The sequence below is a fragment of the Nocardia sp. NPDC058640 genome (genome assembly GCF_042716995.1).
GTDB lineage: Bacteria > Actinomycetota > Actinomycetes > Mycobacteriales > Mycobacteriaceae > Nocardia.
On the sequence record NZ_JBHXRG010000014.1, the window covers coordinates 1 to 113,464 of the forward strand.

Genomic DNA, 113,464 nt, shown 5'->3' on the forward strand with positions numbered 1-113,464 from the left:
GCTCCCTATGGGTCGCAGGTGGGGGCTGGGAGTGCGGTCATGGGGGATTTGGGGTTTGCGGGGTGGGTGGCTCAGGCTGAGCCTGGGCCTACGTTCTTGCTGTTTCTGGTGCGCAAGGAGTGGACGTAGTCCTCTGGGGCGCCTGCTTTTTCGGCGGCGTCGGCGATTACTCCGATGTAGCGGGCCGAGGGGAGGCCGCCTTCGTAGGAGTCCAGGACGTACAGCCAGGCGAGGCGGGACTCGCCTTGGGTGCCGGTGACTCGGATTCGGATCTTCTTGTGGATTCCGAAGTCGGAGCCCTCCCAGCGGTCGAGGCTGTCCTCGTCCTCGGGAGAGACGTCGTAGAGCACGACGAATACCCGCGAGCCGGGGTCCTCGACGACGGTGGCCAGCGGGCCTTCCCAGCCGATGTCGTCACCGGCGAAGGTCAGGCGCCAACCCTCCAGCCACCCGGTCCCGGACATGGGCGAATGCGGGCAGCGTTCCAGCATCTGCGTCGAGTCCATGTTGGACCCGTAGGCGGCATAGATCGGCACCATGGAACTGTAGCCAATAACCGGCGCACAATTACTGTCTCCCACCCAGATCGGCTGACCGTCACACTTACCGACCACAGATGACGTGGCACAGAACACGCGCGCTGTTGTTCACCGATCCGACCCTGGCACGTCACAGTGCACCTGAAATGATGGGTCGACAGCACGGACGGGCCCTCACAAGGGGCAGTTCGATCAGGCGAGCACAAGGAGCGTGACTGGTGGCACGAATTGCGATCATCGGCGGTGGACCGGCTGGATACGAGGCGGCACTGGTAGCCGCCCAGCACGGGGCGTCGGTGACCCTGGTCGACGCCGACGGCATCGGCGGTGCCTGTGTGCTGTGGGATTGCGTGCCGTCGAAAACCTTCATCGCCTCGACGGGTCTGCGCACCGATCTGCGCCGCGCGCGCGACCTGGGCATCAACATCGACGCCGATCAGGCCAAGGTGCATCTGCCCGAGGTGAACGCGCGTGTCAAGGCGCTGGCGTTGGCGCAGTCCTCCGATATTCGCACCAAACTGCAGGCCGCGGGCGTTCGACTACTTCCCGGTTACGGTGAATTGGTCGGTCCCGCACCGGGTTTGGCGCATCAGGTGCGTGCCACGTTGCCCGACGGCAGCACCGAGGAGTTCGAAGCGGAGGTCGTGCTGATCGCCACCGGTGCCAGCCCGCGCGTGCTGCCCGGCGCCGAGCCCGACGGTGAGCGCATCCTGAACTGGCGTCAACTTTATGACCTGGAAGAGCTGCCCGAAACCCTGGTCGTGGTCGGATCCGGTGTCACCGGCGCCGAATTCGTGTCCGCGTACACCGAGATGGGCGTGCGGGTGAAGCTGGTGTCCAGCCGCGACCGCGTGCTGCCCGGCGAGGACGCCGACGCGGCGCTGGTGCTCGAGGAAGCGCTGGCCGAACGCGGTGTGGAGCTGGTCAAGCACGCGCGCGCCGACGCGGTCGAGCGCACCGCCGATGGCATCGTGGTGAAGCTGTCCGACGGTCGCACCGTCACCGGTTCGCACGCGCTGATGACCGTGGGCTCGACCCCCAACACCCAGAACCTGGGCCTGGACCGGGTCGGCATCGAACTCGATCGCGGCGGATACCTTCGCGTGGACCGGGTTTCGCGCACCTCGGTGCCCGGCATCTACGCCGCGGGCGACTGCACCGGTCTGCTGCCGCTGGCCTCGGTGGCCGCCATGCAGGGCCGCATCGCGATGTACCACGCGCTGGGCGAGGGCGTGAGCCCGATTCGGTTGAAGACGGTGGCCTCGGCGGTGTTCACCCGCCCGGAGATCGCCACGGTCGGGGTCAGCCAGACCGCGATCGACGAGGGTGAGGTGCCCGCGCGCACGGTGATGCTGCCGCTGAACACCAACCCGCGCGCGAAGATGTCGGGGCTGCGCCGCGGCTTCGTCAAGATCTTCTGCCGTCCCGCCACCGGTGTGGTGATCGGCGGCGTGGTGGTCGCGCCGATCGCCTCGGAACTGATCCTGCCGATCGCGCTGGCGGTGCAGAACAATCTGACCGTGGCCGACCTGGCGCAGACGTTCTCGGTGTACCCGTCGCTGACCGGTTCGCTCACCGAAGCCGGGCGTTTGCTGATGCGCCACGACGATCTGGACTGACTCCGCCAGGCGCCGGATGCTGGGGTTTTCAGGTTCGAAATGTGTTGTTCGCCAACGCTACTCACCCGAACTCGGTAAACCTCACATCCGGCGTTCGCGCAGGCGGAGCCCAGAAGACGCGAAACCTACTGCTGCGTTGCCTGTCTCGCGCTCATGTGGTTGACTCACGGCCGAGGCGTGATCATCTGTGGTCGCGTGGTGGATGCAGTGGGGGATTCCCTCCGGGAAAGGGATTACGAAAAGTGAAGCATCGTAAGCCGAGTCGGGCGCAGCGAGCGATGGCAAGCACGTCGTTGCCTCTTGCTGCCGCGGCGGCAGTAGCAACTCTTCTCGCGGCACCGGCCGGCGCGGTCCCCAGTGACCAGCCGACCACTCCTGCCACGCCGGCTCCTGCGCAGCCGGGCCAGCCTTCGGCTGAAGTAGAGACCCCGGAGACTCCCACCCCGGAGACCCCGGAAAGCGTCAAGCCCAAGCCGGGCGAGACCAAGCCGACCCCGGCCCAACCGGGCGTCACCAGCCCCGCGCCGGGTCAGCCGGAGCAGGGCACCCCCACCAAGCCGACGCCGAGCCAGCCGGGCGTCACCAGCCCGCGTGTCGCGCCGCTGCCCGTGCCGGGTCAGACCGCCCAGGGCACCGACAAGCCCGCGGTGCAGCCGGAGCGCACCGACGCCACGCCCGACCAGCCGGGCACCACCAAGCCCGAGACCGTCACGCCGACCCGTCCGGGCCAGCAGACGCAGCCGACCGTGCCGTCGGGTCAGGGCGAGCAGGCCGAGGTCGAGTCCCCGGACACCCTCATCCAGGAACCCAAGGCGCCGGAATGGCAGGCCCCGCGCCTGGCCAACGCGCCCGCCGCGCCCGTAGTCGAGATGGAAGGCCCGCACCAGGAAATCGGCGCCACCATCGACGGCGCGGGCATCCTGGCCAACACCCACCACTACAACAACGCGTCGGGCTACGTCGGCACCGTCGGCTACCGCGCGCCCGGCGGCGGCTTCGGTGACGCCGGTGTGTCGGTGGAGTACATCGGCGAGAACTCGGTCAAGGTCACCACCTTCAACGGTGGCGACGGCCGCGCCGACAACACCACGGTGACCGTGCTCGACACCACGCAGGCCAACCTGGCCAAGGCCGCGGTCGAGAACTGGATCAAGGCACAGCCGGGTGGCACCGCCGCACTCGAGCAGGCCGCGAAGGCTACACTGCCCGTGCCGGGGGAGCTGCTTCAGACGGTGAACGTCGCGGGTGTGAACACCCAGTGGGGTGGCTCGCTCCAGTACTGACACGCAGTACGTCGTGTGGGGCGGTCGCATTCGACCGCCCCACACGTGTGTCCTGGGGAAAGGATTGGACGTGGGCACCGAAGGTGACAACAACGAGCGCGGCGATCGACGACCGGCCGCGGAATTCGGTCCTCCCGTAAGCGATTTCGGGCCACCGGTCGACGACGAAGGTTTCGGCGGGCCCGTGCCTGTTACGCCGCCGCCCGTGCCGACCGGGGTTCCCGAGTTGGGGTGGCGGCCTGCTGGTCCGCCCGCTGGTGGGCCTGCAGCGGGTCACTCCGGTCCGCCCGTTGGCGGGGGTGCTGCTCCCGGTCCGTTCGGTCCGCCCGCTGGTGGGCCCGGTCCCTCCGGTGCGCCCGCAGGTCCGCCTGCCGGCGGGGGTGCTGCTCCGGGTCCGTTCGGTCCGCCCGCTGGTGCGCCCGCGCCAGGTCCGTTCGGTGCGCCGGTCGCGGGTCAGCCACCCGTTGCGCCACCGCCCGCTGGGCCGTTCGGTGCGCCCGTCTCGTACAACACGATGCCGCCGGGTCCGCCCGTCGGCCCGCCGCGTCAGTCCGGTCCTACACCGCAGGCGCCACCCCGATCTCCCGATAATCGACGCTCCGCCCCCACCTCGGTCTTCGGTGACGCGGTAGCCACGCCTCCGCCCGCCCAGTCCGGGCCTCGCCAGGCCGCCCCGTTCGGCGGTCCGACTCCGGGTGGTCCGCCCTCGGCCGACCCCACTGTCCGGTTCGGTGGGAAGCAGGGCTCCGGTGACGCGGTAGGCACGCCTCCCTCCGCCCAGTCCGGGCCTCGCCAGGCCTCCCCGTTCGGTGGTCCGACTCCGGCTGATCCCACTGTGCGATTCGGTGGGGAGCAGGGCTCCGGTGACTCGGTGTTCGGTGATTCCGTGCCGGTGACGTCCGGTCGTGAGCTCACCGAGGTGATCCGTCGCGGTCGCCCCGATCCCAAAAAGCCCGCGTCGCAAGGACCTTCGTCCGAAGTGCCGCCGGAGCCGGTCCGTCCGCCCGACGGCACGCGCACCCCGCTGTTCGCCGACGAGCCGAAGCCGGCAGCCGACAAATGGTGGGACGCCGACGATGACGGCGCGATCCCGAAGCCGCCCGCCGAGCCCGGCTTGTCGTGGGCCGACGACCCGATCGCGCGCCGCCTCGCCCCGAAGACGCCGACCACCCCGCCCCCCGCGGAACCCGAACTCGACAGCAAGCGGATGCGCTGGATCATCGGCGGCGTGGCCGCGGCGGTGCTGCTGGTGGTGGCACTGGTGTTGACCATCGGCTTGGTCAAGCGCGGCGGTGGCGCCGATCCCGGCGTGACGGCCGCGCCGGTCACCTCGGCCGCCTCCGCGACCGAATGCCAGTCTGTCGCAGAACAATCCGTCACCGTCGGTAACGGCCCGGGCGACACCACCACCGGCGCCAGAGCCATCCTCGGCTTCCAATACGCCTTCTACACCGACCGATCCGGCGCCAAGGTGCGCGAGTTCGTCGCACCCGACGCGGAGAACATCTCACCGGCGGAGACGATCCAGCAGGCGATCGACGGCCAGATCCCCGCGGGCACCACACACTGCGTGAAGATGCGCGAAACCACCGTCGGCCGCTATGACGTGGAGTTGCGCGAAATGCACCCCGATGGTTCCGCGGTGGTCTACAAGCAGGAAATCATCACCACCAACACCGATGGAAAGTGGCAGGTCAAGTCGATCACTGCCCGATAGCATCTCACTGCATGAGACGATAGTTTCACATTCTGGCGGACGCTATGCAATCGTAGGATGATTGCTTCCCTTGGCGTCCCCGGAGGTTCCCATGTCGCTGACCACTCCCGCCCTGGCGGGCAAGCTCGCAGGCCTACAGAGCTCAGCGATCAGGGACCTGCTGAAACTCACAGCCCGCGACGACATCATCAGCCTCGCGGGCGGCCTGCCCGACGCCGCCCTGATGCCCCGCGAACGCATCGCTCTCGCCGCCGAGACCGCCCTGCGTAGTTCGGCGGTCCTGCAATACACCGAGTCATCCGGCTGGCCCGCGCTGCGTGAGGTGATTGCCGCACGCGAGTCTGCCAAGATCGGCCGCGCCGTGCCCGCAACGGAAGTCTTCATCACGCACGGCTCCCAACAGGCCCTGTCCCTGCTGGCTGAAGTCCTACTCGACCCCGGCGCCCTCGTGATTGTCGAAGACCCCGCGTATGTCGGTGCCTTGCAGGTCTTTCGAGCCGCGGGCGCCCGAATCGTCGCCGTCCCACTGGATTCCGACGGCATGCGCCTGGACATCCTCGAAGACCTCCTGGCCGCAGGCGAACGCCCCGCCGTCGTCCACACGGTCTCGAATTTCCACAACCCCGGCGGCGTCACCCTCGCCCCCGAACGCCGCCGCCGACTCGCGGAACTCGCGCAGGCCCACGGCTTCTGGATCATCGAAGACGACCCCTACGGCGAACTCTGGTTCGACCAGCCCACGCCCGCGCCGGTCGCCTCGTACTCACCCCAGGTGATCCGCCTGTCCAGCGTCTCCAAAATCCTGTCCCCTTCCCTGCGCGTCGGTTGGATGATCGCCCCCGAAAAAGTCTGCCGCGCAGTCGAACTCCTCAAACAGGGCGCCGATCTCTGCGGCTCGGCTCTCACCCAGCAGATCGCCACCGACCTGCTCTCGGACACCGATTGGCTTGCATCGCACATCAATTCGATCCGAACCACCTACGGCACCCGGGCTCGAACCCTTACCTCCGCCCTCCACGCCACCTTCGGCACCCGAATCCACTGCACAGCCCCCATCGGCGGCATGTTCATCTGGGCCGACTTCACCGACAACACCAACACCACCACCCTGCTCCCCAAAGCCCTCGAATCCGGCGTCGCCTACGTCCCCGGCGCGGCCTTCGCGGTCGCCGACACGGGGCACAACGCCCTACGGCTCTGCTTCACAACATCGGACGAGCAAACCCTCCTAGAAGCGGTCACCCGACTGTCGAAGGCTGCAGCGGTCTAACGACCACGGGCTATCTGCCATAATCCTGCTAGAATCATGGCATGGTGATGTTTCAGGTCAGCGATCTAGCGGGCGCGCGCCGCCGTGAGTTCCTCGACGAGGCCAAACGCTCGTCGGCGTCGCTGCGCGATACCGACGGATCTGTGCTGATCATGCTCGCGGCACAGCGGATCGCCGCTCTGCACGAAGCGGTTGCCGTCACCACCCAACTGTTCACGGCCGAAGCGGTGCTGGCGCGGACCTCCTCGCCCACCCCGGTCGAGCTCGGCGGCCTGGCATGGCTCGCAGAGTTCGACCCTGACGACCGGGCCGAAGCGTTGGCCGAGATCCGAAACGCCGTTGTCCTGACGGTGGCATCGGAAGACCCGGAACCGCTGCGGGAGGCGTTGCACGCGTGGGTCACGACAGCAGCGGTCATGCGCGACTCGGCCCGTCGCGCGGTGCACATCGGTTCAGTAGAGGATTCAGAGTTCGTCGAGGTGGATGCACCCCGTTCGAGCGACAATGGCTGACCCCGAGCCAGGAGCGTATCGGCCCTTCGTCGCAGCGCGCTCGCCCGGCGGTCGACCCGGCACCAAACCGATGTACCGAGTTCTGGTGCACCGGCAATACCTCGACGTGTGGAACGGACTGGCCGACCGGGTCGGAATGACATCGGCTCAGCAATTCTGGGAACACGTCTCGGCAACTCCTGGCAGGCCACCTTCGGTCGGATCGTCGACCGTTCTACGCGGCAAACACCACGGCCCGAAATGGGCAGGCTATTCACGCACCATCCACTACGAGATCAGCGGCGCCGGGCGAATCGATTACCAGTACTGCAACGACACTGAGGAAGGCGATAGAGGCGACGCGCATCCGGTGGTCAAGATTCTGACCATAGATCTCGGCAGCCATTGAATCCGTTGCGCGGTTTCTCAGGCCCAGTTGTAGGTGCGTTCTACGGCTTTGTTCCAGTCGGCGTAGCGGTGGGTTCGTTCCTTTTCGGACATTGTGGGGGTCCAGGTTTGGTCGGCTATCCAGTTGGCTCGCAGGTCCTCGAGGTCGGACCAGTAGCCGACTGCTAGGCCTGCGGCGTAGGCGGCGCCCAGGGCGGTGGTTTCGCGGACTACGGGGCGTACTACGGGGACGTCGAGGATGTCGGCTTGGAATTGCATGAGCAGGTTGTTGCCGGTCATGCCGCCGTCGACTTTGAGGGTGGTCAGTTCCAGGTCCAGGTGTTGCGCGGCGGCGTCGGCTCGCATGGCGTCTACTACTTCGCGGGTTTGGAAGGCGGTGGATTCCAGTGCGGCTCTTGCCAAGTGGGCTTTGGTGACGAAGCGGGTGAGGCCGGCGATGACGCCGCGTGCGTCGGGGCGCCAGCGGGGGGCGAACAGGCCGGAGAACGCGGGGACGAAGTGGGCGCCGCCGTTGTCTTCGACGGTGCGGGCCAGGGGTTCTACTTCCTCGGCGGAGGAGATGATGCCGAGGTTGTCGCGCAACCATTGGACCAGGGAGCCGGTGACGGCGATGGATCCTTCGAGGGCGTACACCGCGGGGGTGTCACCGAGTTGGTAGCAGGCGGTGGTGAGCAGGCCGTGCTTGCTGAACACCGGTGTGGTGCCGGTGTTGAGGAGCATGAAATTGCCTGTGCCGTAAGTGTTTTTGGCTTCGCCGGGGGACAGGCAGGCTTGGCCGAAAGTCGCGGCTTGCTGGTCGCCGAGAATGCCCGCGACGGGGACGCCTTCGAACGGGCCGGAGACGACGTCGGCGTAGACCTGCGACGAGCTGCGGATCTGGGGCAGCAGCGACATCGGGATGTCGAAATCGGCACAGATCTGCGAATCCCATTGCAGGGTCCGAAGATCCATCAGCATGGTGCGCGACGCATTGGTGACGTCGGTGAGGTGTTCACCGGTCAACTTCCACAGCACCCAGCTGTCCATGGTGCCGAAACACAGGTCGCCGGCTTCGGCGCGTGCGCGCACGCCCTCGACGTTGTCCAGGATCCAGCGCAACTTCGGACCGGCGAAGTAAGTCGACAGCGGCAGGCCGGTGCGGTCCGCATAGCGTTGCGGCCCTTGATCACCCGCGAGTTCTGCGCAGAGTTGATCGGTGCGCGTGTCCTGCCAGACGATCGCGTTGTACACGGGCTCGCCGGTGACCCGGTCCCACACGAGGGTGGTCTCACGCTGATTGGTGATTCCGACCGCCGCCAGATCCCCGGCCGAGCACCGACCGTTGCCCAGCGCCGCGCCCAACACCCACTCGGTATTACGCCAGATCTCCGCCGGATCGTGCTCCACCCAGCCCGGCTTGGGGAAGATCTGCCGATGCTCCCGCTGCGCGGTCCCGACGATCCGACCCTGCCGATCGAAGATGATGCACCGACTCGACGTCGTCCCTTGATCGATGGCAGCCACATAGCGACGCATTGCTGCAGGTTACCGAATGCGAGGCGTCCGGCTGACAGCTTTGTCGTCGGCGACCAGCGGTACAGCGGGTTGTCGTCGACAGGCGTCAAAACAATCGTGATGGTCGCCCGCTCATCGCACCCAGATGTTGGAGCCTCACCAGCTCCGGCCACGGCGCGCGGAGGTCGCGGATCGGGGCGAATGTTGGGGCCCGGCACATCCCCCGGCCGTTCGGTTCGGTCAGGCCGCCGAATTTCGTCCACACGCCCCGCCGAACGCGTCCCGCGCGCTGGATGCCCACTACGTTTAGCCTGTACGCAGCGGCGCCGGGTTCGCGGCGCCCGCCCCACTGTCGGCTGGGACCGGCCGAATTCGGTCGGCGGCGAGGAGTCGAGCATGTCGCAGACACCGGAGTTTCCGTTCCTGCACCCGGGTGAGTTGGTGGCGGGCGGGAAGCGGGACCGGCTCGGGCCGGGGGTTCTCGGCCCCGAACATCGGCGTACCGCCTGGGAGCGGCTGGGTAAGGATCAGTTCGACGTGCTGGTCGTGGGCGGTGGCGTGGTCGGCGCGGGTATCGCCCTGGATGCCGCGACGCGCGGGCTTTCGGTCGCGCTGGTCGAGGCTCGCGATCTCGCGTCGGGCACGTCGAGTCGCTCGTCGAAGATATTCCACGGTGGCCTGCGCTACCTCGAACAGCTCGAGTTCGGCCTGGTCAAGGAGGCGCTGAAGGAACGTGAGCTGGCGCTGTCGACGTTGGCCCCGCATCTGGTGAAGCCGTTGCGCTTCCTGTACCCGCTGACCCATCGCGTGTGGGAGCGGCCGTACGTGGCCGCGGGAATCGCCCTGTACGACACCATGGGTGGCGCGAAATCTGTTCCGGGACAGCATCATCTGACCAGGCACGGTGCGCTGCGGCTGGCACCCGGACTGCGCCGCGACTCGATGATCGGCGGCGTCACCTACTACGACACCGTCGTCGACGATGCCCGCCACACCATGACCGTCGCGCGTACCGCCGCCCACTACGGCGCGGTCATCCGCACCTCCACCCAGGTCGTCGGCCTGTTGCGCGAAGCCGACCGGGTCGTCGGCGTGAAGCTGCGCGACACCGATGACGGGCGCACCGCCGAGGCGCGCGCGAGCGTGGTGATCAACGCGACGGGCGTGTGGACCGACGAGGTGCAGGGTCTGTCGAATCAACGCGGGCGTTTCCATGTGCGTGCGTCCAAGGGTGTGCACATCGTGGTGCCGCGCGACCGGATCGTCAGCGACGCCGCGATCATCCTGCGCACCGCCACCTCGGTGCTGTTCATCATCCCGTGGGGTGCGCACTGGATCGTGGGCACCACCGACACCGACTGGAACCTCGACCTCGCCCACCCCTCCGCGACCAAGGCCGACATCGACTACCTGCTCGACCGGGTCAACGAGGTGCTGGTCACCCCGCTCACCCATGCCGACATCGACGGCGTCTACGCGGGCCTGCGTCCGCTGCTGGCAGGCGAGAGCGACGAGACGTCCAAGCTTTCGCGCGAACATGCCGTGGCTCGCGTCGCGCCCGGTCTGGTGAGTATCGCGGGCGGCAAGTACACGACCTACCGGGTGATGGCGGCTGACGCGATGAACGAAGCGGCACAAGACATTCCGGCGCGGGTGTCGCCGTCGATCACCGAAAAGGTCGCGTTGCTTGGCGCCGACGGGTACTTCGCGCTGGTCAACCAGACTGTGCAGCTCGCGCAGCACTACGGCATCCACCCCTACCGGATGACGCACCTGCTCGACCGCTACGGCTCCCTGGTCGACGAGGTGCTCGACATGGCGGCGGGCAAACCCGAACTGCTGCAACCGATTACCGATGCGCCGGCCTACCTGCAGGTGGAGGCGGTGTACGCGGCCGCCGCCGAGGGTGCGCTGCACCTGGACGACATCCTGGCTCGTCGGACGCGGATCTCCATCGAATACCCCGACCGTGGCGCCAACAGTGCCGAACAGGTCGCCCACCTGGTGGCGCCCGTACTCGGTTGGGACGCAGACGATGTCGACCGCGAGATCGCCACCTATCAGGCGCGCGTGCGAGCCGAGATCGAATCGCAGACCCAACCCGATGACAAGTCCGCCGACGCGCTGCGGGCCGCCGCCCCCGAACCCCGTCCGCAATTGCTGGAACCGGTGCCGCAGGAGCGGTGAACACCGGCGTAATCGACCACTTCGACCTCGAATAGGCCGAAATCGCGGGGTAAACGATGCGAAGTGGGCGATTACGCCAGTTGTCCAGAGGAAGGACGCAGACGGCCGGAATCGGGTCAGCTTGTTTGTGGACTGGGTTGGCAGCGGGGGCAGAAGTAGATTCCGCGTTCTCGCTGGGTGATGCGGTCGGCGGGGTCGTCTTCGCCGAGCAGTTGGGAGGCGATGGCCGTGCCGCAGCGGGGGCAGGGGCGCCGGGTTCGGCCGTAGACCAGGGGGCGCCACGGGGGTTGGTGGGCGGCTTTGCCCAGGACGCGGTGGGATTCGTCGACCAGGGCGGGGAGGTCGGGGATGTCGCCGACGGGGGTGGCGGGGTGGATTCGGCGCAGGAAGCAGATCTCGCTGCGGTAGATGTTGCCGATGCCTGCCAGGTTGCGCTGGTCGAGCAGGGCGAGGCCGATGGCTCGGCGGGGGTGTTCGGTGAGGTTGTGCAGTGCCTGTGTCGGGTCCCAGTTCGGGCCGAGCAGGTCGGGGCCGAGGTGGTCGATGACGGTGTGTTCGTCGGCGCGCTGGAGTACCTGCACCTTGCCCAGTGAAAAGCCGACCGCTTCGACCTCGTCGTTGGCCAGCACCAATCGGGCGGTGACCCGCGGTTTGGTCCAGCGTTGGCCGCAGTGGAAGACCCGCCACTCGCCTTCCATTTTGAGATGGGTATGGATGCTCAGGCGGTCGGTGCGGATGAACAGGTGCTTGCCGTAGCTGGCGACTTCCTCGATGAGGTCGCCGACCATGTTCACCGTGGCGAATCGAGGTACTCGAAAGTCGCTGCGCGTCAGGGTTTTTCCGACCAGGGCCGTGCGCAGCCGTTCCGCGGTGCGGAAGACGGTGTCGCCCTCGGGCATCGGGTTACACCTGTCTGCGCAGCCGTAGCCCGCGCGGGGTCATCGAGAAACCTGCCTCGACCAGGACGTCGGCGAAAAGGTTGCCGTGCACGGTTTCTCCGTTGATCTTGTCGATCACCAATCCGTCGACCCTATGGTCGCGCACGAGTCCGGCCAGCGCGACCGAGGCGGCTCGGCGCATGCCGATGTCCTCGGTGAAGCTGAGCAGGGTTTTGCCGCCGCGTTCGGAGTAGAGCACCAGTTCGCCGCCCACGAGTACCACCAGGGCGCCCGCTTTGCGACCGGGGCGATGGCCGCCTTCGGCGTCGCCTTTGGGCCATGGCAGGGCGGCGCCGTACGGGTTGGCGGGGTCGCACGCCGCAAGTGCCAGGGCGACGCCTGTTCGGGTGTCGTCGCGGTCGGTGTCGAAGGAGCGCAGGCGGTCGACGGTGTCGGTGGTGGAGAACTGGGCGCCGCCGAGACTGTCGACGAAATAACCGCGCCGGCAGCGTCCACGATCCTCGAATTCGGTGAGTACCCGATACATCAGCTGGAAGCCGCCGGAAATGCCTTCGTTCTGGACCGAACCACGAGTGAGAACGCCGTAGCGTTCGATGAGCTGGTCGGCGGTGGCGTGGGCGCGAACAGTGTTGTCCTGCACGCGTTCCGGCAGAATCGACCAGCGACCCGCGAGGTTCGGCGGCCCTGCGCGGGTGGGCAGCGCGGCCCTCGGGAGGTAGGCGCGGCCGCGTGGGGCGCGACGGGGGGCGCGGTGCGCGGTGGTGGCTCGGGTGGTGCCTGCCAGCAGTGCACGGACGGGCGCGAAGGTGTCGCCCGAGACATAACCCGCCCAGACGAGCTGCCACAGTGCCTCGCCGACTGCTTTGTCGTTGAGCAGGCCTGTGGCATCGGAGAGGTGGCGGAAGAAGTACGCGCCCGCGCCGTGCAGGGTGGGGGGAAGCCGACCGTAGGACCCGGCCGAACTGCCGGCGGTCGCATCGGCGGGGGAGGAACTTGCACCAGGCTCACTGGTTGAAGGTCCGGTAGTTGTTCCCGCCGCGCGGCTTTTACCCGTGCGCGACTTCGACGCGGTGTCCAGCTGTGGCGAAGCGGGTTGTGTCGGTTCGATGGTGATGCCTTCGCCCGCGCTGTCCAAGTCGACCACTTGGCGTTCGTTGCCGGGGGGCCATGGTTCGAGTTGGGCGCCCATGGCTACCAGGAGGTTGAGTTGGATGTCGGTGGGGTCGATGTCGTCGGGGGGCGGCAGGGTGAACGAGGCCTGGTCGGCCAGGTGCAGGGCGATCCAGCCGTCGCGGGAGGTGATCGCGCCGTGGCCCGACCAGACCACTTCGCCGGTGGCCATCAGTTCGTCGAGCATGGCGGGGGAGTAGTCGCGCACGCGCATGGGCAGGATCAGCGATTCCCATGCCGAGGCCGGAATCGGTACGCCCGCAAGCTGTTCGACCACGGTGGCCACGCCGTCGACACCCCGCAGTTCGCCGGAGCCGACGTGTTGCCATGACGGTAGGAAGCGGCCGAACGCGGCAGTGGTCACCGGCTCGACTTCCTGCCGAGCGGCGGCCAGTGAACGGCGGCGCAATTGGCGCAGGACCTGGGAGTCGCACCACTCGCCACCGGCTGTTCCCGGCGTGAATTCGCCTTCGACAACACGCTTTTCGGCGAGCAATCGGTGCAGTGCGGTGCCGGCCACCGCGGCTCCGAGGCCGAAGCGGGCGGCGACCGCGCCGGTGGTGAAGGGCGCGTGGGTGCGGGCATAGCGCCCGACGAGGTCGCCGAGCGGATCGGGCACCGGTTCGATGAACGCCGCGGGCACACCGATCGGCAACGGCACGCCCAGAGCGTCGCGAAGGCGAGCCGCGTCCTCCACCGCCACCCACCAGGTGCGCCCCGCGAACGAGACTTCCAGCGCTCGACGCGAATCCCGCAGTTCCGCGAACCACAGCGGGGCATCGGAATCGGCGAGCAGATCGTCGGAGGCTGCGGCGCGTGCTGAGGGTGTGGCGCTTGGGGTGCCCTCGGTGGCCGCTGTCGGCTCGGCCGTGCGAGCGTTCACGTCGGGTTCGGGGGCGCCGAAGTCGTCTAGCGCCACGTTCCCCATGGCCTCGGCGCGGCGAGCGGCGGCGGCCGTGCCGGGGCGGGGGACGCAGCGGGCTGCGGCCTCGGTGGGGGTGAGGGGGCCGAGTAGACGGAGGAGGTCGGCCAGGCCTTCGGCGTCACGGGCTTGGCGTTCGGGGGTGAGGCGTTGCAGTTCTCGTTCGGTGAGGTCGATGACGGCAGGGTCCAGGAGTTCGCGTAGTTCGACGCGGCCAAGGAGTTCGGCGAGCAGGCTGGAGTCCAAAGCCAGTGCGGCGGCACGACGTTCGGCCAGGGGGCTGTCGCCGTCGTAGAGGAACTGGCCGATGTAGGAGAACAGCAGGGCCCCCGCGAAGGGGGACGGGCTGGCCGTCTCGACTTCGATCAGGCGGATTTCGCGGCGGGCGACCTTGGTGAGCAGGTCACGCAGAGCGGGCAGGTCGTAGACGTCGCGCAGGCATTCGCGCACGGTTTCCAGCAGGATCGGGAACTGGGGGAATTTGCGGGCCACATCCAGCAATTGGGCCGAGCGCTGCCGTTGCTGCCACAGCGGTGCGCGTTTGCCGGGGTCGCGGCGCGGCAGCAGCAGCGCTCTGGCGGCGCATTCGCGGAAGCGGGAGGCGAAAAGGGCGGAGCCGCCGACCTGTTCGGTGACGATGTCGTCGATCTCGTCGGGTTCGAAGGCGAACAGTTCGGCACCGGGCGGTTGGTCGGTGGTGTCGGGCAGGCGCACCACGATGCCGTCGTCGGACGCGGTCGGGGCGGCGTCGATGCCGAACTGTTCCTGCAGGCGCGCGCCGACGGCAAGCGCCCACGGTGCGTGCACGGGGGTGCCGTAGGGGGAGTGCAGCACCAGTCGCCAGTCGCCGAGTTCGTCACGGAATCGTTCCACGACCAACGTGCGATCGGTGGGCAATTGCCCTGTAGCGCTGCGCTGTTCCTCGATCAGGCTCACCAGATTCGCGGCAGCATTCTGATCGAGTCCAGCCGATCGCACCAGGTGTTCCAGCCGCGCCCCAGGTTTACTGAGCTCGGCCGAGACAAGTTTCGCCTTCTTCCCGGCAGCCCCTGCTCGCCCCGTGGCCTTACCTGCGTCACCGGATGCCGTGTCGCTGGCTGTTTCGGCACGCAACGCCTTGGAGCCGCCCGTCGTGGAACCGGCCGCCTTCGTCCGCCCACCCTTCTTCGTCCCGCCGCCCGCTTCCTCGGAGCCTGCCGACAGTTCAGACACCGCGCCGGCCACATCGACAGCCGCCCCCGCAGGCAACGCAAGCTGCGACCCCATCCCCGCAACGATCCGCGTCAGTTCATCCCCCGGCACCTGACCCGCCGTGCGAATGAATTCACCCAGCGCAGCACCCAATTCGGCAGGCCGCCCCAACCCGTCACCCCGCCAGAACGGCAACCTGCCCGGCATTCCGAACGCAGGCGACACCAGCACCCGGTCGAAGGTGATCTCCTCGATCCGCCAACTGGTGGCGCCGAGCGCGAACACATCGCCCACGCGCGACTCGTACACCATCTCCTCGTCGAGTTCGCCAACGCGAGAAGCCTTTTCGCCCACCATGAACACCGCGAACATGCCACGGTCGGGGATCGCGCCACCGGAGGTGACCGCCAGACGTTGCGCGCCGGGGCGGCCCATGATGGTGCCCGCGTCGCGGTCCCACACCACCCGCGGGCGGAGTTCGGCGAACTCGTCGGAAGGGTAGCGTCCGGCCAGCAGGTCGAGCACCGATTCGTACGCGGAGCGGGGCAGGTTCGCGTAGCTGCCGGTGGAGCGCACGAGGTCGAACCAACCGTCGACGTCGATGGGTTCCAGCGCGCAGGCCGCCACGGTCTGCTGGGCGAGGATGTCCAGGGGGTGCGCGGGGATCTGCAGTTTCTCGATATCGCCCGCGAGCATGCGTTGCGCGGCCACGGTGCAGTGGATGACGTCGGTGCGGTGCTTGGGGAACAGCACGCCCCGCGAAACCTCCCCCACCTGGTGCCCGGCCCGGCCGACCCGCTGCAGCCCGCTGGCCACCGACGGCGGCGCCTCGACCTGCACCACCAGGTCCACCGCACCCATGTCGATGCCGAGCTCGAGCGACGACGTGGCCACCACGCACCGCAGCCGACCGGTCTTGAGGTCGTCTTCGATGATGGCCCGCTGTTCCTTGCTCACCGACCCGTGATGCGCGCGGGCCAACAGGTGTTCGGCCCCGTGGGTCACCTCGGTGGACGCCCCGATCTGCGCGGGCGGTGCGTGCTCGGTCTCGACCGGTTCGCCCAGTCGGGCCGCGTAGGTTTCGTTGAGTCGGGCGGTGAGGCGTTCCGACAGTCGTCGCGAGTTCGCGAACACGATCGAGGACCGATGTTCGAGCACCAGGTCGACGATGGCCTCGTCGACGTGCGGCCAGATCGACCCCGGCTGATCGGAATCGCCGCCGGGATCGGTCATATCGGCCACCGGCACTCGCACCGACAGGTCGAAGGTCTTGGGCGCGGGCGGTCGCACGATGGTGATGGGCGCGTTGCCGACCAGGAACCGCCCGACCTCCTCGGCCGGGCGCACCGTGGCCGACAGGCCGATCCGCTGTGCCGGTTTCTCGGTGAGCTGATCCAGCCGGGCCAGCGACAACGCCAGGTGCGCGCCGCGCTTGGACCCCGCGATGGCGTGCACTTCGTCGACGATGATCGTGTTGACCTGGGCGAGAGTCTCGCGCGCCGCCGAGGTCAACAGCAGGAACAGCGACTCGGGTGTGGTGATGAGAATGTCGGGCGGTGTGCGCAGCATGGCCCGGCGCTGGGCGGGCGGAGTGTCGCCCGAACGCACGCCCACCGAGATATCCGGCGGGTCGAGCCCCAGCCGTTTCGCCGTCTGCGTGACTCCCACCAGCGGTGCCCGCAGATTGCGCTCCACGTCCACGGCCAGGGCCTTCAACGGCGAGATGTAGAGCACCGACGTGCCGCGCGGCGTCCCCTTCTCCGGCGGCTCTCGCTGCGCGAGCTGATCGATGGCCCACAGGAACGCCGACAAGGTCTTGCCGGACCCGGTCGGCGCGACGACCAACGTGTTCTGACCGGCGGCGATCGCGTCCCACGCGCCGAGCTGGGCCGACGTCGCGCCGGGGAAGGCACCGTCGAACCATTGCGCGGCAGCGGGGGAGAACCGATCCATGCACCCAGTGTGCACCGACCCACTGACAATTCCCGGCGACCGCGCGCGCACCGACCTGCACCGATGCCGCGAATACGGAGCTGACCGGGGCGACTGCGTGGCCCTGGGGTGTGGTGTGGGTCGCACCCGGGGCTACCCTCGACTCTCGTGCAAACGGTGCTGAGAGTCGACCTGGTCGGCCATGGCCTTACCGAGGCGGTACGTAAGGCGCGTTTTCCTGTTGACGAACCCCTCGACGAGTCGGGGCGGGCGGCCGTGCGCGCCTGCGTGCCCCTGGACGCGGCGCTGGTGCGGACCGGGCCCGAACTGCGGGCCCGCGAGACCGCGCAGGAGTTGGGCCTGGTCGGCGAGCCGGATGTGCGACTACGGGACCTGGATGCGGGGTCGTGGCGGGGCAGTGAGATGGGCAAGGTGGCCCAGGATCAACTGTTCGCCTGGCTCACCGATCCCGAGTTCCGTGGGCACGGTGGGGAATCGGTCACGGATCTGACTGAGCGAGTGCGGTTTTGGTTGGCCGAGGTCGCGTCGGCGGGGCGCGACACCGTGGCGGTGACGCATCCGGCGGTGGTGCGCGCGGCGCTGCTGGTGGTGCTCGACGCACCGGCGAAATCGTTCTGGCGAATGGATGTGCCGCCTGCCAGCGTGACGCGGCTGCACTACCGAGGCAACTGGACGCTGCGACTGGGTACATGAAACGAAGAAGGCCCCGAAGTCGAAACTTCGGGGCCTTCTCGTAGTAGCGGGAGCAGGATTTGAACCTACGACCTCTGGGTTATGAGCCCAGCGAGCTACCGAGCTGCTCCATCCCGCGTTGCAAAGACAACTTTACACGGGGGGAGCCCAAAGACGAAATCGGTACCTGATCAGCCGAAATGGATGCCCTGAGCCAGGGGGAGTTCGGTGGAGTAGTTGACGGTGTTGGTCGCGCGACGCATGTAGGTCTTCCAGGAATCGGAGCCCGACTCGCGCCCACCGCCGGTGTTCTTCTCCCCGCCGAACGCGCCGCCGATCTCCGCACCCGAGGTGCCGATATTGACATTGGCGATGCCGCAGTCCGAGCCCGCCAGGAACCGTTCGGCCTCACGCTGGTCGAGGGTGAAGATCGACGAGGAAAGTCCTTGCGGCACACCGTTGTTGAGTGCGATGGCCTCATCGAGGTCGTCATAGGTGAGCACGTACAGGATCGGCGCGAACGTCTCCTCGCGCACGAGCTCGGTCTGCCCCGGCATCCGAACCAGTGCGGGCCGCACGTAGTAGGCGTCGGGGCCGACGATCTCGACTCGTTCACCGCCGCAGATGATGTCGCCCCCCTCGGCCACCGCGCCGACCAGCGCTTCCTGCATCGCGGCGAAGGCGAGTTCGTTGATCAGCGGCCCGACCAGCACGCCGTCGTCGAGCGGATTGCCAACGGGCAGTTGGCTGTACGCCGCGGAAAGCCGTTCGACCACCTGGTCGGCGATCGAACGATGCACGATCAACCGACGCAGACTCGTGCACCGCTGCCCCGCGGTTCCGGCCGCCGAGAACACGATCCCGCGCACCGCCAACTCCAGGTCGGCACTGGGCGCGACGATCGCGGCGTTGTTGCCACCCAGTTCGAGCAGGCACCGCCCGAACCGTGCGGCCACGCGAGGCGCGACCGTGGCGCCCATCCGCACCGAGCCGGTGGCACTGAGCAGTGCGACACGGGGGTCGTCGACCAGGACCGAACCGGCGGTGGCATCACCTTGAATCAGTTGGTGCACTTCAGGATCCGCGCCCACATCCACTGCGGCCCGACGCAGCAGCGTGTGACACGCCAACCCCGTCAACGGCGTGGTCTCCGAGGGTTTCCACACCACCGTGTCACCACACACCAGCGCGATCGCGGTATTCCAAGCCCACACCGCCACCGGGAAATTGAACGCCGAGATCACCCCGACGACGCCGAGCGGATGCCACGTCTCCATCAGCCGATGTCCGGGACGCTCGGAAGGCATTGTGGCGCCGTAGAGTTGGCGCGACAGTCCGATCGCGAACTCGCAGACGTCGATCATCTCCTGCACTTCGCCCAGTGCCTCGGGACCGATCTTGCCCGCCTCCAGGGTCACCAGTTCGGCCAGCTCGTCCTGATGCTCCACCAACAACTGGGCCAGTCGACGCACCAGCGCGGCCCGAATGGGCGCGGGCACCGTGCGCCACGACTCGAATGCCGTTGCGGCACGGCCGATCGCGGCGTCCACGTCGGCAGGGGTGTCGGTGGTCAGCGGCAGCAGGACCCCGCCCGAAATGGGGGTGCGCGCCAGCAGTGGGCCGGGTTCGGGCAGGGTGGCGCCCAGGGCGTGCAGCAGCGCCCCGGCGCGCAGCGACAGCTGCTCGGAGAAGTTCTCGGTCACGGTCTGCGTCATCGGTACTGTGCTCGCCTTCTGCAGTTCGGCTGACTGCTGGTTGGTACGACTCACGGAAAAGTTCGGGAGATTTCGGTGGGGAACGGAAAGAAGTTTTCCCCGCGCTGGGGCCGCGCTGGGTTAGCCTTCGCGGATGGCGGATACACCGGCTCGGCCCCAGCTCGACGACATCGATCGACTGTTGATCAAGGAACTGATGATCGATGGCCGCGCCACGTTGTCGATCCTGGCGGAGAAGGCCAGTCTGTCGGTCTCCGCGGTGCAGTCGCGGGTGCGCAGGCTCGAAGCGCGTGGCGTGATCCGCGGATACACCGCGAATGTGGACCCCGAAGCGCTGGGCCACCTGTTGTCGGCGTTCGTCGCGATCACTCCTCTCGACCCGTCCCAACCCGACGACGCGCCCGCATTGTTGCAGCACATCCCCGGCATCGAGGGGTGCCACTCGGTGGCGGGCGAGGAGAGCTACGTGCTGCTGGTGCGGGTGGCCTCGCCTCGGGCGTTGGAACATCTGCTGCAGGAGATCAGGGCCACGGCCAACGTGCACACCCGCAGCACCATCATCCTGCAGACATTCTATGACAAGTAGTCATCGGTCGTAATTTGATTCGCGAATCCGTAGAACTTCCGTAAATATTTGCGTATCGTCGGTCTGGTGACCATCGAACTGGAGCGCCCCGGCGCGGCGGTCATCCCCGCCAACCGGGTCCACGAAATCCTGTCCTCGCACATCCTCGCGGACGGCTTCGAACTCGTGCTCGACCTGCGCAAGTCGCACGGTCGCACGCTGGTCGACGAACGCGACGGCACCAGCTATCTCGACATGTTCGGCTTCTTCGCCTCCAACGCGCTGGGCATGAACCATCCCGCGTTGGCTGGCGACGAGGACTTTCTCGCCGAATTGGCCACTGCCGCACTGAACAAGCCGAGCAACTCCGACATCTACACCGTCGAGATGGCGGCCTTCGTCGACGCCTTCGCCCGCGTGCTCGGCGATCCGAGCCTGCCGCATCTGTTCTTCGTCGACGGTGGTGCGCTCGCGGTCGAGAACGCGCTGAAGGTCGCGTTCGACTGGAAGAGCAGGCACAACGAATTGCACGGTCGCGCACCGGAACTGGGCACCAAGGTGTTGCACCTGACCGGGGCGTTCCACGGCCGCAGCGGCTACACGATGTCGCTGACCAACACCGACCCGGTCAAGACCGCCCGCTTCCCGAAATTCGACTGGCCGCGCATCGACACACCGCACACCTTCGCCGGCCCCGATATCGAGGAACTGGAAGCGCGCGCGCTGGCACAGGCCGAACAGGCTTTCGCCGAAAACCCGCACGACATAGCATGTTTCATCGCCGAACCCATTCAGGGTGAAGGCGGCGACCGTCACCTTCGGCCGGAATTCCTCGCCGCCATCCAGCAGCTGTGCCACGCCAACGACGCGCTGTTCATCCTCGACGAGGTGCAGACCGGCGTCGGCCTGACCGGAACCACCTGGGCCTTCCAGCAATTGGGGGTGCAGCCCGATGTGGTGGCGTTCGGGAAGAAGACGCAGGTGTGCGGGATCATGGCGGGCGGTCGGGTCGACGAGATCGACGACAATGTCTTCCAGGTGAGCTCGCGACTGAACTCCACCTGGGGCGGCAACCTCACCGACATGGTCCGCACCCGGCGCATTCTCGAAGTGCTGGAACAGGATCGGTTGATCGAAGGTGTCGCGCCGCTGGGTGCGTTCCTGCTCGATCAGCTGGGAAAACTGGCTGCGGCGCATCCGGACGAGGTGAGCGAGGTGCGTGGGCGCGGGCTGATGTGCGCGATCACCCTGGCCACGCCGGAACTGCGCGATCGGGTGGTGACGGAGCTGCGGGAACGTGAGCATGTGCTGTTGCTGGGCACGGGGGAGCGCAGCATTCGGTTCCGTCCGGCACTGACTGTGACCGAGGACGAGCTCGAGCGCGCGGTCGATGCGTTGGACGCGGTCCTCACGCGAGAAGCGCCGTAGCGCAACATGAGTCGCTCATGGCCGCGATATGGCGACGTGTCGCGGCTATGGGCGGCGTTCTTCCTCGCGGAACCGCCATAACCCCGTCAGGCGGAGACCGGCCGCAACCCCAGCGCACCCTCGACGAATCGGTGCACCGACGCCAGCCCTGCCGCCAAAGCCTCGTCCGCACCGGCCCGCGCCCACCCGGTCACCGCGGCCGTTCCGTCGACCCCCGGCGTCACGCCGATCTCGGCGACCATCTCCGCCGTGGTCGGCACACACACCGCCCACGACAGGTGCGACTCATCCGCCCACTGCTGCGAACGCGTGGCCACGTAATCGGCATCGGTGATCCCCCCATCGGCCAACGCGGGTCGGTCATCGATGCGCTCATCGGCCCGCAAGGCGCGCAGATACCAGGACCCAGCGTTGATCTCGATCGCTTCCACGCCCGCAGCCTAACGGCTCATCTCGCGGCTGGTTCAGGCCGTACGCAGCGTTCCCCCACCGAGCAGCGAATGCACAGCAGTCCGCCCGATCTCCAACGCCCGATCGAGCAGATCCGTATCCCGAGCCGCGCTCTCCACCGCGGGCGAACCAGCAGGCGGATGCACCTGCAGCACCTGGTCGCCCAGCCCGGCCAGATAACTGTCCTCCCTGGCCTGCTGACCCGGCCGCTTCGTCCACGCCCGAAACGCCCCCGGCGCGATGGCCCGCATATACCCGCCGCCCACCACCCGGTGCAGCAGCGAAGCGGGCGGCCGCAGCTCGTCGGTGCGACGGGTGCGCAACACCAACGCGTGCGTGACCCCCGCGGCCACCGCCGTACGAATCGGCACCGTCTCGGCGAGCCCGCCGTCGAAGTAACTGCCACCCCCGAGCATGACCGGCGGCCCGGCCAGCAGGGGCAGCCCCGCAGATGCCCGCAGCGCCGTCAGCAGCGACTGTTTGTCGGTGATGTAAGGACCGAGGTCCACCGACTCCCCGGTGCGGATGTCGGTCGCGATCGGGTGAAAGCTGGTGGGGTTGGCCAGGATCGCCGGAAAGTCCATCGGCTGGATGCCGTCGTAGACGCCGTTCACCAGATAGTGCAGGTCGAACACCGGCTTGCCGCGCAGGATGCGCACCGGGTCGACCACGCGTCGCATGATCGCCGGATCGGTCCACGACCGCATCCCCGTGGCCGCGCGCCCGCACAGCAACCACGCACCGTTGATCGCCCCGGCCGACGTGCCGTACACCGCGTCGAACACCTTCGACAGGCCCAGCTCCTCGAGCGCCTGCACCATCCCGCTGGAATACACCCCGCGACTGGCACCACCCTCGATCACCAGCGCCAGCCGATGCCCGTCAGCGCGATGACCGGCGTCTCGACGGTGGTGGATGACCTCCGCGACCGTGGCCGAACCCGGCGTCGGCAGCGGGTTCGAACCGGTGTGCGCAGTGCTGGTCACCCGATCCACGATACGACAGGATCGGGGCACTCAGCCTGGAAGAACCCGTGATCTTCGCCCCCCGTTCAGCTACGCCGCCTCCCTGCGACTTTTGCCGGTAGGAGAACAGCAACGGGCGTCGGTCACGAAGACCGACGCCCGTTGCTGAAGTCAGAAAACTACTTGATCTCCGCCAGAACAGTGCCCTGCGTGATCGCAGCACCCGCCTCCACGGACAGCCCGGTGACAACACCGGCCTTGTGCGCGTTGACCGGGTTCTCCATCTTCATGGCCTCGAGCACCACGATCAGATCGCCCGCCTCGACCGACTGTCCTTCTTCGACAGCCACCTTCACGACGGTGCCCTGCATCGGCGCGGTCACCGCGTCACCCGACGCCGCACCACCGGCCGCGCCACCACGCTTGCGCGCCTTGGGCTTCTTGCGAACCACACCGTTGCCCGCCGAACCGGCAGCGCCACCACCGAGGGTGAACTGACCCGGCAGCGACACCTCCACGCGACGTCCACCGACCTCGACGACGACCTTCTGCCGGGGCAGATCCTCGTCGTCATCATCGGCAACGCCCGCGGCCGTGTACGGCTCGACGGTGTTGTTCCACTCGTTTTCGATCCACTTGGTGTAGACGTCGAACTTCTCGCCGTCACCGATGAACGCCGGATCCTCGATGACCGCGCGGTGGAACGGGATCACCGTGGCCAGGCCCTCGACCTCGAACTCGGCCAGCGCGCGACGCGCACGCTGCAGCGCCTGCTCACGGTTCTCGCCGGTGACGATCAGCTTGGCCAGCATCGAGTCGAACTGCCCGCCGATGACGCTGCCCTGCACCACACCGGAATCCACGCGCACGCCGGGGCCCGAGGGCTCGCGGTAGACGGTGACCGGGCCGGGCGCGGGCAGGAAGCCGCGACCGGCGTCCTCACCGTTGATGCGGAACTCGAACGAGTGCCCACGCGGAGCGGGATCTTCCTTGATGGTCAGCTCGTCGCCGTTGGCGATCGCGAACTGCTGACGCACCAGGTCGATGCCCGCGGTCTCCTCGGTGACCGGATGCTCCACCTGCAGGCGGGTGTTCACCTCGAGGAACGACACGGTCTCGCCCTGCACCAGGTACTCCACGGTGCCGGCACCGTAGTAGCCCGCTTCGCGGCAGATGCGCTTGGCGGAGTCGTGGATGGCGGCGCGTACCGAGTCGGACAGGAACGGCGCGGGCGCCTCCTCGACCAGCTTCTGGAAGCGACGCTGCAGCGAGCAGTCGCGGGTACCGGCGACCACCACGTTGCCGTGCTGGTCGGCGATGACCTGGGCCTCGACGTGGCGGGCCTTGTCGAGGTACTGCTCGACGAAGCACTCACCGCGACCGAACGCGGCCACGGCCTCACGGGTGGCCGACTCGAACAGCTCCGGGATCTCCTCGATGGTCTGGGCGACCTTCATCCCGCGCCCACCGCCACCGAACGCCGCCTTGATGGCGACCGGAACGCCGTACTCCTTGGCGAACGCGACGACCTCGTCGGCGTTCTTGACCGGGTCCTTGGTGCCCGCGGCCATGGGCGCCTTCGCCTTTTCGGCGATGTGGCGCGCGGTGACCTTGTCACCGAGGTCGCGGATGGACTGCGGCGACGGGCCGATCCAGATGAGCCCGGCGTCGATCACGGCCTGGGCGAAGTCGGCGTTCTCGGAGAGGAAACCGTAGCCGGGGTGGATCGCGTCGGCGCCGGACTTGGCCGCGGCATCGAGGATCTTGTCGAACACGAGGTACGACTCGGCAGAGGTCTGACCGCCGAGGGCGAACGCCTCGTCGGCGAGCTTCACGAAGGGAGCGTCGGCATCGGGCTCGGCGTACACCGCGACGCTGGTGATTCCCGCGTCCTTGGCAGCCCGGATCACGCGAACCGCGATCTCGCCGCGGTTAGCTACGAGTACCTTCGTGATCCGTGCGCTGGCATGGCTGGGCACTGAGCCTCCTGTTGTGCAATCTTTGGTCGCGTCGGGGAACGGGTCGCCGGTTAGGCCCCGTGCCCGGTATCGACAACTTTCGTCTCGGGCGAGTGTAGGCAGTGTGCCAACCCTGCTCGAACTCGGCTAGCCCTACCGTGGAGTAGGTCGCAGGTCACACTACGCGGCGTCCACCGATGTGAACATGTTTCACATGATCTGATTCGCGACACCGGGTTCGGTACCTGCGACTATGGGCAGCCGCACCGAATTGCCCCATTCGATCCAGGAACCGTCGTAATTGCGCACCGACCTGCGGCCGAGCAGGAATGTCAGCACGAACCAGGTGTGGCTCGAGCGCTCGCCTACCCGGCTGTACACGACCAGATCGTCGGCGGGCAGCGCCCCGTAGACCTCGTCGAGTTCGGCGCGCGAGCGGAATCGGCCGTCGTGGGTGGCGGCCGCGGTCCACGGGATGTTCACCGCGGTCGGCACGTGACCGCCGCGCAGCGTCGCGTACTCCTCGCGCAGGCGTGCGTCCTCGATCTCGCCGGAGTACTCCTGCGCCGAGCGCACGTCGACCAGCGGCTTGCCGAGCCTGCCCAGCACCTCGTCGCGGAACGCGCGCGCGGTCGAGTCGTCGCGCTCGACCTCGGGATAGTCGCTGGGTACCGGCATCGGCAGATCGAACGTGGTGTCGCGTTCCTCGGAGATCCACGCGTCACGGCCGCCGTCGAGCAGACGCACGTCCTCGTGCCCGAACAGGGTGAAGATCCAGGCGGTGTGCGCGGCTTGGGCATTGCCGCGATCGCCATAGATCACCACGGTGTCGTCGCGCTGGATACCCTTGGCTCGCATCAGTTCGGTGAAGCGCGGGCCGTCGACATAATCGCGGGTCACCGGGTCGCTCAGGTCGCCGCGCCAGTCGATCTTGACCGCGCCCGGGACGTGGCCGATGTCGTAGAGCAGGATGTCATCGTTGGACTCGATGATTCGTAAACCACGCACGCCGATGTTTGCGGACAGCCATTCTGTGGTTACCAATCGTTGTGGCACTGCGTAGGAACCGAAGGCGGGGTGGCGATCCGGGGCGACGGGCACGATGTGGTCCTTCACGCGAGTTGGGTGGGTGCGAACACTGTGTGGTCGCATCCGATGGTAAGTGTGTGGTGGCACGTCACAAATCGACACAATGGGCGAATAAAGCGCACGGTTATCCGATAAAGTCTCTGGAGAGGAGGGGTGAGCTATGTCCGATTCATGGCCGCGACGGCGACTGCTCGCGATCCTACGTGGCGCCACCGAGCCCCTCGATGCCCAGGAACTGGCCCGGATCACCGGACAGCACGTCACCACCGTCCGATTCCACCTCGACGTGCTCACCCGCGAATCGCTGGTGCGCCAGTTCCAGCAACCGCCACGCGGACGCGGACGGCCACGCATCGGCTACCGCGCGGTGCAACGCTCGGTGGGATACCAGGAACTCGCACAGGTGCTGGCCGACCATCTCGGTCCCGACCCGGTCACCCGTTCGGCCGCCGCGATCGCCGCGGGCCGAGCCTGGGGTGCGCGCATGGACGTCGGCGCGCAGCCGGTGGAAACCCTCGCCGACGCCAGGGACATCACCATGTCACTGCTGTCGGAACTGGGCTTCGCGCCGGAGAAGGAACCCGCCGGTGAGACCCCCGAACACGTGCAGATCAACCTGACCGCCTGCCCGCTGCGGGAACTGGCCCGCTCGCACGCCGAAGTGGTGTGCGGGGTGCACATGGGGCTGATGAGGGAAGTGCTCGAACGCAACGGTGCGCGCGGTCGCGTGGACGTGCAGCTGCACCCGTTCGTGGAACCCGAACTGTGTACCGCGCGCCTGGACCTGACGATGTCGGCCGACGACCGCACTCCGGCCGTGGAGCCGGGCGCGCAGCACGTGATCGCGCCGTCAGTCCCGCGCGTCCCGCCACAGCTGCGTGACACCGACACCGACGTCTTCGAGCAGTCGGCGCAACAGCGGTAGACCGATCCCGATCACGCTGGACGGGTCGCCCTCGATCCGGTCGACGAACCAACCGCCGAGACCGTCGAGCGTGAACGCGCCCGCCACCTGCAACGGTTCGCCCGAGGCGATATAGGTCTCGAGTTCGTCGGGTGTCGGCTTCGCGAAATGCACTGTGGTACTGCTGCATTCGGCCGATTCGGCCACGATCTCACCATCGCGCAGGCGCAGCACACAGTGCCCGGTGATCAGATCCGCGCTGCGGCCCGCCATCGTGGCCCAGCGCTGCCGCGCGACCTCGGGGGTGTGCGGTTTGCCTTGCAGCTGCCCGTCGACCAGCAGCATCGAATCACAGCCGACCACCACACAGTCGGCGTCGAACTCGGGGATCGACGCGGCGACGTCGGCCGCCTTGGCGCGTGCCAAGGCGACCACGACATCGTGCGAGGAGGTGCCGGCGGGCAGTGCCGCGGCTACCGCGTCCTCGTCCACGCCGGAGACCCGCACCACGGGATCGATCCCCGCGGTGCGCAGGATCCCGAGCCGGGCCGGAGACGCGGACGCCAGAACCAGCTCGGTCACCGGCACGGTCAGCGCAGGTGCGACAGCATCGGGTACACGTACGGCGAGAACGGGTTGGTGCCCCGATGCATCATCGTCGACGTGCCCCAGCTGTCCGCCGGGCCGCTGGGGGCACCGGCGGGGGGCGCAGCGGCCGCCGCACTCAGCACCGCGACCAGCGCCGCGATGTCCGCGTCGGTGGGCGAGCCCTTGAGAATGCGGAACAGCGGCTCGCCCGCGGTGTCGACGGGGGCCTGCGCCACCGCCTGCACCGACAGTTCGAGTTCCTCGACGAGTGGCTCGACGACGAGCTCGAGCTCGGCGACTGTCAGAACATCTTCTTCTGCCACAGTTGTCACAGTGCCAGATCCTTCCTGCACTTACTTCGCTTCTCGAGCGCGGTTGCCGCGATCATTCCCGGTCCCACCGCGTCGATCAATAGTTGCTTCCCACAATCAGTGTGCGCGGGTGCACTCTGATATCGCGCAATCAGAGCGGAATGTTGCCGTGTTTCTTCGGGGGCAACGTCACCATCTTGCGCTCGAGCAGGCGCAGCGCCGACACGATCTGGCCACGGGTGTGCGACGGCGGGATGACCGCGTCGACGTAGCCACGCTCGGCCGCGACGTACGGGTTCACGAGCGTGTCCTCGTACTCGTTCTGCAGCTCGAGGCGCAATGCGTCGACGTCGTCGCCGTTCTTCGCGGCTTCCAGCAGCTGCTTGCGGTAGACGAAACCGACGGCGCCCGAGGCACCCATCACCGCGATCTGGGCGGTGGGCCACGCCAGGTTCACATCGGCACCCATGTGCTTGGAACCCATGACGTCGTAGGCGCCGCCGTAAGCCTTGCGGGTGATGATGGTGATCTTGCCCACAGTGGCCTCGCCGTAGGCGTACAGCAGCTTCGCGCCACGGCGGATGATGCCGTTGAACTCCTGGCCGGTGCCGGGCAGGAAGCCGGGCACGTCGACCAGGGTGATGATCGGGATGTTGAACGCGTCGCAGGTGCGCACGAAGCGCGCGGCCTTCTCCGAGGCGTCGATGTCGAGGCAGCCGGCGAACTGCATGGGCTGGTTGGCCACGATGCCGACGCTGCGCCCGTCCACCCGACCGAAACCGCAGATGATGTTCATCGCGCGCTCGGCCTGGACCTCGAGGAACTCGTCGTCGTCGAGCAGGCGACGGATGACCTCGTGCATGTCGTACGGCTGGTTCGGCGAGTCCGGGATGATCGTGTCGAGCTCGATGTCCTCGTCGGTCAGCGAGTCCTCGATGGCGCCGTCGATCGGGTCGGTGGGCAGGTGACGCGGGGACTCGGCGCGGTTGTTGCTGGGCAGGTAGCCCAGCAGTTCCTTGACGTAGTCCAGGGCGTCCTGCTCGCCGGAGGCCACGTAGTGGGCCACGCCGGACTTGACCATGTGGGTGTGCGCGCCTCCCAGGTCCTCCATGGAGACCTCTTCGCCGGTGACGGTCTTGATCACGTCGGGCCCGGTGACGAACATCTGCGAGGTCCCGTCGACCATCACCACGAAGTCGGTGAGCGCGGGGGAGTACACGTGACCACCGGCGGCGGCGCCCATGATCAGCGAGATCTGCGGGATCACGCCCGAGGCCTGCACGTTGCGGTGGAAGATCTCGCCGTACAGCCCGAGGGAGACCACGCCTTCCTGGATGCGAGCGCCGGCGCCCTCGTTGATGCCGACCAGCGGACGGCCGGTCTTGATCGCCAGGTCCATCACCTTGACGATCTTCTCGCCGTAGACCTCGCCCAGCGAGCCACCGAACACGGTGACGTCCTGGGAGAACAGGCACACGTCGCGGCCGTCGATGGTGCCGTAACCGGTGACGACGCCGTCGCCGAGCGGGCGGTTGTGCTCGAGGCCGAAGTTCACGCTGCGGTGCTTGGCCAGTGCGTCGAGTTCGACGAAGGAGCCCTCGTCGACCAGGGCCAGGATGCGCTCGCGAGCGGTCATCTTGCCCTTGGCGTGCACCTTGTCGACCGCGGTCTCACCCATCGGGTGCTGCGCTTCATCGAGCCGATTCCGCAGATCAGCCAGCTTCCCGGCGGTGGTGTGGATATCGGGGGTGCCCGCCGATTCCGATGCGGGCTGCTGCTGGACACTCGTCATGGGTTGCGATTGTAACCAGTGACACCGTCGCGCACTACGGCAGTCTCGCTTACCGGTCAGTAGAGAAACTGCAGCTAGCTGTGGTCATGATCGTTCACGGTTGACACCCGGTAGCCTGCCTGAAATGAACCGGGCACCCCTGGACGAATCGCGGCTGAGCGCCTCACCTGCACTGTCGTTCTACGAGCGGATCGATGTGGTCGAGTCGACCGGATCGACCAATGCCGATCTGGTCGCGCGCGCGGCCGACCCGTCGGTGGACCGGGTGGCGTTGCTGGCCGAGGAACAGGTCAGTGGTCGCGGCAGGCACGCCCGCGCGTGGGTGAGTCCGCCGCGGGCGCAGATCTCGATGTCGATCCTGGTTCGCCTGCCCGGCATCGATCCGTCCGCGCTGGGGTGGTTGTCGTTGCTGACTGGCATCGCGGTTGTGGACGCGTTGCGCGGAACCGCCGATGTGGCACCAGAATTGAAGTGGCCCAACGATGTTCTGCTCGGCGGCCGCAAACTCGCGGGCATCCTCGCGGAGGTAGCCGCGACCGGTACCGCGCCCGCCGTGGTGATCGGCATCGGCATGAACGTCGACCTCGACGAATCGGAACTGCCTGTCGCCCATGCGACTTCGCTGTCGCTGGCCGGTGCGCAGGTCGACCGCACCGAGTTGGTCGCGGCGATCCTGGCCGAATTCGCGCGCCGCTTCACCGCGTGGGAGCTGTCGGGTTGGAACACCACCGAACTCATCGCCGAATACCGTCAGCGATGCGCCACGATCGGCGTCGACGTGCGCGCCGAACTGCCCGGCGGGACGGTGCTCACCGGCGTGGCCACCGGCGTCGACGACACCGGCAGGCTGCTCATCGGCGACCGTGCGGTCTCCGCGGGCGACGTCTCCCACCTGCGCGGACACTACTGAGACGGGCCCGGAAGCCGGGCCCGTCTTCAGCGGCACAGATCAGCGAGCGGCCACCGTCGTGCGCTCGGCTACCTCACGCTCGCGAGCGAGCAACCGGTCGCGCTGTTCCTCGAACCGCAGCACGTCCTTCTCCAGCTTGTCGATGAACAGCGCCAGCTCGTCGCGCGCCGCCTCGCCTCGAGCGCCGAAGTCGTTGCGCTCGAACACGTCCCACTGCTTGAGCACTGGTCGCACCACCTCGTCCAGGTGCTGGCGCAGGTCGTAGATCCCGTGCTTGGCCATCAACACGCCGTTGCGCCGCCAGTTCGGCATCCCCGCGCCCGGCATCTGAAAGTTGGTGAGCACCTTGGTGATCGCGGGCATCGCCTGATCGGGCACCAGGTCCAGCGCCGCCGCGCACAGGTTCCGGTAGAAGATCATGTGCAGGTTCTCGTCGGTGGCCACGCGCGCCAGCATCTTGTCCGCGATCGGGTCGTCGCACACCCGCCCGGTATTGCGGTGGCTGACCCGGGTGGCCAGCTCCTGGAACGTCACATAGGCGACGTTGACCAGGAAACCGCCCCAGTTCGCCGGCGCGTGCGCACCCTGCGTCATGTGCACCATCCGCGCCTCTTCCAGCGCCACGGGATCCACACCGCGAGTAACAACGAGGTAGTCGCGAATGACGATGCCGTGCCGGTTCTCCTCGGCGGTCCACCGCCCCACCCAGGTTCCCCACGCGCCGTCGAGCGAGAAGTTCTCGGCGATCTCGCGGTGATAGGACGGCAGGTTGTCCTCGGTGAGCAGATTGGTGATCATCGCCGCCTTGGCGACGTCGGTGAGCTTGGATTGTGAAGGGTCCCAATCGGTTCCGCCCATGGCGGCGAAATTGCGACCTTCCTCCCACGGCACGTAATCGTGCGGATTCCAGTCCTTGGCGATGGAAAGGTGCCGGTTGAGGTTCTGTTCGGCAACAGGTTCCAGGGCCGTGAGAATGTCGAGCTGAGTCAGATCTTCGGTCACGCGTGCCTCCACTGTCGGTTTCGAGCAAGCAGATCGGGATAAAACCTGGCATCTAGCGTGGAATCCACAGTATCGGTTCGGTCGTGGCATCGAGAAATGCACCGTCACACCGCTGTACTGTTCGGGGCATGGGTTACCCGGAGGATGTCCTCGCGCCCGACGAGCAGCTGATCCTGCACCGCCACCCGCATTGGAAAATGCTGGTGTGGCCCATCGTCACTCTCATCGTCGTGACCGCGATCGCCGGCTTCCTCGGCGGTCTGGCCTGGCGCAACACCACCGGTCACGTGCGCACGGTACTGCTGATCCTGATCGGCGCGGTCTGGCTCGGGCTGATCGCGTGGCGGGTGGTGGCGCGCGTGATTGCTTGGAAGTCGACACATTTCATCATCACCGGTCGACGCGTGCTGGTGCGCCAGGGCGTGCTCACCCACACCGGCATCGACATTCCGATGAGCCGGATCTCCAGTGTGCAGTTCAGCCACGGACTCTGGGACCGGATGCTGGGCACCGGCACCTTGATCATCGGGTCCTCGTCGGAGGAGCCGCTGGAATACGACGACGTGCCGAAGGTGCAGCAGGTCCACGCGCTGCTGTACCACCACGTGTTCGAGGCGGGCCGCTCCACCAGCGACCAACACTGGGGCGGCGGCTACCGGTGAGCTGTCCTTCCCCGCTGATCAGAAACGCTTAGCCTGTGCACATGACCGCAGTACTGCTGGCCGAAGACGACGAGGCGATCGCCGCACCCCTGTCGCGCGCGCTGGGACGTGAGGGCTACACCGTCACCGTCGAACGGTTCGGCCCCGCGGTACTGCGCCGCGCCCTCGAAGGCAACCACGACCTGCTGATCCTGGACCTCGGCCTGCCCGGCATGGACGGCCTCGAAGTGTGCAGGCAGGTGCGTGCCAGCGGCGCCGATCTCGCGGTGCTCATGCTCACCGCCCGCACCGACGAAGTCGACTTCGTCGTCGGCCTGGACGCGGGTGCAGACGACTACGTGGGCAAACCCTTCCGGCTGGCCGAACTGCTGGCCCGCGTGCGAGCCCTGTTGCGGCGCAGCGGAATCGGCGACGACGCCGTCGAAGTCGGCGCGATCCGACTCGAACCCGCAGCCCGGCGCGTACTGGTCAACGGCGCCGAAGTGAACCTGGCCAACAAGGAATACGAGCTGCTCAAGGTCCTCATCGACCGCGCCGGTCAGGTCGTGTCGCGCGAGACCATCCTGCGCGAGGTCTGGGGCGACGCGGACCTGCGCGGTTCCAAGACCCTGGACATGCACATGTCCTGGTTGCGCCGCAAGATCGGCGACGAGGGCCCGATGGCCGAGCGACGCATCGTCACCGTGCGCGGGGTCGGGTTCCGGCTCAACACCGACGGACCCACCTCGCACCGAGGCTGACCGGTGCGCCGCCGCATCCTGCGATCGATTCTCACCGTGCTGACCATCACCACGGTGGTCCTGGGCGTACCGCTGATCTATACCGCGTGGCTGTGGGTCGAGGACATCACCCGCAACGACCTGCAGAGTCGGCTGGAACAGGTCGCGGCGGAGGTCATCGCGCAGGAAGGCGGGGACGGGATCGTGCACAACGGTCTCGACGTGCGGGCCATGCGCGCGCTGATCCCCGAGGGCGGCAAACTCACCATCGTCTACCCGGCCCCGCACGACAACGCCGCCCGCGAGGACCTCGGCGTCGACGAGGTACCCGATCCGCTGATCGAATCACTGTCGATGGGCACCTCCGGTTCGCTGCGCCTCGAGGTCCCCGCCGGGCCGATGCACTCGCGTCAGGAACAGGCGGTGGCCGCGGTCGCGCTGGCCGTGCTGGCCTCGCTGGGCGCCGCGTTCTCGGTCGCGGTGGTGACCGCGCGCCGTGTCGCGGACCCCCTGCGCGATGTGGCCGCGCGCGCCGCCCGCCTGGCGATGGGCGACTTCCGCCCCGACCCGCGCCGCCACGGCATCGCCGAACTCGACCGCGTCTCCGACGTGCTCGACTCGGCGACCGTGGAGATCGCGGGCCGTCTGCAACGCGAGCACGCGCTGGTCGCCGACGTCTCCCACCAGCTACGCAGCCGCCTGACCGCCGTTCGCCTACGCCTGGACGAGCTGTCCACCCACGCCGATCCCGAGGTCGTCCACGAGGCGGAGGAGGCGATGGCGCAGGTCGACCGGCTCACCGAGGCCATCGACGACCTGGTCCGCGCCTCCCGCGACGAGGACGCCAACGACCGCGACCCCGTACCGGTGATGGCGGAACTGCGCGGGGTGGTCACCGAATGGACCCACCCGTTCCACGAGACCGGCCGCGAACTACAACTGCTGGGCGACGAATCGCTGCGCGCCCCGATCACCGGTTCCCGGCTGCGCGAGGCGGTCGCGGTGCTGGTCGACAACGCGCTCATGCACGGCGACGGCACCTGCACGATCTCCGTGCGCACGGTCCCGACGATGAGTTCGCGCGACCCGCTGATCTGTGTGGAGGTGTCCGACGAGGGGGAGGGGGTGCGCGACGAACTCGCGCCGCACATCTTCGATCGAGGATTCTCCGCGGGCGGTTCGACCGGTGTGGGTCTTGCCCTGGCTCGCGCGTTGGTCGAGGCCGATGGTGGTCGACTCGAGTTGCAGCGGCGGCGGCCCGCACTGTTCGCGGTGTTCCTGGGTTCCAAACTCAACCGGCCGCAGAACGCGACGTTGACCGAGCCGCGCTGATCAGCTGTGGCCGAGGTGCTCTTGCTCGCCCTCGATGAGGTCGTCCAGTTCCGCCTCTAGCTCGTTCATCTCGTCGGGGAACACCCAGCGCTTCATCGCCCAGAACCGGAACGCCATCTGCAGCAGGTTGCCGATGATGAACGCGCTGAAGAAGTCGGCCAGGTTCGCGACCAGGAAGCTCACATGGGGTTCGCGCAGGTCCAGCACATAGATCGAGATCCACAGCGGGATGTTGGCCAGCACCACCCCGATCCCGCTCACCCCGAAGAACAGCGCCGCCTCGTGATGTCGCTCCCGGCCGCCCCGGTTCTTGAACGACCATTCCCGGTTGAGGATGTAGGAAGCGATCACCGCCACCACGCCCGAGATGATCTTGGCGGTGAGGGGCTTGTCGGACAGAACCGTCCATTTCAGGAGGTAGTACAGACCGCTGTCGATCACGAACGTCGTGGCTCCGACGAGGGCGAACTTGATCAGCTCTTTGTGCTTGATCGCGCTCGCACGCATGCGCGGGGGAAGGACGTTGACCACGTCGTCGACGATTGACACGAGTTCTGAGTGTACCGGTCGACGACTTCGGCTCTCGACATGACAACATTGTCCGACGTGACCGCACGCTCATTCGATCCGTCAGCCATGCCCACCGTCACCATGATCGGTGGAGGCCAGCTCGCGCGCATGACGCACCAGGCGTCGATCGCGCTGGGCCAGCGTCTGCGAGTGCTCGCGCAACAGCCCGACGACCCGGCCGCGCAGGTCACCCCCGACGTGGTGTTCGGCAGCCACGACGACCTGTCCGCGCTGCGCGAGGCCGCCCGCGGTTCGCACGCGCTGACCTTCGACCACGAGCACGTGCCCACCGAACACCTCGAGGTGCTGGTCGCCGAGGGTGTGAACGTGGCGCCGCCACCGCGGGCGCTGATCTTCGCGCAGGACAAGCTGGCCATGCGGCGGAAGCTGTCTTCGCTGGGTCTGCCGGTGCCCGCGTTCGTCGAGGTCGACGCTGTTTCGGACGCGGTCGCCTTCGGTGACGAGCACGGCTGGCCGTTCGTGTTGAAGGCGGTGCGTGGCGGTTACGACGGGCGTGGCGTGTGGATGCCCGCCGACGCCGCCGAGGCCACCGAGCTCGTGTCCGACCAGCTCGCGCACGGCGTGCAGTTACTGGCCGAGTCGAAGGTCTCGTTGAAGCGTGAGCTGTCGGCGATGGTCGCGCGATCCCCGTTCGGACAGGCGGCGACCTGGCCCGTGGTCGAGACCGTGCAGCGCAACGGCCAGTGCGCCGTCGTCATCGCCCCGGCCCAGGACCTCGACGAGGACTTGGGCGCGCGCGCCGAGACCATGGCGTTGGAATTGGCCGCCGGGCTCGGTGTGGTGGGAGTCATGGCCGTGGAACTGTTCGAAACCCACGACGGCGAACTGCTGGTCAACGAACTCGCCATGCGCCCGCACAACTCCGGCCACTGGGGCATGGACGGCGCCCGCACCGGCCAGTTCGAACAGCACCTGCGCGCGGTCCTGGACTACCCCCTCGGCGACACGTCCCCGCTCGCCCCGGTGACGGTGATGTCGAACATCCTCGGTGCGGCGGAGGCTCCCGAGATGTCGATGGACGAACGCCTGCACCACCTGTTCGCTCGCATGCCCGATGCAAAGGTTCACCTCTACGGCAAGGGTGAACGCCCCGACCGCAAGATCGGCCACATCAACATCCTCGGCGACGATGTCGTTGTGGTGCGCGAGAAGGCCGAGCGTGCGGCGCACTGGATGTCGACCGCGGTGTGGACCGACGGTTGGGATCCACACGGGGAGTGAAACCCATTGTCCCGCAAGTGTTTTCGACGCCTGCGGGAGTCGGCGCAGTAGAGCCTCGAAACCGCGGCGTCAGCCGCCAACCCTAAGGAACCCACATGAGCACCACTGGACCCCAGGTCGGCCTCATCATGGGCAGCGACTCCGACTGGCCCACCATGGAAGCCGCCGCAGAAGCCCTCGCCGAATTCGGCATCCGCTTCGAAGTAGGCGTCGTCTCCGCCCACCGCACCCCCCAACGCATGCTCGACTACGCCCGCGAAGCGGCAGGCCGCGGCCTCAAAGTGATCATCGCCGGCGCGGGCGGCGCAGCCCACCTCCCCGGCATGGTCGCGTCAGCCACCCCCCTGCCCGTCATCGGCGTCCCCGTCCCCCTGAAATACCTGGACGGCATGGACTCCCTCCTCTCCATCGTCCAAATGCCCGCAGGCGTCCCCGTAGCCACCGTCTCCATCGGCGGCGCCCGCAACGCAGGCCTACTGGCAGTCCGAATCCTCGCCACCACCGACGAAGCCCTCCGCACCCGCATGGAACAGTTCCAAGCCGACCTGGAAAAAATGGTCCTGGCCAAAGACGAGGCCCTGCGCAACAAACTCCTGGGCTGAGATGATGTCGCCCCGTCGCGAGCCGACGAGCGGGGCGCATCAGAAGTCAAGCACCACGACGTCCCTCACGTAGAGCTGCCACGGCCTCGACCAACCCTGCGCGTTCGAGTTCGTCGAGCACGTCCTCAGCAGTCTCTGGCGGATTTCGTCTGGAATACGCGATTTCTTGGACGCAGCCCCAGACAACTCGATCGTCGAGGTCGATGAGGTCCAGCAGGAAATCATCCGGACTCTTCGCTGCGATGTTCCAGCCCGCGATGTACTCGTCGGGAAAGTCCTTCAGGTTGGACGTCACGATTATCTGAGCGCCTGCCCTGATAGCGGCGGCAAGGACATGGCGGTCGTCAGGATCCGGTAGTTTCAGGTTTTCGACAAGCGGTTCGTACCCCTCGATTCGGCAGTCGGGAACCGCAGTGACGATCATCTGCCGCAATTGTGCGATCTTCTCGGCAGCGATGTCGGGCCGCTTGGCGGCGAGGCTACCCAGCGCCTCGTCGAGGATCCGGTCCGTCCATTGGGCCCGGACAACTTTTGCGCGAGCCAAGCGGATGAATAGATCGCGAACTGCGTTGCCATACAGGACATTCGCGTCATAGACCACGATGAATGCCATCAGAGGTCGAGTTCCTGCCCGAGGCGGGTCAACTCATCTGCGGCCGCGCGGCTGGTGGCCTCGCTGCGCTGGGCGTACACCTTGAGGTCATCGAATCGGACCCGGCGGTGCCTGCCGACGAGGCGATAGGGGATCTCGTCGTTCTCCAGCAGTCCCACCAGATACGGCCGCGAGACGTTCAACATGTCGGCGGCCTGCTGCGTGGTCATCTCCGCATGTGAGGGGACCACCGAAACGCCGCGGCCCTCTGCCGCCTGCGCCAAGATGAACGCCAGCAGGCTGACAGCTTCCCGCGGCAGTGCCAGCGCCTCGTCACTACCGATCTCTCCGGTGACCGGAATGATCTCCTCGTCCGGGTGGCGCATGAGGTAGTCCTTGATCCGCCGCATCGCTCGGTCGGCGACGGCCGCATCGATCGCACCGGGTTCGGTGCGCTTGGCCGATTGGATCCCTGACATCGTTGCCTCCTTCTCGGTAAGCCGTGGCTTTCCGACACCGATTGAACCGCTATTCGCAGTGTACGAAATATTCGAAGCAAGCGAAACCTGGCCGGCTGGATCAGTCGAGGAAATCCCGCAGGATGACGGCGACGGCTTCCGGCGCCTCCACGTGTGGGGAATGCCCTGCGTTCTCGATGATGGCGGTGCGTGCGCCTGCGGCGGAGTAACGCGCGATCGACGGTGCACAGGCGTACATCTGGTCTCGGCGGCCGTGTATTGCCATCACGGGCACGTCCAGGCGTTGGATCCGTGCGTCGAGTGGGTCGACGGCCAGTTCCCGCGCGCGGTCGACGAGCGCGAACCTGCCTATCGACGGGGTGAAGGCGCGGAAGTCGCGTACGGAAATTTCGGCGAAGCCGGGTATCGAATCGAACCGGAACCCCGGGGCGAATCCCTGTTTCGAACCTAGTCTGATGGCGAATGCTGGCGCTCGTTGAGCGATCCTGATCAGTGACGGCCGGGAGAGTGCGATGAGGCCGGCAGGGTAAGTGGCGCAGCGGAAGTCGGGCGCCTGGTCGATCAGTACGACAGCATTCGCGCGCCCGGCCATAGCCAAATCGATGGGGATGTCGGTGCCGAAAGAATGTGCCACTGCGGAGATTTCGGCGATTCCGAGGTGATCTAGCACCTCGGTGACCATCGCGACCTGGTCTATGCGCCCGAGCCGTTCCCACCCACCGGTTGCGCCGTGTCCACGCAGGTCGATTCGCACAATGCGATAGGTGTCGCACAGCAGCGAGGTGAGCTGGTCGAACCATTCCAGCGAACACGGTGAGCCGTGGATGAGGAGCAACGGCGGACTCTTCGATGGTCCATCCAGTCGCACGCGCACCGGCCCGTGCTGCAGGTCAAGGATCCGATCGGTCGATTCGTCGACCGTGAAGCTCATGGTGACAGTCCTTTTCACGGTGTCAGGAACTCGACGAGGGTGGTGACGACCGCGTCGGGCCGGTCGACCTGGACGAAATGGGATGTGCGGTCAACGCGCACCATTCGTACGGACGGCAGGCGCTCTGTGAGTGCGTCGGCCACCCGCGGCGACACGATCGGGTCGGGTTCGGTGCCGTAGACGGCGAGCAGCGGAACCGGGAAACTGTCGAGGTCGGCGAGCGTGCGGCCGAGAGCAGCCAGGTCGGCGGGGCGAAGGCCGTCGCGTAGGTGCCTGACGAAGGCCCGTGAGCCATCGGGGCTCGCCAGCGCCGATCCGTACTCGCCCGCCTCTTCCAGCGACTTCACCGTCTCGTCGAAATAATGCGTTCGGTGGTGCGCCCATCGGTACGGCTGTCGTCGGATGTAAGCCGCGAGTCCGGCTGCGACACCGGGCACCGCCAGCACGGCGGCGAGCGCGCGGTGTTTGACCTCCGGCAACAGTGGCGAATGCAGGACCACTACCTTCCGGAACGAGTCGGTGCAGTCCAGCGCGCGATGCATCACGGGCAACCCGCCGAGCGAATTCCCCACCACCGCACAGCCTTCTATGCCCAGGGCGCCCTGGAACTCGCCCAGCCATTCGCCGATCTCGGCGGCGCGAAATGTCGCATCCGGGGGAGCCTCGCTGCCACCGCAACCGGGCAGGTCGACCGCCACGACCCGAAAGTGTTCGGCGAGTTCGGTTATCACGTATCGCCACGAGTAGGACGTGGTCATCAGCCCGTGGACGAGCAGCAAGGGCGGCCCGGTTCCGCTGGTGCGGTAGCGAATTCGAATCCGTCCGTACCTGGCGGAGTCCATCGGCAGGTCCATCGCGGGTAGCTGGAAGAACGAATGTGAACGAGCGGGCCGGGCGGGCAGATCCCGAAAGCGCGCTTGGCGAAAGGGGGTGGGCTGGACGGCCATCGAAGGCTCCGATCCTCTGCTATCGTTCGTTCGAACGAACGAGACAACGATAGCGCGATTCGAGTCGCCGAGGGAAGCGAGACCCATGTCACAATCGGAGCCCACTCGGGACCGCATCATCGGTGCGGTCGTGCGAATCATGGGTGCCGACGGCGCGGCAGCGGTCACCAATCGGCGCATCGCCACCGAGGCCGGCATTTCGCTGGGCACCCTCACCTACCACTTCGCCACCCAGCGTGACCTGGTCGAAGTCGGCATGGCGGCCTTCGTCGCCGAGGAAACCGTCAAGTTCACCCAGCTCGCCGACCGCGCCGCCGCAGGCGAGATCGACCTCGCCCAGGCCGGTGAGATCCTCGGCGGCATCGTCACCGACACAGGCTTCGGCGGCGACCACATCGCATGGTTCGAACTCTTCGTGCAGGCCGCCAGGCATCCGGCCCTGCATGGCGCGACAGCTGAATTCTTCGAAACCTACGACCGCCTCGCCGTCTCTGTTCTGCGGGCACTCGGTGTCGCCGATGCCGAATCGGCGGCCCCGCTGGCAGTCGCGACACTGGTCGGGCTTCAGCTCCGTCGCCTCGCGGGCGGCGGTTCGCCGGACCAGGTCGTCGCAGGCATGACGGGGCTGGTCGCCGCGTTGGCGGAGCGGCCCAATTCGCCTGGCTGAATCGTGTGACTATGCGGCGCGATACGTCTTGACCGCCGCCACCGCGATCTCGCGAATGGTGGCACAGCCGTGCCCGTGCACAGTGATCACTTCGACGTAGGTGTCGGATTTACCGTCCCACCCGATCCGGGTGAACGGCTTGTCGATTCCGACGAAAGCCGTGACCTCGCAACGATCTTCGCTGCCTGAACTCTCGTAGGCGGGGATACCGGCAAGCTGGAGCTGGCGGGCGGACAGCGGTGGGGCGTCGGCAATGACGCGGCTCATCGTGATGGTGTTGACCACGTACCGGTTGCGATCCGCGCGTGTGCGAACCCCGAGCGAGTAGTCACAGGTCGAGGGGTTGAGGCCGATCACCGACAACGTCTGTTCGGCCGGGTAGAGCGTGTCGAGGAACGAGCACGGATCCTTCAGCGGCGTCTTGCGTTGGCCGGGTCGGTCGAGCAGCGGCGCCGACGCTTCGACGACTGCGCGCAACTCGGCACAGGGATTGCTGCCGACGACGCCGGAAGCGAAGTACTGGAATGCCCGTTCCTCGTTGTAGGCGACGGTGATCGAGCAGAGGTTGTCACCGGTCGGCACGGTCCCGACGCGGGTGCCGTAAGTGGTTGTGTTACTCGGGAACACGGGCATCGTCGACATCGATACAGACAGGCTGACCACGGGACCTGTTCGATCGGAGAGCAGAACCTCGCAGTCGCCGAGTGATTGTTGCGGGCCGGCATAGGTCACGTTTCCGAGCGCGCTCACCGCAGTCATATCGATGACCGAGCATGGATCAATCCGTCGGGCGGCGTCCTTCTCACTCAGCGCGGTGATCAGGGCGGGGTCGGGTTTGCCGTTGCTGTCGACCAGCGAACCGCGATAGCGGGCACCCTCCGGGGTCGCGAGGCCGTCGGTACGGAGACACCCGGACAACAACAGCACCGCGGCCAGACACCAAGCGCCAGCTGCGATCGTCCGCCGCGTGCTCATGCGGTGGCCCCGAACAGTTTCATCGCGACCGGCCGCAATTGCTCGGTAATCGAGCACAGGCCGGAGATTCGGACAGTCGGCTGAACTCTGGCGCCGGAAATATCCTCGCCGCCGATCGACGGATCGAGTTCGCGTCCGGTAGCGAAGGTTTCGACGCAAGTCGGGGGAGGGATTGTCTCGTCGCGATAGATCAGCACGGGAACACCCTCCACATCGATCAGATGATTCGCGGCGCCGAACGGCTGCAGCGGCCGTCGGGTCAGGTCCAAAGTCACTGATACTGCCTCTGCCCTATCTCGTTGTCCGGCGACCATGAAACTGCAACGGGTGGGGTCGAATTCGGCATTCAGCAGGGTCAGCCGCACCTGGAGAGGGAGCACGGCAACGATTTCGCAGGGGTTGTGGCGCATCAACTCGATATCGGACACGGGTGTGGCCGCCGCCGAGCGTCGGGGGATCTTGTCGCTGCGAAATGCCTCGACGATCTCGGCGACGACCTCCTCGGCAAGGCTGCAGCCGAGTTCGGACGACTCGAATCCGGACGAGGAGACGGCTCCGTAGGCGAGGGTCGGGATCTCGACCACATCGGGCTGCCCGGCTCCCGGGGTGGTCGCCGGAAACCGCAGCGGCACCTTGAAGGCGCAATTGCCGTAGCTGTTGGGGCCGGTGGCCACGACGGTTTCCCCCGCGATTTGCCGGGTCGGCTCGGCGCTCTGCGGCGGATTGTGGTCGAGATCGATGTAGATCAACGAAGGATTTCGCTCGCCGTTGGGGGTGAACCTGACCGCGCACTCGTCGATCTGTGTGCTCGGTCCGAGCGCGGAGATCACGCCCGATGCCGCGAACCGCTCCCGGTCGACGAACCCGCACGGATCGACCGATCGAACCTGGTCGAGCATGTCGAACGTGCCCTTGTCTGCGGCCGTGACCGGTATGCCGAACGCCGTCACCGGGCTCGGCGCCGTATTCGGCCCCGCCGTACCCGGGATCGTGGCCGAGCAACCGCTGACGATGGTGACCGCCACTGCCAACATCGACAGACAGAACCGTGACTCCACTGTGCCCCCACTACTTTCGGACCTCTCGCACCAGACGATACCGACCACCGACTCGGCCGAGTCTCGCCCGCCGGTACCCGGTGGCTACGGTTACATCCCGTGGCACACGATGACGCGGCGCAGTTTCGGCTTACGGTGGTTGATCAGGCGTTGCGGTTGTTCGCTGAGCGGGGGTATGAGGCGACGACGGTGGATGAGATCGCGGTGGCGGCGGGGATTTCTCGGCGGACTTTTTTTCGGCAGTTCCGGTCGAAAGAGGATGTGATCTTCGCGGATCACGAGTTCCAGTTGGCGTCGGCGGAGGAGTTTCTGGCCGGGGTGCAGGGGGATGCGTGGGATGCGGTGTGTGAGGCCGTGATCGGGGTGTTCGAGCGGTTCACGCAGTGGCGCGAGATTTCGGTGCGGCGGTATCAGGTGGTGCGGCGGGTTCCTGCGTTGCGGGAGCGGGAGATCGTCACGGTGTTTCGGTATGAGCGGTTGTTCACCGAGTTCCTGCGCGGGCGGTTGCCCGAGGTGCCCGACCTCGCGCGCGTGCAGTTCACGGCCGCGGTGACCGCTACGCACAACTATTTGTTGCGTCGGATGGTGCGGGGTGAGTCCGGTGCCACGGTGGCGGATCTGCGTGCGGAACTGGATCTGATTCCGCGTGGCAGGCGGACGCAGACCGAGCCCGAGCAGATGGTGGTCGCGGTGTTCCCGCGCGACATGCCGCCGCGCAAGGTGGCCGATCTGCTCACCGCCCGCCTCGGTAGCCTGTGAAGGCAACCCGAGCCACGACGCTCGACGGTGACACTGAGTGCCACGGGTATATCCGCATGTAGTGGCAAAGTGCCGCGCGTATAATCCTCGGTAGACTGGCACTGCGTGCCGACGCAAGACGCGCTGTGAGCCCGCAGCGATCACGACCACGACCAGGAGTGTGCCCCCGATGGCCGGTAACCCCGATTTCGACCTGTTCAAACTCGAGGACTTCCACGACGAGCTGCGCGGCGCGATCCGTGGCCTCGCGGAGAAGGAAATCGCTCCGTACGCCAAGGACGTCGACGGCAACTCCCGCTTCCCGGAAGAGGCGCTGACCGCGCTGAACGCCGCGGGCTTCAACGCCGTGCACGTGCCCGAGGCCTACGGCGGCCAGGGTGCCGACTCGGTCGCCACTTGTATCGTGATCGAGGAAGTCGCCCGCGTCTGTGGCTCCTCCTCGCTGATCCCCGCCGTGAACAAGCTGGGCACCATGGGCCTGATCCTCAACGGCTCCGAAGAGCTCAAGACCAAGGTCCTGGCCGACATCGTCAACGGTGAGATGGCCTCCTACGCGCTGTCCGAGCGTGAGGCCGGTTCCGACGCCGCCGCCATGCGCACCCGCGCCAAGGCCGACGGTGACGACTGGATCCTCAACGGCTCCAAGTGCTGGATCACCAACGGCGGCAAGTCTTCCTGGTACACCGTGATGGCGGTGACCGACGCCGACAAGGGCGCCAACGGCATCTCCTCGTTCATGGTCCACAAGGACGACGAGGGCTTCGTGGTCGGCCCGCTCGAGCACAAGCTGGGCATCAAGGGTTCGCCGACGGCCGAGCTGTACTTCGAGAACTGCCGCATCCCCGGCGACCGCATCGTCGGCGAGCCCGGCACCGGTTTCAAGACCGCCCTGCAGACCCTCGACCACACCCGCCCGACCATCGGCGCGCAGGCCGTCGGCCTGGCCCAGGGTGCCCTGGACGCCGCGATCGCCTACACCAAGGATCGCAAGCAGTTCGGCAAGACCATCGCCAGCTTCCAGAACACCGAGTTCATGCTGGCCGACATGGCCATGAAGATCGAGGCCGCCCGCCTGATGGTCTACACCTCCGCCGCCCGCGCCGAGCGCGGCGAGAAGAACCTCGGCTTCATCTCCGCCGCCGCCAAATGCTTCGCCTCGGACGTGGCCATGGAGGTCACCACCAACGCCGTCCAGCTCTTCGGCGGCGCGGGCTACACCACCGACTTCCCGGTCGAGCGCATGATGCGCGACGCCAAGATCACCCAGATCTACGAAGGCACCAACCAGATCCAGCGCCTGGTGATGGCCCGCAACATCCTGCGCTGATCTCCACCGCTACACCCGTTTTCCGCGGCCCCTCGAAGTCTTCTTCGAGGGGCCGCCCCCGTTCTCGGGTCGAACCGTGCGTGGGCCTTCCGGGCCGGGAAGCGAAACTTGTGCCCGGCGAAACTGGGCTGCTGACGTCGATATTTCGGGAATCTTTGGTAGATGGCATGACTCGGCGCGAGGGGCCGCAATCGTGGGTCGGGGACCACTAGCGTGATCGGCCGAGTGGCTCGGAGATGCTGGGCCGTGAGGTGGTTCGAGGATGACGGTGGTTTCCGCGGTGCGGCGTGGTTGGGGTGCGGTGGTGCTGGTCGGGGTGATGCTCGCCGGTGCGGGGTGTGCGCAGGAGAGGCCTGCGATTGTCGCGTTGAAATCGTTGCCGCGGCTGGTGGAGTATCCGGCGGGGTATGAGATGCCGAGTAAGCCGGAGAGTATTTCCGCGGATCAGCCGGGTACGGCAGTGCCGCTCACATTCACCGACGAGAGTTGCCGGTCGCTGATCGAGAATCCGGTGGGGGCCGGGGCGAAGGAGTCGGTGACCTCCGGAACCAACCCGGCGGTGTTTCTCGTGCAGATCGTCGAGTCCGATCTGGCGGTGGCCGAGTTGACCACGCTCGCGCAGCGGTGCGCCGATGTCGAGGCGCGCACCGGGACCGGCAACACGTTGCGCATGAAAGTGACGGCGATCGAACCGCCGAAAACCGTTGCCACGCAAAGCGTTGCGATTCGAACGGCCGGGACCCAGGAGACGCGTGTCGGCGACGCACCGCCGAAGCAGACCCAGATCGGCCAGCAGCGCTACGTCGCCCGCGTCGGCAAGTACGTCGTCTCGGCGCTGGCGATCCTGCCCCCGATGCCCGAGGAGGGCTTGGCCGCCGAGATCGGCGTGCTGGGCACTGTCTTCCAGATCGCGGTCGACCGACTGACGCGGGAAACGCGGTGAATTACGCGACGAGTCCGGCGTATTCGGGGTGCTCGACGATGTACTTCTCGACGTACCAGCAGGTGGGGATGATCTTGTAGCCGTGTTCGCGGGAGTCGTCGAGGCCGTATTTCACGACCTCCGCAGCCACGCCGCGGCCCCGGAATTCGGGGAAGGTCATGGTGTGGTGGAAGTCGCGGACCTTGGGGTCCTCGCGTTCGGCGTAGTCGGCGTATCCCGCGAGGACGTCGTCGTGGTAGATCTCGTAGCGGGTGTCGGCGACGTTGTGCTCGAGCCTGGTGGTCATAGGTCGATGCTAGTGCGGTTACAGCACGGCGCCGGGGTTGAGGATGTTGTCGGGGTCGAGGGCGTGTTTGATGCGGCGGGTCAGGTCCATCACGTCGGGGCCGACCTGGTCGGGCAGCCAGGCCTTTTTCAGGCGGCCGACGCCGTGTTCGCCGGTGATGGTGCCGCCCAGCGCGATGGCCAGGTCCATGATCTCGCCGAAGGCGCGGTGGGCGCGGGCGGTGTTGTCGGGGTCGGTGGGGTCGTGCACGATCAGCGGGTGGGTGTTGCCGTCGCCCGCGTGGGCGATGACCGACACGAGCACGTCGTTGCGTTCGCCGATGGCGGCCACACCCGCGATCAGGTCGCCGAGACGCGGCAGTGGCACGCCGACGTCTTCGAGCAGCAGCGGCCCGATCTTCTCCACGGCGGGAATCGCGAAACGTCTTGCGGCGGTGAAGGCCTCACCTTCGGTGGGGTCGGCGGTGTGGAAAACCTCTGTCGCCCCGGCCTTCTCGCACAGCCCGACCATCACCTCGGCTTCGTGCCCGGCGAACTCACCCGGTGCGTCCGAACGCGCGACCAGCAGCGCGGCGGCGGTGCGATCCAACCCCATGCGCATCTCGTCCTCGACCGCGTTGATCGCCACGGTGTCCATGAATTCGAGCATGGCGGGGCGCAGCGTCGAGGTGATCGCCAGGATGGCGTCGGTGGCCGCGGCCAGCGAACCGAAACTCGCGACCACGGTCGACTGCGGCGGTTGCGCGGGCAGCAGTCGCAGGGTGAGTTCGGTGATCACGCCGAGCGTGCCCTCACTGCCCACGAACAGTTTGGTCAGCGACAACCCGGCCGAATCCTTCAGCCGCGGCCCACCCAGCCGCACCGCGGTCCCGTCGGCCAACACCACCTCCATGCCGAGCACGTAATCGGTGGTCACGCCATATTTCACGCAGCACAGCCCGCCGGCGTTGGTCGCGGCATTGCCGCCGATCGAGCAGATCTCGAACGACGACGGATCCGGCGGATACCACAGCCCTTCCGCCGCCACGGCCCGCTTCACCTCCGCGTTGAGCAGCCCTGGTTGCACCACCGCGATCCGCGTCACCGGGTCGACGCTGATCTCACGCATCAACTCGGTACTGAGCACGATCCCGCCCTCCACCGCGGTCGCCCCACCCGACAACCCCGTCCCGGCCCCCCGCGGCACCACCGGCACCCGATGCTCCGCCGCCCACCGCACCGTCGCCGCCACATCGGCAGTACTGCGCGCCCGCACCACCGCCACCGGCATCCCCGCATCGGGATCGCGCGCCCAATCCTGCCGATACCCCGCCAACAGATCGGGATCGACGACCACCGCCCCGTCCGACACAACGGAAACCAACGAATCCAGGTCAACACCGCGCGCGTCCACCCATCCACGCTAACCCGCCCACCCCCGCCCCCGTGGGCACTCTGCGCTGGTCATTTGATCACCACGCTCTCAGCGTGGAAATTCGGCCGAAATACCTCCGTGAGCGCGTGGTGATCAAATGACCAGATGTGATGTGTGTCCGAACAAGGGAATTTGCGCATCACTGTGATCTGGCGCGCCCGGGTGGTGTATACGGCGTCCAATCCGTAACAATGCCCGTACGTGGTGGTTTCGATGGTGAATTAGGCCGCCGCTCAGCGTGTTTCGAGTTCCGCTCCACGGTGCGTGTATCACGCACCGGTCATGCGACGTCGTTGCGCCGCACCATGTTTCGCGAGGAGGGACCGTTGATGACACAGCCGCAGGATCGTAGAGAGATGGTCGGCGCCCTGTTGGCCGCCGAGCTCGCCGACGCGGGGATCGACGCCGACGCGATGGGTCGGGTGTACTCCGGCGTGCACGACGAGTGGCTGGACGCGTTGGAAGCGACCGGGATGTTCGGGGTGCGCGCGATCGCCGCGATCGCCGAGAGCTGGGCGGCGGACCCTCGGGTGCTGCGCGACGCGCTGCTGGTCGAGGCCGACGAGTTCACCCGCCGGCGTTGTCTGTCGGCTTGGACGTCGTTCGAGACCCGGCCGATCGCCGCGGTCGGCCGCTGACGGTCCCCGGCGGTCACTGCCAGTCCCCGGCGGTCGCTAACGCTCCCAGTCAGTCCCCGGCGGTCGCTAACGCTCCCAGTCAGTCCCCGGCGGTCGCTAACGCTCCCAGTCAGTCCCCGGTCGGTCGCTGACGCTCCCAGTCGGTCGCCGTACTGGGGGTGCGAACGCCCGGCCCACCCGTTTGCCGTGTGCTCACCCGGACTTCACCTGCCGCTGGCAGGCTGGCGGCGTGGAGCATCAGGCGAGTGTCACCGAGTCGCCGGCCGACCGATTCACCCGATGGTGCGAGGCGGTCGTCGCGCGCCTGCCGTGGGGACTGGACCGGTACGTGCCCGCGACGTTTCTCGGTTTCGCGCTGATCAACAGCTTCACCTTCGCCGTCGACCTGCTGTTGCTCACGTTTCTGCGCAGTGGCCTCGGGCTGGCCGTCTGGTTGTCGATCACCCTCGCCTACATCGTCGCGTTCGGCCTGGCCTTCGTGCTCAACCGGACCTTCAACTTTCACTCGCACGCCCCGATGGGCAGACAGGCCGCGGTGTACGCGGTCGTGGTGGTGGTGAACTATCTCGCGTTCATCCTCGGCGTCGGCTCGGGCCTCGCCGCGCTCGGCCTGCAGTATCACGTGGCCAGGCTGGTCGCGGGCGCGTGTGAGGCTGTCTACATGTACAGCGCGATGCGCTGGATCGTCTTCCGCCGCAAGTCTTCCGTCGCGGCGTGACGTCAGGACCGCAGCACCTCGGTGTGATCACCGTCTACCAGCACCACATCGTTGTCGGTGAGCGCCCAGTGCGGGACGCCTTCGGCCACACAGTGCGCCAGCATCTCGGCGGCGTCACCCTCGGGGTCGGTGGGGGAGTCGAGGTGGACTACCAGTCGACGATCGACCAATCCCAGTCCGTCCCACTGGGGTTCGATGCCGGTGGCGGGTAATACCTCGGCGGGGTCGTCCATGGTTTCCAGCCCGTGTAGGTCGGGTCCGAGCAGACACGCGCCCGCGCTGTACCCGGCGTAGACCAGCGCATCCTCGCGCAACAACTCAGACAGCACGGAATCTGCACCACTGCGGGCGAATTGGGCCCGCAGGACGAAAGTGTTGCCGCCACGCACCCAGACCATCGGGAACTGGCGCAGGTGCCGTTCCAGTCGCGCAGGCTGCCCGACGTACTCGCGCAGATCGAGAACCTCTGGCGAATAACCCTGCTGTTCAAGGGGTTTCACATCGCTGATCACCGCCGACGACCACGCATCAGGCCACGCGTCGCAAGCATTGGGAATCACCGCGACCCGCCCCGGCGCACCCACGAGCCCCACGAGCCGATCCGCGAAACCCCCGAACCTGTACGACGCCAGGAAAAGCCGCATCAGATGGTGAACGCCAGATTCCGCACGAGCCGTTCCCCGAGCGCCGTATCGCCCTCGAGAACAACCTCGCCGGGGTGCGCGTCGGGAGTGGTCCGCCCACCACGCAGTCGCGCGAAAAGACCGGAGTCCAAACGGATTACAGCGGTAGCTTCACGGTCCGCGGTTTCCAGCACCGACCCACGCCCACCATCTACCGCCAGGTGAACCTGCCTGGTCACCGGCCCGATCAGATCGAGGGTGATCAACGAACCGTCCGGCGCCTTCGCCCCCTTCACGACCGCACGACCCAGTCCCAGCGTCAACTCGGTGAACGCCGCCTCGGCCCGCGCCCCACCTTCGGTCACACTGCGACCGATCCCGTCGGCGAGGTCCAATTCGTGCATCCAGCAATCGAACAGCCGCACCCGCATGAACCGCCCGTAGGGCACCTGTCCGACCGGCGACACGGTCGAGGCCTGCCAGGCATCGTCGTCCATCGCGGCCAGTGCGGCCCGTCGACGCTCGGTGGTCTCGTCGAACAGCGCGAGCAGCCGCTTGCCCGACAGCGGCCGCAACCGGTCGACCCAGATCTCGTTCAGCACCGCGACTTCGTTGCGCACATGCGGCAACGTGCGCACATCGGCCTTGGGGCGCAACGGATCATGCGGCGGCGGCGTCTGACCGAGCAGCCAGGACTCGGTGCCGATCACGTGCGCGACCACGTCGAACAGGGTCCAGCCGGGCAGCGGAGACGGTCGGCGCCAAGCCTTTTCGTCGAGGTCGGCCACCAGCAGGCCGATCATCTCCCACTGCTGGGCCAACAGATCGGTGAGTTGTTCGCGGCCCGGCGTCGGGGTCATCCCTGTGCTCCTTCTGCTGTATTGAATGGCGGGACGGCCGAAGGCCCTGCGTGGTCACGCTTCGCTACCGCCTCCGGGCCCGCCGGCCGCCCCGCTGTATTCGATTGTGGCCCCGTCTGATCCAACGCGGACAGGCCCGCACGGATCGCCGCCGCGGTCGACGTCGGTTCGTGCGGACGACGCAACAGGAAACCTTTCGCGAAGGCCAGCTTGTCCCCGTGTTTGCGCGGAACCACGTGCAAGTGGACGTGCCCCACCGTCTGGAAGGCCGCGGTGCCGTCGTTGAGAATGAGATTGGCGCCGTCACTGGCGAGTCCGCTCACGCGCAGGGCGCGCGCGAGTCGGTGGCCGGTGCGGAACAGTCGCGCGCCCAGGTCGGGGTCGAGATCGTCGAGCTCGGTCGCGTGGACCTTGGGCACGATCAGGGTATGGCCGCGGGTGATGGGGCGGATGTCGAGGAACGCGCAGACCGCGTCATCGGAGTAGATCATGGTCGCCGGAGCGGCACCCGCCACGATCAGACAGAAGGCGCAGTCGTTCACAGCGTCGACCCTACGGTGTGAGCTGGGTCGCGCAATAGCCCGACGGTGCGGGCTTCATGAGGCACATCACGTATCGTCCGATTCGGCGGAGCCCGACCAGGAGTCGGACGTCGAGGTAAGTAACCGACGATGATGTGCGGTCTTGTGCGCCCCTACCAGCGGCGACGAATCTTCAGCGCGGGTGCCGATCGGTGCCCGCCGAGTCGGGAGGCCGTTGTCACGGCTGATCAGGGCAGGGTGTCCGTTTTGTGGTCCTGCGTCCAGTTCTCCGTTGTGACGGGCATCTCGACTAGGCTCACCGCGAGCCGAGTACAGTTGCCGGGATTTCAGTTGAACTTACTCACGGGTAACGTCGGCTGACCTGTTGTTCCCAGGCTCGAAGCCAGCACGAGAAGGAAGTCTGACTAGTGGAGACAACGCAAAACGTGGGCGAGGGTTCGCCGCGCGGAGCGCGTGTCGGAGTCGTTCGCGAGTCCGGCCCGGGTGAGCGGCGAGTCGCCTTGGTGCCCAAGATCATCCCCGCCCTGTCCAAGCAGGGTGTGCAGGTGATCGTGGAAGCCGGTGCGGGTCTCGGCGCGCTCATTCCCGACGCTGCCTATGTAGAGGCGGGCGCGACCATCGGTGACCCGTGGTCGGCCGAAGTCGTGGTCAAGGTCGCCCCGCCCAGCGACGCCGAGGTGGCCAAGCTGTCGTCCGGGCAGACCATGATCGGTTTCCTCGCCCCGCGCAATGCCGAGAACCAGATCGGTGCGCTCAAGGCCGCCGGTGTGCAGGCTTTCGCGGTCGAGGCGATTCCGCGCATCTCGCGCGCGCAGGTGATGGACGCCCTGTCCTCGCAGGCGAACGTGGCCGGTTACAAGGCCGTGCTGCTCGCCGCGTCGGAGTCGACCCGCTTCTTCCCGATGCTCACCACCGCCGCGGGCACCGTGAAGCCGGCCACCGTGCTGGTGCTCGGTGTCGGTGTCGCCGGTCTGCAGGCGCTGGCAACAGCCAAGCGTCTCGGCGGCCGGACCACCGGTTACGACGTGCGTCCCGAGGTCGCCGATCAGGTGCGCTCGGTCGGTGCGCAGTGGCTTGACCTTGGCATCGACGCCGCCGGTGAGGGTGGGTACGCCCGCGAACTCACCGAGGACGAGAAGGCCCAGCAGCAGAAGGCACTCGAAGACGCCATCAAGGGTTTCGATGTCGTGATCACCACCGCGCTGGTGCCGGGTCGTCCCGCGCCGCGCCTGGTCACCGCCGCCGCTGTCGAGGGCATGAAGCCCGGCAGCGTGATCATCGACCTGGCCGGTGAGACCGGCGGTAACTGCGAACTCACCGAGCCCGGCGAGACCGTGGTCAAGCACGAGGTCACCATCGCCTCGCCGCTGAACCTGCCCGCCACGATGCCCGAGCACGCGTCCGAGCTGTACTCGAAGAACATCTCGGCGCTGCTGGAACTGATGCTGGTCGACGGCAAGCTGGCGCCCGATTTCGAAGATCAGGTGCTCGCCGATTCCTGTGTCACCCGTGAGGTGGAAGCCTGATGTACACCGAACTTCTCGCCAATATCGCGATCCTCGTGCTGTCCGGCTTCGTGGGCTTCGCGGTGATCTCCAAGGTCCCCAACACCCTGCACACCCCACTCATGTCGGGCACCAACGCCATTCACGGCATCGTCGTGCTCGGCGCGCTGGTGACCCTGGGCAATGTGAAGGACCCCTCCCTGCTGGTGCAGGTGATCCTGTTCGTCGCCGTGGTGTTCGGAACGCTGAACGTCATCGGTGGTTTCGTGGTCACCGACCGCATGCTCGGCATGTTCAAGGGTAAGAAGAAGGCGGCCGAGTGATGCACGCAGTCGACAACATGACCTACCTGGTCAACGGCCTCTACATCGTGGCCTTCTCCATGTTCATCTACGGCCTGATGGGTCTCACCGGCCCGAAGACCGCCGTGCGCGGCAACCAGATCGCCGCTGTCGGTATGGCGTTGGCCGTTGCCGCCACGTTGATCTCGGTGCGCCACGCCGCCCTGCTCAACTGGATTCTCATCGCCGCCGGTCTCATTGTCGGTGTGGCACTGGGTGTTCCGCCCGCCATCCGCACCAAGATGACCGAGATGCCGCAGCTGGTCGCGGCGTTCAACGGTGTCGGTGGTGGCACCGTCGCGTTGATCGCGTGGGCCGAATTCGTCGACAGCGCAGGGTTTTCCGACCTGCACTCCGAGCCCACGATCCACATCATCATCGGTTCGCTGTTCGCCGCGGTGATCGGTTCGATCTCCTTCTGGGGTTCGATCATCGCCTTCGCGAAGCTGCAGGAGATCCTGTCGGGCAAGCCGATCACCGTCGGTCGTTTGCAGCAGCCGCTGAACCTGCTGCTGCTCGTGGGTGCGGTCGTGTGCGCCGTGGTGATCGGCCTGGGCGCCGACAACGGTGGTGTGTCGCAGCTGTGGATGATCGCGCTGTTGCTGTTCGCCGGTGTGCTGGGCCTGATGGTCGTGCTGCCCATCGGTGGCGCGGACATGCCGGTCGTGATCTCGCTGCTCAACGCCCTGACCGGTCTGTCGGCCGCGGCCGCCGGTCTGGCGCTGAACAACACCGCGATGATCGTGGCGGGCATGATCGTCGGCGCGTCCGGCACCATTCTCACCAACCTGATGGCCAAGGCCATGAACCGCTCCATCCCCGCGATCGTGGCCGGTGGCTTCGGTGGCGGCGGCGCGGTCGCGTCCTCGGGTGACGGCGAAGCCAAGACCGCCAAGGCGACCTCGGCCGCCGACGCCGCGATCCAGATGGCCTACGCCAACCAGGTGATCGTGGTCCCCGGTTACGGCATGGCCGTGGCCCAGGCCCAGCACGCGGTCAAGGAGATGGCGCTGCTGCTCGAGGCCAAGGGCGTCGAGGTCAAGTACGCGATCCACCCGGTCGCCGGTCGCATGCCCGGTCACATGAACGTGCTGCTGGCCGAGGCCGAGGTCTCGTACGACGCGATGAAGGAAATGGACGACATCAACGGTGAATTCAACCGCACCGACGTTGTCCTGGTCATCGGCGCCAACGACGTCACCAACCCGGCCGCCCGCGACGACAAGTCGAGCCCGATCTACGGCATGCCGGTCCTGAACGTCGACCAGGCCAAGAGCGTCATCGTGCTCAAGCGCTCGATGAACTCCGGCTTCGCCGGCATCGACAACCCGCTGTTCTACGCCGACCACACGTCGATGCTGTTCGGCGATGCGAAGAAGTCCGTCGGTGCTGTCACCGAGGAACTGAAAGCACTGTAAGACAAGGCATTACAGCCGAGGCCCTGCCGTTCACGCGAACGGTGGGGCCTCACTGTTTCGCAGCGGCCCGGCGACGAGCGCCATCAGTCCGGTGAGTACCAGGACCGCCACGCCGTAGTACACGAGCGCGAGTCCGGGGGCGAATATCTGGCCGACGAATCCGGCCACCATGGACCCCACGGCGGTGCCGGTGACCGACTGCACCATCAGCAGACCCGACATGCGCCCCCGCATTTCATCGGGAGCGGCCCGCTGCAGCATGGCGTAGCGCAGCACCATGTTCACGGTTTTGGCCAGGCCGAACCCGGCCAGTCCGAGGAACACCAGCGCCGCGTGCGCCCACAGTCCGGCCGCGATCACCCCGACCGGCATCAACGTCAGCGAAACGAGCAGTGCCCGACCGGTTTGCACGCGACTCATCCATCCGCTGGTGAGCGTGCCGAGCACCGCACCGGCACCGGGTGCCGCGTAGAGCAGGCCGAGCGTGCCCGGCCCCGCGTCGAGTTCGACATCGGCGAAGGCAGGCAGCAGCACCAGCGGCCCGCTCACGAGCATCCCGATCAGCCCGGTCAGCAGGATGAGGCGAATGGATTCGTGGCGCATCGCGAAGCAGATCCCGGAACCCAACTCGCGCAACGGGTTCTGCAAGTCACGCCGAGATGGCGGCGACGGCCCGATCGCGGTGATCAACCCGACGGTCGCGGTGGTGGCCAGCGCGCAGAGGAAATAGGCCGAGGCCACCCCGGTTTTCGCGACGAGCAGACCGGCGATCGCGGGGGTGATCATCGTGCCGAGATCGGTGGTCAGCGAGACCAGCGCGCCCGCGGCGGCCACCTTCTCCCGGCCGACCAACGCAGGCACCATGGCCATCAACGCCGAACCGCTCACCCCGCCCGCGAGGCCGTCGATGACACCGGCGAGATAGATCGCGGACAGCATCGGTTCCGGCAGCACAGCATTCACCCCGAGCATCAGGAAACCGATGCCCGCGGCACTGCGTGCACACTGGATCACCGTGCGACGGTCGTACCGGTCGGCGACCACACCGCCCGCGAGACTGCCGACGAACAGCGCCGCCGCGGTGGTCGTGGCGACCCCGGCGACCTGCAGGCTCGAACCGGTCAACTGGTAGACCTGCAGCGGCAGGGCCACCATGAGCAGCCCGATGCCCAGCACCGACACCAGTCGCGCCGCGAACGCGTACCGGAAGGAGCGCGATGTCCGCAGCGGACTGAGGTCGATGAGCAGACCGGTGGTCACTGGAAGCTTTTCCGCTCGGTTGGTGTCAGCAGGGTCGGTGCGATAGCGCTGAGCCGACCGTTCGACCGACTGCGGTCAGTCCACGTCGGCGGTCGCTACAGCCGTCTCGTTGGGGGCGGGGATGTGTCGAAGCAGGCCCATTACCAACGCGGCAGCGATGGCCGTGAGGCCGATGCCGACAACCGAATTCACCTGTAGCGCATGGGTATAGGCCTCGCGGGCGATCGTGGTCAACTCGGCGCTGAGGGCTTCCGGCAGTGCCGCCGCGACGTGCAGGGCGCCTGCCAGGGTGTCCTCGGCGGTGTGCGCGATCTCCGGTGGCAGTCCGGCGGGCAGCTGGTCCGTCATCTGTCCGCGATAGACCGCGGTGCCGATGCTGCCGATCACCGCGACGCCCAATGCGGCCGAAAGCTCTTGTCCCGTTTCGGAAATGGCGGAGGCGGCGCCGGCGCGGGCCGGGTCGACCGCGCCCACGATCAGGTCGAGGCCGAGCACGAACATCGGGCTCAGGCCCAGCGAGAACACCACCATGCCGGTGACGATCAGCGCGAGGTCGTCGTGGCCGGACAGCTGCGTGAAGATCGCGTACCCGATCATTGCGATCACCAGGCCGACGGCCATCAGGTAGGCGGGCCGGATCTTGGGCGCGAGCGCGCTCACCACACCGGCCGCCACGACCATCGCCAGCGCCTGCGGCACCGTCCACAGCCCGGCCTGGAACGCGGAAAGACCCAGGACCAACTGCAGATACTGCGACAGCAGCAGGAACAGCCCGCCCATCGCGAGCATGGCGACCATCAACGCGACCAGCGACCCACTGAACCGCACATTGCCGAACAGGCGCAGGTCGATCAGCGGATCGGTCAGCCGCTGCTGCCGCAGCACGAACACCGTGCCCAACGCCAGACCGGCGGCCAGGACACCGACGGATTCGATCGAAATGCCGTCCTTGGCCAGTTCCTTGATCCCGTAGATCACCGCCATCACCGACAGCAGCGACAGCAACGCGCTGAGAATGTCGAGCTTGCCCGGGTTGGGGTCCTTGTATTCGGGCAGCAGGAACGGGCCCGTGCCCAGCAGCAACACCATCGCGGGCACCGCGACCAGGAACACCGAACCCCACCAGAAGTTCTCCAGCATCGCGCCACCGACCAGCGGTCCGATCACCATGCCGACCATGAAACTGGTCATCCACACGCTGATCGCGGTGGTGCGTTGACGGTCGTCGTGGAACATATTGCGGATCAACGCCAGGGTGGACGGCATCAGCGTGGCGCCCGCGATACCGAGCAGCGCGCGGGTGCCGATCAGCATGTTCGCGCTGGTGGAGTACGCGGCGATCACCGATGCCACGCCGAACGCCAGGGCACCGATCATCAGCAGTTTGCGGCGGCCGATCCGGTCGCCCAGCGTGCCCATGGTGATCAGGAAGCCGGCCACCAGGAAGCCGTAGATGTCCAGGATCCACAGCAGCTGCGAACTGCTGGGTTCCAGCGCTTCGCTGATGCGGGGGATGGCCAGGTAGAGCACGCTCAGGTCCATCGAGATGAGCAGCGTGGGCAGGGCGAGAACGGCTAGGCCGACCCATTCCTTGAGCCCTGCCTTCGCGTAGGAATCCGGCGGGGTCTGGTCGTGCGCGGTGGACGTCACACTACGACGTTACCGACGAATCGGACCACCGTGCCAGCGAGTTTTCCGACCGGGGGTGTCGCATGGGTCACCGTAAGTCATTGGACATTCCCCGCGGCCGACCACGATGATGGGCGCGGTGTCCACACGTAATGAACAGCTGCGCCTCGTAGACTCCCCGCGCCCGGCGCCGGACCAGGGCGAGTCGTTTCCGTGGTCGGCGACCATCGACTCCACCTATTCCACCCGCGACGCGATCGACGCGTTGGCGCTGGCACCGTTCCTGCGCGGCGATCAACCGTTCGCCCGCCAGGCACACCTGGACCGGGTGCGGCCGGAGGCGTTGCTGCGGCCGGCCGACTCGCGGATCGTGCGTTCGGTGGTCGATGACGACAGCAGTGCGCTGCTCGCTGCGGGCGAGGGCTGGGCGTTGCGGGCGGTGCGGTGGGCCAGTGGATCGGCCACCGTCGAAGTGACGGCGGTCAGTGATTCGCTGGCAGTGGAGGTGTTAGCCGCGGCTACCGAGGGGGCAGCGCTGTCACGTGACAGCGAGGCGACGGTGGAGATGGGGTTCTGGCACATGGACGTTCGGCGTCCCGCGCGTCGACGTCGGCAGATCGTGGCGCCCGCGTGGGCGGAGATTCGGGGGAACTACACGGCGTCGGTGGCTGCGGGGATGCAGCGGTTGATGGGGCTGGGGGTCGACGACATCAAGGGGCGGTTGGTGTTGCTGCACGGCGAGCCGGGCACTGGGAAGACGACGGCGCTGCGTGCGTTGGCGCGGTCGTGGTCGCCGTGGTGTCAGGTCGACTGCGTGGTCGATCCGGAGGAATTGTTCAGCAATCCTGGGTATTTGATGGAGGTCGCGGCGGGGGCTGATGGGGACGACGAGGACGGTCGGTGGCGGCTGCTCGTGCTCGAGGACTGTGATGAGTTGATCCGCGGTGAGGCTAAAGAGGCTGCGGGGCAGAAGCTTTCGCGGTTGCTGAATCTCACCGACGGGATGTTGGGGCAGGGGCGGAAGGTGTTGATCGCGATCACCACGAATGAGGATCTTTCGCGGTTGCATCCTGCTGTTGTTCGGCCGGGGCGTTGTCTGGCCCAGCTCGAGGTCGGGCGATTGTCGGCGACGGAAGCGCACGAGTGGTTGGCCCGCCAGGAGAGTGTCTCGGCTGCGTCGAGTTTTCCGGACGGTGCGACACTCGCCGAACTGGTTGCCCACCGCGATGGCGGAATCCAGATCCGGTCGACGATCGAGCACTCGACCGAGGTGGGGATGTATCTCTGATCGTGTGAATTCGGTTGTGGCAGTTACTTTTTAGGCGTGACCGTGTCGGCTGCGGCAGCGCAGGCCAGGGTGAGGATCAGCGGGATGATCAGGGTGGCGGTGAGCGGGACTATAGCGGCCAGCCAGCCGATTACCGTGGGGCCTGCGAGCAGGCCGAGGTAGCCGATCGTGAAGACCCTGGACATGTCGGTGGCGGCCTTGCTTCCGCCGAGATTGCCTGCGGTGGTGAAGATTTGAGGGACTCCGCCTGCTAGGCCCAGACCGCACATCGCCCAGCCGAGCAGGGTCAGTGGCAGCCAAGGGGAGGCGATGGCTACGGCGAATCCTGCTGCGGCGAGCAGACTTCCGTAGCGGACGATGGCTACAGGGCCGAGAGCTGCACTCACCCGGTCGGCGAGGAATCTGCCGATGGTCATGGTGGCGGAGAAGGCGCCGAAGGCGAGGGCGGCGCCGGCTTCGGAGGTGCCGAGGCGTTCGCGAACCTGCAGTGCGCTCCAGTCGGCGGCGACGCCTTCCGCGAGCAGGAGCACGAACGCGATACCCCCGAGTGTCAGTACTGTGCGGGTCCGATTGTGTCGTTCTGTGCGCAGCCGTGATGAGGCGTCAGTCTCGTAATGTTCTGTAGGCGAGGGCGATTCGCCGACAAGCTGCGGCACCAGTGCTGCGGTAATGAGCAACCCGCCGATAGTGGCACAGGTCAGCGTCAGTTCCGGCGCCCACCCCGCGTGCTGGGCAGCCGCGCCCAACAGTGAACCGAGAAACCCACCCGCGGAGAACATCGCATGGAACGCGGACATGATCGGTCGCCGATACGCCCGTTCCACCTGCACCGCTTGGGCATTCATCGACACGTCCAGCGCGCCGTTGCCGAACCCGAAGCAGACCAGCGCGATCGCCAAGGTCACCGGACCGGTCGCCAACCCGGGCCCGAGCACCGTCACCGAAATGACCGCCGCGGCCACCGCGACCAGGGTGCGGCTGCCGAACCGGTCGGCGGCCGGGCCCGCCAACCGCATCCCGACCAGCGCGCCCGCCGCCATCAGCAGCACCAACACGCTGAGCATGGACACCGAAACCCCGGTCCGGCCGATGATCGCCGGAATGTGGACCACCCAGAGAGCCAGCAGCACCCCGCTCAGCGTGAAAGCCGCGAACACCGCCGCCCTGGCCCGGCGAAGACGGTGGTCGATCTGCGCTGAACTCACCGCTTCGACGGTACCGGGCGTGCGGTGACCCCAGGTCGGCTCGGAAATTTCAAGATCACCAGGCTTTGGTGCAGATTCCTTCTCGGGCGATGTTTGCGTGAAAGCCTGGTGATCAACGGTCCAACTCGGTTATCGGGGTGTCCAGGCTCCGGTGGCGGCGGTTTCCTTGGCGTAGTCGGTGAAATCGCGTGCCTCGCGGCCCAACGCGCGGCGTACGCCGTCGGCGGTGGCGGTGTTGCGACCGTCGAGGATGGTGCCGAACAGGTAGTCCAGCAGGCTGATCACGTCGTCGGGACCTGGTAATCGCTCAGTGCCGCAACGAATTCCGGGCGGGTGACGGGGATGAACGCGATCTCGCGACCGGTGGCCGCGGCGATCTCGCCTACCGCGTCGGCGAAGGACAGGGCGCGTGGGCCGGTGAGTTCGTAGAGTTGGCCTTCGTGGCGGGGGTCGGTGAGGGCGGCGGCCGCCACCTCGGCGATGTCGTCGACGTGCACGAACGGTTCCGGCACATCCCCATTGGGCAGTGCCACCGCGCCGGCGAGAACATCGTCGACGAAGGCGCCTTCGCTGAAGTTGTGGGCGAAGAAGGAGCAGCGCACGATGGTCCAGCGCAGACCCGAATTCCGCACGATCTCCTCGCATTCCAGCGCTTCGGGTTCGCCGCGACCCGACAGCAACACCACCGAGCGCACGCCCGCGAACCGGGCCGCGGCGGTGAACGCGCGGATGACGTCGGGGGCGCCGGGCACCGCGAGGTCGGGCTGGAAGGCGAGGTAGACCGAGTCGACGCCGGTCAGAGCGGGCGCCCAGGTGCCGCGGTCGGTCCAGTCGAAGGGGATCTCGGCGGTGCGCGAACCGCGGCGAACCGGGTGCCCGTCGGCTTCGAGGAGCGCCGCGACCCGGCTACCGGTCTTGCCCGTCGCGCCGGTGATGAGGGAAAGCTGCTGGTGAGAGGCTGTGTTCGTCATGAGATAAGTACACCGCCGCGCGGGCGTCGGCGACATCGCTGTGCCGCTCACGAACATGCGCTGCCGTCTCCGGGTTTCGTCTACTGTGGAACAGGTGGATGCGTTAGCCGGTCTGCTCGAAGGTCCTCGCGCCCGGGGTGCGTTTCTCATGTGTTCGCTGTTGAACCCACCGTGGTCGCTGCGTGTGCAGGACGAGGCGCCGCTCACGGTACTTGCGACGATTCGCGGAAAGGCTTGGGTCAGTACCGATTCCGCGCCGCCGCGGCAGCTCGTTGCGGGCGATGTCGCGGTTTTTCGTGGGCCGCAGCCGTATACGGTGGCTGATGATCCGGGCACCGAACCGCAGATCGTCATCCAGCCGGGGCAGGTGACCACCACACCCGATGGCGAAATCCTGTGCGAGACACTGAATCTCGGGGTTCGGCAATGGGGCACCGATCCCGACGGTGAGACGCTGATGATCACCGGCACCTACGAATCGGCGGGCGCGGTCAGCAGGCGGTTGCTGCGCGCGCTCCCGCAGGTCGCGGTGCTGCCACGCGGTGAGCTCGACGCGCGGCTGCTCGACCTGCTCGTCGACGAGGCGACCAAGGACCTACCCGCCCAAACCGCCGTCCTCGATCGCCTGCTCGACCTGCTGCTCATCGCCGCACTACGCGCCTGGTTCGCCCGCGACGACGCCCCCGCCTGGTACCACGCCTACAGCGACCCCCTAGTAGGCAAGGCTTTGCGTCTGCTGCAACACAATCCGGCGCACCCATGGACGGTGGTCGCGCTGGCCGACGCGGTCGGCATGTCGCGCGCGGCGCTGGCCCGCCGGTTCACCGAACTGGTCGGCGAACCGCCGATGACGTTCCTGACCGAGTGGCGGCTGTCGTTGGCCGCGGATCTGCTCGCGGAGTCCGATTCGACCGTGGAATCCATCGCCCACCAGGTCGGATACGGCAGCGCCTTCGCCCTGAGCACCGCCTTCAAACGACACTTCGGGGTGAGCCCGCGCGACCACCGGCACCGCAGCGCGGCATGATGGCCTAGTGAGCGAGCGAAGCGAGAGAACCATGTGGCAGCGCGCGGAGCGCATGCCGCAGCCGAGCGCCAGCGAGGCGGAGGCATGAGCTATCCCGTCCTGTGGCCGATGCCGACCCGGTGGGCCGACAACGACCAATACGGCCACGTGAACAACGTGACCTACTACTCCTACTTCGACACCGCCGTGAACGCCTGGCTGATGCGCGCCACCGGCACCGACATCACCGCGCTGCCCGCGCTGGGCGTGGTCGCGCAGACCTCGTGCAAGTTCGTCGGGTCGATCAGCTTCCCCGATCAGCTGCAGGTGGGCCTGCGCATCGCCCGCCTCGGCAACTCGAGCATCACCTACGACCTCGCGATCTTCCGCGAAGGCGAGGCCGGTCTAGAGCTCGCGGCGACGGGCGAATTCGTCCACGTCTATGTCGACGCCGACACCCGCAAACCGGTGGCGATCCCCGATGTGGTGCGCGCCGCCGCGGCGGAACTTACGAGGTAATAACTCCGACTTCCGGCCAGTCACTCCCGCGGCGCGCACGCAGGATGATCTGCCCCGCGGGGGAGTACCCGGGCGGTCCGGGGAGTGCGGCGAAGGTGGTTTTGTCGATCACCAGCGACGAGTCGAGTTGTTCTCGACTCGGTCCCCAGACGTATTCGACCTCGGTGAGGTCGTCACGAATCTTCTTGAAGTACATCAGTTGCGCCATCGCCGGATCTCCGCGTAGAACTCCACCGGTCAGCGGGTCGTGACCGATGGCTTCCGACCATGGTGGCAGGAATCGAGCGATCTCGCCGCTACCTCGCCGAACTTTTTCGAGCAAACCGACCGGTTCTCATGTATGCAACCTTCGCTGAACTCGGCGAACGCCGGAATTCCGCCGGTTCTTTACAGGTTGATGAAGAACCGGCGGTCGACGTCGGAATCAGGCGGTCGCCGGCGAGACGGGCTGGGCAGAAGCCGATTCGACCTCGACGGGCGCGGAGGTCTTGGACGCGCGGGCCATGGTGCCCAGACGGGTGTGGTTGAAGACCAGGTTCAGCAGGAAAGCAGTAGCCGCGCCGAGCGTGACGCCGCTGTCGAGCAGGATCTGCGCCGACGTGGGGAACTTGTCGAACATGTCCTTGGTGAACACCGGCAGCAGCCCGACACCGATGGCGGTTGCGGCCACGGTCGCGTTCACCTTGTCCGTCAGATCGGCTTTGAGCAACGTGGTCACACCCACGACCGCGACCGTGGCGAACAGCACCAGCCCCACACCGCCGACCACCGGCTTCGGAATCACCGCCACCACTTCACCGATGCGCGGCACCAGCCCCAACACCACCAGGATCGCGCCACTGACCGCGGTCACATACCGGCTGTACACCCTGGTCGTGGAGACCGCGCCGACGTTCTGGTTGAAGATCGTGTCCACGAACGCGGTGAAGATGCCGCCGAGCACACCCGACAGCCCGTCGCCGACCAGGCCGCGCGCGAGATCGCCTCTGCTGAGCTGCTTTCCGGTGATCTCACTGATCGCCAACATGCTCGCGGTCGACTCGGCGAACACCACCGCCATCACGATGCTCATCGCCACCACGGCGGTCACCGGGAACTGCGGCGACCCGAAGTGGAACGGCTGCGGAATCCCGATCCAGCTGGCGCTACCGACGCCCGCGGTGGTGATCAGACCCATCGGCAGCGCGATCGCAATGCCGGCGACCAGCGCGATCAGCACACCGAGCTGCGAGAACACACCGCGTCCCAGGCACACGAACCCGACCGCGATCAGCACGACCACCGCGGCCAGCGCGATATTCGACGGTGACGCGAAGCTCGGCGACTTCGGGTTGGTCCCGATGATCAGCCCCCCGGCGACCCCGATCAGCGACACACCCACCACGGTCAGCACGGTCCCGGTCACCAGCGGTGGGAAGAACCGCACCACCCGCGCGAACGGCCACGCCAACGCCACACCGACCACACCACCGATCAGCATCGACCCGTACACCGCGTCCAGACCGTATTCCTTGGCGATCAGAATCATCGGATTCAACCCGACGAACGTGGCCCCACACACGATCGGCAACCGCGCACCCGCCAGCTTGCCCACCCCGAGGCTCTGCACCAGCGTGATAATGCCCGCGACCAGCAGATCAGCACTGATCAACAGCCCGATCGTCGCCCGATCCAGCCCCGCGGCCGCACCGAAAACCAGCGGCACGGTGATGCAACCGGTGTACATGATCAGGACGTGCTGAATGCCGAAGGCCAACTGCCGCGCGAACGGCAGCCGGGTGTCGACGGGATGTGCCTCACTCATACAACGAGTTGTAGACCCCGTTTTTTACAGCGCATGAGCATTATGTTTCGTCGCGGTTGCGGGTCGGATATATCACTCAGATGCGGCTGAGCAGGGTCAATGGGTCCTCGAGGAAACCGGCGGTGGTGGCTAGGAAGCGGGCGGCCAGTTCGCCGTCGATCATGCGGTGGTCGAAGCTCAGGCCGAGGGTGGTGATCCAGCGGATGGCGAGTTCGTCGCGGAATATCCAGGGGCGCTTGCGGATCGAGCCGAGGCACAGGATGGCGGCTTCGCCGGGGTTTACCAGGGGGACGCCGGTGTCCACGCCGAAGACGCCGATGTTGGTGAGGGTGAAGGTGCCGCCGCGTAGGTCGTGGGGGGTGGCGTTGCCGGAGCGGGCGGTGTCGGCGGCCCAGCTGATTTCGCGGCACAGTTCGCGCAGGCTCAGCGCTTGCGCCTCTTTGAGATTGGGGACCATCAGGCCGCGGTCCGAGGCGACCGCGATGCCCAGATTCACAAAGTGTTTGGTGACGATTTCCTGGTTCTGTTCATCCCAGGCGGTGTTGATTCCCGGGAATTCCGCGATCGCCGCGAGTGTCGCCTTGGCGACCAGGGCCAGCGGGGTGAGGGTGAGGTCCTCGAAGGATTTGGTGGTGCGCAGGTGGTCGAGCAGTTCCATCGACGCGGTGCAGTCGACGGTGACGAACGTGCTGGCCTGCGGGATCGTGCGCGCACTGGCCAGCATCGCGGCGGCGGTGCGTTTGCGGATGCCGGTGATGGGGGTGCGTTCTTCGCGGGCGGTCGGCTCGATGAGACCGTCGGCGTCGGTGACGTGGCCGTTCGAGGGCGCCGGGGCGATCGCGCCGAGGCGGGCGGGGGTGCGCGGTTGCGTCACCGGGACAGCGGACCGCACGTCTTCGACGGTGACCGCTCCTTCGGGACCCGAACCCGCGACGAACCACAGGTCGATGCCGAGTTCCTTGGCCAGTTTGCGGGCTGCCGGAGTCGCGGCGGCGCGGTGGGTGCTCGGGGTGTTCGATGCCATCGACGGCACGGATTTCCTTCTGCGCGAAGTCGTTTCGGCTTCGGGGCCGTAGCCGACCAGCACATCGGTGCGCGGCGCGGTCACCTCGAGGTCGTTGCGCACCCGGATCAGCGGCGCCCCGACCGGCACCGTGTCGCCGGGCTGGGCCAGCAGCTCCACCACCACCCCGGAGAACGGCGACGGCAGCGCGACCACCGCCTTCGCGGTCTCCACCTCGGCGATGGTCTGGTTCAGTTCCACCGTGTCACCGACCGCGACGGCCCAGGACACCAGGTCGCCGTCGGCCAGGCCTTCGCCCAGGTCGGGAAGGCGGAATTCGAGAACGTGACCGTCGTCGGTGGCGGCTGGTTCCTCCGGCACAGGGGCACCTTTCATGCGGCTAGGCAGCGGTCGACCGCCGCCAGAATGCGGTCGGGGTCGGGCAGGTGGTGCTTTTCGAGCTTAGCCGGGGGATAGGGGATGTCGTAGCCGCCCACGCGCAGCACCGGCGCTTCCAGGTGATAGAAGCAGCGCTCGGTTATCCGCGCGGCGATCTCGGCGCCAAGGCCCGCGAATACCGGCGCCTCGTGCACGATGACCAGCCTGCCGGTCTTGTCCACCGACTCCGCGATCGTGTCGACATCGAGAGGGGACAGACTGCGCAGGTCGATCACTTCGAGCGAATGTCCTTCCTCGGCAGCGATTTTCGCCGCGGTGAGCGCGGTGGCGACGGTGCCCCCGTAGGCGACGACAGTGGCGTCGGCGCCGCGGGTGCAGACCCTGGCCTTGTGCAATGGCAGATCCGGTTCGCCTTCGAAATCTACGTCGGCTCTGTCCCAATAGCGACGTTTCGGTTCGAAGAAGATAACGGGGTCATCTAGTGAAATGGCCTGACGGATCATCGAATACGCGTCGGCGGGCGTACTCGGTGATACAACGCGAAGGCCCGCGGTATGCGCGAAATACACCTCCGGTGATTCCGAATGGTGTTCCACCGCGCCGATCCCGCCACCGAATGGAATTCGAATAGTCAAGGGAGCCTGCACCTTTCCGCCGGTGCGGTAGTGGATCTTGGCGACCTGGGACACGATCTGGTCGAACGCGGGATACACGAATCCGTCGAACTGGATCTCCACCACCGGCCGATACCCGCGCAAGGCCATGCCGAAAGCTGTTCCGACGATGCCGGATTCGGCCAGCGGCGTGTCGATGACCCTGTTGTCGCCGAAATCCTTTTGCAGAGTGTCGGTTACGCGGAACACACCACCGAGCCGGCCGATGTCCTCGCCCAGCAGCACGACTTTGGCGTCGTCTTCCATGCTGCGGCGCAGGCCGGTGTTGAGGGCGGCGGCGAAGGTGGTGATCATGACTGCGCTCCTTCGGCGAGGTAGTCCGAAAGCTGTTGGCGCTGTTGCGTCATCAGTGAATGCTCGGTCGCGTAGACGTTGTCGAACATCCGTCGCGGGTCGGGGTCGGGCATGGATACGGTCGCGGCGCGCAGCCGGGCGGCGACGTCGTCGGCCTGCGCGGTCACCTGCTGGACGACCTCGGGGGACAGGTCGCCTTCGCGTTCCAGCAGCAGCCGCACGCGTTCGATCGGGTCGCGGTGCGCCCAGTACTCGGTGTCGGCGGCCGTGCGGTAGCGGGTCGGGTCGTCGGCGGTGGTGTGTGGGCCCATCCGGTAGGTCATCGCCTCGATGAAGGTGGGGCCGCCGCCGGTGCGGGCGCGTTCGACGGCCTGGCGGGTCACGGCCAACACGGCCAGCACATCGTTGCCGTCGACCTGCACGCCCGGAATGCCGTAGCCGTCGGCGCGGCGCACCAGCGGGATATGGCTTTGGACGGCGACCGGTTCGCTGATCGCCCACTGGTTGTTCTGGCAGAAGAACACCACCGGCGCGCTCCAGGCCGCGGCGAATCCGAGTGCCTCGGCGATGTCGCCCTGACTGGTCGCGCCGTCACCGAAATAGGCGATGGTGGCGATGTCGGCGCCGTCCAAGTGTGCGGCGTAGGCGTAGCCGGTGGCGTGCAAACCCTGCGAGCCCACGACGATGTTGGCATTGGTCATGTTGAACTCGTCGGGGTCCCAGCAGTGGTGGGAAACGCCGCGCCACAGGGCTGTGAGCTGCTCGGGTGGCACGCCGCGGCAGAATGCGACGGCGGTTTCGCGGTAGGAACAGAAGGCGTAGTCGTCGGGGTGCAGCGCGTGCGCCGAGCCGACCTGCGCGGCCTCCTGCCCCAACAGCGGCGGCCACAATCCGAGCTGGCCCTGACGTTGCAGGGCGGTGGCTTCGACGTCGATGCGGCGGGTGATCACCATGTCCCGATACAGCTGCCGCAACCGCGGCGCATCGATATCGGCGACCAGGGCGCCGTGCTCTCGGTCGAACACCCGACGACCGTCGGGCTGAACCAGCTGGACCGGGTAGGTCTGCTTCTGCGACATCTTTTGCGACATCGTGATCGCCTCCTCGCCACCGTGCCTTGTGAGCCGATGCAGGTACGCCACTCGCTGATGCGACGTGTATCACTCAGCATCCACGATTACGCGAGGTGCGCAAGTGAGGCGCGCACAGGTGAGCAGAATGCACGGTCTGGTGGGGTGCGGCGCTGGCATACTGCGTTGTATGACCAGTCGCGAACCCGAGGTCACCCTGGACGCCACCGACGCGCGACTGCTACGTGAGTTGATCGCCAACCCCCGCGCCACCGGGGTGGAACTGGCGGCGCGGCTGGGTTTGTCGCGCAACACGGTGCAGGCGCGCCTGGCCCGCTGGGATACCGGTGGTGTGCTCGGCAGCTTCGAACGTCGAGTGGAACCTCGCGCGCTGGGTTACCCCCTTGCTGCGTTCGTGGCGGTCGTGGTCGACCAACATCAACTCGACGCGGTGGTCGAGCACCTGGCTGACGTTCCCGAGGTCACCGAGGTGTGTGGCATGACCGGGGCCACGGACCTCACCGTCCGGATCGTCGCCCGCGACGCCGACGATCTCTACCGCATCGCAGGCGCGATTTTGAAGATCCCCGGCGTCGAACGCACGAATATGGCTCTGGTCATGCGCGAGTTGGTGGGTCCGCGCACGGGTCCGCTACTGGACCGGTTGGCGGGTCCGAGTTGAGGTAGTCGGGGCGATCTCGACGCCGCTGCATCGTGCGGGGGGCTGGCACGCGTTGTGCTTCACCGGCCCTTCTCCGCAGTGTTGATCGGGTCGATCACCTTGTCGTCCGGAGTCGGATGGCCAGGTGTCGGTGGGAGGACGCGGCGGACGACCAGGCCTGCGATCAGAGCCCAGAAGGCACCGCCGATGCCGAAGAGGGTGGTGCCTGCGGCGGCTACGAGGAAGGTGACCAGGGCGGCCATGCGGTGGGTGGGGTCGGTGAGAGCGCCGGTCAGGGCCGCGGCGAGGGTGGCCAGTAGCGCCAGACCTGCGACGGTTTCGATGGTGCCCGCGGGGGCGGCCGCGATGAGGGTGACCAGGGCGGCGGAAGCCAGACCCAGGATCAGGTAGGCGGCACCCGCGGTGGCTGCGGCGATCCAGCGACGTTTCGGGTCGGGGCTGGCGGTGGGGGCGGCGGCCAGGGCGGCGCTGATGGCGGCGAGGTTGATCGCGTGCCCGCCCGCTGCCGCGCCCACGATGGTGCCGACGCCAGTGACAAGCATGGCTGGGCGCCAAGGGATCTGGAAGTCGAACGAGCGCATCACCGCCACGCCAGGGATGTTCTGCGAGGCCATGGTGACGATGTAGAGCGGGATGGCGATGCCGATGATGGCTTGCCAATGCCATTGGGGCACAGTCAATTCGACCGTGGGGACCATGGCGGACAGATCCAAGTACTTGCTGTTGACGGCGATATCGATCCCGGTGCCGACAGCTGCGGTCGCGAAGGCGACGAGCACCGCCCATTTGGGTGCGAATCGTTGCAGCACCAGCCACACCAGGATCACCGGAACGACCACCGCCGGCGAGGTGCGCAGTGCCTGAACCGGAGCCAGACAGAGCGGGAGCAGCACGCCCGCCAACATCGCCTGCGCGATCGGCACGGGAATCGCGGCGACCAGCGAACCGAGCCGCTGCCACAGCCCGGTGATCACGATCAGCACGCCGGTCACCGCGAAGGCCGCGACCGCACCGGGCCAACCACCCGCGACCAGTCCGGTGCTGGCGAGCAGGGCGGCACCGGGCGTCGACCAGGCCAGCGTGATCGGGATCCGGTACCGGAAACTCAGCAGCAGAATGCCGATGCCCTGCGTGAAACACAGCACCAGCAACCCCGACGCGGCCTGCGCGGGGGTTGCGCCGACCGCGCGTAAACCGCTCAGCACCACCGCGAACGAACTCGTGAAGCCGACCAGTGCGGTGATCGCGCCCGCGCCCAGCGGCTGCGCGATGCCCGCCGGTTTGTCGGCGACAGCGGGGGAGGGGGTGGAGACCTGCGACATTATGTCGATATTGCCGCACGCGAGGGTGGTCGTCGCCTGCCAGTCGCGCGAAAGTGGACTGATCGGTGGGGGTGCTGAACGGTCCAGTTATCGCACTGGCGGCGCGTAGGGTGTCGGGAACGGTTTCGCAGGTGGGGCAGGCTGGGAGGATGGGTAGTGGGCGAGGTGTTGATTTCTTCGGCGCAGCTGCGAGAAGAGCTGGTGGACAACGATATTCACCTGCTCGATGTGCGGTGGGCGCTGGGTGACCCCAACGGTCCCCAGCACTATCTCGACGGCCACATTCCGGGCGCGGTGTTCGTCGACCTGGAAACCGAGCTGGCCGCCGCGCCCTCGCCCGCTCGTGGCAGGCACCCACTGCCCGACCCCGGCACCTTCGAGAAGTGTGCGCGCAGTTGGGGATTGGCTGAAGGACAGCCCGTGGTGGTGTACGACGCGACCGGCGGCATGGCCGCGGCACGAGCATGGTGGCTGTTGCGATGGGCGGGCGTGGAGAACGTCCGCATCCTCGACGGCGGCCTTCCCAGCTGGATCGCGAAGGGTGGCGAACTCGCGACCGGCGCCGAACCGGACCCGGTGGGTGGCGACCTGGTGGTGCGTCCCGGTGGCCTGCCGGTGATCGACGCGGACGCCGCCGCGAAATGGTCGGGCGTGCTGCTGGATGCGCGGGCCGGGGAGCGGTACCGCGGCGAGGTCGAGCCGATCGACCCGCGTCCCGGACACATCCCCGGCGCCGTCAGCGCACCGACCGCCGAAAACCTCGACAGCACAGGGCATTTCCGCAGCGCCGAAGAACTGCGTGATCGGTTCGCGGGATTCGGCGAAGGCCCGGTCGCGGTGTATTGCGGCTCCGGCGTCACCGCCGCCCATCAAATCGCTGCCCTGGCTGTCGCAGGCATCGATGCCGCCCTCTATCCGGGTTCGTATTCGCAGTGGTCGAACGATGCCAAGCGGCCGGTCGCGACCGGAGATTAGTCGCCGCCTGGATATCACGCTTTGTCGAGATCCATTGCGAGCGGGTGACTCTGGATCGGGGGGGCGTATCCGGTGCTATTCGGTGATGATGGCGACGACATCATCGACATGCGAAGTCGCTTGATCGACGCGACATGTCCGGTGCCCTTGCATTTCGCCGAGCGCAGGCTTCGTCGAGAACTCCTCTCGCGGATGCCGATGCTCGGCGGGTGCAGAGCCGGGGGATCGGCTGTACACAACCAACGGAGCCGCATCGGCATAATCCACCGCCGGTGCGGAGTCCTACAGGACGTTTCAGCTTGCCGCGGACAACAGCGTGTCATCCGCAGCAAGCTGAAACTCCGTCGGCCAGGAATCCCTCATTCGTCGAGGGGTTCGGCAGGTCGGTCTATCGGCGTCGGTGGCGCCGCGGACCCAAATAACGTGGTGCTGAATCTGAGCTGGTTAGGGCGTTGTGTGCGGTCAGCGATTTGCGAGCACCTTGACGATGGCTTCGCCGAGGCTGGTGGCCGAAGCAGGGTTCTGCCCGGTGACCAGACGACCGTCAACGATGACGTTGTCGGTGAAGTTCGGTGCCGGGTGGTGGACGGCACCGAGGTCGTTGAGGGCCGTTTCGAGTAGCACCGGAACGACGTCGGTGAGACCGACCGCGGCCTCTTCCTCGTTTGTGAAGCTGGTGACGTTCTTTCCGGCGACGAGGTAGCTGCCGTCGGAGAGAGTGATGTCGAGCAGGCCCGCAGGGCCGTGGCAGACCGCTGCGACTACGCCGCCGTTGTCATAGACCCGTGCCGAGAACTGGGCCAGGGCCTTGTTGCCGGGGAAGTCGAACACGGTGCCGTGGCCGCCGATGTAGACGACGGCGTCGTAGTCGGCCGGGTCGTAGTCGGTGACGGTGCTGGTGTTGGCGAGTTGCTGAGCGATATGCGGGTTGCTCAGGAACGCTTCTTGGTCGGCATCGGAGACGTCACGACCGTCCTGCGGCGGAACTCCACCCTTGACCGAGGCCAGGTCCACGAGGTAGTCGGCCTCGGTGAGAACCTTCCAGGGGTGTGCGGCCTCGTTGACGTAGAAGCCGGTCTTGCGGATTCCGCCGAGGTCGTCGTGGCTGGTCAGGATGAACAGAACGCGTCCGTTGCTCATGTGTTGTGATCCCCTTGATATCGGTGGCTCCCGTTGGCCACGGCATCATTCGCGGCCGAGATGAAGTACGGGGTGTAGCCGAAATCGACTGTATCGGTGAACCTTCGGTGAGGCCGATCAGTTTGTTTATGCCCTCGATCGATCCATCGTCACCCCCCCAAAGGCGCGTAGCGGCCCTATCGATTGCAGCCGCCGTCACGGTGTTATGGCAGCTTGATGCCTCTTGACTGCCTCGACGATCGTGGCGGCAACGGCTCGTAGCCGAGACTTTCTGCTCAGTTCCGCTGTTCGACCCGCCAGAAACAACGTGTTGATCGGTGGGACATCGGGGTCATGGATACGGACCAAAGTGCCAGCAGTTACCTCGCTAGAAACGAGGTAACTGGGCAAAACGCTCATACCCATTCCATGTATCACTGCTGACTTCACAGCGAACAAGTTGGGTAATACCGCGGCTACGCGCAGGTCGGGTTGTTGGTCGAATACCGTCGTCCAATATCGGCGCACCAGCGGCAACGTGCGGCTGAATGTGACAACCGGCAGCTGCCGGATAACGTCCAGGCCGGGCGACTGTGGAGCGATCAGGGGCGCTCCGACGAGCCAGAATTCCTCGTCGGCGATGGGCCAGGCGGTGACACCGGGTTCGCGCGGCCGGATGGTGGACACGACCAAATCCAGATGACCGATGGCCAGGTCGGCGATGAGGTCGTCGGCCAGACCGAAGGCCATTTCAATGCGGGGGAAGGCCTCAGTGTCGAGCCCGGTCAGCGCTGGGATCAGGCAGCCGGCAGTGAATTCGGGCGGTCCACCGAGGTGGATCGTCCGCATCGACGGGGAGTCGGTGAACTCGTCGAGGAAGAACCGGTCGATATGGTCGAGATGATCACCGAACGCGATGGTCATCTCGTGGGCGTATGCGGTGGGCGTGACTCCGGCCGCGCCTCGTTCGAACAGTTCACGGCCCAATTGCCGTTCCAGTGTCCCGATATGGTTGGTGACAGTGGGTTGAGTGATGTCGAGGAGCTTGGCGGTACCGGTGAACGTTCCTGTTCGATAGACCGCAAGGAACGTCCGTAGAAGGTCCAGAGAAGGGGGTTTGTCCACTGCCATGTCCCTCATTCTGGCCGCCAGCGTCGCCGCGGCTCACGACGGCTGTCTCAGTGCTGGCCGTTGAACGGCCCGTCACGGCACGAGGTGTGCCCAATGAGCGGGGAACTCCTAGGTCGGCGCTGCAACTGGCGTGTTCCAACTACCTCGGAAGGTCCCCGCACCATTGGGGCTACATCAGGAAAATGGCACAGGCCACCGGTCGATCAAGCCGGGCAGGCGCTCATAGTCCGTCCAGTTCGTGAAGGTCGATCGAGTCGATTTCTTGTGCGGCCGCGACTGCGTCGTGTTCGGGTGAGGTCCATCCCCAGCGTGCCCAGCGACTGGGTATTCCAGCTGATCGAACCCGAGCGACATTGGTCAGGTTGTCGTCGATGAATACCGCCTCCGCGAAGGCGACGCCGCGCCCCAGGCTCAGGCAGCGCGCTGCCATGCCCTTGTCACTCACATCCCCAACGACACCGGCCACGTGCTTGTCCAATCCGAAGTGCTCGAGGATCTCGATGCTGGACTCGGCGTCCTTTGCAGTGATAACGAACACGTCACCGGAGTACCGCTGCAGGACCTCGGCAACACCATCGAAGATGGTGTGTGTGTCTAACCATTGCTGCCGTTGACCGGTGCGCCAACGGTGGCGCAACGCCGTCGCCGCCGTGGTGAAAGCCTGCCGATCGGTCTCGGGCTGGGTTGCTTTGAGTGCGTCGAAGTCTGACTGGCGCCGGACCGGGTAGTCGGAGTCAGCCTTGGCGACGAAGAAGTCATCGAGTGTGCGAGCGAAGGGACGCAACTGATGAAAGCGCGCGCGAAACACTTCGGGGACCGCCGAGAACTGCTGTGCCAGCGGTACATCGGATTCACTTGGTCTGTCGGCGAACCAGGTGACCGCGAGGCATTCCTCGACGGAGTCGGCGATGACGCCGTCGAAGTCCAACAGCAAGAGTCGCGACCCGCGGTCGCCGGTCACGCGGCAGCCAGTTTGTTGGCGGTCTCGAACACCGTGCGCATGAACTCACCGACATAGGCGTAGTAGGAGCAGGTGATGATGTTGCCGTCGACGATGACGCTGGCATCGACCACGTCGGCACCTGCATTGATCACGTCGTCGCGCAGCCCGATGTAGGCGCATGCCTTACGGTCCTTCAGCACGCCGGCACTGACCATGATCCAGGGGCCGTGGCACAGACCTGCTACGACTTTGCCTGCTTTGTCCATCTCGGCGACAAATCCGGTGGCGCGCTTGTCTTGGCGAACGCGGTCGGGGGCTTCGTGGCCTCCGGTGAGCAGCACAACGTCGTACTCGTCGACGTCGAGATCGTCGAAGGACACGAGCGGACCGGCGGTCTTGTCCATAGGTAGCGGTGTCCCGTACTTGCCATCGACTGGACGACCGTCCTTGGTCGCGATGTCGACATCCCAGCCTTCTTCACGACAGCGGTACCAGGTGTAGATGACGTCGTGGTCCTGGAAGCCCTGGGCGGTGATGATATCGGCGCGTGACATGTTGATTCCCTTTCGAAGGTGTGAAATGCAGGGCTAGCTACTGTGCTGAGATAGCCAAGTAGGTCTGGTCGGTGAAAACCGGGGTCTTCACGCCAGGCTGAGCCGACAGAACGGGGTGGCCGCTGATGAAGGCCTCGTAACCGGTGGGGACGTAGAACAGCTCAGCTGGACGCGGGGTGTAGAAGATGTCCATGCCGGTGCGCAGCGTGAACTCGAACATCCCAGCAGTGCTGGTACGACGCAGGTGGGTGTGTGGGACCTGCCGGACCGGCTTGAGTTTCGATTCACCCGCCGAGGTGACCGATGACTCGTACGTGGTCTTGGACCGGTCGTAGCGATCGCCGAGGCGGATCAGGTCGAACTTGTTGCGGGGATGTTCCACCTCGATGAGGTGTAGCTCCGAGGAGGTCGACCGGGTGCGGTGGAAGGCGCCGGGCCCGATGGTCATCACGGTCCCAGCGGTCACGTCGAACGAGCCAGACAACGTCTCGAATTTGGCGGTGCCAGCCAGGCATAGCAATTGGGTGGTTTTGCGCAGGTGGGCGTGCATCGAGGTCTCGGCGCCGTTGCGGATACACAGGTGCCACAGGTCGAAGACAGGGTCGGCGTAGACGCGTGATTCGTGGCCCCAGGGTTTGACCACGACCTGGGACAGGTCGTCGTTGGCCGATTCGTGCTGGATCGGGGTCTCGTCAGTAACCAGGTCGCGAATGGCGGCGAAGTCGGCGGCTTTGGCAGTGATGGTGATGTGGCTGGGTTCGACCCGTTCGTCGGCCGTAATGGTGGTGGTCATCGTGCGGTCCTTTCCAAAATGACAGGCTGAGTGGTCAGGGTTGTGCAGAGTTCGGGAAGCGACGCAGGGTTCTGCGCGGTAACCAGTCCTCGGTCGACCACGACGTGGGAGTGGCCGTCCGGGGCCGCGCTGTAGCGGGCGCCGGATTCTGTCAGTGCTTGCTGCAGCGAGAAGGGCAATAGGTCCATCACGCCGCGGCTGACCTCCTCGGCGTCGGAGAACCCGGTGACATGCCGGTTCGCGGTGAAAGCGGTGCCCAGGCTGTCGGCTAGGCCGACGAATGCCGCAGGTCCATGGCAGATCGCGGCGATGCGGGTCTTGCGGATCAGCGCGTGGCGGATCAATTGGTGCAGGTCGTCCTTGTACGGGAAGTCCCACATGCAGCCCAGACCGCCGACGAAGTAGATGAGGTCGTAGTGGTGGTCCAGTCGTGACTTCACCGTCGATGTCGGGACAGCCATGTTTTCGCTGAAGCCGTGGATGAACGCCGCGACAGAGTCGGTGATCTGGCCTTTGAGAACACCATTCGCCGGGCCGCCGAGAAGCGATGCAAAGGAGATGTTATAACCGATCTTTTTCAATTCGGACCAAACGCTCGCCGCTTCCCTGATATCGAATCCTGTCGCCTTCGGGAACCCGCGGACTTGCTCAACATTTGTGACGACGAATAGTGCTTCAGGCATGACAATTCCCCCTGCAAGAGTGGCATCGTATTTCGTTTGACGGGGACGCAACAGTTGAGTGACGTGCCGCGTTCGGCTTTGGTTACCGGTGGGTCGACATTTCGGTCGGCGCGCCAATGGGTTGAGTACGTTCAGGTGGCCTGGGTACAGAGGTCCTGGTCGGAATTAGAGTCGCGGTCATCAACGCGACAATTGTTCGGTAGCCAACCCAGGCGACAATCACGACGTTGATCCCGGCGCCGACCCAGACAAGCGCCCACCATCCCGACTGTGGAGCGGCAACGACCGCTGCGGCGAGGACTAGTGCCGAGAACGGCATGGCCAACGCCCACCAGGACAGCCCGAACGGGCACGAAGCCAGGGACCTGAGGCGCACCAACCGGCTTACGAACACGAACACCGCCGCACCGAGACTGACATCAACGAGCGGGTTCTCCGGGGACAGAACGGCGAGGTCGACGCAGACCACCGATGGCACGGCGAGATGGATGGTGGTTGTCGGAATCAGCGGCGCAGCAACTGGATTCAGCGACGATGCCGTCTTGAAATAGACCTGAGCGAGCCCGGCTGCAGCGAACCCGAGGGCCGTCCAGCTCCATACAACCCCGATATGAGTGTGAGCAGTGATAGGGATCATCAGTACCGCGATCCACGGAATCAGCTGAACGGGAACCGCGCCGGGCAAGTCGCTGCCGGTGTTCGCGATCATCGCCGCGATCGCGGCCGGGACTGCCAGTGCGACCCCGAGAGCTGTCAGTAGAACACCGGCTGTATGCCACTGCGCGAAAACCTCGGCGGCAAGCAAGACCGTCACCGCCGGTTGGGCGTAGAACGATACCGTCGCCGGGCTTCGAATATCGCCCGAAACCTCGCTCGGATAGACGAAAGAACGAATTATCTGAAATAATGCAACGACCGAAAGTATCATCAGCGAGATGGCCGACAATGTGACCGAAACCGGGCGAAGAACTTCCCAAGACTCAAGTAAAACTAGAGCTAGCCCCTGAATGCCCATCGCTGGCCCGAATAACGGAACCGGCAGCGCGGAAAGATCAATTTTGTTATCGGTCACAATTCCCCCTGAGTATATTCCACTCCGATCGAGTGTCCCGTTTGCCTGTGTCCCCCTCAAGACCCACCACGACTGTAACTGACTGATGTGACGTTCACCGGCCGAGCTTTTACCCACCGACGAATGGCCCCGATAAGGATTGTTATTTGTCGGCAGATGTAGATTTTGGTAGATCGAACACGGACACGCTGGACCGGCTCTACCTGCGGAAATGTCCTCGGCCCCCGGGTACCTGGTTGGTGAATGCAGTGCCGATTGATGCGTGATCGCGTGAATAGTGTCCTATCCCACTCCGCGTCACCGGCCTGCGAACGGCAACCGCTCCGAACCAGCTGCGATGGTGGGCGGGCGTGGAGAACGTCCGCATCCTCGACGGCGGCCTTCCCAGCTGGATCGCGAAGGGTGGCGAACTCGCGACCGGCGCCGAACCGGACCCGGTGGGTGGCGACCTGGTGGTGCGTCCCGGTGGCCTGCCGGTGATCGACGCGGACGCCGCCGCGAAATGGTCGGGCGTGCTGCTGGACGCGCGGGCCGGGGAGCGGTACCGCGGCGAGGTCGAGCCGATCGACCCGCGTCCCGGACACATCCCCGGCGCCGTCAGCGCACCGACCGCCGAAAACCTCGACAGCACAGGGCATTTCCGCAGCGCCGAAGAACTGCGTGATCGGTTCGCGGGATTCGGCGAAGGCCCGGTCGCGGTGTATTGCGGCTCCGGCGTCACCGCCGCCCATCAAATCGCTGCCCTGGCTGTCGCAGGCATCGACGCCGCCCTCTATCCGGGTTCGTATTCGCAGTGGTCGAACGACCCCAAACGGGCGGTGGCAACCGGGGCATAGCGGGCACTCACGGGCAGCCGCGGGCGATCTCGTGCAGGGTCGCGTTGTCGGCGGCCGTGATAGGTAAGTCGTAGTCGACGGCGACGGTGAGGTACTTGGCCGCGTAGAAGCAGTGGTTGGGGCGGGCGGGCGGCAACCATTCGGAGGGGGTGTCGTCGCCTTTGGATTGGTTGGTGCTGCCGCTGGTGGCCAGCAGATTCACCGAGAGGTCGTTGGCGAGGCGGCGGCGTTTGTCGGGCGTCCAGGTGGCGGCGCCCATGTCCCAGGCGGCAGCCAGGGGGTAGACGTGGTCGATCTGGATGCGGCCCGCGTCGGATTTGGTGAAGGGGATCTCGGTTCCCGTGTACGGGTCGGCCAGGATTCCCTCGACGACCACGCAGCGCCCGCGATGCACCACGTCTCGCAGCTGCATCGCCAGGACGTTGTTGCGGGTGTCGCAACCGTCATGACCGCCTGGGGCGTCGGAATCGTCGGACCAAGCAGGCCCGAACACGCATCCCTGGCCCGGTTTGCACCCTCGTTCGTAGCCGCCTGGCCGGGGGCGTGAGGCGACCACGCGAACCTTGTCGAGCAGCGCGGTCACCTCGACGCGCGTGGGACTACCCGGCGCCGGCGTCACCGGCTCGTCGGCGCGCAGCACCCCGCAACCGGCAAGCGCGAGCACCGCGACCAGCAACAACGCGAGTTTCCCCATACCCGTAGGTGTAGTCGCCGGCACCGACAAGTTCCGCCGGAGATCAAGGTAGGGGCGGTGAGCAGCCCTACAACCAGGCGCGCGCCAGCAGATCGTCGGCCTCCACGTCCGCGGTGCGGGGCGGGAAGCGGGTGGCGGCGATCGAGGACACGTGCGTGCCGTCGTGGCCGATCAGCCAGGACCCGCCGCGGTCTTCGCACTCGGCGATCTTCGCGAACACGGTGAGCAGGAAGGTGATGGATTCTCGGGGATCGATGGTGTTGGCCAGGCGCTGGGATTCGCCGGGCCGCGCGGAATCCAGCCACACGCCGGCTTGGCCGTCCAGGCGCATACCGAGGACCTTGGTGGTGTCGATGAAGGTGAATTTGCGTCGCTCCCACGGGGTCGTGGGTGTGTAGCTCTGCTCGAGAACCTGGAGCAGAATCGTCATGCTGTCCTCCGTGCGAAGACGAGGGTGTCATCGGCCGTATGGAGTTGTCGCCGGTGGGTGTCCCGGCCCGTGACCAGGGGATATTCAAGTATGTTCCGGCTGCGCGCAGAAATCTAGGGGCAATCAAGGGGCCTGAGCGACTTGTCGGTGGCACCTGCTTGGATGGTGTTCATGCTGCACGGTCTGTGGTCCCCCGAATCGGGCCTGCTGCTGTGGCATGACGGGGACCCGGTCGCGGTGGGGTCGGCGCTGGGCGACATCTTGGATCGCGCCAGGTTCCGGCACCGCGCCCAGGTGCTGGTTGTCGATGCCGCGGGGCAGTCCGGCACCGCCGAGGTTCGCGCGCACGCGCTCGCGCCACCGACGGCGGCCGTTGTGCTGCGCAGTCGGCTCCCGCGCGACCACATCTCCGGCGATCTGCGGTTCCTGGCGCACGTCGCGCGGGGGATCGAACGGTGGGTGCGCGCGGGGCGGGTGGTGCCGCAGATCGAGCGGGCCGACGGGCAGTGGTGGGTGCGCTGGCGGCTTGTGGGCGGGCAACGTCAGCGGGCGTGGCTGGCCGAACTGGCCACCGCGATGCCGCCCGCGCTACGAGTCGCGGGTTCGCCCGCCGCCGTGCTCGAGGACCTGTGCACCCATCTCACCGACCCGATCGCGCGCGAATACCTCGCGCACCGCACCCTGACCCACCCGCTGCTGTCCGCGCTGGTCGGTGACACCCCGCTCGACGAGGGCTCCTACCGGCTGTCGGAAACGTTGACGCAGTGGCGCGAAGGCTATGCCGCCGACGAGCCAGAACTCGTGCTGCGCCTGTGCGAACCCGACGGCGAGTTCGGCGCCGTCGACGAATCGGTGGCGCTGTGGCGGTTGCAGGTGTGCTTGCGCCCCGTCGACGACGCACCCAAACCCGTTGCGTTCGACGATGATCCGGTCCTGGTGCGCACGGCGGCGGAAAAGCTGGGCCAGGCGCGAAAAGCTTATCCGCGACTGCGTGACCTGCCCACCGACCCGCGCGGTCTCGACCTGCTACTGCCCACCGAAGTGGTGGCCGACCTGGTCGCGCATGGCGCACATGCGTTGCAGGAGGCGGGAATTCGCCTGTTGCTGCCGCGTGCGTGGAATATCGCCGAGCCGAGTATGCGGTTGCGGGTGAGCAGCCCGGCCGCCGCGGAGTCCACCGTCGGTTTGAGTGGATTGCTGTCCTACCGTTGGGAATTGGCGCTGGGTGACCTGGTGCTCACGCAGGCCGAGATGGAACGGCTGATCAGCAGCAAGTCCGATCTGGTGCAGTTGCGCGGTGAGTGGGTGCAGGCCGACCATCGCGCGCTGGCCGCGGCTGCCCGCTACGTCGCCCAGCACGCCGACGACAGTCCGATCACCCTGGCCGACATGATCGGTGAACTCGCCGCCGAGCGGGTCGACAATGTGCCGGTCACCGAGGTCACGGCCGACGGGTGGGCGGCCGAACTGTTCGCCAGGGACATCGAAGCAGAGCCGGTCCCGGTGCCGGTCGGGCTGAAAGCCCAGTTGCGGCCGTATCAGGAACGCGGTCTGAGCTGGTTGGCCACGATGAGCAGGCTGAACTGCGGCGCGATCCTGGCCGACGATATGGGCCTGGGAAAGACTGTTCAGGTGCTGGCGCTGCTCGTGCACGAGCGTGAAGCGGCGCCGCCGACGAGTGAGGCGCTGCTGACAGCATCCAGCGGGGAGGCGGTCGCCGACACTGAATCGGTGGCCGACTCCCGTGTCGGTCCCACCCTGCTCGTCTGCCCGATGTCGGTGGTCGGTAACTGGCAGCGCGAAACCCAACGCTTCGCCCCCGACCTGCGCGTACTCGTCCATCACGGACCGAACCGCCTCACCGGCGCGGAATTCGCTGCCGCGGTGGCGGATTCGGATCTGGTGATCACCACCTACGCGTTGCTCGCCCGCGACATCACCCTGCTGAACGAGCAACTGTGGGAACGCATCGTCCTCGACGAAGCCCAACACATCAAGAACGCGGTGACCCGACAGGCCCGCGCGGCCAGGGCGCTGAAGGCCCGACATCGGTTGGCGCTCACCGGAACTCCGGTGGAGAACCGCCTGGAAGAACTGCGCGCCCTGTTCGACTTCGCCATGCCCAAACTGCTCGGCAGCCCGCAATCGTTCCGCGCCAAGTTCGCGGTGCCGATCGAACGCGAACGCGACCAGCAAGCGATCGACCGACTGCGCCTGATCACCGACCCGTTCGTGCTGCGCAGGCTCAAAACCGATCCGACCGTCATCAGCGACCTGCCCGAAAAACTGGAGATGACGGTGCGGGCCAACCTCACCGTCGAACAGGCAGCGCTGTACCAGGCTGTCGTGGACGACATGCTCGAGAAACTCAAAGACGCGAAAGGCATGGCCCGCAAGGGCGCGGTGCTCGGCGCGCTGACCCGGCTCAAACAGGTCTGCAATCACCCCGCCCACTACCTCGGCGACGGTTCGCCGATCCTGCGCCGCGGCGGTCACCGCTCCGGCAAACTCGCCCTGGTCGAGGACGTGCTCGATTCGGTCGTCGCCGACGGCGAGAAAGCCTTGCTGTTCACCCAGTTCCGCGAATTCGGCGACCTGATCCTGCCGTATCTCACCGAACGTTTCGGCACCCCGATCCCCTTCCTGCACGGCGGGGTCAGCAAGCAGCGCCGCGACGACATGGTCACCGGTTTCCAGGGCGACAACGGCCCGCCGCTGATGCTGCTGTCGCTCAAAGCGGGCGGCACCGGCCTCAACCTCACCGCCGCCAATCACGTGATCCACCTGGACCGCTGGTGGAATCCCGCCGTGGAGAACCAGGCCACCGACCGCGCGTTCCGCATCGGTCAGCAGCGCGCGGTGCAGGTCCGCAAGCTGGTGTGCGTGGACACCATCGAGGAGCGGATCGACGAAATGATCAACGGCAAAAAGGCGTTGGCGGATCTGGCCGTGGGCGCGGGGGAGAACTGGATCACCGAGCTGAGCACCGACGAACTGCGCGAGTTGTTCACCCTGGGCGCGGAGGCGGTGGGCGACTGATGGCCGATTTCAGCCAGTTCGGTCCGCGCAAGCCGGTGCGCGGCGGTGCGCAGGCGCGCGGCGGATTCGGTCGGACCTGGTGGGGCAAGGCGCTGCTGGACTCGGTGGAGCAGGTGGCCGACGCGGGCAGACTTTCGCGCGGGCGCACCTATGCCAGGGCCGGGCAGGTGGTGAACTACCGGATCGAACGCGGCGCGGTGACCGCGGAGGTGCAGGGCAGTCAACCCAGCCCGTTCACCTCGGTGCTGGCGATCCGGCCCCTGCGCGACGACGAGATCGAACTGCTGCTCGCCCAGATCCGCGAAGCGCCCGGCATGCTCGCCGAAATCGCCTCCGGCGCACTACCTCCGGCGCTGGGCCCGCACCTGCTGCCGACCACCGCCTCGGAACTGGACTTCACCTGCAGTTGCCCGGACATGGGCTGGCCGTGCAAGCACGTCGCCGCGGTCTGCTACCTGCTCGCCGAACGCCTCGACGAACAGCCCAGCGATATCCTCACCCTGCGCGGACTCGACCTGGACACGCTCATCGGCGGCGTCGAGAAGTCCGCGCACACCACCGATTCCGATGACCCCTACGGCGACGAACTCGTCCTGCCCGACCTGCCGCGCATCGAATTCCATGCCGTCATCGAGGATCTCGACCCGATCCCGCTCCGCCGTGCGCTACGGATGTCCGCCGAAGACGAGCAGACCGCGGCAACCGGTCTACGCGAATTGCGCTCGCTGTACACCGAATTCGACAGTTGACCCGGCTCAGCCCAGTTCGTATTCGAACCAAATATGGTGCACCCCTTCCGGATCCACGTTCAGCGCGCCGGTGCCGGTGAGCCCGGCCAGTTCGCCGGTACCACTACCCGGCACGATATGGAAGAACTCGGCCGTGCGATCAGTGCCCCCGGTGGTGGCCGAGTGGACGAAGTTGAACGCGCCCGACTTCCCGTTGAGCGCCCCCTCGAACGACTCCATCGCGAAATAGGTGCCCGCCCCGGTACTCATATCGAACGCGGCGGTGAACAGGGTGGCCGACACCCCCTCGATCTCGCCCGCGAAGGACTTGGTCATGGTCGAGACGCCCACCGGCATCCCGGTGACGATGGGCGGCTGCGGCGTCAGATCGGTGGGATCGAACGCGGTGACTTCGAATGTGCCGATTGCTTTCATGCGCCGATGCTAAACCCGCCCACCGACAAAAACCGGCGACCCACTCAGTCCGCGGCCTCGATCCGATAGACGCGGGCCGCGTTGCCGCCGAACACCTTCCGCAGATCGTCGCGATCGGCGCCTGCGTCACTCAACCCGGTCGCCACGGCCTCCACCGCTCCGCCCAGGCTGGTGATCGGCTTGTCGATCGGAAAGTTGGATCCCCAGATCAGCCGGTCGGCGCCGAACACCGCCAGCGCGTGCGCCAGCAGCGGACCCACCCGCGAGATCAGTTCGGGCACCGGCGTCACCATGCCGCGCGGCGGCACCGGATGGCCCAGCACCGGCATCATCAGCCCGCTGACCTTGGCCACCACGTTCGGTTGCGCGGCCAGATCGGTGAGATCGTCGCGCCACCGATGGAACAACACCTCGCGCTGCCTGGCGGTGTGTCCAGTGTCCTTGCCGACCGGGCCGAAGATCCCGGCCGGGGTCCCGAGATGGTCGAGCACGATCGGCACCTCGGGGAACCGCTCGGCAAGCGCGGTCACCTCGGGCAGCTGGCCCGAATACACCCACGCGTCGTACGAGAGTCCCCGCTGCGCGAGCTGCCCGAAACCGTTCAGGAAAGCAGGCGAGGTGAGCACGCCGTCATGGGCGGCGAACGACTTCACGCCCCGGTCGGGATGGTGCGCGACCATGCTCCTGATGCCGTGCAACAGCGGCGACGCGGACTGATGCGCATCCAATACCGCCCCGAAGTCGGCAGCGGACGGGTCGGCTGAGCCGACGATCCCGGCCAGCGCGGGGGTGTCCACACCGAACGGCAGGCTCGCCACCCACCGCGTCTCGTCGGGCTGCCAGCCTGCCCATTGCACCTCGATGTGCACCACCGATTCCACCGGCGAACCGCCGCGGTCCGTGCGGTAATCCGCCGGCAGATAGGGGTGCAGATAGGCGGTCGGATCGCCGACGAATTCACGGTCCGCGCGCGGGGCCAGCTTCGACGCGATATCCACCGGTAAAGGCAGATAGCGCATCAGGCGCGCCAGCTTGCTGAACTCGTGCCGTGCGGGTCCCACTGGTGCATATGGGCGTCGATGATGTCGAAATCGGTCAGATCCATGCTGTGCGTCCCGTCGCCGCCGCTGGCATTACTCCCGGCGATTGTCACACGCGCACAGCATCGACGGTCGGATTACGCCGCTCACACCGTGCGCCGATATTGCCCGCCCACCGCGAAGAACGCATCGGTGACCTGCTGCAAGGTGCACACCCGTGCCGCGTCCATGAGCACATCGAAGATATTGCCGTCGGTATGGGCGACCTCGGTCAGGCGGGCCAGTGCTGCGTGCGATTGTTCGGCGTGCTCGGTCTGGAAACTGTGCAGGCGATCCAGTTGCGAGCGGCGTTCGGTTTCGGTGCCGCGGGCCAATTCCAGCGGGGCGTGCTCGGTGGCGTCCTCGCGGCCACGGAAGGTGTTCACGCCCACGATCGGCAGCGAGCCGTCGTGTTTGCGCTGCTCATAGCGCATGGACTCGTCCTGGATGCGACCACGCTGATAGCCGGTCTCCATCGCGCCAAGCACCCCGCCGCGTTCGCTGATCCGCTCGAATTCCAGCAGCACCGCCTCTTCGACCAGATCGGTCAGTTCGTCGATGATGAAACTGCCCTGCAGCGGATTCTCGTTCACCGCCAGACCCCATTCCTTGGCGATGATCAACTGAATCGCCAGCGCGCGACGCACCGAATCCTCGGTCGGGGTGGTCACCGCTTCGTCGAAAGCGTTGGTGTGCAGGCTGTTGCAATTGTCGTAGACCGCGATCAGCGCCTGCAGGGTGGTGCGAATGTCGTTGAACTGCATTTCCTGGGCGTGCAGCGAACGGCCCGAGGTCTGCACGTGGTACTTGAGTTTCTGGGCCCGTTCGCCCGCACCATAGCGGTCGCGCATCGCGATCGCCCAGATCCGTCGAGCCACCCGGCCGATCACCGTGTATTCGGGATCCATCCCATTGGAGAAGAAGAACGACAGGTTGGGGGCGAAATCGTCGATCGCCAGACCGCGCGCGAGATAGGTTTCCACATAGGTGAAGCCATTGGACAGTGTGAACGCGAGCTGACTGATCGGGTTCGCACCCGCTTCGGCGATGTGATATCCCGAAATCGAGACCGAATAGAAATTGCGGACATCGTTGCGCACGAACCATTCCTGCACATCGGCCATCATCCGCAGACTGAACTCGGTGGAGAACAGACAGGTGTTCTGGCCCTGATCCTCCTTGAGAATGTCGGCCTGGACGGTGCCACGCACGGTCGACAGGGTGTGCGCGCGGATCCCGGCGGCCTCCTCGGGTGTCGCGGCACGGCCTTCGGAATCCGAGAAACGTTGCAGTGCTTGGTCGATCGCGGTGTTGAGGAAGAACGCGAGAATGGTAGGTGCCGGGCCGTTGATGGTCATGGAGACCGAGGTGGTCGGGGCGCCGAGGTCGAAACCGTCGAACAGGGTGCGCATGTCGTCGATGGTGGCCACCGACACGCCCGAGGTGCCGACCTTGCCGTAGATGTCGGGTCGTGGTGCTGGATCGTGGCCGTAGAGGGTCACGGAGTCGAAGGCGGTGGACAGGCGGGTGGCTTCGGCATGGGCGGACAGGACTTTGAAGCGGCGGTTGGTGCGGGCCGGGTCGCCCTCGCCGGCGAACATGCGGGCCGGGTCCTCGTTCTCGCGTTTGAAGGGGAAAACGCCTGCGGTGAACGGGAATCGGCCGGGCAGGTTCTCCGCGCGCAGGAAGCGCAGGAGTTCGCCGTCGTCGGTGTAGCGGGGGAGGGCCACGCGGGGAATGCTTGTGCCGGACAGGGATTCGCGGCGGAGGACCGTGCGTAGTTCGCGGTCGCGGATCCGGACCACCTGTTCGTCGCCGCGGTAACTTTCGGCGACGGTGGGCCATTCGGCCAGTGCCGCGGTCGAAGCCGGGGACAGGGTGGGGCGCGCCTGGGTGAGCAGGTCGGCGACGGCGGTGTCGTCCGGTAGCTCTTCGTGCACCAGGGTCAGTCTCTGAATGCGTTGGGCCGCAGCGACTTGGCGTGCCGTGTCCGCGTGATAGCCGCGAACCGTGTCGGCGATATCGGCCAGGTAGCGAACCCTGGCGGGCGGCACGAGTTGGGCGAACCGGGTGGAGACCTTCGTATCCACTCGCGGCAGCACGCCCGGCTCCAAGGTCAGACCGTGCTCGGTGAGCAGGCCGGTCAGGTGCTGGTACAGCGCAGTGACGCCGTCGTCGTCGAAAGTGGCTGCGCTGGTACCGAACACGGGCATATCAGCGGGACTGGCACCGAATTCCGCACGGTTGCGGATCAATTGGCGGGCAACATCGCGCGCCGCATCGGCCGCACCACGGCGCTCGTACTTGTTGATCGCGACCACATCGGCGTAATCGAGCATGTCGATCTTCTCGAGCTGCGAGGCGGCGCCGAACTCCGGCGTCATCACATACAGCGCCACATCGACGTGGTCGACGATGCCCGCGTCACCCTGGCCGATGCCGGGCGTCTCGAGAATCGCCAGGTCGAAGCCCGCGGCCTGGCAAGCGGCGATCATGGTGTCGATGTCGTCGGGCAGTTCGTGATTGCCGCGCGTGGCCAGCGATCGGAAGTAGACGTGGTCGCCGTCCAGTGCGTTCATTCGAATGCGGTCGCCGAGCAGTGCGCCGCCCGCGCGTCGGCGGGTCGGGTCCACCGCGAGGACGGCGATGCGCAGCTTGTCCTGCTGGTCGGTACGCAGCCTGCGCACCAATTCGTCAGTGAGAGAAGACTTTCCGGAGCCACCTGTGCCGGTGATGCCCAGTACCGGCACCTGCCGCTTGTTCGCCGCCGCCAGGATCGCGGAACGGTCTGCTTCGGGCAGTGCGCCCTGCTGCAGGCAGGTGATGGTGCGCGCCAACGCATTTCGATCGCCGGTGTAGAGGGCGTCGAGATCGGGGGCGTTGCGGGTGGGGTCGACATCGCACAGCTGGATCAGCTCGTTGATCATTCCGGGCAGGCCGAGGCGCTGACCGTCCTCGGGCGAGAAGATCCGCACCCCGCTCGCCGCCAGGCGCTCGATCTCCTCGGCGACGATCACCCCACCGCCCCCGCCGAAGATCCGCACGTCACCCGCGCCCGCCTCGCGCAACGACTGCGCCAGATATTCGAAGAACTCCAGGTGCCCGCCCTGATACGAGCTGACCGCCACCCCCTGCACGTCCTCCTCGATCACCGCGTCGACGATCTCGCGCACCGACCGGTTGTGCCCGAGATGGATCACCTCCGCACCCTGCGCCTGCAGGATCCTTCGCATGATGTTGATCGCCGCGTCGTGCCCGTCGAACAGGGCCGCCGAGGTCACGAACCGCACGGGATTCGCAGGAACATGCAGGCTCACGACTGCCTCCGCCATTTAGTAGATAGCCCGATACTAGGACATCAAACTAATTCTAGTGTGAACGGCGTCACTCTGCTGCGAAACGGGCCCCTCGGTGCGGGTTCAGCGGATGAGCGTGGTTTCCTGCGCGCGGATCGTGCGGAAGAACCTCGGGCCCACGTCCGCGCCGTCGTGGTTGTAACTGTCGATGATGTCGGCGAGCTCGTCGGCGAGTCGGCGCAGGTCCCTGGTGGCGGTGATGCGGTCGAACTCGTCGGACTCCCAGCCCCAACTGGGCGGGATCTCGGTGATCGTGACCACGATCTGGTCGGCGAACGGGGTGGTGACCGCCACCGCGAGCTCGGCGGGGGCGGCGGCCAGCGGGCTGTGGATCGTCACCTCGCCGGGGGCGCCCGCCGGGGCGAAGGTGCGCGCGAACGCGATGTCCTCGCGCACGAATTCCACGATCGACGCGGTGGTCGCGTGCCTGCCCGCGCGGTGGTGGCGCGACCCGTAGACGCGGTCCGCGGCAGCGTGAGAAGGGTTGTGGTCCATGGTTTTTCGCAGCAACCGTTGCAGCATCCGCTCGGCGGTGGCGCGTTCGCCCGCGCCGGTGTTCTCATGGTCGATCAGTGCGCGTAGGCGCGTGATGCGCACGAAGTGGTCGCTGCCCATGACCTGATTGTGCCGCACATCGCGCGCCGTGGAATGCGTCACATCCGGCGTGCCACAGTTTCAGATACTCGGACATCCAACTTTATCGTGACGGGCATGAGTGAAGCGGAAGTGCTGTTCGAGGTGCGCGACGCGCTGGGTCTGATCACGTTGAACCGGCCGCGCGCGATCAACGCGCTCAACCACTCGATGAGCCTGGCCATCACCGAGAAACTGCGCGCGTGGGCCCTCGACCCGGCCATTCGGACCGTCGCGGTCGTCGGCGCGGGCGAGCGTGGGCTGTGCGCGGGCGGCGACATCGTGGCCATCCACCGCGACGCGAAGGCGATCAACGACGGCGGCCCCGACGCGCCCGCGCCGCTGGACACCGCGGCGGCCGCGTTCTGGCGCGACGAATACCTGCTCAACGACCTGATCGGCAGTTATCCCAAGCCGTATGTGGCGGTGATGGACGGGATCGTGATGGGCGGCGGGGTCGGGGTGTCCGCGCACGGCAGCCATCGGATCGTCACCGAGCGGTCGCAGATCGGGATGCCCGAGGCGGGCATCGGCTTCGTGCCCGATGTCGGCGGCACCTACCTGCTGTCGCACACGCCCGGCGAGCTGGGCACGCACGTGGCGTTGACCACCGCGCGGATGGGTGCGGGCGATGCGATCGTGGCGGGGTTCGCCGATACGTTCGTGCCGTCCGACGATCTGCCCGCCCTGCTCGACGCGCTGCGCACCTCCTCTGCCGACGAGGCCATCGCCCGATTCGCCACTGCCGCACCGGAATCCGAGCTGAACGCACAACGCGACTGGATCGATACCTGCTACGCCGCCGACACCGTCGAACAGATCGTGGAAGCCCTGCGCGCCGCCGACTCTCCGGAAGCGACCAAGGCGTGCGAGGACCTGCTGTCCAAGTCGCCGATCGCGCTGAAAGCGACCCTGCGCGCGCTGCGCAACGCCCGCGAGCACACCCTGGCCGGGGCGCTGAACGTCGAATTCCGGATCACCGTGGCCGCGCTGAGCACGCACGATCTGGCCGAGGGGATTCGCGCGCAGGTGATCGACAAGGACCGCACCCCACGTTGGTCGCCCGCGACGCTCGCCGACGTCACCGATGCGCAGGTCGAGGCCTACTTCGCCCCGCTCGGCGAGCACGAACTGGGTTTGCCCGCCTGAGACCCACGATCCGCCCCCCAATCGGCCGTTGCAGCCCTACCAGCCGCCACCCGCGACCAGCCCGAAATCAGCCGCCAGCACTCGCAGCCGCCACCCGCGACCACATGAGGTGACCGGGTCGGTGGACCCTCGGGGCCGCGGCCACGCGCACGCCAATAAGCTCTGCAGCAACCGTTAACCGTTGATCGACAAGAGGGTGGCCGTGACCGAATTCGAGACGATTCTGCTGGAGCGCAAGGGTGGCACCGACGGTAAAGGTGGGGTCGGCTGGATCACCCTGAACCGGCCGAAGGCGCTCAACGCCCTCAACGCCCAGGTCCTCGACGACGTCATCGCCGCGCTCGACGAACTCGACCGCGACGATTCCATCGGCGCCGTGGTGATCACCGGCTCGGAGAAGGCCTTCGCCGCGGGCGCCGACATCAAGGAGATGGCGCCCAAGTCGTACATGGACATGTTCCTGGCCGACTTCTTCGCCCGCTGGGACCGCCTGGCCAACTTCCGCAAGCCCACCATCGCCGCCGTGTCCGGCTACGCGCTGGGTGGCGGCTGTGAGCTGGCGATGCTGTGCGACATCCTGATCGCCGCCGACACCGCCAAGTTCGGGCAGCCCGAGATCACCCTCGGCGTGATCCCCGGCATCGGCGGCTCGCAGCGCCTGACCCGCGCGATCGGCAAGGCCAAGGCCATGGACCTGATCCTGACCGGCCGCATGATGGGTGCCGAGGAAGCCGAACGTTCCGGGCTGGTGTCGCGGGTCGTGCCCGCCGCCGAACTGCTGGACACCGCGCTCGAGGCGGCGCAGACCATCGCGTCGATGTCGCTGCCCGCGGCGATGATCGCCAAGGAAGCGGTGAACCGCTCGTTCGAATCCACGCTGGCCGAGGGTCTGCTGTTCGAACGCCGGGTGTTCCACTCGCTGTTCGCCACCGAGGATCAGAAGGAAGGCATGGCCGCGTTCATGGAGAAGCGTCCGCCGAACTTCACCAACCGCTGATTCGCTTGCGCTAGTTGGGTTTCCAGCGCGGCGCACCATCGATGAAATGCGCGGTACTCGGCGCGGTCCCCGGTTCGGGAGGCCGCGCCGAGTCGTTGCTGAGCAGGCCGGCGATCGTGCCGCCCAGGGTGGCTGTGATCGCGACCGCGATGAGCAGTCTTCGCTGGCCGATGCGCGGCGCGACAGGTGTTGCTCCCGCGCGACGACGCGGCATTCGCAACCGTGCCGAAGGTTTGCGTTCGCACAGCAACACCGCGCCGCGTGCCGAAACATATTCCGGCTCAGGGTCATACACGATCGGTAGACCGATCAGCCGGGCGAGATCGGCTCGCAGGCTCGGGTTGCGGGTGCAGCCGCCCAGCAGCGCCAGCGCGCCGGGCTGCACGCCGGTTTCCGCGATGATCTGCCGCACGAATTCCGCCGAATCATGCAGTCCCGCTTCGCATAACTCGGCCAGGTCGCTGCGGGTCAGTACCGCGCGTCCGCCGGTGTCGGCGTCGGACGCGGTGACAACGGCGGTGCGGCTCAACGACTCTCGATGTTCTCGGCTGGTGTGCGCGTCGGTGGAGATGCCGCCGCGGGCGAGCTGCCAGCGCAGGAGCGCGTCGTAGCCGTTGCCGCTCAGTGCGGTGCTGCGCCTGCTCGCGAGGATGGTGTCGGTGCGGCAATCCGCGTGTGTGACAGTCAAACCCGAGCAACCGAGGTCGTAGAGCAGGACCGAATCGGTGGCGGGCAACATGCCGGTGAAGCGCAGGTAGCGCAGCTGGGCCAGTGGTTCGTCGACGATCGCGAAATCGGCCTGACCTGCGGCCGCCCGGATCGCGTCGGCCTGCAGTTCGCTGCGGCAGGTGACGGCGGTGCCGGAGATGTACTCGTCGCGTTGCGCCGCCGCCGCGCGCATTCGCTCGATCGCGAGAATTACCGATTCCTCCACCGAGCCGCCCGCCCGGCGCGGTACCCGAATCCGGTCGATGGGCGGCATGTGCGGCTGATCGGAATGGGTCAGCACCGCTCGGGCACCGCCTGCGCCCGCCGACACCCCCAGAATCAGCACCATCGCTTCATCGTGGACCTTTTTCGGCTACCTGCCAAGAGATTCGGTCGAAGATTCCCCGGTCGGTTGCCAGGTCGCGTGGAATGCGAGGTTTTCCGGGTCGTCGGCCTCGAAGTCACCGGCGTCGTGTCGGAACTGGGCCAGCAGGGCGACCAGGTCGCGGCCCTGGTCCGGCGGTAGGCCGGGCTCGGCGAACACCTCGGTGTTCAACGCCTCCGTCGCCTCGGCAACGGATTTCCTTCCCGCGCTGGTGATTTCGATCAGCGTTGCCCGTCGGTCACTGGGATGCGGGACGCGAGCCACCAGACCGGCGGCCTCGAGTCGATCGACGGTATTGGTCACGCTCGTGGGATGCACCTGCAGCCGCGCGCTCGCCTTGGCCATCGGCAGCGCGCCGGTCCGGCTGAAACTGAGCAACTGCAACAGTTCGTACCGGGAGAACGTGAGCCCCGACGGTTTGAGCGCCTCGTCGACCCGCGCCATCACGATCTGCTGCGCACGCACCAGCGACGTCACCAACGCCATCCCGTCGGCCACCGACTCCCACCCGTGCCCCACCCACTGACGGTAGGCCTCGGCGATGGGGTCCTGGGAAAGCGGTCTGGGCCGTGACATGAAAACGATCATTCCACGACCCAGCCGCTTTCCCCACAGAGCGAGCGGCGGGAATTGAACCCGCGTAACCGGCTTTGCAGACCGGTGCCTCAACCTCTCAGCCACGCCCGCCTCGCCATTGATAATGCCGAGTTCGCACAGTCGCGGACAGGGTTGCGATCAGCGTGATCGCAACCGGTCAGTGCTTGTTGGCCGGCGCCGAGCAGATCTTCCAGGTGCCGTCTTCCTTGGCCAGATGTTCCTCGGTGCTGGACTCGGTAGCGGGCTGTTCGCCCTGCACCGACAGCGTCAGCTGGCCGACCACTGTCGCCTTGGCATCGTCGCCGGTGATCACGATGTCCTTCACCTCGTCGATGCTCACCTGCACCGTGGCCTTGTCGAACTGCTCGCGCTGCTCGGCGGTGAGATTGTCGATCTCGGTGCGATCGGCCTGGCAGGCCAGCTGCGCGGCGGCGATGAAACCGTCCGAATCGAGGGTGTCGTAGAAATCGCGCACCGCGACATCGATCTGCTTCTCATCCGACGACAACGGCGTACGCCCCTGCATCGTGAGCACCACGCCCGTGACCAAGACGCCGATCACCACCAGCGCGACAACGCCGAGCGCGACGAACAGCCCGGTCCGCTTCTTCTTCGGCACCTGATCCGAAAACCCTTGCGCCCCATCCGGATACCCCGGCGGCGGACCTTGCGGCGGCACCCCCTGCGGCGGTGTCCCCTGCGGGAAGGGCGGCTGCTCACCGAAAGGAGGCTGTTGCCCCTGCGGCGGATTCGTCATGGCAACGCTCCTGATGTCATCGGGGACAACGCCCCCCAAAACCAGTGGAACCGTGCGAGATCAAACCAGAACACGAAGCTTTCGGCGTACCGTAACGTGCTGCTTCGCCCCAGCGAAATCTGGGGCCGTCCGAGGAGTTGAAAATGCCCCCACGCCTGGACCTCGTCGCAATAACCCTCGATTGCGCCGACCCTCAGAAGCTGGCCGAGTTCTACCACCTGGCAACCGGTTTCGAACCGCACCCCGAGTCCGGCGCCGACTTCGCCGGCCTGAACCGTGCCGACGGACTATTCCTCGGATTCCAGCGAGTAGAGAACTACCGCGCGCCGCAATGGCCCGAACAAACTGTGCCCCAACAGATCCACCTCGACTTCAAGGTAGAAGACCTCGATCCCGCCGAGACCATGCTGCTGAACCTGGGAGCAACCAAACCCGAACACCAGCCCGCCGGCACCAAAGCCCGCGTCCTCCTCGACCCCGCCGGACACCCCTTCTGCATCACCCTCGTCTGAGCTACGAGAACGGCAGCCGGAGAGCTTGGCGGGAACGCCGGTCGCCGTCGCTTCGTATCCGTCAGGACTACGCTCGCCGCCATGACATCAGCTGATGATCCGAACGGCGAAATGACGGCCATGTCGTTGAGCGATGAGGACCAGGAGCTCGTAGACCTCGAAGAGCCTGTGGTCGATGGTCCGACTCCCATGACAGCGAGGGACTTCGTGGCTGACTCCATGGACGGCCAAGCGCAGGACTCGGAGTGGACGGTATCGGGTGAACCTTCGGTCAGCGGTTCCGGGTGGACAGTCGAGCTGCCCGACGACTGAGGGCGTTCAGCACTTCCGACGAGCCTGCTGCAGTGCCGACCACGCGTTCGGTCGCGGGAGCTGGAAGATTCGTTCGCCCGTCGAGAACAAGGTCGGGTGCCGGAAGTGTTTGGGGTGCAAAAGGTTCCGGGTGGGTTTGCCTGAAGTACGCTGGGATCACCTCCAGCTCAGGGGCGGTGCGGACGAAGTTGGTCCGGTCCGTATCGCGCCGAGAAAGGAGGTGGTGGGTATGGCGAAACATCGCCGGGGAAAGAGCAAGGCCCCGGTCGATTACGGCATCATCTTGACCTGTGCTGCCGTGATCGCCGGGGCGCTCCTGTTGGTCCGCCGAGTATGGCTGGCTAGCTGATCCCACCAGGGTAGGGCGTCGATGCAACGGCGTCCTACCCGCTCGGCATCACTCACGTGATGGGTCCGATGATACTGCGCCCCTCGGAATGGGTCTAGTGGATCAGTGCGCATCGGCCGGTCGCGTTTGTCTGTGGATGTGAAAACCTCGCGTCGGCGACGACTGAGGAAACGACGAAGGCCCCGACCAGTTGGTCGGGGCCTCGTGTGTGCCCTCGGCAGGAATCGAACCTGCGGCCTTCTGCTCCGGAGGCAGACGCTCTATCCCCTGAGCTACGAGGGCGGGATAGTGGCCGGTCGCGGTGAGGCGATCGGGCGTCGACAGCGTATCGCATGGGGGGCGGTGTGCCAAAAACGGTGGTGGGGTGGTCAGCTCAGGGGGAGAGGGGTGGCGCCTCGGGTGGCCAGCATGGTGGTCATCAACTGGGATTCGCTGGACTGGGTTTTGGACATCGTCGCGGCCAGGGTGCGCACGGCGGTGGTGTCGGCGTGTTCGGCGGCGTAGTCGAGCATGGGGGTGCCGCCCTGGTGGTGGCGCAGCATCAGCTGCAGGAACATCGTGTCCAGGGCGGGGCCGGTGGACTGGCGCAGGGCGGTCATCTCCTCCTGGCTGGCCATGCCGGGCATCTGCTGCATCGGGCCGGACATCGCGGGACTGCCGGAGCCGTGGTGGCCGGCGCTGCCGTGGTCGTCGGCCATCCAGCCCATGTAACCGTCGACGTTCTGGTTGGACTCGCCCCACAGCTGCAACCAGGCCTGCATGCGGCCGATCTGGTTCTGCTGGGTGGTCAGGATGTCGTAGGCCAGGCGGCGCACGTCGTTGTCGGTGGAGGCGATCAGCGCCACGCCCGCCATGTCGACGGCCTGGGCGTGATGCGCGGACATGTCCTGCGCGAAACCGATGTCGACGGCGCTGGGTGCGGGCTCGGACGCCTTTTCCAGCGGCATCCGCAACAGCACTCCCGCGACCGCGCCCAACAGCAGCAGGCCGATCGCGCCGAGCACGAGCACCGCACCGGCCGGGCGACGCGCGCCCGGCTCGGTGGTGGTGTCGTCGGGTTCGAGGGTGCTCACTACTGGCCCGAGGGCAGGCCGCCCGGAACCGGGATGTTCGGCAGGCCGGGGATGCCGGAGCCGGTGCCGCCGCCGCCGAGTTCGGTCGGGTCCTGGGTCAGGCCCTTACCGTCCATCGGGACCGCTTCGGGACCGTAGGGCGAGGAGTCGAACGGCGGCGGGTTGTTCGCGTCGAAGATCGGGTTCGAGCAGCTCGCGCCGACCTCGGGGTAGGCGTACGGGTTCTCGCGCAGCGCGGAGATGAACTGCTTGATCCGCGGGTCGTCGGCGGATTCCAGCTTGAGCTGGTGGCCCCACGACTGCAGCGAGATCGCCGAGTCCAGACCCGGGTACGGCGACATCAGCGAGTACTGACGGCCCTTGACGAAGTTCGACAGCGTCTCGACACCGGCCGCGTCGACCTTGTCCGGGTTGTAGGCGACCCAGACCGCGCCGTGCTCGAGCGAGTGCACCGCGTTCTCCATGCGGATCGGCTTGGCGTACACGGTGCCCGTGCAGTTGGCCCACGCACCGTCGTGCGGACCACCGAAGGCGGGGGACTTGTCGTAGGCCACGCGCTGCTGCGGGGTCACGTGCAGGCCGGCCGGGTACTCGGCCTTGACCACACCGTCGATCTTCGACGACGGGTCCTGGTTGTCCTTGGAGGGCACCCATTCCTTCAGGTCGGTCTGGGCTTCCCTGATCGCGGCCTGGTCCATGTACTTGGGCACCAGGCTGTAGGCCAGCAGGCCGACCAGCGCGACGATGGCAACGCCCGCGCCGAGAAGGGCCCATGGGGTTTCCCGCTTCTTGCCCGGAAGGTTGCCCTTACCGGGTTTGCGGGACGGAGACGACTTCCCCGCGGCCTTGACGGCCTTGGCTGATGTTGCGCTAGTCCTGCTCGGCATCGCTGCTTGTGCTCTTTCGACGTGTGGATCGGTGGGTTCGTGGCGGGCGGTAGTGGTTGCAAGGGGCCCAGCCAATAGGATAGAGACTCGTGACTCCAGCTGACCTTGCAGATCTCCTTCGTACCACCGCGGCGAAGGTGCTTGTCGAACGCGGACTGGACTCGTCGGTCCTGCCCGAGCAGGTCACAGTAGAGCGTCCGCGCAACCCCGAACACGGCGACTATGCCACGAATGTGGCCATGCAGGTGGCCAAGCGGGTGGGAACCAATCCTCGCGAGCTGGCCGGTTGGCTGGCCGAGGCGCTGTCTGCCAGCGAGGGAATCGATGTGGCGGAGATCGCCGGTCCCGGTTTCTTGAACATCCGACTGGCGGCTTCGGCGCAGGGCGCGATCGTGAGCCAGATCCTGGCCGCGGGCGATGTCTACGGCACCGGTGCCGCGCTGGCCGACACCAAGATCAACCTCGAGTTCGTCTCGGCGAACCCGACCGGTCCGGTGCACCTGGGTGGCACCCGCTGGGCCGCGGTCGGTGACGCGCTGGGTCGCATCCTGGCCGCGCAGGGCGCCGACGTGACCCGCGAGTACTACTTCAACGACCACGGCGCGCAGATCGACCGTTTCGCGAAGTCGCTGGTGGCGGCCGCGCTGGGCGAGCCGACCCCCGAGGACGGGTACGCCGGTGAGTACATCTCCGAGATCAGCGCGGGCATCGTCGCCGCGCATCCCGAGGTGCTCACCCTGTCCGCCGACGAACGGCACGAACTGTTCCGTAGCGAGGGCGTGCAGCAGATGTTCGCGCAGATCCGCGCGGACCTGCACGAGTTCGGCACCGACTTCGACGTGTACTTCAACGAGAGCGAACTGTTCGCCTCCGGTGCGGTCGAGCGTGCGGTCGAAGAACTCAAGAACTCGGGAAACCTGTACGAGAAGGACGGCGCTTGGTGGATCGCGTCCACCGAGTACGGCGACGACAAGGACCGGGTGGTCCTCAAGAGCGACGGCAACGCCGCCTACATCGCCGGTGACATCGCCTACTTCCAGAACAAGCGTGGGCGCGGCTTCGACCTGGCCATCTACATGCTGGGCGCGGATCACCACGGCTACATCGGCCGGTTGAAGGCGGCAGCGGCGGCGTTCGGTGACAACCCCGACACCGTCGAGGTGCTGATCGGCCAGATGGTGAATCTGGTCAAGGACGGCGTCGCGGTGAAGATGAGCAAGCGCGCGGGCACCGTGGTCACGCTCAACGACCTGGTCGAGCAGATCGGCGTCGACGCCGCCCGGTACGCGCTGGTGCGGTCCTCGGTGAACTCGAGCATCGACATCGACCTGGATCTGTGGACCAAGGCCAGCAGCGAGAACCCGGTCTACTACGTCCAGTACGCGCACGCCCGCACCAACAACATCATCGGCAATGCCGCGAAGTTCGCCGAATTCGCTTCCATCGCACCGGATTTCGCGTTGATGACGTCCGCGCGCGAAGGCGATCTGATTCGCACGCTCGGTGATTTCCCGCGCGTGGTCGCCACCGCCGCGGACACCCGCGAACCGCACCGCATCGCCCGCTACCTCGAAGAACTGGCCGGTGTCTACCACCCGTTCCAGTCCGACGACGACATGCGTGTGCTGCCCAAGGGCGACGACACGGTCACCCCGCTCAACGCCGCCCGCCTCGAACTGGTCAAGGCGACCCGGCAGGTGCTGGCCAACGGCCTGGCCCTGCTCGGCGTGACCGCACCGGAGCGCATGTGAACACCGGCAAGCTTTTCAGGAAGGACGCACAACGATGAGTGGTGCACACCCGGCCGGTCCCCGGCACGCAGAAATCGCCCACGCGCCCAGTCTCGCGCAGCGCCCCACCGACCCGCGGGAAATGATCGACCTGCCCCCGAATGTGTGGCCGCGCAACGCTTCTCGCGGTGACGACGGGGTAGTTCGGCTGGCCGGCGTGCCCGTCACCGAGCTCGCGCAGCAGTACGGCACGCCGCTGTTCGTCATCGACGAAGACGACTTCCGGTCGCGCTGCCGCGACATGGTGCAGGCCTTCGGACCCAACGCTCGCGTGCACTACGCGTCCAAGGCGTTCCTGTGCGGCGAGATCGCGCGCTGGATCCGCGACGAGGGACTGTCGCTCGACGTGTGTTCGGGTGGCGAGCTGGCCGTTGCGTTGAACGCCGGTTTCCCCGCTGAGCGAATTGCCTTGCACGGCAACAACAAGTCCGTGATCGAGCTCGAAGCCGCCGTCGCGGCCGGTGTCGGGCACGTGGTGGTGGACTCGCTGTACGAGATCGACCGCCTGGAAGCGGTCGCCGGTGCCGCGGGCGTGGTGCAGGACGTGCTGGTCCGCGTGACCGTCGGCGTCGAAGCCCACACCCACGAGTACATCTCCACCGCCCACGAGGACCAGAAGTTCGGTTTCTCGATCGCCGGTGGCGACGCCATGCAAGCGCTCGCGCGAGTATTCGAGGCCGACAACCTGCGCCTGGTCGGCCTGCACAGCCACATCGGCTCGCAGATCTTCGAACTCGACGGCTTCGAAATCGCCGCCCGCCGCATGCTCGGCCTGCTGCGCGAGGCCATCGACAAGTTCGGCATCGACCGCACCGCCCAGATCTCGACGCTGGATCTCGGTGGCGGCCTTGGCATTTCGTACCTGCCCAGCGACAGCCCGCCCCCGCTGGGCGAGTTCGCCACCAACCTGCGCGCCCTGGTCGCCGCCGAAGCCGCCCGCGCCGGGCTGCCGGAACCGACCATCGCCGTGGAGCCGGGTCGCGCCATCGCGGGCCCCGGCACGGTCACCCTGTACGAGGTCGGCACCATCAAGGATGTCGAACTCGACGGTGGCGCGCGCCGTCGCTACGTCAGCGTGGACGGCGGGATGAGCGACAATATCCGCCCCGCGCTGTACCAGGCCGACTACGATTGCCGTCTGGTCTCGCGCTCGTCGGACGCCCACGCGGTCGTCGCTCGCGTGGTCGGAAAGCATTGCGAGAGTGGCGATATCGTCATTCGCGATACGTGGATGCCCGCCGACGCGGCACCCGGGGATCTGGTCGCCGTCGCGGCGACCGGCGCCTACTGCTATTCGATGTCCAGTCGCTACAACCTGCTCACCCGACCCGCCGTGGTCGCGGTGCGTGACGGTGCGTCGCGACTGATTCTGCGCCGGGAAACGGTGGCGGACCTGCTCAGCCTGGAGGTGGAACAATGAACGGCACCAAAGACGCGGGACGCCCGCTGGGTGTAGCCGTACTCGGGATGGGCACTGTCGGTACCGAGGTGGTTCGCGTACTGCGCGATCACGCCGACGACCTGGCCTCACGAGTCGGTGCGCCGCTCGTACTGCGCGGTGTGGCCGTGCGCGACATCAGCAAGGACCGCGGCGTGCCCGCCGAATTGCTGACCACCGACGCCGAGGCGTTGCTGGCCCGCGACGATGTCGACCTGGTGGTCGAGGTCATGGGCGGCATCGACCCCGCGCGCAAGCTGATCGGCGACGCACTGGCCGCGGGCAAGTCCGTGGTCACCGCCAACAAGGCGCTGCTGGCCGACTACACCGGTGAACTGGCCGCCGCCGCCGAGGGCAGCCGCGCCGACCTGTACTTCGAAGCCGCCGTCGCCGGTGCGATCCCGGTGGTCCGGCCGCTGATCCAGTCGCTGTCGGGTGACCGGGTGAACAAGGTCGTCGGCATCGTCAACGGCACCACCAACTTCATCCTGTCGGCCATGGACGAGACCGGCGCCGCCTACGACGACGTGCTCGCCGAGGCCACCGCGCTGGGCTACGCCGAAGCCGATCCCACCGCCGACGTCGAGGGTTACGACGCCGCCGCCAAGGCCGCGATCCTGGCCTCGCTGGCGTTCCACACGCGGGTGACCGCGGCGGATGTGTACCGCGAGGGCATCACCGCGATCACCGCCGAAGACCTCGAAACCGCCTCCGCGGTGGGCTGCACGGTCAAGCTGCTGGCCATCTGCGAGCGCGTTTCCGCAGGTCCGGGCGAGCCGACTTCGGCGCAGGGCGGCAAGGATCGCGTCTCCGTGCGCGTGTACCCGGCGCTCATCCCGCGCAAGCACCCCCTCGCCTCGGTCAACGGCGCGTTCAACGCGGTGGTCGTGGAAGCCGACAACGCCGGTCGCCTGATGTTCTACGGGCAGGGTGCCGGTGGCGCCCCCACCGCGTCGGCCGTGCTCGGCGACCTGGTGATGGCCGCGCGCAACAAGTTCTACGGTGGGCGTGCGCCCGGCGAATCGGTTTATGCTGAACTGCCGATCGCGCCGATCGGCGACACCCCCACCCGCTACCACGTGAACCTGCAGGTAGAGGACCGTCCGGGCGTACTCGCCGCGGTCGCCGACACCTTCGCGCAGCACGGGGTGAGCATCTCCACGGTGCGTCAGCAGGGCCACGGCGACGGCGCGCGCCTGGTGGTCGTCACCCACCATGCGGTGGAATCGTCGCTGGCAGATACTGTCGCAGTACTGGCGGACATGGAATCCGTGACCGCTGTGACCAGCGTTCTAAGACTGGAAGGCACCGAAGAATGAGCTCCACCGGCATCGCCCCCCAGACCGGCGTGCACTCGCGCTGGCCCGGTCTGATCGCTGCCTACCGCGACCGCCTGGCCGGTGCGGCCGACTGGGAGCCGGTGACCCTGTTCGAGGGCGGCACCCCGCTGGTGCCCGCGCCGTACCTGTCCGAGCTCACCGGGTGCGAGGTGTACCTCAAGGTCGAGGGCGCCAACCCGACCGGTTCGTTCAAGGACCGCGGCATGACCATGGCCATGACCGACGCCAAGTACCGCGGTCAGAAGGCCGTGCTGTGCGCGTCGACCGGCAACACCTCGGCCTCGGCCGCGGCGTACGCCACGCGTGCCGGCATGGAATGCGCGGTGCTGATCCCGCAGGGCAAGATCGCGATGGGCAAGCTGGCCCAGGCCGTGATGCTCGGCGCCAAGATCATCCAGGTCGAGGGCAACTTCGACGACTGCCTCGAGCTGGCTCGCAAGGTCACCGCGGAATTCCCGCAGGTCGGCCTGGTGAACTCGGTGAACCCGGCGCGCATCGAAGGGCAGAAGACCGCCTCGTTCGAGATCTGCGACGTGCTGGGCAAGGCCCCCGATGTGCACGTGCTGCCGGTCGGCAACGCGGGCAACATCACCGCGTACTGGCGCGGATACCGCGAGTACCACGCCGACGGCATCACCAAGGTGCTGCCGCGCATGCTCGGCGTGCAGGCTGCCGGTGCCGCGCCGCTGGTCCACGGTGCTCCGGTGAAGGACCCCGAGACCATCGCCACCGCCATCCGGATCGGCGCCCCGGCGTCGTGGAACGGTGCGATGGAAGCCAAGGAGCAGTCCGGTGGTGCGTTCCGCGCGGCCACCGACGACGAGATCCTGGCCGCCTACCGCCTCGTCGCCGCGCGCGAGGGTGTCTTCGTGGAGCCCGCCTCGGCCGCGAGCGTTGCCGGTTTGCTGGCCGCGCGCAAGGAAGGCTGGCTGGATTCGGGCCTGACCGTGGTCTGCACCGTGACCGGCAACGGTCTCAAGGACCCCGACAACGCCCTGGCCGGAATGCCCGAGGTCAAGCCCGTGGCCGTGGACCCGGTCGCTATCGCCCGCGAACTCGAGCTGGCCTGAGTTGAGCCCTGAACCCACCCTGATGACAGCGACACTGCCCGCCGGTCTCGAAGTGACCGTGCGTGTTCCCGCCTCCACTGCCAACCTCGGACCCGGATTCGATTGTCTGGGAATGGCATTGGGCATCTACGACGAAATCGTGGTGCGCACAACCGAATCGGGTCTGAACATCCGGGTCGAGGGTGAAGGCGCCGACGACGTGCCATGGGGCCCTACCCATCTGGTGGTCCGCGCGATCGAGCGTGGACTGGAATCGCTGGGTGTGTGGGCCGACGGCCTGGACGTGGTGTGCCGCAACGTGATTCCGCACTCGCGGGGTCTGGGTTCCAGTGCGTCGGCGGTGGTCGGTGGTCTGGCCGCCGGTGCCGGGCTTGCCGCGAAGTTCGATCCCGCGCTGCGCCTGGACGGTGACCGTCTGGTGCAGCTGGCCTCGGAATTCGAAGGCCATCCCGACAATGCCGCGGCCAGCGTGCTCGGCGCAATCGTGGTGTCGTGGACCGAAACCGATGCGGTGTCGGGGCGTGACTACCGGGCCGTGCGGCTGACGCCGTCGCCCGCGTTGCGTCCGGTGGTGCTGATCCCGCAGGAGCGCTCGTCCACCGCGCACACCCGCGGGCTGCTGCCCGAGCAGGTGCCGCACGGCGACGCCGCGTTCAACGTCAGCCGGGCGGCGCTGGCCGTGGTCGCGCTGACCGAACGCCCCGATCTGCTGATGTCGGCCACGCAGGACCGGCTGCACCAGACCCAGCGTGCGCCCGCGCTACCGCTGACCACAAAGTGGATCGCGCGGTTGCGTGACGCGGGAATCGCGGCGACCGTTTCGGGCGCCGGACCGACAATTCTGGCGTTGACCACCGAAGAATTCCCCGATGACCTGCGCGAACAAGCCGAATCGGACGGTTTGCGCGTGCTCGAACCCGGCATTGCCGACGGGGTCGAAACGCACTGACGGCGTGCCTGCCTTGCCGTTGTTCGCAATGGGCAGCTATTCTGGGCAAGTCCGTACATCGTGCGCATCAGACGCCGGTGCTTCATCAGGGCAATCGCTCCCCATCACCACTGTCTTCTGGTGGCGAAGCCTCCGGTCTTCCGCGGCGGGTAGTACGGCACAGGCGTCGAACATGGACGCATAATCCGAGCTCGGCATATGTTGCCGGGTCTACGGAACGGAACCCTCGAATCAGCGCAAGGCATTCGAGGGAAGGAAAGGACTTCCGTGACAGAAACGGACCTGCTCGCGACACCCGGGGTGGATTCCAACCCTACGAACTCGGGCAGCCGCGAAAGTGAATCCGGACAGATTTCGAAAATGAGCGAACACACCGACGTCGCACGATCGGGGCTGACTGGAATGCTGTTGCCGCAGTTGCGCGCACTGGCGGGGGAGCTCGGTATCCGAGGCACCTCCGGAATGCGTAAGGGCGATCTCATCGCCGCTATCAAGGAAAATCAGGCCGGTGCGCCCGCTCGCGGCGACAAGCGCACCGAGACCGCCGCGCCTGTCGTGAACGACGCGCCCGCCAAGTCCGAAGCGCCCAAGGCCGCCAAGGCTGACAAGCCGGTCGAGGCCGTCGAGGTCAAGGCCGCGCAGGCTCCGGTCGAGCAGGTCAAGGCCGAGCCGGCCAAGGCCGAGCCGGCCAAGACCGAGCCTGCCAAGACCGAGCAGGTCAAGACCGATGCCCCCGCCGAAGCCGGTGAGGATTCCGGTCGCGAGAGCGGTCAGCGTGGTCGTGGCAGGCAGCGTCGTGGGCGTGACCAGGGCCGTTCCGGTGGTGGCGACAACGCTTCCGCCGAGAACCGCAACGCGTCCGCCGACAACCGCAACGCGGGCGGCGACAACCGGGCCGACAATCGCGCCGAGGAGCCCAAGCAGGCAGACAAGGCCGAGGGTGGCGACTCCGGCGATCGTCGACGCGAGCGTGGCGACCGCAATGGTGCCGAGCGTGGCGAGCGCAACGACCGTAATGGCAACGATCGCGGCGGCAACAACCGTGGCGAGCGTAATCAGAACGAGCGCAACCAGAATCAGGGCTCCAACGGCAACAACGCCGGCGGCAATCGCGGACCCCGCGACGACCGTGGTGACGACGACGAGGAAGGCGGCCGCGGTCGCCGGGGACGTCGGTTCCGTGAGCGTCGTCGTGGTCGCGACCGCGACGGTGGTCCGGTGGGCAACGGCCCGACCGAGGCCCGCGATTACGACATTCGCGAGGACGACGTCCTGCAGCCGGTCGCCGGCATCCTCGATGTCCTCGACAACTACGCGTTCGTGCGGACGTCGGGCTACCTCGCAGGCCCCAACGACGTGTACGTGTCGATGAACCTGGTGCGCAAGAACGGCCTTCGCCGCGGTGACGCGATCACCGGTGCGGTGCGTGCCCCGCGCGACGGCGAGCAGAACAACCAGCGTCAGAAATTCGACCCGCTGGTTCGACTGGACACCGTCAACGGTGGCGATCTGGATGCGGCGCGTCGACGTCCGGACTTCCAGAAGCTCACCCCGCTGTACCCGAACGAGCGCCTGCGCCTGGAAACCGCGCAGAACAAGCTCACCACGCGCGTGATCGACCTGATCATGCCGATCGGTAAGGGTCAGCGTGCGCTGATCGTGTCCCCGCCCAAGGCGGGTAAGACCACGATCATGCAGGACATCGCCAACGCGATCTCGATCAACAACCCCGAGTGCTACCTCATGGTCGTGCTGGTCGACGAGCGTCCCGAAGAGGTCACCGATATGCAGCGTTCGGTGAAGGGTGAGGTCATCGCCTCCACCTTCGACCGCCCGCCGGGTGACCACACCTCCGTCGCCGAGCTCGCCATCGAGCGCGCCAAGCGTCTGGTGGAAATGGGCAAAGACGTTGTGGTGCTGCTGGATTCGATCACTCGATTGGGTCGTGCGTACAACAACTCGTCGCCTGCCTCGGGCCGCATCCTGTCCGGTGGTGTCGACTCGACCGCGCTGTACCCGCCCAAGCGGTTCCTGGGCGCGGCACGCAACATCGAGAACGGTGGCTCGCTCACCATCATCGCCACGGCGATGGTGGAGACCGGTTCCACCGGCGACACGGTGATCTTCGAGGAGTTCAAGGGCACCGGCAACGCCGAGCTCAAGCTCGACCGCAAGATCGCCGAACGTCGCGTGTTCCCCGCGGTGGACATCAACCCGTCGAGCACCCGGCACGATGAACTGCTGCTGTCGCCCGACGAGATGGCCGTGGTGCACAAGCTGCGTCGCGTGCTGTCGGGTCTGGATTCGCACCAGGCGATCGATCTGCTGATGGATCGTCTGCGCAAGTCCAAGAACAACCTCGAGTTCTTGATGACGGTCTCCAAGACCGCACCGAGCGCTCTGGACGAGTGATCGTCTAGAACTACGACAAGGGCTCCGCTTCGGCGGGGCCCTTGCTGTATTTCGGGGAACAAAGCTGAGGTGGGGGGTGTTCTCAGTGGGTGCGGCCTGATCTGGCATACTGGACCGCTGTGTGTCTGCGAGGTTTCGCAGACTCCCGCCTAGTCGGTTCCGGTTCACGTACCCCACTTCTTGGGGATACGACCCGGCGACCATTATCGAGAGGACGCCCATGAAGGCAGGAATCCACCCCACGTATGTCGAGACCACCGTTGTGTGTGGTTGCGGCAACACCTTCCAGACGCACTCCACCAAGGAGTCCGGCCAGATCTCGGTCGAGGTCTGCTCGCAGTGCCACCCGTTCTACACGGGCAAGCAGAAGATCCTCGACACCGGCGGCCGCGTTGCTCGCTTCGAGGCTCGCTACGGCAAGCGCCCCGGTGCCAAGAAGACCGAAGACGCTTCCTAGTTACCTCCCCCGACGCCCGGTACTGCTTCTGCAGGCCGGGCGTCGGTGGTTTCTCTGCCCGAGGTCATTCGCTTTTTCGCACAAAATAAGGAACTTCACGTGACGCAGCCGTCTGCCATCGACGACATCCTCGCCGAATACGCGGGTCTGGAGATGCAGCTCGCCGATCCGTCGTTGCACAACGACACCGGAGCGGCGCGGCGTGTTGGTAAGCGGTTTGCCGAGTTGGCGCCCGTGATGTCGACCTATCGCAAGCTCGAGGCCGTCCGCGATGATCTCGAGGCCGCTCGTGAGCTGGCTTCCGATGATTCTTCTTTCGCCGCCGAAGTGCCCGGACTCGAGGCGCAACAGGTCGAACTCGAGCAGGCGCTGGCCGATCTGCTCGCCCCGCGTGACCCGCACGACGGTGACGACGTGGTGCTCGAGGTGAAGTCCGGCGAAGGTGGCGAGGAATCGGCGTTGTTCGCCGCCGATCTGGCGCGCATGTACATCCGGTACGCCGAGCGGCACGGGTGGAAGGTGGAGACGCTGGATGTCACCTATTCCGACCTGGGCGGATACAAGGACGCGACGCTGTCGATCAAGAGCAAGGACGCCGCGCGCGACGGTGTGTGGTCGCGATTCAAGTTCGAGGGCGGGGTGCACCGGGTGCAGCGCGTGCCGGTGACCGAATCGCAGGGCCGCATCCATACCTCCGCCGCCGGCGTGCTGATCTACCCGGAGCCCGACGAGGTCGAGCAGGTGCAGATCGACGAAACCGACCTGCGCATCGACGTCTACCGGTCGTCGGGCAAGGGCGGCCAGGGCGTCAACACCACCGACTCTGCCGTTCGCATCACCCACCTGCCCTCGGGCATCGTGGTGACCTGCCAGAACGAACGTTCGCAGCTGCAGAACAAGGCGCGCGCGATGCAGGTGCTGGCCGCGCGACTGCAGGCACTGGCCGAGGAACAGGCCGACCAGGAAGCCGCTGCCGGGCGCGCGAGCCAGATCCGCACGGTCGACCGTTCCGAACGCATCCGCACCTACAACTTCCCGGAGAACCGGATCGCCGATCATCGCATCGGTTTCAAGTCGCACAATCTCGACGCGGTGCTCGACGGTGAGCTCGACCCGCTGCTGGACGCGCTGGGCAAGGCGGATCGCGACGCGCGCATGGCCGCGGAGTAGCCGACATGATCAGCCCGTTGTCGGTCGCGTGCCAGACCAGTCCCGGTGTGCGAGGTCAGTGCAGTGACGCCGTCATCGCGTCGGGCGCGCGGGCATTAGGAGCAACTCGATGACCGAACGTCTGCGGTTGCGTCCGCTGATCGTCGAAGCCGCCGAGCGGTTGGCCGAGGCGGGCGTCGGTTCGCCCATGCCCGACGCGGAGAATCTGGCCGCCCATGTGCTGGACACCCAGCGCATGCGGTTGGCCTTGATCCCGATGGTCGAACCGGAGATCGCCGACCGCTACCGGGCGCTGATCGAACAGCGCGCCGCGCGAATTCCCTTGCAGCACTTGACCGGAACCGCCCCGATGGGCGAAATCGATCTGGCCGTGGGCCCCGGCGTGTTCGTCCCGCGCCCGGAAACCGAGCTGTTGTTCGCGTGGGCATTGGCCTACCTCGAGACGCTGCCGCACGACCACGCGCCGATCGTGGTCGACCTGTGCACCGGTTCGGGCGCCCTGGCCCTCGCGCTTGCGCACGCCCGCCCCGACGCCCAGGTCCACGCCGTGGAACTGGACCCCGACGCGATCATCTGGGCCCGTCGCAATGCCGACACCCGTATCGCCGCCGGCGACACCCCCATCACCCTGCACGCCGACGATGTCACCGACGAAACACTGCTCACCCCCCTGAACGGCACCGTCGACCTGGTCGTCTCCAACCCGCCCTACATCCCCGAAGCGGCCGTCCTCGATCCCGAGGTAGCCGACCACGACCCGCACCGAGCCCTGTTCGGCGGCCCGGACGGCCTCGACGTGATCCGCGCGATGGTCCCCACGATCGCCCGCTTGCTGCGCCCTCGCGGCGCGACGGCGATCGAGCACGACGACACCAACGGCGGGGGAGTAGCGGCACTGTTGCGTTCGGCCGGTTTCACCGACGTCACCGAACACCCCGACCTCGCAGGCAAGCCCCGCTTCGTCGTTGCCAGTCAACATCCCTAGGATAAGCCCCGTGAGTACCGTCTACGACTGTGCCGAGGCCGATTCGCGGGCCGCCGGAGTCACCGCCGCAACCAGCGCGCTGAAGTCCGGCAGGTTGGTCGTGATGCCTACCGACACGCTCTACGGCCTGGCCGCCGACGCGTTCGATTCCGCCGCGGTGAGCGATCTGCTCGCGGCCAAGCGACGCGGGCGCGATATGCCGGTGCCGGTGCTGGTCGGGTCGTGGCACACCATCGACGGACTGGTGTTCTCGGTGCGGCCGCAGGCGCGGGAACTGATCCGCGCGTTCTGGCCCGGTGCCCTGAGTCTTGTTGTGCAAGCGGCACCTTCGCTGGCCTGGGACCTCGGGGATACCCGGGGGACCGTGATGTTGCGGATGCCGTTGCATCCGGTGGCGCTGGAACTGTTGCGTGAAGTGGGACCGCTCGCGGTCTCCAGTGCCAATGTCTCGGGGCAGCCGCCCGCCACCACCGCCGCGGAAGCGCGCGAGCAGCTGGGGTCGCTGGCGAGCGTGTATCTCGACGGTGGTCCGGCCGAGCACGCGGTGGCCTCGACGATCGTGGATCTCACCGCGGATCAGCCGCGGGTGTTGCGGGAAGGTGCTGTGTCGGTGGCCGATATCGCGGAGGTGCTCGGCATGGCGCCCGAAGCCCTGACCACCGCCGCGCAGCGGTGATCGCACGCCACTGATGAGTTCAGTCGTTCCCCTGCGCGAGCTGTTGCTCGTGCTGCTGGTCTCGGCCACGGTGACCTTCCTGGCCACCGGCGGCGTGCGAGTGCTGGCCATCGCGTTCGGCGCGGTGGCGGTGCCGCGCGAGCGTGACGTGCACGTGAAGCCGGTGCCGCGCATGGGCGGTGTCGGCATGTACATCGGCGTGGTCGCCGCGGTGCTGTTCGCGCACCAATTGCCCGCGCTGCGAAGAGGTTTCGACTACGCCCCCGATATTCCGGCGGTGCTGGTGGCCGCCACGATCATCGTGCTGGTCGGCATCGTCGACGACCGGTGGGGCCTGGACGCGCTCACCAAATTCGTCGGGCAGATCACCGCGGCCGGCGTGATGGCCGTGATGGGCCTGAGTTGGTACGTGATCTACAACCCGTTCAACGACACCACCGTGGTGCTGGACGCGCTGCAGGGCGGTCTTGTCACCGTCGCCATCACCGTCACGCTGGTGAATGCGATGAATTTCGTGGACGGTTTGGACGGACTGGCCGCGGGTCTGGGATTGATCTGCGCGACCGCTGTTTTCGTGTTCTCCATCGGTTTGCTCTACGACCAGGGCGGCTCGGTGGACACCTATCCGCCCGCGTTGCTGGCCGCCGCACTGGCAGGCGCGTGCCTGGGATTTCTGCCACACAATTTCTCGCCCGCCCGAATATTCATGGGCGATACCGGTTCGATGATGATCGGTTTGATCTTGGCGGCGGTTTCCACCGGTGCTTCGGGTCGAATTCCGCTGCAGGGTTACGGCCCGCGCGACATTGTCGGCCTGTTGTCCCCACTGTTGCTGGTGGGCGCGGTGATGTTCATTCCGGTGCTGGATCTGTTGCTGGCGATCGTGCGCCGGGTACGCGCGGGCGTGAGTTTTTCCACACCGGACAAAATGCATCTGCATCACCGATTGCTACAGATCGGACATTCGCACCGTCGCGTGGTCCTGCTGATCTATTTATGGGTCGGTGTACTGGCTTTCGGCGCGGTGGGAACCTCGCTGATGGATCGGCGTCTGGTTGTCCTGCTGGTGGCGGGCGGATTGGTGTTCGCGCTGGTAGTGACCGCGATCCCCTCGATAAGACGGACCGAGTCGGCCAAACAGTGAGATCGGCGCGCAAGGTAAAGTTCGGCGCGTGAGCTTTACACCCGAACCCGTGCCCGGCCCCGATGCCCCCCTGCGCGCCGCCCTGCGTTACGGCCTGATCGGCCTCGGCGTGCTCGTGGTCGTCTCGGTGGCGATCGCCGCCGCGGTGGCCGGGATGCCCGGCCTGTGGGGTGCGCTGCTTGGCTCCGCGATCGGTGGCGGGTTCATTCTCACCACGGTCGTGGCGGTCCTGATCGGCGCCAAGCTGCCGCCGACCATGGCCGGTGCGGTCATGCTGGTCAGCTGGGTCGGCAAGATGCTGGTGGCGCTGTTGGTCATCGTGGTGCTGAACCAGTTCGACTTCTACAGCAGGCCCGCACTGTTCTTTACCGTGGTGGGAGCCCTGCTGATCGTGCTGGGCGCGGAGACGTACGGCGTTGTGAGCCAGAAGGTTCCGTACGTCACGACACGCGCGGGAGACGGCGAAACGGCTTCCGAGCAGGAATAATCCAACCCAGCTACACACTGTCGTAGATAGCTTGGTAAAGTGTTGGTAAGCAAGCACCCAAGCTAGAGGCGCAACCCGACGAACTCGGGGCAATGCCTCGGGTTGCCAGGGGGGATCATCGAGATCCCACCCGGTGCCGCTATGCTTACTGCCGATCCGGGTGGAATGTGCCCGGTTGAAGCATGTCGACGATGTCGCCGACGCCCGATCAGTAGCAGTACGGGTTACACCGTACGAGCGGCTGTCGAATTTCGAGCCGACCAGAGTCGACCCCATTGATCGTCAATGTCCGATCGAACCGCGGGAATGACCGTCGTACCCGCGGCCCGAACACGGGAGAGAACGCTGAGCGTCATCACTTTGGCGGCGGGCGAGTTTCACGCGCCATCGCTGTCCGACTTCTACCCTCCAGCAGTGCTGTTCGCGGGGACGCCGTTCGAACTCGATCGCCTGATGCTGGTCCGCCTATTGATGACCGCCGTTCTGGTGGCCGTCTTCGTGCTGGCTTTCCGGTCGCCGAAGATCGTGCCCCGCGGCCTGCAGAACGTGATGGAAGCCGGTGTGGTTTTCGTCAAGGAGCAGATCGCCGACGAGGTCCTCGGTAAGGAAACCGGCAAGAAGTTCCTGCCGCTGCTCGCGACGATTTTCTTCACGGTTCTGTTCCTGAACTTCTCCGGTGTGATTCCCGGGTTGAACATCTCGTCCAACGCGCGCATCGGCATGCCGATCGTCCTGGCCGCGATCGTGTACATCACGTACAACTACGTCGGCATCCGGAAGTACGGATTCTTCTCCTACATCCGCCACAGCATCGTCGTGCCCGACGTGCCGGTCGCGCTGCACGTGCTGCTGATCCCGATCGAGTTCATCTCGACCTTCATCCTGCGCCCGTTCACGCTGACCGTGCGTCTTCTGGCCAACATGCTGGCCGGCCACATCATGCTGGTGCTGTTCTTCAGCGCGACCTGGTACTTCCTGTTCGATGCCACCGCGTGGATGAAGGTCTTCTCGCCCTTCTCGCTGCTGGCCGGCATCGGCTTCACGCTGTTCGAGCTGCTGGTGATCTTCCTGCAGGCCTACGTTTTCGCGCTGCTGACCGCCGTGTACATCGGCCAGTCGCAGCACGCTGCCGACCACTGACCTGACTGACCAACGACCGGAAACCTGCTACACACGCCGACCGGCGGGTGAGCAACAGAAAGGGAAAGATTCATGAGCCTCGCTTACCTGGCCCAGGAAGCCGCGACCACCGAGAGCACCTTCAAGGGCTTCGGTGCCCTCGGCTACGGTCTCGCCGCGATCGGCCCCGGCATCGGCGTGGGTATCGTCGTCGGTAAGGCCATCGAAGGCATCGCGCGTCAGCCCGAGCTGTCCGGCCAGATCCGCACCACCATGTTCCTCGGTATCGCGTTCACCGAGGCGCTGGCGCTGATCGGCCTCGTCGCCGGCTTCATCTTCTGATTCCGATGCGCGACATCATCACGCTCGCAGCCGAGGGTGGAGAGGATGTGAATCCTCTCCTCCCCGCAACGTACGACATCGTCTGGTCGATCGTCTGCGTCGTCATCATCGGCGTGCTCTTCTGGAAATACGTGATCCCGCGTGTGACCAAGACACTCGAAGAACGCACGGACAAGATCGAAGGCGGTATCGCCAGGGCCGAAGCAGCCCAGGCCGAGGCGCAGCACACGCTGGAGCAGTACCAGCAGCAGCTCGCCGACGCCCGGCTCGAGGCCGCACGCATCCGCGAGGAAGCGCGCACCCAGGGCGCACAGATCCTGGCGCAGATGCGCACGGACGCCCAGGCCGAAAGCGACCGCATCGTCGCCGCCGGTCACACCCAGCTGGAAGCCCAGCGCCAGCAGATCCTGACGGAGCTGCGTTCCGAGGTCGGCCGTACGGCCGTCGACCTGGCCGAGAAGATCATCGGTCAGTCTGTTTCGGACGAAGCCAAGCAGGCGGCGTCGATCGACAAGTTCCTCAGCGAACTCGACGACACCAACTCCATCGGGGTCGGAAGGTAGCGACGCGAAAGTGAGAAGCATGTACGCAGCGAGCCGTGAGGCCAGTACCCGGTCTCGCGAGGCGCTTCGGGTCGCCCTGACCGGAAGCGAAACTGTTGCGGCCACAACGGGGTCGGAACTGTTCGCCGTTGTCGCCGTGCTGGACGACCAGCGTTCGCTGCGTGTGGCGCTCGCGGACTCCTCGGTGCCGGGTTCGGCGCGCGCTGAACTCAGCGAACGGGTCTTCGGCGGCAAGGTCAGCGCTGCCACGCAGGCAGTGCTGACCACCGCGGTGGCTCAGAACTGGTCACGCACCCGCGACCTGGTCGACACCCTGGTGCTGCTGGGGCAGGAGGCTCTGCTGGAGTCCGCTGCTGTCGGTGGGCGTCAGGACGCGGTGGAGGACGAGCTGTTCCGGCTCGGACGCATCGTCGCCGACAATCCGAAGCTGGAACAGGCACTGTCCGATCAGGGAAAGCCCGCTCCGGCGCGGCGCGAACTGATCGTGGCACTGCTCACCGGCAAGGCCGAGCCCGTCACCCTGGCGTTGGCCGAGCAGGCGGTCACCCGGCTGCGGACCAACAACATCGGCGTCTCCCTCGACGCCCTGTCCGATCTGGCGGCGGCACGTCGTGACCAGATCGTCGCCCACGTGAACTCGGCAGTCGAGCTGAACGATCAGCAGAAGGAGAAGCTGTCGGCTTCCCTGCAGCGGATCTACGGCAAGGCCGTCACCGTGCACGTGCAGGTCGACCCGACGCTGCTGAGCGGCGTCGTCGTCCGCGTCGGAGACGACGTGATCGACGGCAGCGCCACCGGCCGACTGGAGAAGCTGCGCCGCGCGCTGTCCTGACAAGGGCCCGCACACAGCAACTTCCCAACCCCCGACATTCGAGACCACAGCGAGAGCAGGAACAACATGGCGGAGCTGACGATCTCCTCCGACGAGATCCGTAGCGCGATCGAGAGCTACACCCAGAGCTACACCCCGGAAACCTCCATCGAAGAAGTCGGCCTCGTGACCGATACCGGCGACGGTATCGCCCACGTCAGCGGTCTGCCTTCGGCGATGGCCAACGAGCTGCTCGAGTTCCCCGGCGGGGTTCTCGGCGTCGCGCTGAACCTCGAGGACACCAACATCGGTGCCGTCATCCTCGGCGAGTACGCCTCGCTCGAGGAGGGCCAGCAGGTCCGTCGCACCGGCGACGTGCTCTCGGTTCCCGTGGGTGACAAGTTCCTCGGTCGCGTCGTCAACCCGCTCGGCCAGCCGATCGACGGCCTGGGCGAGATCGAGTCCGACGAGCGCCGCGTGCTGGAGCTGCAGGCCGCGTCCGTGCTGGAACGTCAGCCGGTCGAAGAGCCGCTGGCCACCGGTATCACCGCGATCGACGCGCTGACCGCCATCGGCCGCGGCCAGCGTCAGCTGATCATCGGCGACCGCAAGACCGGCAAGACCGCCGTCGCGATCGACGCGATCCTGAACCAGAAGGCGAACTGGGAAACCGGCGACGTCAACAAGCAGGTTCGCTGCATCTACGTCGCGATCGGCCAGAAGGGCTCCACCATCGCGGGCGTCAAGTCCGCGCTCGAGGAGCACGGCGCGATGGAGTACACCACCATCGTCGCGGCCCCCGCGTCCGACTCGGCCGGCTTCAAGTGGCTGGCTCCGTACACCGGTTCGGCCATCGGCCAGCACTGGATGTACCAGGGCAAGCACGTCCTCATCGTGTTCGACGACCTGACCAAGCAGGCCGAGGCGTACCGCGCCATCTCGCTGCTGCTGCGTCGTCCGCCGGGCCGCGAGGCCTACCCCGGTGACGTGTTCTACCTGCACTCCCGTCTGCTGGAGCGTTGCGCGAAGCTGTCCGACGCCATGGGCGGCGGCTCGATGACCGGTCTGCCGATCATCGAGACCAAGGCCAACGACGTCTCGGCGTTCATCCCGACCAACGTCATCTCCATCACCGACGGCCAGGTCTTCCTCGAGTCCGACCTGTTCAACAAGGGCGTCCGCCCGGCGATCAACGTCGGTACCTCGGTCTCCCGTGTCGGTGGCGCAGCGCAGACCAAGGCCATGAAGAAGGTCGCCGGTTCGCTGCGTCTGGAAATGGCGCAGTACCGCGAGCTGGAGGCGTTCTCCGCCTTCGCCTCCGACCTCGATGCCGCGTCGCTGGCGCAGCTCGAGCGTGGTGCCCGCTGGGTCGAGCTGCTCAAGCAGGACCAGTACTCGCCGGTCTCGGTCGAGGATCAGGTCGTCTCGATCTACCTGGTCGACGCCGGTTTCTACGAGTCGGTGCCCGTCGAAGACGTGCGTCGCTTCACCGCCGAGCTGCTCGAGTACCTGCACGGCGCGACCCAGAGCTCGTTCGACGCGCTCGAGGGTGGCAAGAAGCCCCTCGCCGGCGATGCCGCCGACGCGATCAAGGCCGAGACCGAGAAGTTCAAGCAGGGCTTCCTGGATTCGAACGGCAAGCGCATCGTGAACGAGGCCGCCGCGGGCGAGCTCGACCACGAAGAGGTCGAGTCGCTGTCGGTCACTCGCAAGCACGT

General features: G+C 66.7%; 106 protein-coding genes, 3 tRNA genes and 3 pseudogenes (1 of these 112 cut by a window edge). 55 read left to right on the top strand and 57 right to left on the bottom strand.

Going from position 1 to position 113,464, the window contains the following annotated elements; translation table 11 throughout:
- Positions 1-71: 71 nt before the first annotated feature.
- On the bottom strand, positions 72-536 hold the full coding sequence (locus tag ACFWU5_RS16975; RefSeq protein ID WP_379246372.1) for a gamma-glutamylcyclotransferase: 465 nt from the start codon (positions 534-536) through the stop codon (positions 72-74).
- 221 nt (positions 537-757) lie between these two features.
- Between ACFWU5_RS16975 and ACFWU5_RS16980 the strand changes: the two genes are divergently transcribed.
- The 6 genes from ACFWU5_RS16980 (at position 758) to ACFWU5_RS17005 (ending at position 7,328) form a co-directional block, all read left to right on the top strand.
- Positions 758-2,158, top strand: coding sequence for an NAD(P)H-quinone dehydrogenase (locus tag ACFWU5_RS16980; protein WP_379246374.1), 1,401 nt, complete (start codon positions 758-760; stop codon positions 2,156-2,158).
- A 278-nt stretch (positions 2,159-2,436) separates the two neighbouring features.
- Positions 2,437-3,441, top strand: coding sequence for a hypothetical protein (locus ACFWU5_RS16985; RefSeq protein ID WP_379246376.1), 1,005 nt, complete (start codon positions 2,437-2,439; stop codon positions 3,439-3,441).
- A gap of 70 nt (positions 3,442-3,511) precedes the next feature.
- The gene (locus ACFWU5_RS16990; protein ID WP_379267871.1) at positions 3,512-5,158 is read left to right on the top strand and encodes a hypothetical protein; all 1,647 of its coding nucleotides are present in this window, start codon (positions 3,512-3,514) and stop codon (positions 5,156-5,158) included.
- Between the two features lie 91 nt (positions 5,159-5,249).
- The gene (locus ACFWU5_RS16995) at positions 5,250-6,428 is read left to right on the top strand and encodes a PLP-dependent aminotransferase family protein (RefSeq protein ID WP_379246380.1); all 1,179 of its coding nucleotides are present in this window, start codon (positions 5,250-5,252) and stop codon (positions 6,426-6,428) included.
- 41 nt (positions 6,429-6,469) lie between these two features.
- The gene (locus ACFWU5_RS17000) at positions 6,470-6,940 is read left to right on the top strand and encodes a hypothetical protein (protein ID WP_379246381.1); all 471 of its coding nucleotides are present in this window, start codon (positions 6,470-6,472) and stop codon (positions 6,938-6,940) included.
- The gene (locus tag ACFWU5_RS17005; protein WP_379246383.1) at positions 6,933-7,328 is read left to right on the top strand and encodes a hypothetical protein; all 396 of its coding nucleotides are present in this window, start codon (positions 6,933-6,935) and stop codon (positions 7,326-7,328) included. Before ACFWU5_RS17000 ends, ACFWU5_RS17005 begins: the two co-directional genes overlap by 8 nt.
- 17 nt (positions 7,329-7,345) lie before the next feature.
- On the opposite strand, the gene glpK is transcribed toward ACFWU5_RS17005, so the two are convergent.
- Positions 7,346-8,842, bottom strand: coding sequence for a glycerol kinase GlpK (glpK, locus tag ACFWU5_RS17010; RefSeq protein ID WP_379267872.1), 1,497 nt, complete (start codon positions 8,840-8,842; stop codon positions 7,346-7,348).
- A 375-nt stretch (positions 8,843-9,217) separates the two neighbouring features.
- Here glpK and glpD point away from each other — a divergent pair, with 375 nt between their 5' ends.
- Entirely contained in the window at positions 9,218-11,008 is a 1,791-nt protein-coding gene (gene glpD / locus ACFWU5_RS17015) for a glycerol-3-phosphate dehydrogenase (RefSeq protein WP_379267873.1), read from the top strand.
- A 116-nt stretch (positions 11,009-11,124) separates the two neighbouring features.
- Here the strand turns inward: glpD and ACFWU5_RS17020 are convergent, their stop codons facing one another.
- Together ACFWU5_RS17020 and ACFWU5_RS17025 are read right to left on the bottom strand one after the other, a co-directional pair.
- Positions 11,125-11,907 (bottom strand): Fpg/Nei family DNA glycosylase, encoded by a 783-nt coding sequence (locus ACFWU5_RS17020; RefSeq protein WP_379267874.1) that lies wholly within the window; start codon positions 11,905-11,907, stop codon positions 11,125-11,127.
- 4 nt (positions 11,908-11,911) lie between these two features.
- Positions 11,912-17,143 (bottom strand): DEAD/DEAH box helicase, encoded by a 5,232-nt coding sequence (locus tag ACFWU5_RS17025; protein ID WP_379267875.1) that lies wholly within the window; start codon positions 17,141-17,143, stop codon positions 11,912-11,914.
- A gap of 147 nt (positions 17,144-17,290) precedes the next feature.
- On the opposite strand from ACFWU5_RS17025, the gene ACFWU5_RS17030 reads away from it, so the two are divergent.
- Positions 17,291-17,836, top strand: coding sequence for a histidine phosphatase family protein (locus ACFWU5_RS17030; protein WP_379246393.1), 546 nt, complete (start codon positions 17,291-17,293; stop codon positions 17,834-17,836).
- A 44-nt stretch (positions 17,837-17,880) separates the two neighbouring features.
- Here the strand turns inward: ACFWU5_RS17030 and ACFWU5_RS17035 are convergent.
- Both ACFWU5_RS17035 and ACFWU5_RS17040 read right to left on the bottom strand, forming a co-directional pair.
- A tRNA-Met gene (locus ACFWU5_RS17035) sits at positions 17,881-17,954 on the bottom strand.
- Positions 17,955-18,006: 52 nt separating this feature from the next.
- On the bottom strand, positions 18,007-19,530 hold the full coding sequence (locus ACFWU5_RS17040; protein WP_379267876.1) for an aldehyde dehydrogenase family protein: 1,524 nt from the start codon (positions 19,528-19,530) through the stop codon (positions 18,007-18,009).
- Between the two features lie 133 nt (positions 19,531-19,663).
- Between ACFWU5_RS17040 and ACFWU5_RS17045 the strand changes: the two genes are divergently transcribed.
- Together ACFWU5_RS17045 and lat are read left to right on the top strand one after the other, a co-directional pair.
- Complete coding sequence (locus ACFWU5_RS17045) at positions 19,664-20,116, top strand: Lrp/AsnC family transcriptional regulator (protein ID WP_379246397.1); 453 nt, start codon at positions 19,664-19,666, stop codon at positions 20,114-20,116.
- A gap of 66 nt (positions 20,117-20,182) precedes the next feature.
- Complete coding sequence (gene lat / locus ACFWU5_RS17050) at positions 20,183-21,523, top strand: L-lysine 6-transaminase (RefSeq protein WP_379267877.1); 1,341 nt, start codon at positions 20,183-20,185, stop codon at positions 21,521-21,523.
- Positions 21,524-21,609: 86 nt separating this feature from the next.
- Here lat and ACFWU5_RS17055 read toward each other — a convergent pair whose 3' ends face one another.
- From ACFWU5_RS17055 to ACFWU5_RS17070, 4 genes are all read right to left on the bottom strand, one after another.
- A complete protein-coding gene (locus tag ACFWU5_RS17055) occupies positions 21,610-21,954 on the bottom strand; it encodes a hypothetical protein (RefSeq protein WP_379267878.1) in 345 nt (114 codons plus the stop codon).
- 33 nt (positions 21,955-21,987) lie between these two features.
- Complete coding sequence (locus ACFWU5_RS17060; RefSeq protein WP_379267879.1) at positions 21,988-22,959, bottom strand: patatin family protein; 972 nt, start codon at positions 22,957-22,959, stop codon at positions 21,988-21,990.
- A 158-nt stretch (positions 22,960-23,117) separates the two neighbouring features.
- Positions 23,118-24,917: an acetyl/propionyl/methylcrotonyl-CoA carboxylase subunit alpha gene (locus tag ACFWU5_RS17065; protein ID WP_379246405.1), complete on the bottom strand. Its 1,800-nt coding sequence runs from the start codon at positions 24,915-24,917 to the stop codon at positions 23,118-23,120.
- A 189-nt stretch (positions 24,918-25,106) separates the two neighbouring features.
- A complete protein-coding gene (locus ACFWU5_RS17070; protein WP_379267931.1) occupies positions 25,107-25,997 on the bottom strand; it encodes a sulfurtransferase in 891 nt (296 codons plus the stop codon).
- Between the two features lie 148 nt (positions 25,998-26,145).
- Here ACFWU5_RS17070 and ACFWU5_RS17075 point away from each other — a divergent pair, with 148 nt between their 5' ends.
- The gene (locus ACFWU5_RS17075; protein WP_379267880.1) at positions 26,146-26,910 is read left to right on the top strand and encodes a helix-turn-helix transcriptional regulator; all 765 of its coding nucleotides are present in this window, start codon (positions 26,146-26,148) and stop codon (positions 26,908-26,910) included.
- On the opposite strand, the gene ACFWU5_RS17080 is transcribed toward ACFWU5_RS17075, so the two are convergent.
- The 3 genes from ACFWU5_RS17080 to ACFWU5_RS17090 form a co-directional block, all read right to left on the bottom strand.
- The gene (locus ACFWU5_RS17080; protein ID WP_379246409.1) at positions 26,836-27,471 is read right to left on the bottom strand and encodes a nucleoside triphosphate pyrophosphatase; all 636 of its coding nucleotides are present in this window, start codon (positions 27,469-27,471) and stop codon (positions 26,836-26,838) included. The two genes, ACFWU5_RS17075 and ACFWU5_RS17080, sit on opposite strands and share 75 nt — an antisense overlap.
- Positions 27,472-27,479: 8 nt before the next feature.
- Positions 27,480-27,800: an acyl-CoA carboxylase epsilon subunit gene (locus tag ACFWU5_RS17085; protein WP_379267881.1), complete on the bottom strand. Its 321-nt coding sequence runs from the start codon at positions 27,798-27,800 to the stop codon at positions 27,480-27,482.
- A 139-nt stretch (positions 27,801-27,939) separates the two neighbouring features.
- Positions 27,940-29,580, bottom strand: coding sequence for an acyl-CoA carboxylase subunit beta (locus ACFWU5_RS17090; protein ID WP_379246413.1), 1,641 nt, complete (start codon positions 29,578-29,580; stop codon positions 27,940-27,942).
- 124 nt (positions 29,581-29,704) lie between these two features.
- Between ACFWU5_RS17090 and ACFWU5_RS17095 the strand changes: the two genes are divergently transcribed.
- Entirely contained in the window at positions 29,705-30,490 is a 786-nt protein-coding gene (locus ACFWU5_RS17095) for a biotin--[acetyl-CoA-carboxylase] ligase (RefSeq protein ID WP_379246415.1), read from the top strand.
- 39 nt (positions 30,491-30,529) lie between these two features.
- Here the strand turns inward: ACFWU5_RS17095 and ACFWU5_RS17100 are convergent, their stop codons facing one another.
- On the bottom strand, positions 30,530-31,492 hold the full coding sequence (locus ACFWU5_RS17100; RefSeq protein ID WP_379246417.1) for an acyl-ACP desaturase: 963 nt from the start codon (positions 31,490-31,492) through the stop codon (positions 30,530-30,532).
- 128 nt (positions 31,493-31,620) lie between these two features.
- On the opposite strand from ACFWU5_RS17100, the gene ACFWU5_RS17105 reads away from it, so the two are divergent.
- The 3 genes from ACFWU5_RS17105 to ACFWU5_RS17115 are packed head-to-tail and all read left to right on the top strand — an operon-like array spanning position 31,621 to position 34,205.
- Positions 31,621-32,154: a PH domain-containing protein gene (locus tag ACFWU5_RS17105; RefSeq protein WP_379267882.1), complete on the top strand. Its 534-nt coding sequence runs from the start codon at positions 31,621-31,623 to the stop codon at positions 32,152-32,154.
- Between the two features lie 41 nt (positions 32,155-32,195).
- On the top strand, positions 32,196-32,894 hold the full coding sequence (locus ACFWU5_RS17110; protein WP_194826060.1) for a response regulator transcription factor: 699 nt from the start codon (positions 32,196-32,198) through the stop codon (positions 32,892-32,894).
- 3 nt (positions 32,895-32,897) lie between these two features.
- Positions 32,898-34,205: a sensor histidine kinase gene (locus ACFWU5_RS17115; RefSeq protein ID WP_379246421.1), complete on the top strand. Its 1,308-nt coding sequence runs from the start codon at positions 32,898-32,900 to the stop codon at positions 34,203-34,205.
- Here the strand turns inward: ACFWU5_RS17115 and ACFWU5_RS17120 are convergent, their stop codons facing one another.
- Positions 34,206-34,754 carry a GtrA family protein gene (locus tag ACFWU5_RS17120; RefSeq protein ID WP_379267883.1) on the bottom strand — a complete coding sequence of 183 codons (549 nt, stop codon included), beginning with the start codon at positions 34,752-34,754 and terminating at the stop codon, positions 34,206-34,208.
- Positions 34,755-34,793: 39 nt separating this feature from the next.
- Between ACFWU5_RS17120 and ACFWU5_RS17125 the strand changes: the two genes are divergently transcribed.
- Complete coding sequence (locus ACFWU5_RS17125) at positions 34,794-36,017, top strand: 5-(carboxyamino)imidazole ribonucleotide synthase (protein ID WP_379267884.1); 1,224 nt, start codon at positions 34,794-34,796, stop codon at positions 36,015-36,017.
- Positions 36,018-36,112: 95 nt separating this feature from the next.
- A complete protein-coding gene (purE, locus tag ACFWU5_RS17130) occupies positions 36,113-36,619 on the top strand; it encodes a 5-(carboxyamino)imidazole ribonucleotide mutase (protein WP_379267885.1) in 507 nt (168 codons plus the stop codon).
- Between the two features lie 46 nt (positions 36,620-36,665).
- On the opposite strand, the gene ACFWU5_RS17135 is transcribed toward purE, so the two are convergent.
- The 4 genes from ACFWU5_RS17135 to ACFWU5_RS17150 form a co-directional block, all read right to left on the bottom strand.
- Positions 36,666-37,232 (bottom strand): PIN domain-containing protein, encoded by a 567-nt coding sequence (locus ACFWU5_RS17135; protein ID WP_379267886.1) that lies wholly within the window; start codon positions 37,230-37,232, stop codon positions 36,666-36,668.
- Positions 37,232-37,690 carry an excisionase family DNA-binding protein gene (locus tag ACFWU5_RS17140; protein ID WP_379267887.1) on the bottom strand — a complete coding sequence of 153 codons (459 nt, stop codon included), beginning with the start codon at positions 37,688-37,690 and terminating at the stop codon, positions 37,232-37,234. The genes ACFWU5_RS17135 and ACFWU5_RS17140 overlap by 1 nt, the downstream gene beginning before the upstream one ends.
- A gap of 100 nt (positions 37,691-37,790) precedes the next feature.
- Positions 37,791-38,621 carry an alpha/beta fold hydrolase gene (locus tag ACFWU5_RS17145; protein WP_379267888.1) on the bottom strand — a complete coding sequence of 277 codons (831 nt, stop codon included), beginning with the start codon at positions 38,619-38,621 and terminating at the stop codon, positions 37,791-37,793.
- A gap of 14 nt (positions 38,622-38,635) precedes the next feature.
- Entirely contained in the window at positions 38,636-39,568 is a 933-nt protein-coding gene (locus tag ACFWU5_RS17150; protein WP_379267889.1) for an alpha/beta fold hydrolase, read from the bottom strand.
- A gap of 85 nt (positions 39,569-39,653) precedes the next feature.
- Between ACFWU5_RS17150 and ACFWU5_RS17155 the strand changes: the two genes are divergently transcribed.
- A complete protein-coding gene (locus ACFWU5_RS17155) occupies positions 39,654-40,235 on the top strand; it encodes a TetR/AcrR family transcriptional regulator (protein ID WP_379267890.1) in 582 nt (193 codons plus the stop codon).
- A gap of 9 nt (positions 40,236-40,244) precedes the next feature.
- On the opposite strand, the gene ACFWU5_RS17160 is transcribed toward ACFWU5_RS17155, so the two are convergent.
- Positions 40,245-41,210 (bottom strand): hypothetical protein, encoded by a 966-nt coding sequence (locus tag ACFWU5_RS17160; protein ID WP_379267891.1) that lies wholly within the window; start codon positions 41,208-41,210, stop codon positions 40,245-40,247.
- Positions 41,207-42,244: a hypothetical protein gene (locus ACFWU5_RS17165; RefSeq protein ID WP_379267892.1), complete on the bottom strand. Its 1,038-nt coding sequence runs from the start codon at positions 42,242-42,244 to the stop codon at positions 41,207-41,209. The genes ACFWU5_RS17160 and ACFWU5_RS17165 overlap by 4 nt, the downstream gene beginning before the upstream one ends.
- Positions 42,245-42,367: 123 nt before the next feature.
- Here ACFWU5_RS17165 and ACFWU5_RS17170 point away from each other — a divergent pair, with 123 nt between their 5' ends.
- The 3 genes from ACFWU5_RS17170 (at position 42,368) to ACFWU5_RS17180 (ending at position 45,297) form a co-directional block, all read left to right on the top strand.
- Complete coding sequence (locus ACFWU5_RS17170; protein ID WP_379267893.1) at positions 42,368-43,027, top strand: TetR family transcriptional regulator; 660 nt, start codon at positions 42,368-42,370, stop codon at positions 43,025-43,027.
- Between the two features lie 169 nt (positions 43,028-43,196).
- Positions 43,197-44,354 carry an acyl-CoA dehydrogenase gene (locus tag ACFWU5_RS17175; RefSeq protein ID WP_379236675.1) on the top strand — a complete coding sequence of 386 codons (1,158 nt, stop codon included), beginning with the start codon at positions 43,197-43,199 and terminating at the stop codon, positions 44,352-44,354.
- A gap of 304 nt (positions 44,355-44,658) precedes the next feature.
- Entirely contained in the window at positions 44,659-45,297 is a 639-nt protein-coding gene (locus tag ACFWU5_RS17180; protein WP_379267894.1) for a hypothetical protein, read from the top strand.
- 1 nt (position 45,298) lies between these two features.
- Here ACFWU5_RS17180 and ACFWU5_RS17185 read toward each other — a convergent pair whose 3' ends face one another.
- Both ACFWU5_RS17185 and ACFWU5_RS17190 read right to left on the bottom strand, forming a co-directional pair.
- A complete protein-coding gene (locus ACFWU5_RS17185) occupies positions 45,299-45,583 on the bottom strand; it encodes a GNAT family N-acetyltransferase (protein ID WP_379246445.1) in 285 nt (94 codons plus the stop codon).
- Between the two features lie 18 nt (positions 45,584-45,601).
- A complete protein-coding gene (locus ACFWU5_RS17190) occupies positions 45,602-46,975 on the bottom strand; it encodes an FAD-binding oxidoreductase (protein ID WP_379267895.1) in 1,374 nt (457 codons plus the stop codon).
- 350 nt (positions 46,976-47,325) lie between these two features.
- On the opposite strand from ACFWU5_RS17190, the gene ACFWU5_RS17195 reads away from it, so the two are divergent.
- Complete coding sequence (locus ACFWU5_RS17195; RefSeq protein ID WP_379246449.1) at positions 47,326-47,634, top strand: hypothetical protein; 309 nt, start codon at positions 47,326-47,328, stop codon at positions 47,632-47,634.
- A gap of 229 nt (positions 47,635-47,863) precedes the next feature.
- Positions 47,864-48,352 (top strand): GtrA family protein, encoded by a 489-nt coding sequence (locus tag ACFWU5_RS17200; RefSeq protein WP_379267896.1) that lies wholly within the window; start codon positions 47,864-47,866, stop codon positions 48,350-48,352.
- A gap of 2 nt (positions 48,353-48,354) precedes the next feature.
- Here ACFWU5_RS17200 and ACFWU5_RS17205 read toward each other — a convergent pair whose 3' ends face one another.
- The 3 genes and pseudogenes from ACFWU5_RS17205 to ACFWU5_RS17215 all read right to left on the bottom strand — a co-directional run.
- Complete coding sequence (locus ACFWU5_RS17205) at positions 48,355-48,996, bottom strand: Type 1 glutamine amidotransferase-like domain-containing protein (protein WP_379267897.1); 642 nt, start codon at positions 48,994-48,996, stop codon at positions 48,355-48,357.
- On the bottom strand, positions 48,996-49,835 hold the full coding sequence (locus ACFWU5_RS17210) for a maleylpyruvate isomerase N-terminal domain-containing protein (protein WP_379267898.1): 840 nt from the start codon (positions 49,833-49,835) through the stop codon (positions 48,996-48,998). Before ACFWU5_RS17210 ends, ACFWU5_RS17205 begins: the two co-directional genes overlap by 1 nt.
- A 125-nt stretch (positions 49,836-49,960) precedes the next feature.
- Positions 49,961-50,377, bottom strand: a pseudogene (locus tag ACFWU5_RS17215) (HIT family protein); the annotation flags it as partial.
- 407 nt (positions 50,378-50,784) lie between these two features.
- On the opposite strand from ACFWU5_RS17215, the gene ACFWU5_RS17220 reads away from it, so the two are divergent.
- Genes ACFWU5_RS17220 through ACFWU5_RS17230 form a run of 3 tightly spaced genes read left to right on the top strand, consistent with a single transcriptional unit; the run spans position 50,785 to position 53,641 of the window.
- Complete coding sequence (locus tag ACFWU5_RS17220) at positions 50,785-51,903, top strand: Re/Si-specific NAD(P)(+) transhydrogenase subunit alpha (RefSeq protein WP_379246459.1); 1,119 nt, start codon at positions 50,785-50,787, stop codon at positions 51,901-51,903.
- Positions 51,903-52,205 (top strand): NAD(P) transhydrogenase subunit alpha, encoded by a 303-nt coding sequence (locus ACFWU5_RS17225; RefSeq protein WP_056818017.1) that lies wholly within the window; start codon positions 51,903-51,905, stop codon positions 52,203-52,205. The genes ACFWU5_RS17220 and ACFWU5_RS17225 overlap by 1 nt, the downstream gene beginning before the upstream one ends.
- Before the next feature lie 17 nt (positions 52,206-52,222).
- On the top strand, positions 52,223-53,641 hold the full coding sequence (locus ACFWU5_RS17230) for an NAD(P)(+) transhydrogenase (Re/Si-specific) subunit beta (protein WP_379246578.1): 1,419 nt from the start codon (positions 52,223-52,225) through the stop codon (positions 53,639-53,641).
- Between the two features lie 30 nt (positions 53,642-53,671).
- Here the strand turns inward: ACFWU5_RS17230 and entS are convergent, their stop codons facing one another.
- A complete protein-coding gene (gene entS, locus ACFWU5_RS17235; protein WP_379267899.1) occupies positions 53,672-54,901 on the bottom strand; it encodes an enterobactin transporter EntS in 1,230 nt (409 codons plus the stop codon).
- A gap of 75 nt (positions 54,902-54,976) precedes the next feature.
- Positions 54,977-56,551 (bottom strand): MFS transporter, encoded by a 1,575-nt coding sequence (locus ACFWU5_RS17240; protein ID WP_379267900.1) that lies wholly within the window; start codon positions 56,549-56,551, stop codon positions 54,977-54,979.
- Between the two features lie 109 nt (positions 56,552-56,660).
- On the opposite strand from ACFWU5_RS17240, the gene ACFWU5_RS17245 reads away from it, so the two are divergent.
- The gene (locus ACFWU5_RS17245) at positions 56,661-57,818 is read left to right on the top strand and encodes a DUF5925 domain-containing protein (protein ID WP_379267932.1); all 1,158 of its coding nucleotides are present in this window, start codon (positions 56,661-56,663) and stop codon (positions 57,816-57,818) included.
- Between the two features lie 23 nt (positions 57,819-57,841).
- Here the strand turns inward: ACFWU5_RS17245 and ACFWU5_RS17250 are convergent, their stop codons facing one another.
- Positions 57,842-59,023: an MFS transporter gene (locus ACFWU5_RS17250; RefSeq protein ID WP_379267901.1), complete on the bottom strand. Its 1,182-nt coding sequence runs from the start codon at positions 59,021-59,023 to the stop codon at positions 57,842-57,844.
- Positions 59,024-59,152: 129 nt separating this feature from the next.
- Positions 59,153-59,994, bottom strand: a pseudogene (locus ACFWU5_RS17255) (NAD(P)H-binding protein).
- Between the two features lie 94 nt (positions 59,995-60,088).
- On the opposite strand from ACFWU5_RS17255, the gene ACFWU5_RS17260 reads away from it, so the two are divergent.
- Both ACFWU5_RS17260 and ACFWU5_RS17265 read left to right on the top strand, forming a co-directional pair.
- Positions 60,089-61,021, top strand: coding sequence for an AraC family transcriptional regulator (locus ACFWU5_RS17260; protein ID WP_379267902.1), 933 nt, complete (start codon positions 60,089-60,091; stop codon positions 61,019-61,021).
- A gap of 84 nt (positions 61,022-61,105) precedes the next feature.
- A complete protein-coding gene (locus tag ACFWU5_RS17265) occupies positions 61,106-61,519 on the top strand; it encodes an acyl-CoA thioesterase (RefSeq protein WP_379246485.1) in 414 nt (137 codons plus the stop codon).
- Here ACFWU5_RS17265 and ACFWU5_RS17270 read toward each other — a convergent pair.
- The 5 genes from ACFWU5_RS17270 to pdhA form a co-directional block, all read right to left on the bottom strand.
- Positions 61,509-61,727, bottom strand: a complete 219-nt coding sequence (locus ACFWU5_RS17270; protein ID WP_379246487.1) for a hypothetical protein — start codon at positions 61,725-61,727, stop codon at positions 61,509-61,511. The two genes, ACFWU5_RS17265 and ACFWU5_RS17270, sit on opposite strands and share 11 nt — an antisense overlap.
- Positions 61,728-61,943: 216 nt before the next feature.
- Entirely contained in the window at positions 61,944-63,323 is a 1,380-nt protein-coding gene (locus tag ACFWU5_RS17275; RefSeq protein ID WP_379246489.1) for a uracil-xanthine permease family protein, read from the bottom strand.
- Positions 63,324-63,399: 76 nt separating this feature from the next.
- Positions 63,400-64,707 carry a dihydrolipoamide acetyltransferase family protein gene (locus ACFWU5_RS17280; protein WP_379267903.1) on the bottom strand — a complete coding sequence of 436 codons (1,308 nt, stop codon included), beginning with the start codon at positions 64,705-64,707 and terminating at the stop codon, positions 63,400-63,402.
- A gap of 11 nt (positions 64,708-64,718) precedes the next feature.
- Positions 64,719-65,693, bottom strand: a complete 975-nt coding sequence (locus ACFWU5_RS17285) for an alpha-ketoacid dehydrogenase subunit beta (protein ID WP_379267904.1) — start codon at positions 65,691-65,693, stop codon at positions 64,719-64,721.
- The gene (gene pdhA, locus ACFWU5_RS17290; protein WP_379267933.1) at positions 65,690-66,772 is read right to left on the bottom strand and encodes a pyruvate dehydrogenase (acetyl-transferring) E1 component subunit alpha; all 1,083 of its coding nucleotides are present in this window, start codon (positions 66,770-66,772) and stop codon (positions 65,690-65,692) included. Before pdhA ends, ACFWU5_RS17285 begins: the two co-directional genes overlap by 4 nt.
- Before the next feature lie 181 nt (positions 66,773-66,953).
- Here pdhA and ACFWU5_RS17295 point away from each other — a divergent pair, with 181 nt between their 5' ends.
- Complete coding sequence (locus ACFWU5_RS17295; protein ID WP_379246496.1) at positions 66,954-67,445, top strand: Lrp/AsnC family transcriptional regulator; 492 nt, start codon at positions 66,954-66,956, stop codon at positions 67,443-67,445.
- Between the two features lie 59 nt (positions 67,446-67,504).
- Here the strand turns inward: ACFWU5_RS17295 and ACFWU5_RS17300 are convergent, their stop codons facing one another.
- Complete coding sequence (locus tag ACFWU5_RS17300) at positions 67,505-68,767, bottom strand: benzoate/H(+) symporter BenE family transporter (RefSeq protein WP_379267905.1); 1,263 nt, start codon at positions 68,765-68,767, stop codon at positions 67,505-67,507.
- A 168-nt stretch (positions 68,768-68,935) separates the two neighbouring features.
- On the opposite strand from ACFWU5_RS17300, the gene ACFWU5_RS17305 reads away from it, so the two are divergent.
- The gene (locus ACFWU5_RS17305; protein WP_379267934.1) at positions 68,936-69,742 is read left to right on the top strand and encodes a sulfurtransferase; all 807 of its coding nucleotides are present in this window, start codon (positions 68,936-68,938) and stop codon (positions 69,740-69,742) included.
- Positions 69,743-70,204: 462 nt separating this feature from the next.
- Here ACFWU5_RS17305 and ACFWU5_RS17310 read toward each other — a convergent pair whose 3' ends face one another.
- From ACFWU5_RS17310 to ACFWU5_RS17340, 7 genes are all read right to left on the bottom strand, one after another.
- Complete coding sequence (locus tag ACFWU5_RS17310) at positions 70,205-70,882, bottom strand: type 1 glutamine amidotransferase domain-containing protein (RefSeq protein WP_379267906.1); 678 nt, start codon at positions 70,880-70,882, stop codon at positions 70,205-70,207.
- 195 nt (positions 70,883-71,077) lie between these two features.
- Positions 71,078-71,992 (bottom strand): LysR family transcriptional regulator, encoded by a 915-nt coding sequence (locus ACFWU5_RS17315; RefSeq protein ID WP_379267907.1) that lies wholly within the window; start codon positions 71,990-71,992, stop codon positions 71,078-71,080.
- 220 nt (positions 71,993-72,212) lie between these two features.
- Entirely contained in the window at positions 72,213-72,953 is a 741-nt protein-coding gene (locus ACFWU5_RS17320) for an HAD family hydrolase (protein ID WP_379267908.1), read from the bottom strand.
- The gene (locus ACFWU5_RS17325; RefSeq protein WP_379267909.1) at positions 72,950-73,489 is read right to left on the bottom strand and encodes a type 1 glutamine amidotransferase domain-containing protein; all 540 of its coding nucleotides are present in this window, start codon (positions 73,487-73,489) and stop codon (positions 72,950-72,952) included. Before ACFWU5_RS17325 ends, ACFWU5_RS17320 begins: the two co-directional genes overlap by 4 nt.
- A gap of 37 nt (positions 73,490-73,526) precedes the next feature.
- A complete protein-coding gene (locus ACFWU5_RS17330; protein WP_379267910.1) occupies positions 73,527-74,282 on the bottom strand; it encodes a cupin domain-containing protein in 756 nt (251 codons plus the stop codon).
- Positions 74,279-74,965: a type 1 glutamine amidotransferase domain-containing protein gene (locus tag ACFWU5_RS17335; RefSeq protein WP_379267911.1), complete on the bottom strand. Its 687-nt coding sequence runs from the start codon at positions 74,963-74,965 to the stop codon at positions 74,279-74,281. The genes ACFWU5_RS17330 and ACFWU5_RS17335 overlap by 4 nt, the downstream gene beginning before the upstream one ends.
- Before the next feature lie 82 nt (positions 74,966-75,047).
- Positions 75,048-76,037, bottom strand: coding sequence for a hypothetical protein (locus ACFWU5_RS17340; RefSeq protein WP_379267912.1), 990 nt, complete (start codon positions 76,035-76,037; stop codon positions 75,048-75,050).
- Between the two features lie 302 nt (positions 76,038-76,339).
- On the opposite strand from ACFWU5_RS17340, the pseudogene ACFWU5_RS17345 reads away from it, so the two are divergent.
- Positions 76,340-76,873, top strand: a pseudogene (locus tag ACFWU5_RS17345) (sulfurtransferase); the annotation flags it as partial.
- Between the two features lie 7 nt (positions 76,874-76,880).
- On the opposite strand, the gene ACFWU5_RS17350 reads toward ACFWU5_RS17345, so the two are convergent.
- The gene (locus ACFWU5_RS17350; protein ID WP_379246502.1) at positions 76,881-77,567 is read right to left on the bottom strand and encodes an HNH endonuclease family protein; all 687 of its coding nucleotides are present in this window, start codon (positions 77,565-77,567) and stop codon (positions 76,881-76,883) included.
- 67 nt (positions 77,568-77,634) lie between these two features.
- On the bottom strand, positions 77,635-77,997 hold the full coding sequence (locus ACFWU5_RS17355; protein ID WP_379246504.1) for a hypothetical protein: 363 nt from the start codon (positions 77,995-77,997) through the stop codon (positions 77,635-77,637).
- A 171-nt stretch (positions 77,998-78,168) separates the two neighbouring features.
- Between ACFWU5_RS17355 and ACFWU5_RS17360 the strand changes: the two genes are divergently transcribed.
- Both ACFWU5_RS17360 and ACFWU5_RS17365 read left to right on the top strand, forming a co-directional pair.
- Positions 78,169-81,036: a DEAD/DEAH box helicase gene (locus ACFWU5_RS17360; RefSeq protein ID WP_379267935.1), complete on the top strand. Its 2,868-nt coding sequence runs from the start codon at positions 78,169-78,171 to the stop codon at positions 81,034-81,036.
- Positions 81,036-81,785, top strand: coding sequence for an SWIM zinc finger family protein (locus tag ACFWU5_RS17365; RefSeq protein ID WP_379246508.1), 750 nt, complete (start codon positions 81,036-81,038; stop codon positions 81,783-81,785). Before ACFWU5_RS17360 ends, ACFWU5_RS17365 begins: the two co-directional genes overlap by 1 nt.
- Before the next feature lie 6 nt (positions 81,786-81,791).
- Here ACFWU5_RS17365 and ACFWU5_RS17370 read toward each other — a convergent pair whose 3' ends face one another.
- The 5 genes from ACFWU5_RS17370 to ACFWU5_RS17390 form a co-directional block, all read right to left on the bottom strand.
- Positions 81,792-82,199: a DUF3224 domain-containing protein gene (locus tag ACFWU5_RS17370; protein ID WP_379246510.1), complete on the bottom strand. Its 408-nt coding sequence runs from the start codon at positions 82,197-82,199 to the stop codon at positions 81,792-81,794.
- Positions 82,200-82,243: 44 nt separating this feature from the next.
- A complete protein-coding gene (locus ACFWU5_RS17375; protein WP_379267913.1) occupies positions 82,244-83,218 on the bottom strand; it encodes an amidohydrolase family protein in 975 nt (324 codons plus the stop codon).
- A complete protein-coding gene (locus tag ACFWU5_RS17380; RefSeq protein ID WP_379267914.1) occupies positions 83,218-83,352 on the bottom strand; it encodes a hypothetical protein in 135 nt (44 codons plus the stop codon). The genes ACFWU5_RS17375 and ACFWU5_RS17380 overlap by 1 nt, the downstream gene beginning before the upstream one ends.
- A gap of 33 nt (positions 83,353-83,385) precedes the next feature.
- The gene (icmF, locus tag ACFWU5_RS17385) at positions 83,386-86,610 is read right to left on the bottom strand and encodes a fused isobutyryl-CoA mutase/GTPase IcmF (protein WP_379267915.1); all 3,225 of its coding nucleotides are present in this window, start codon (positions 86,608-86,610) and stop codon (positions 83,386-83,388) included.
- 87 nt (positions 86,611-86,697) lie between these two features.
- Positions 86,698-87,249 carry a hypothetical protein gene (locus ACFWU5_RS17390; RefSeq protein ID WP_379246516.1) on the bottom strand — a complete coding sequence of 184 codons (552 nt, stop codon included), beginning with the start codon at positions 87,247-87,249 and terminating at the stop codon, positions 86,698-86,700.
- A gap of 96 nt (positions 87,250-87,345) precedes the next feature.
- On the opposite strand from ACFWU5_RS17390, the gene ACFWU5_RS17395 reads away from it, so the two are divergent.
- Together ACFWU5_RS17395 and ACFWU5_RS17400 are read left to right on the top strand one after the other, a co-directional pair.
- Positions 87,346-88,416: an enoyl-CoA hydratase/isomerase family protein gene (locus ACFWU5_RS17395; RefSeq protein ID WP_379267916.1), complete on the top strand. Its 1,071-nt coding sequence runs from the start codon at positions 87,346-87,348 to the stop codon at positions 88,414-88,416.
- Positions 88,417-88,618: 202 nt separating this feature from the next.
- Positions 88,619-89,413, top strand: coding sequence for an enoyl-CoA hydratase (locus tag ACFWU5_RS17400; RefSeq protein ID WP_379246520.1), 795 nt, complete (start codon positions 88,619-88,621; stop codon positions 89,411-89,413).
- 10 nt (positions 89,414-89,423) lie between these two features.
- Here the strand turns inward: ACFWU5_RS17400 and ACFWU5_RS17405 are convergent, their stop codons facing one another.
- The 4 genes from ACFWU5_RS17405 to ACFWU5_RS17420 all read right to left on the bottom strand — a co-directional run bounded on the left by ACFWU5_RS17405 (position 89,424) and on the right by ACFWU5_RS17420 (position 91,860).
- Positions 89,424-90,470 carry a hypothetical protein gene (locus ACFWU5_RS17405; protein WP_379267917.1) on the bottom strand — a complete coding sequence of 349 codons (1,047 nt, stop codon included), beginning with the start codon at positions 90,468-90,470 and terminating at the stop codon, positions 89,424-89,426.
- A 24-nt stretch (positions 90,471-90,494) separates the two neighbouring features.
- Positions 90,495-91,082 carry a MarR family winged helix-turn-helix transcriptional regulator gene (locus tag ACFWU5_RS17410; protein WP_379267918.1) on the bottom strand — a complete coding sequence of 196 codons (588 nt, stop codon included), beginning with the start codon at positions 91,080-91,082 and terminating at the stop codon, positions 90,495-90,497.
- A gap of 39 nt (positions 91,083-91,121) precedes the next feature.
- Positions 91,122-91,193 (bottom strand) — tRNA-Cys (locus ACFWU5_RS17415).
- 67 nt (positions 91,194-91,260) lie between these two features.
- Positions 91,261-91,860, bottom strand: a complete 600-nt coding sequence (locus ACFWU5_RS17420) for a hypothetical protein (protein WP_379267919.1) — start codon at positions 91,858-91,860, stop codon at positions 91,261-91,263.
- Positions 91,861-92,003: 143 nt separating this feature from the next.
- Between ACFWU5_RS17420 and ACFWU5_RS17425 the strand changes: the two genes are divergently transcribed.
- Both ACFWU5_RS17425 and ACFWU5_RS17430 read left to right on the top strand, forming a co-directional pair.
- A complete protein-coding gene (locus tag ACFWU5_RS17425; protein ID WP_379246528.1) occupies positions 92,004-92,372 on the top strand; it encodes a VOC family protein in 369 nt (122 codons plus the stop codon).
- 81 nt (positions 92,373-92,453) lie between these two features.
- Positions 92,454-92,684 carry a hypothetical protein gene (locus ACFWU5_RS17430; RefSeq protein ID WP_379246530.1) on the top strand — a complete coding sequence of 77 codons (231 nt, stop codon included), beginning with the start codon at positions 92,454-92,456 and terminating at the stop codon, positions 92,682-92,684.
- A gap of 558 nt (positions 92,685-93,242) precedes the next feature.
- Here the strand turns inward: ACFWU5_RS17430 and ACFWU5_RS17435 are convergent.
- The 3 genes from ACFWU5_RS17435 to ACFWU5_RS17445 form a co-directional block, all read right to left on the bottom strand.
- Positions 93,243-93,315 (bottom strand) — tRNA-Arg (locus ACFWU5_RS17435).
- 86 nt (positions 93,316-93,401) lie between these two features.
- Positions 93,402-94,106 (bottom strand): DUF305 domain-containing protein, encoded by a 705-nt coding sequence (locus ACFWU5_RS17440; RefSeq protein WP_379267920.1) that lies wholly within the window; start codon positions 94,104-94,106, stop codon positions 93,402-93,404.
- Positions 94,106-94,993, bottom strand: a complete 888-nt coding sequence (locus ACFWU5_RS17445; protein WP_379267921.1) for a DUF3105 domain-containing protein — start codon at positions 94,991-94,993, stop codon at positions 94,106-94,108. Before ACFWU5_RS17445 ends, ACFWU5_RS17440 begins: the two co-directional genes overlap by 1 nt.
- Positions 94,994-95,082: 89 nt before the next feature.
- Between ACFWU5_RS17445 and argS the strand changes: the two genes are divergently transcribed.
- The 17 genes from argS to atpA all read left to right on the top strand — a co-directional run.
- Positions 95,083-96,744: an arginine--tRNA ligase gene (gene argS / locus ACFWU5_RS17450; protein WP_379267922.1), complete on the top strand. Its 1,662-nt coding sequence runs from the start codon at positions 95,083-95,085 to the stop codon at positions 96,742-96,744.
- 34 nt (positions 96,745-96,778) lie between these two features.
- Complete coding sequence (gene lysA, locus ACFWU5_RS17455; RefSeq protein WP_379267923.1) at positions 96,779-98,203, top strand: diaminopimelate decarboxylase; 1,425 nt, start codon at positions 96,779-96,781, stop codon at positions 98,201-98,203.
- The gene (locus ACFWU5_RS17460) at positions 98,200-99,540 is read left to right on the top strand and encodes a homoserine dehydrogenase (RefSeq protein ID WP_379267924.1); all 1,341 of its coding nucleotides are present in this window, start codon (positions 98,200-98,202) and stop codon (positions 99,538-99,540) included. The genes lysA and ACFWU5_RS17460 overlap by 4 nt, the downstream gene beginning before the upstream one ends.
- Positions 99,537-100,631, top strand: a complete 1,095-nt coding sequence (thrC, locus tag ACFWU5_RS17465) for a threonine synthase (protein ID WP_379267925.1) — start codon at positions 99,537-99,539, stop codon at positions 100,629-100,631. The genes ACFWU5_RS17460 and thrC overlap by 4 nt, the downstream gene beginning before the upstream one ends.
- A 22-nt stretch (positions 100,632-100,653) precedes the next feature.
- Complete coding sequence (gene thrB, locus ACFWU5_RS17470; protein ID WP_379246544.1) at positions 100,654-101,580, top strand: homoserine kinase; 927 nt, start codon at positions 100,654-100,656, stop codon at positions 101,578-101,580.
- Positions 101,581-101,940: 360 nt separating this feature from the next.
- The gene (gene rho / locus ACFWU5_RS17475; RefSeq protein ID WP_379246546.1) at positions 101,941-103,992 is read left to right on the top strand and encodes a transcription termination factor Rho; all 2,052 of its coding nucleotides are present in this window, start codon (positions 101,941-101,943) and stop codon (positions 103,990-103,992) included.
- Positions 103,993-104,212: 220 nt separating this feature from the next.
- A complete protein-coding gene (gene rpmE, locus ACFWU5_RS17480; protein WP_379246548.1) occupies positions 104,213-104,449 on the top strand; it encodes a 50S ribosomal protein L31 in 237 nt (78 codons plus the stop codon).
- Between the two features lie 99 nt (positions 104,450-104,548).
- On the top strand, positions 104,549-105,619 hold the full coding sequence (gene prfA, locus ACFWU5_RS17485; protein ID WP_379246550.1) for a peptide chain release factor 1: 1,071 nt from the start codon (positions 104,549-104,551) through the stop codon (positions 105,617-105,619).
- A gap of 109 nt (positions 105,620-105,728) precedes the next feature.
- Positions 105,729-106,604 carry a peptide chain release factor N(5)-glutamine methyltransferase gene (gene prmC, locus ACFWU5_RS17490; RefSeq protein WP_379267926.1) on the top strand — a complete coding sequence of 292 codons (876 nt, stop codon included), beginning with the start codon at positions 105,729-105,731 and terminating at the stop codon, positions 106,602-106,604.
- A 10-nt stretch (positions 106,605-106,614) separates the two neighbouring features.
- Positions 106,615-107,280, top strand: a complete 666-nt coding sequence (locus tag ACFWU5_RS17495; protein WP_379246554.1) for an L-threonylcarbamoyladenylate synthase — start codon at positions 106,615-106,617, stop codon at positions 107,278-107,280.
- 13 nt (positions 107,281-107,293) lie between these two features.
- Positions 107,294-108,424, top strand: a complete 1,131-nt coding sequence (locus tag ACFWU5_RS17500) for an MraY family glycosyltransferase (protein WP_379246556.1) — start codon at positions 107,294-107,296, stop codon at positions 108,422-108,424.
- Between the two features lie 28 nt (positions 108,425-108,452).
- On the top strand, positions 108,453-108,911 hold the full coding sequence (locus ACFWU5_RS17505) for a hypothetical protein (protein WP_379246558.1): 459 nt from the start codon (positions 108,453-108,455) through the stop codon (positions 108,909-108,911).
- Between the two features lie 285 nt (positions 108,912-109,196).
- Positions 109,197-110,051: a F0F1 ATP synthase subunit A gene (gene atpB, locus ACFWU5_RS17510; protein ID WP_379246560.1), complete on the top strand. Its 855-nt coding sequence runs from the start codon at positions 109,197-109,199 to the stop codon at positions 110,049-110,051.
- A gap of 72 nt (positions 110,052-110,123) precedes the next feature.
- Positions 110,124-110,372, top strand: a complete 249-nt coding sequence (locus ACFWU5_RS17515; protein ID WP_379246562.1) for an ATP synthase F0 subunit C — start codon at positions 110,124-110,126, stop codon at positions 110,370-110,372.
- Positions 110,373-110,377: 5 nt separating this feature from the next.
- Entirely contained in the window at positions 110,378-110,935 is a 558-nt protein-coding gene (locus ACFWU5_RS17520; RefSeq protein WP_379267927.1) for a F0F1 ATP synthase subunit B, read from the top strand.
- 19 nt (positions 110,936-110,954) lie between these two features.
- A complete protein-coding gene (locus ACFWU5_RS17525) occupies positions 110,955-111,767 on the top strand; it encodes a F0F1 ATP synthase subunit delta (RefSeq protein ID WP_379267928.1) in 813 nt (270 codons plus the stop codon).
- Between the two features lie 66 nt (positions 111,768-111,833).
- On the top strand, positions 111,834-113,464 hold the 5' portion of the coding sequence (gene atpA / locus ACFWU5_RS17530; protein WP_379267929.1) for a F0F1 ATP synthase subunit alpha. The gene runs 10 nt beyond the window's last position; 1,631 of the gene's 1,641 nt are visible here — the first part of the coding sequence; its start codon is at positions 111,834-111,836; its stop codon lies beyond the right edge, outside the window.

Excerpts from the sequence above, each read along its gene's own strand:
- ACFWU5_RS17275 (WP_379246489.1), bottom strand. The coding sequence starts at position 63,323 with ATGAGTGAGGCACATCCCGTCGACACCCGGCTGCCGTTCGCGCGGCAG.
- ACFWU5_RS17230 (WP_379246578.1), top strand. The coding sequence starts at position 52,223 with ATGACCTACCTGGTCAACGGCCTCTACATCGTGGCCTTCTCCATGTTC.
- rpmE (WP_379246548.1), top strand. The coding sequence starts at position 104,213 with ATGAAGGCAGGAATCCACCCCACGTATGTCGAGACCACCGTTGTGTGT.
- ACFWU5_RS17285 (WP_379267904.1), bottom strand. The coding sequence starts at position 65,693 with ATGATCACCACCTTCGCCGCCGCCCTCAACACCGGCCTGCGCCGCAGC.
- atpB (WP_379246560.1), top strand. The coding sequence starts at position 109,197 with ATGTCCGATCGAACCGCGGGAATGACCGTCGTACCCGCGGCCCGAACA.
- ACFWU5_RS17365 (WP_379246508.1), top strand. The coding sequence starts at position 81,036 with ATGGCCGATTTCAGCCAGTTCGGTCCGCGCAAGCCGGTGCGCGGCGGT.
- ACFWU5_RS17210 (WP_379267898.1), bottom strand. The coding sequence starts at position 49,835 with ATGACCCCGACGCCGGGCCGCGAACAACTCACCGATCTGTTGGCCCAG.
- ACFWU5_RS17110 (WP_194826060.1), top strand. The coding sequence starts at position 32,196 with ATGACCGCAGTACTGCTGGCCGAAGACGACGAGGCGATCGCCGCACCC.
- ACFWU5_RS17045 (WP_379246397.1), top strand. The coding sequence starts at position 19,664 with ATGGCGGATACACCGGCTCGGCCCCAGCTCGACGACATCGATCGACTG.
- ACFWU5_RS17270 (WP_379246487.1), bottom strand. The coding sequence starts at position 61,727 with ATGGCGCAACTGATGTACTTCAAGAAGATTCGTGACGACCTCACCGAG.
- ACFWU5_RS17090 (WP_379246413.1), bottom strand. The coding sequence starts at position 29,580 with ATGACGAGTGTCCAGCAGCAGCCCGCATCGGAATCGGCGGGCACCCCC.
- glpK (WP_379267872.1), bottom strand. The coding sequence starts at position 8,842 with ATGCGTCGCTATGTGGCTGCCATCGATCAAGGGACGACGTCGAGTCGG.
- ACFWU5_RS17330 (WP_379267910.1), bottom strand. The coding sequence starts at position 74,282 with ATGACCACCACCATTACGGCCGACGAACGGGTCGAACCCAGCCACATC.
- ACFWU5_RS17360 (WP_379267935.1), top strand. The coding sequence starts at position 78,169 with ATGCTGCACGGTCTGTGGTCCCCCGAATCGGGCCTGCTGCTGTGGCAT.
- thrB (WP_379246544.1), top strand. The coding sequence starts at position 100,654 with ATGACAGCGACACTGCCCGCCGGTCTCGAAGTGACCGTGCGTGTTCCC.
- ACFWU5_RS17390 (WP_379246516.1), bottom strand. The coding sequence starts at position 87,249 with ATGGGCAGCGACCACTTCGTGCGCATCACGCGCCTACGCGCACTGATC.
- ACFWU5_RS17135 (WP_379267886.1), bottom strand. The coding sequence starts at position 37,232 with ATGGCATTCATCGTGGTCTATGACGCGAATGTCCTGTATGGCAACGCA.
- ACFWU5_RS17125 (WP_379267884.1), top strand. The coding sequence starts at position 34,794 with ATGACAACATTGTCCGACGTGACCGCACGCTCATTCGATCCGTCAGCC.
- ACFWU5_RS17395 (WP_379267916.1), top strand. The coding sequence starts at position 87,346 with ATGAGTGAAGCGGAAGTGCTGTTCGAGGTGCGCGACGCGCTGGGTCTG.
- ACFWU5_RS17075 (WP_379267880.1), top strand. The coding sequence starts at position 26,146 with ATGTCCGATTCATGGCCGCGACGGCGACTGCTCGCGATCCTACGTGGC.
- glpD (WP_379267873.1), top strand. The coding sequence starts at position 9,218 with ATGTCGCAGACACCGGAGTTTCCGTTCCTGCACCCGGGTGAGTTGGTG.
- thrC (WP_379267925.1), top strand. The coding sequence starts at position 99,537 with ATGAGCTCCACCGGCATCGCCCCCCAGACCGGCGTGCACTCGCGCTGG.
- ACFWU5_RS17525 (WP_379267928.1), top strand. The coding sequence starts at position 110,955 with ATGTACGCAGCGAGCCGTGAGGCCAGTACCCGGTCTCGCGAGGCGCTT.
- pdhA (WP_379267933.1), bottom strand. The coding sequence starts at position 66,772 with ATGTCGCAGAAGCAGACCTACCCGGTCCAGCTGGTTCAGCCCGACGGT.
- ACFWU5_RS17020 (WP_379267874.1), bottom strand. The coding sequence starts at position 11,907 with ATGCCCGAGGGCGACACCGTCTTCCGCACCGCGGAACGGCTGCGCACG.
- ACFWU5_RS17105 (WP_379267882.1), top strand. The coding sequence starts at position 31,621 with ATGGGTTACCCGGAGGATGTCCTCGCGCCCGACGAGCAGCTGATCCTG.
- ACFWU5_RS17000 (WP_379246381.1), top strand. The coding sequence starts at position 6,470 with ATGGTGATGTTTCAGGTCAGCGATCTAGCGGGCGCGCGCCGCCGTGAG.
- ACFWU5_RS17460 (WP_379267924.1), top strand. The coding sequence starts at position 98,200 with ATGAACGGCACCAAAGACGCGGGACGCCCGCTGGGTGTAGCCGTACTC.
- ACFWU5_RS17040 (WP_379267876.1), bottom strand. The coding sequence starts at position 19,530 with ATGACGCAGACCGTGACCGAGAACTTCTCCGAGCAGCTGTCGCTGCGC.
- ACFWU5_RS17195 (WP_379246449.1), top strand. The coding sequence starts at position 47,326 with ATGACACAGCCGCAGGATCGTAGAGAGATGGTCGGCGCCCTGTTGGCC.
- ACFWU5_RS17175 (WP_379236675.1), top strand. The coding sequence starts at position 43,197 with ATGGCCGGTAACCCCGATTTCGACCTGTTCAAACTCGAGGACTTCCAC.
- ACFWU5_RS17350 (WP_379246502.1), bottom strand. The coding sequence starts at position 77,567 with ATGGGGAAACTCGCGTTGTTGCTGGTCGCGGTGCTCGCGCTTGCCGGT.
- ACFWU5_RS17355 (WP_379246504.1), bottom strand. The coding sequence starts at position 77,997 with ATGACGATTCTGCTCCAGGTTCTCGAGCAGAGCTACACACCCACGACC.
- lysA (WP_379267923.1), top strand. The coding sequence starts at position 96,779 with ATGAGTGGTGCACACCCGGCCGGTCCCCGGCACGCAGAAATCGCCCAC.
- ACFWU5_RS17420 (WP_379267919.1), bottom strand. The coding sequence starts at position 91,860 with ATGACGAATCCGCCGCAGGGGCAACAGCCTCCTTTCGGTGAGCAGCCG.
- rho (WP_379246546.1), top strand. The coding sequence starts at position 101,941 with ATGAGCGAACACACCGACGTCGCACGATCGGGGCTGACTGGAATGCTG.
- ACFWU5_RS17225 (WP_056818017.1), top strand. The coding sequence starts at position 51,903 with ATGTACACCGAACTTCTCGCCAATATCGCGATCCTCGTGCTGTCCGGC.
- ACFWU5_RS17520 (WP_379267927.1), top strand. The coding sequence starts at position 110,378 with ATGCGCGACATCATCACGCTCGCAGCCGAGGGTGGAGAGGATGTGAAT.
- ACFWU5_RS17245 (WP_379267932.1), top strand. The coding sequence starts at position 56,661 with ATGGGCGCGGTGTCCACACGTAATGAACAGCTGCGCCTCGTAGACTCC.
- ACFWU5_RS17205 (WP_379267897.1), bottom strand. The coding sequence starts at position 48,996 with ATGCGGCTTTTCCTGGCGTCGTACAGGTTCGGGGGTTTCGCGGATCGG.
- ACFWU5_RS17140 (WP_379267887.1), bottom strand. The coding sequence starts at position 37,690 with ATGTCAGGGATCCAATCGGCCAAGCGCACCGAACCCGGTGCGATCGAT.
- ACFWU5_RS17430 (WP_379246530.1), top strand. The coding sequence starts at position 92,454 with ATGACATCAGCTGATGATCCGAACGGCGAAATGACGGCCATGTCGTTG.
- ACFWU5_RS17160 (WP_379267891.1), bottom strand. The coding sequence starts at position 41,210 with ATGAGCACGCGGCGGACGATCGCAGCTGGCGCTTGGTGTCTGGCCGCG.
- ACFWU5_RS17500 (WP_379246556.1), top strand. The coding sequence starts at position 107,294 with ATGAGTTCAGTCGTTCCCCTGCGCGAGCTGTTGCTCGTGCTGCTGGTC.
- ACFWU5_RS17325 (WP_379267909.1), bottom strand. The coding sequence starts at position 73,489 with ATGTCACGCGCCGATATCATCACCGCCCAGGGCTTCCAGGACCACGAC.
- ACFWU5_RS17295 (WP_379246496.1), top strand. The coding sequence starts at position 66,954 with ATGACCAGTCGCGAACCCGAGGTCACCCTGGACGCCACCGACGCGCGA.
- ACFWU5_RS17300 (WP_379267905.1), bottom strand. The coding sequence starts at position 68,767 with ATGTCGCAGGTCTCCACCCCCTCCCCCGCTGTCGCCGACAAACCGGCG.
- ACFWU5_RS16995 (WP_379246380.1), top strand. The coding sequence starts at position 5,250 with ATGTCGCTGACCACTCCCGCCCTGGCGGGCAAGCTCGCAGGCCTACAG.
- ACFWU5_RS17150 (WP_379267889.1), bottom strand. The coding sequence starts at position 39,568 with ATGGCCGTCCAGCCCACCCCCTTTCGCCAAGCGCGCTTTCGGGATCTG.
- ACFWU5_RS17145 (WP_379267888.1), bottom strand. The coding sequence starts at position 38,621 with ATGAGCTTCACGGTCGACGAATCGACCGATCGGATCCTTGACCTGCAG.
- ACFWU5_RS17445 (WP_379267921.1), bottom strand. The coding sequence starts at position 94,993 with ATGCCGAGCAGGACTAGCGCAACATCAGCCAAGGCCGTCAAGGCCGCG.
- ACFWU5_RS17315 (WP_379267907.1), bottom strand. The coding sequence starts at position 71,992 with ATGGCAGTGGACAAACCCCCTTCTCTGGACCTTCTACGGACGTTCCTT.
- ACFWU5_RS17335 (WP_379267911.1), bottom strand. The coding sequence starts at position 74,965 with ATGCCTGAAGCACTATTCGTCGTCACAAATGTTGAGCAAGTCCGCGGG.
- ACFWU5_RS17095 (WP_379246415.1), top strand. The coding sequence starts at position 29,705 with ATGAACCGGGCACCCCTGGACGAATCGCGGCTGAGCGCCTCACCTGCA.
- prmC (WP_379267926.1), top strand. The coding sequence starts at position 105,729 with ATGACCGAACGTCTGCGGTTGCGTCCGCTGATCGTCGAAGCCGCCGAG.
- ACFWU5_RS17405 (WP_379267917.1), bottom strand. The coding sequence starts at position 90,470 with ATGGTGCTGATTCTGGGGGTGTCGGCGGGCGCAGGCGGTGCCCGAGCG.
- icmF (WP_379267915.1), bottom strand. The coding sequence starts at position 86,610 with ATGGCGGAGGCAGTCGTGAGCCTGCATGTTCCTGCGAATCCCGTGCGG.
- ACFWU5_RS17185 (WP_379246445.1), bottom strand. The coding sequence starts at position 45,583 with ATGACCACCAGGCTCGAGCACAACGTCGCCGACACCCGCTACGAGATC.
- ACFWU5_RS17025 (WP_379267875.1), bottom strand. The coding sequence starts at position 17,143 with ATGGATCGGTTCTCCCCCGCTGCCGCGCAATGGTTCGACGGTGCCTTC.
- ACFWU5_RS17310 (WP_379267906.1), bottom strand. The coding sequence starts at position 70,882 with ATGAGCAACGGACGCGTTCTGTTCATCCTGACCAGCCACGACGACCTC.
- purE (WP_379267885.1), top strand. The coding sequence starts at position 36,113 with ATGAGCACCACTGGACCCCAGGTCGGCCTCATCATGGGCAGCGACTCC.
- ACFWU5_RS17425 (WP_379246528.1), top strand. The coding sequence starts at position 92,004 with ATGCCCCCACGCCTGGACCTCGTCGCAATAACCCTCGATTGCGCCGAC.
- ACFWU5_RS17265 (WP_379246485.1), top strand. The coding sequence starts at position 61,106 with ATGAGCTATCCCGTCCTGTGGCCGATGCCGACCCGGTGGGCCGACAAC.
- ACFWU5_RS17410 (WP_379267918.1), bottom strand. The coding sequence starts at position 91,082 with ATGTCACGGCCCAGACCGCTTTCCCAGGACCCCATCGCCGAGGCCTAC.
- ACFWU5_RS17515 (WP_379246562.1), top strand. The coding sequence starts at position 110,124 with ATGAGCCTCGCTTACCTGGCCCAGGAAGCCGCGACCACCGAGAGCACC.
- ACFWU5_RS17005 (WP_379246383.1), top strand. The coding sequence starts at position 6,933 with ATGGCTGACCCCGAGCCAGGAGCGTATCGGCCCTTCGTCGCAGCGCGC.
- ACFWU5_RS17375 (WP_379267913.1), bottom strand. The coding sequence starts at position 83,218 with ATGCGCTATCTGCCTTTACCGGTGGATATCGCGTCGAAGCTGGCCCCG.
- ACFWU5_RS16985 (WP_379246376.1), top strand. The coding sequence starts at position 2,437 with ATGGCAAGCACGTCGTTGCCTCTTGCTGCCGCGGCGGCAGTAGCAACT.
- ACFWU5_RS17370 (WP_379246510.1), bottom strand. The coding sequence starts at position 82,199 with ATGAAAGCAATCGGCACATTCGAAGTCACCGCGTTCGATCCCACCGAT.
- ACFWU5_RS17165 (WP_379267892.1), bottom strand. The coding sequence starts at position 42,244 with ATGTTGGCAGTGGCGGTCACCATCGTCAGCGGTTGCTCGGCCACGATC.
- ACFWU5_RS17155 (WP_379267890.1), top strand. The coding sequence starts at position 39,654 with ATGTCACAATCGGAGCCCACTCGGGACCGCATCATCGGTGCGGTCGTG.